The organism is Streptomyces sp. NPDC096324, from assembly GCF_044763015.1.
Classification (GTDB): Bacteria; Actinomycetota; Actinomycetes; order Streptomycetales; family Streptomycetaceae; genus Streptomyces.
Map to the genome: position 1 here is coordinate 746,307 of NZ_JBIWFK010000001.1, position 115,343 is coordinate 861,649.

69 protein-coding genes and 1 pseudogene (2 of these 70 cut by a window edge) are annotated in these 115,343 nt (G+C 70.9%); 39 read left to right on the forward strand and 31 right to left on the reverse strand.

The genetic code is table 11. The features are described 5' to 3' along the window. The 3 genes in view from ACIQ7M_RS03145 to ACIQ7M_RS03155 are tightly spaced (each overlapping or abutting the next) and all read right to left on the reverse strand, a layout consistent with a single transcriptional unit that may run on beyond the window. A protein-coding gene (locus tag ACIQ7M_RS03145; protein WP_403639049.1) for an amino acid adenylation domain-containing protein crosses the window boundary here: on the reverse strand, positions 1-5,479 show its beginning. The gene continues 5,765 nt to the left of window position 1, outside the view; only the first 5,479 of its 11,244 coding nucleotides appear in the window; the start codon lies at positions 5,477-5,479; the stop codon falls past the left edge of the window. Continuing rightward, positions 5,476-7,782, reverse strand: a complete 2,307-nt coding sequence (locus ACIQ7M_RS03150) for an amino acid adenylation domain-containing protein (protein ID WP_403639051.1) — start codon at positions 7,780-7,782, stop codon at positions 5,476-5,478. The genes ACIQ7M_RS03145 and ACIQ7M_RS03150 overlap by 4 nt, the downstream gene beginning before the upstream one ends. After that, on the reverse strand, positions 7,775-12,385 hold the full coding sequence (locus ACIQ7M_RS03155; RefSeq protein ID WP_403639053.1) for an amino acid adenylation domain-containing protein: 4,611 nt from the start codon (positions 12,383-12,385) through the stop codon (positions 7,775-7,777). Before ACIQ7M_RS03155 ends, ACIQ7M_RS03150 begins: the two co-directional genes overlap by 8 nt. 243 nt (positions 12,386-12,628) lie before the next feature. On the opposite strand from ACIQ7M_RS03155, the gene ACIQ7M_RS03160 reads away from it, so the two are divergent. From ACIQ7M_RS03160 to ACIQ7M_RS03200, 9 genes are all read left to right on the forward strand, one after another. Continuing rightward, a complete protein-coding gene (locus ACIQ7M_RS03160) occupies positions 12,629-14,038 on the forward strand; it encodes a hypothetical protein (protein WP_403639055.1) in 1,410 nt (469 codons plus the stop codon). A 40-nt stretch (positions 14,039-14,078) separates the two neighbouring features. After that, on the forward strand, positions 14,079-14,468 hold the full coding sequence (locus tag ACIQ7M_RS03165; protein ID WP_403639057.1) for a hypothetical protein: 390 nt from the start codon (positions 14,079-14,081) through the stop codon (positions 14,466-14,468). Between the two features lie 175 nt (positions 14,469-14,643). Further along, positions 14,644-14,829, forward strand: a complete 186-nt coding sequence (locus ACIQ7M_RS03170) for a hypothetical protein (RefSeq protein WP_403639059.1) — start codon at positions 14,644-14,646, stop codon at positions 14,827-14,829. Between the two features lie 205 nt (positions 14,830-15,034). Then, positions 15,035-15,823, forward strand: a complete 789-nt coding sequence (locus ACIQ7M_RS03175; RefSeq protein ID WP_403639061.1) for a thioesterase II family protein — start codon at positions 15,035-15,037, stop codon at positions 15,821-15,823. Continuing rightward, positions 15,816-17,222 (forward strand): condensation domain-containing protein, encoded by a 1,407-nt coding sequence (locus ACIQ7M_RS03180; protein WP_403639063.1) that lies wholly within the window; start codon positions 15,816-15,818, stop codon positions 17,220-17,222. The genes ACIQ7M_RS03175 and ACIQ7M_RS03180 overlap by 8 nt, the downstream gene beginning before the upstream one ends. 11 nt (positions 17,223-17,233) lie before the next feature. After that, a complete protein-coding gene (locus ACIQ7M_RS03185) occupies positions 17,234-18,997 on the forward strand; it encodes a fatty acyl-AMP ligase (protein WP_403639065.1) in 1,764 nt (587 codons plus the stop codon). After that, entirely contained in the window at positions 18,994-20,976 is a 1,983-nt protein-coding gene (locus ACIQ7M_RS03190; protein ID WP_403639067.1) for an acyl-CoA dehydrogenase family protein, read from the forward strand. Before ACIQ7M_RS03185 ends, ACIQ7M_RS03190 begins: the two co-directional genes overlap by 4 nt. After that, the gene (locus ACIQ7M_RS03195; RefSeq protein WP_403639069.1) at positions 20,973-22,688 is read left to right on the forward strand and encodes an acyl-CoA dehydrogenase; all 1,716 of its coding nucleotides are present in this window, start codon (positions 20,973-20,975) and stop codon (positions 22,686-22,688) included. Before ACIQ7M_RS03190 ends, ACIQ7M_RS03195 begins: the two co-directional genes overlap by 4 nt. 70 nt (positions 22,689-22,758) lie before the next feature. After that, a complete protein-coding gene (locus ACIQ7M_RS03200; RefSeq protein ID WP_403639071.1) occupies positions 22,759-23,040 on the forward strand; it encodes an acyl carrier protein in 282 nt (93 codons plus the stop codon). Between the two features lie 64 nt (positions 23,041-23,104). Here ACIQ7M_RS03200 and ACIQ7M_RS03205 read toward each other — a convergent pair whose 3' ends face one another. Beyond that, positions 23,105-23,878, reverse strand: a complete 774-nt coding sequence (locus tag ACIQ7M_RS03205) for an AfsR/SARP family transcriptional regulator (RefSeq protein ID WP_355767895.1) — start codon at positions 23,876-23,878, stop codon at positions 23,105-23,107. 118 nt (positions 23,879-23,996) lie between these two features. Beyond that, positions 23,997-24,443 (reverse strand): hypothetical protein, encoded by a 447-nt coding sequence (locus ACIQ7M_RS03210; protein ID WP_403639073.1) that lies wholly within the window; start codon positions 24,441-24,443, stop codon positions 23,997-23,999. A 217-nt stretch (positions 24,444-24,660) separates the two neighbouring features. On the opposite strand from ACIQ7M_RS03210, the gene ACIQ7M_RS03215 reads away from it, so the two are divergent. Next, a complete protein-coding gene (locus ACIQ7M_RS03215) occupies positions 24,661-25,644 on the forward strand; it encodes a TauD/TfdA family dioxygenase (RefSeq protein WP_403639075.1) in 984 nt (327 codons plus the stop codon). A gap of 66 nt (positions 25,645-25,710) precedes the next feature. On the opposite strand, the gene ACIQ7M_RS03220 is transcribed toward ACIQ7M_RS03215, so the two are convergent. Further along, positions 25,711-26,358, reverse strand: a complete 648-nt coding sequence (locus tag ACIQ7M_RS03220) for a response regulator transcription factor (protein WP_355767903.1) — start codon at positions 26,356-26,358, stop codon at positions 25,711-25,713. Between the two features lie 223 nt (positions 26,359-26,581). Between ACIQ7M_RS03220 and ACIQ7M_RS03225 the strand changes: the two genes are divergently transcribed. From ACIQ7M_RS03225 to ACIQ7M_RS03235, 3 genes are all read left to right on the forward strand, one after another. After that, a complete protein-coding gene (locus ACIQ7M_RS03225; protein WP_355767906.1) occupies positions 26,582-27,010 on the forward strand; it encodes a hypothetical protein in 429 nt (142 codons plus the stop codon). A 458-nt stretch (positions 27,011-27,468) separates the two neighbouring features. Next, positions 27,469-28,581, forward strand: coding sequence for a tyrosine-type recombinase/integrase (locus tag ACIQ7M_RS03230; RefSeq protein WP_403639078.1), 1,113 nt, complete (start codon positions 27,469-27,471; stop codon positions 28,579-28,581). A 390-nt stretch (positions 28,582-28,971) separates the two neighbouring features. After that, positions 28,972-29,145 (forward strand): hypothetical protein, encoded by a 174-nt coding sequence (locus ACIQ7M_RS03235; protein ID WP_403639080.1) that lies wholly within the window; start codon positions 28,972-28,974, stop codon positions 29,143-29,145. A gap of 96 nt (positions 29,146-29,241) precedes the next feature. Here ACIQ7M_RS03235 and ACIQ7M_RS03240 read toward each other — a convergent pair whose 3' ends face one another. Together ACIQ7M_RS03240 and ACIQ7M_RS03245 are read right to left on the reverse strand one after the other, a co-directional pair. Further along, positions 29,242-30,411, reverse strand: coding sequence for an acyl-CoA dehydrogenase family protein (locus ACIQ7M_RS03240; RefSeq protein WP_403639082.1), 1,170 nt, complete (start codon positions 30,409-30,411; stop codon positions 29,242-29,244). Between the two features lie 995 nt (positions 30,412-31,406). Continuing rightward, entirely contained in the window at positions 31,407-31,898 is a 492-nt protein-coding gene (locus ACIQ7M_RS03245) for a hypothetical protein (RefSeq protein ID WP_403639084.1), read from the reverse strand. A 798-nt stretch (positions 31,899-32,696) separates the two neighbouring features. Between ACIQ7M_RS03245 and ACIQ7M_RS03250 the strand changes: the two genes are divergently transcribed. The 7 genes from ACIQ7M_RS03250 (at position 32,697) to ACIQ7M_RS03280 (ending at position 62,146) form a co-directional block, all read left to right on the forward strand. Then, positions 32,697-33,002, forward strand: coding sequence for a DUF5132 domain-containing protein (locus ACIQ7M_RS03250; protein WP_403639086.1), 306 nt, complete (start codon positions 32,697-32,699; stop codon positions 33,000-33,002). A gap of 208 nt (positions 33,003-33,210) precedes the next feature. Continuing rightward, entirely contained in the window at positions 33,211-35,508 is a 2,298-nt protein-coding gene (locus ACIQ7M_RS03255; RefSeq protein ID WP_403639088.1) for an ATP-binding cassette domain-containing protein, read from the forward strand. Positions 35,509-35,625: 117 nt separating this feature from the next. Then, entirely contained in the window at positions 35,626-59,676 is a 24,051-nt protein-coding gene (locus tag ACIQ7M_RS03260; protein WP_403639090.1) for a non-ribosomal peptide synthase/polyketide synthase, read from the forward strand. Positions 59,677-59,681: 5 nt separating this feature from the next. Beyond that, complete coding sequence (locus ACIQ7M_RS03265) at positions 59,682-59,897, forward strand: MbtH family protein (protein WP_403639092.1); 216 nt, start codon at positions 59,682-59,684, stop codon at positions 59,895-59,897. Between the two features lie 9 nt (positions 59,898-59,906). Continuing rightward, positions 59,907-61,154, forward strand: a complete 1,248-nt coding sequence (locus ACIQ7M_RS03270; RefSeq protein ID WP_403639094.1) for a cytochrome P450 — start codon at positions 59,907-59,909, stop codon at positions 61,152-61,154. 27 nt (positions 61,155-61,181) lie between these two features. Then, on the forward strand, positions 61,182-61,925 hold the full coding sequence (locus tag ACIQ7M_RS03275) for an SRPBCC domain-containing protein (protein WP_403639096.1): 744 nt from the start codon (positions 61,182-61,184) through the stop codon (positions 61,923-61,925). Positions 61,926-61,957: 32 nt separating this feature from the next. Further along, the gene (locus tag ACIQ7M_RS03280; protein WP_403639098.1) at positions 61,958-62,146 is read left to right on the forward strand and encodes a hypothetical protein; all 189 of its coding nucleotides are present in this window, start codon (positions 61,958-61,960) and stop codon (positions 62,144-62,146) included. A gap of 89 nt (positions 62,147-62,235) precedes the next feature. On the opposite strand, the gene ACIQ7M_RS03285 is transcribed toward ACIQ7M_RS03280, so the two are convergent. The 5 genes from ACIQ7M_RS03285 to ACIQ7M_RS03305 form a co-directional block, all read right to left on the reverse strand. Beyond that, on the reverse strand, positions 62,236-63,594 hold the full coding sequence (locus ACIQ7M_RS03285) for an NAD(P)/FAD-dependent oxidoreductase (RefSeq protein WP_403639100.1): 1,359 nt from the start codon (positions 63,592-63,594) through the stop codon (positions 62,236-62,238). Continuing rightward, the gene (locus ACIQ7M_RS03290) at positions 63,591-64,652 is read right to left on the reverse strand and encodes an oligopeptide/dipeptide ABC transporter ATP-binding protein (protein WP_403639102.1); all 1,062 of its coding nucleotides are present in this window, start codon (positions 64,650-64,652) and stop codon (positions 63,591-63,593) included. The genes ACIQ7M_RS03285 and ACIQ7M_RS03290 overlap by 4 nt, the downstream gene beginning before the upstream one ends. Beyond that, on the reverse strand, positions 64,649-66,508 hold the full coding sequence (locus tag ACIQ7M_RS03295; RefSeq protein ID WP_403639104.1) for a dipeptide/oligopeptide/nickel ABC transporter permease/ATP-binding protein: 1,860 nt from the start codon (positions 66,506-66,508) through the stop codon (positions 64,649-64,651). Before ACIQ7M_RS03295 ends, ACIQ7M_RS03290 begins: the two co-directional genes overlap by 4 nt. Before the next feature lie 118 nt (positions 66,509-66,626). Then, positions 66,627-67,613 (reverse strand): ABC transporter permease, encoded by a 987-nt coding sequence (locus tag ACIQ7M_RS03300; RefSeq protein ID WP_403639106.1) that lies wholly within the window; start codon positions 67,611-67,613, stop codon positions 66,627-66,629. A gap of 48 nt (positions 67,614-67,661) precedes the next feature. Further along, positions 67,662-69,161, reverse strand: coding sequence for an ABC transporter substrate-binding protein (locus ACIQ7M_RS03305; RefSeq protein WP_403639108.1), 1,500 nt, complete (start codon positions 69,159-69,161; stop codon positions 67,662-67,664). Between the two features lie 255 nt (positions 69,162-69,416). Here ACIQ7M_RS03305 and ACIQ7M_RS03310 point away from each other — a divergent pair, with 255 nt between their 5' ends. The 8 genes from ACIQ7M_RS03310 to ACIQ7M_RS03345 all read left to right on the forward strand — a co-directional run bounded on the left by ACIQ7M_RS03310 (position 69,417) and on the right by ACIQ7M_RS03345 (position 75,809). Then, a complete protein-coding gene (locus tag ACIQ7M_RS03310) occupies positions 69,417-71,177 on the forward strand; it encodes a DUF885 domain-containing protein (protein ID WP_403639110.1) in 1,761 nt (586 codons plus the stop codon). A 129-nt stretch (positions 71,178-71,306) separates the two neighbouring features. Beyond that, positions 71,307-71,714: a DUF5132 domain-containing protein gene (locus tag ACIQ7M_RS03315; protein WP_403639112.1), complete on the forward strand. Its 408-nt coding sequence runs from the start codon at positions 71,307-71,309 to the stop codon at positions 71,712-71,714. Positions 71,715-71,993: 279 nt separating this feature from the next. Continuing rightward, positions 71,994-72,185: a hypothetical protein gene (locus tag ACIQ7M_RS03320; RefSeq protein WP_403639114.1), complete on the forward strand. Its 192-nt coding sequence runs from the start codon at positions 71,994-71,996 to the stop codon at positions 72,183-72,185. Then, complete coding sequence (locus ACIQ7M_RS03325) at positions 72,182-72,931, forward strand: thioesterase II family protein (protein ID WP_403639116.1); 750 nt, start codon at positions 72,182-72,184, stop codon at positions 72,929-72,931. The genes ACIQ7M_RS03320 and ACIQ7M_RS03325 overlap by 4 nt, the downstream gene beginning before the upstream one ends. Positions 72,932-73,196: 265 nt before the next feature. Then, positions 73,197-74,339, forward strand: a complete 1,143-nt coding sequence (locus ACIQ7M_RS03330; RefSeq protein ID WP_403639118.1) for an alpha/beta fold hydrolase — start codon at positions 73,197-73,199, stop codon at positions 74,337-74,339. A 105-nt stretch (positions 74,340-74,444) separates the two neighbouring features. Further along, positions 74,445-74,759 (forward strand): DUF5132 domain-containing protein, encoded by a 315-nt coding sequence (locus ACIQ7M_RS03335; RefSeq protein WP_403639120.1) that lies wholly within the window; start codon positions 74,445-74,447, stop codon positions 74,757-74,759. Between the two features lie 485 nt (positions 74,760-75,244). Continuing rightward, the gene (locus ACIQ7M_RS03340) at positions 75,245-75,529 is read left to right on the forward strand and encodes a transposase (protein ID WP_403639122.1); all 285 of its coding nucleotides are present in this window, start codon (positions 75,245-75,247) and stop codon (positions 75,527-75,529) included. A gap of 40 nt (positions 75,530-75,569) precedes the next feature. Next, positions 75,570-75,809 (forward strand): hypothetical protein, encoded by a 240-nt coding sequence (locus ACIQ7M_RS03345; RefSeq protein ID WP_403639254.1) that lies wholly within the window; start codon positions 75,570-75,572, stop codon positions 75,807-75,809. A gap of 1,230 nt (positions 75,810-77,039) precedes the next feature. On the opposite strand, the gene ACIQ7M_RS03350 is transcribed toward ACIQ7M_RS03345, so the two are convergent. The 6 genes and pseudogenes from ACIQ7M_RS03350 to ACIQ7M_RS03375 form a co-directional block, all read right to left on the reverse strand. After that, a complete protein-coding gene (locus ACIQ7M_RS03350) occupies positions 77,040-77,843 on the reverse strand; it encodes an SGNH/GDSL hydrolase family protein (RefSeq protein ID WP_403639124.1) in 804 nt (267 codons plus the stop codon). Between the two features lie 523 nt (positions 77,844-78,366). Beyond that, positions 78,367-79,977, reverse strand: coding sequence for a cation acetate symporter (locus ACIQ7M_RS03355; RefSeq protein ID WP_403639126.1), 1,611 nt, complete (start codon positions 79,975-79,977; stop codon positions 78,367-78,369). Then, the gene (locus ACIQ7M_RS03360) at positions 79,974-80,315 is read right to left on the reverse strand and encodes a DUF485 domain-containing protein (RefSeq protein WP_403639128.1); all 342 of its coding nucleotides are present in this window, start codon (positions 80,313-80,315) and stop codon (positions 79,974-79,976) included. The genes ACIQ7M_RS03355 and ACIQ7M_RS03360 overlap by 4 nt, the downstream gene beginning before the upstream one ends. A gap of 532 nt (positions 80,316-80,847) precedes the next feature. Continuing rightward, a complete protein-coding gene (locus ACIQ7M_RS03365) occupies positions 80,848-81,636 on the reverse strand; it encodes a hypothetical protein (RefSeq protein WP_403639130.1) in 789 nt (262 codons plus the stop codon). A 282-nt stretch (positions 81,637-81,918) separates the two neighbouring features. Next, positions 81,919-83,103 (reverse strand): annotated as a pseudogene (locus ACIQ7M_RS03370) (glycoside hydrolase family 27 protein); the annotation flags it as partial. A 466-nt stretch (positions 83,104-83,569) separates the two neighbouring features. After that, positions 83,570-84,529 (reverse strand): LysR family transcriptional regulator, encoded by a 960-nt coding sequence (locus ACIQ7M_RS03375; protein WP_403639132.1) that lies wholly within the window; start codon positions 84,527-84,529, stop codon positions 83,570-83,572. Positions 84,530-84,717: 188 nt separating this feature from the next. On the opposite strand from ACIQ7M_RS03375, the gene snpA reads away from it, so the two are divergent. The 7 genes from snpA to ACIQ7M_RS03410 all read left to right on the forward strand — a co-directional run bounded on the left by snpA (position 84,718) and on the right by ACIQ7M_RS03410 (position 97,152). Further along, positions 84,718-85,434 carry a snapalysin gene (snpA, locus tag ACIQ7M_RS03380; RefSeq protein ID WP_403639134.1) on the forward strand — a complete coding sequence of 239 codons (717 nt, stop codon included), beginning with the start codon at positions 84,718-84,720 and terminating at the stop codon, positions 85,432-85,434. A 279-nt stretch (positions 85,435-85,713) separates the two neighbouring features. Beyond that, positions 85,714-86,499: a DeoR/GlpR family DNA-binding transcription regulator gene (locus ACIQ7M_RS03385; RefSeq protein WP_403639136.1), complete on the forward strand. Its 786-nt coding sequence runs from the start codon at positions 85,714-85,716 to the stop codon at positions 86,497-86,499. Between the two features lie 528 nt (positions 86,500-87,027). Next, the gene (locus ACIQ7M_RS03390) at positions 87,028-89,343 is read left to right on the forward strand and encodes a TIM-barrel domain-containing protein (protein WP_403639138.1); all 2,316 of its coding nucleotides are present in this window, start codon (positions 87,028-87,030) and stop codon (positions 89,341-89,343) included. An 813-nt stretch (positions 89,344-90,156) separates the two neighbouring features. Continuing rightward, on the forward strand, positions 90,157-90,996 hold the full coding sequence (locus ACIQ7M_RS03395) for an ROK family protein (RefSeq protein ID WP_403639140.1): 840 nt from the start codon (positions 90,157-90,159) through the stop codon (positions 90,994-90,996). A 271-nt stretch (positions 90,997-91,267) separates the two neighbouring features. Beyond that, positions 91,268-93,550, forward strand: a complete 2,283-nt coding sequence (locus ACIQ7M_RS03400; RefSeq protein ID WP_403639142.1) for a TOMM precursor leader peptide-binding protein — start codon at positions 91,268-91,270, stop codon at positions 93,548-93,550. Beyond that, complete coding sequence (locus ACIQ7M_RS03405; protein WP_403639144.1) at positions 93,540-95,459, forward strand: TOMM precursor leader peptide-binding protein; 1,920 nt, start codon at positions 93,540-93,542, stop codon at positions 95,457-95,459. Before ACIQ7M_RS03400 ends, ACIQ7M_RS03405 begins: the two co-directional genes overlap by 11 nt. Positions 95,460-95,616: 157 nt before the next feature. Beyond that, on the forward strand, positions 95,617-97,152 hold the full coding sequence (locus ACIQ7M_RS03410) for a SagB family peptide dehydrogenase (protein WP_403639146.1): 1,536 nt from the start codon (positions 95,617-95,619) through the stop codon (positions 97,150-97,152). A 329-nt stretch (positions 97,153-97,481) separates the two neighbouring features. Here the strand turns inward: ACIQ7M_RS03410 and ACIQ7M_RS03415 are convergent, their stop codons facing one another. Further along, positions 97,482-97,634, reverse strand: a complete 153-nt coding sequence (locus tag ACIQ7M_RS03415; RefSeq protein ID WP_403639148.1) for a lantibiotic protein — start codon at positions 97,632-97,634, stop codon at positions 97,482-97,484. Positions 97,635-97,896: 262 nt separating this feature from the next. Continuing rightward, entirely contained in the window at positions 97,897-99,159 is a 1,263-nt protein-coding gene (locus tag ACIQ7M_RS03420; RefSeq protein WP_403639150.1) for a glycoside hydrolase family 27 protein, read from the reverse strand. A gap of 1,447 nt (positions 99,160-100,606) precedes the next feature. Here ACIQ7M_RS03420 and ACIQ7M_RS03425 point away from each other — a divergent pair. Continuing rightward, positions 100,607-101,380: a FadR/GntR family transcriptional regulator gene (locus ACIQ7M_RS03425; RefSeq protein WP_403639152.1), complete on the forward strand. Its 774-nt coding sequence runs from the start codon at positions 100,607-100,609 to the stop codon at positions 101,378-101,380. A 334-nt stretch (positions 101,381-101,714) separates the two neighbouring features. Here ACIQ7M_RS03425 and ACIQ7M_RS03430 read toward each other — a convergent pair whose 3' ends face one another. The 9 genes from ACIQ7M_RS03430 to ACIQ7M_RS03470 form a co-directional block, all read right to left on the reverse strand. Next, on the reverse strand, positions 101,715-102,557 hold the full coding sequence (locus ACIQ7M_RS03430) for a class I SAM-dependent methyltransferase (protein WP_403639154.1): 843 nt from the start codon (positions 102,555-102,557) through the stop codon (positions 101,715-101,717). Continuing rightward, positions 102,554-103,303 (reverse strand): ABC transporter permease, encoded by a 750-nt coding sequence (locus tag ACIQ7M_RS03435; RefSeq protein WP_403639156.1) that lies wholly within the window; start codon positions 103,301-103,303, stop codon positions 102,554-102,556. Before ACIQ7M_RS03435 ends, ACIQ7M_RS03430 begins: the two co-directional genes overlap by 4 nt. Before the next feature lie 2 nt (positions 103,304-103,305). Further along, positions 103,306-104,256: an ABC transporter ATP-binding protein gene (locus tag ACIQ7M_RS03440; RefSeq protein WP_403639158.1), complete on the reverse strand. Its 951-nt coding sequence runs from the start codon at positions 104,254-104,256 to the stop codon at positions 103,306-103,308. 59 nt (positions 104,257-104,315) lie between these two features. After that, positions 104,316-105,077 (reverse strand): type II CAAX prenyl endopeptidase Rce1 family protein, encoded by a 762-nt coding sequence (locus ACIQ7M_RS03445; protein WP_403639160.1) that lies wholly within the window; start codon positions 105,075-105,077, stop codon positions 104,316-104,318. Further along, a complete protein-coding gene (locus tag ACIQ7M_RS03450; RefSeq protein WP_403639162.1) occupies positions 105,074-105,751 on the reverse strand; it encodes a CPBP family intramembrane glutamic endopeptidase in 678 nt (225 codons plus the stop codon). Before ACIQ7M_RS03450 ends, ACIQ7M_RS03445 begins: the two co-directional genes overlap by 4 nt. After that, entirely contained in the window at positions 105,726-107,087 is a 1,362-nt protein-coding gene (locus ACIQ7M_RS03455) for a YcaO-like family protein (RefSeq protein WP_403639164.1), read from the reverse strand. Before ACIQ7M_RS03455 ends, ACIQ7M_RS03450 begins: the two co-directional genes overlap by 26 nt. Next, complete coding sequence (locus ACIQ7M_RS03460; protein ID WP_403639166.1) at positions 107,084-108,172, reverse strand: hypothetical protein; 1,089 nt, start codon at positions 108,170-108,172, stop codon at positions 107,084-107,086. Before ACIQ7M_RS03460 ends, ACIQ7M_RS03455 begins: the two co-directional genes overlap by 4 nt. Before the next feature lie 9 nt (positions 108,173-108,181). Beyond that, positions 108,182-109,132, reverse strand: a complete 951-nt coding sequence (locus tag ACIQ7M_RS03465; protein ID WP_403639168.1) for a SagB/ThcOx family dehydrogenase — start codon at positions 109,130-109,132, stop codon at positions 108,182-108,184. An 82-nt stretch (positions 109,133-109,214) separates the two neighbouring features. Continuing rightward, complete coding sequence (locus ACIQ7M_RS03470) at positions 109,215-109,340, reverse strand: hypothetical protein (RefSeq protein WP_403639170.1); 126 nt, start codon at positions 109,338-109,340, stop codon at positions 109,215-109,217. A 1,143-nt stretch (positions 109,341-110,483) separates the two neighbouring features. Here ACIQ7M_RS03470 and ACIQ7M_RS03475 point away from each other — a divergent pair. From ACIQ7M_RS03475 to ACIQ7M_RS03485, 3 genes are all read left to right on the forward strand, one after another. After that, positions 110,484-111,287 (forward strand): DUF3472 domain-containing protein, encoded by an 804-nt coding sequence (locus tag ACIQ7M_RS03475; RefSeq protein ID WP_403639172.1) that lies wholly within the window; start codon positions 110,484-110,486, stop codon positions 111,285-111,287. A gap of 702 nt (positions 111,288-111,989) precedes the next feature. Then, the gene (locus ACIQ7M_RS03480) at positions 111,990-112,751 is read left to right on the forward strand and encodes a hypothetical protein (RefSeq protein ID WP_403639174.1); all 762 of its coding nucleotides are present in this window, start codon (positions 111,990-111,992) and stop codon (positions 112,749-112,751) included. A 1,186-nt stretch (positions 112,752-113,937) separates the two neighbouring features. After that, positions 113,938-114,846, forward strand: a complete 909-nt coding sequence (locus ACIQ7M_RS03485) for a C1 family peptidase (protein ID WP_403639176.1) — start codon at positions 113,938-113,940, stop codon at positions 114,844-114,846. Between the two features lie 335 nt (positions 114,847-115,181). Here the strand turns inward: ACIQ7M_RS03485 and ACIQ7M_RS03490 are convergent, their stop codons facing one another. Then, a protein-coding gene (locus tag ACIQ7M_RS03490; RefSeq protein WP_403639178.1) for a S1 family peptidase crosses the window boundary here: on the reverse strand, positions 115,182-115,343 show its 3' portion. Its footprint extends 924 nt past the window's final position; the window shows 162 of its 1,086 coding nt (coding positions 925-1,086); its start codon lies beyond the right edge, outside the window; its stop codon occupies positions 115,182-115,184.

Genomic DNA, 115,343 nt, shown 5'->3' on the forward strand with positions numbered 1-115,343 from the left:
CACCGAGCACCTCGCGCCAGACGGCGGCGATGCGCTCCTCCACGGGGGTACGCGGAGCGATGTGGGCGGTGCCGGCGAACGCCTCGCGGTCCGGCGCCGGCAGCGCCCGCCGGTCCACCTTGCCGTTCGCGGTCAGCGGGATGCGGTCGACGGTCATGAAGGCGGCCGGAACCATGTACTCGGGCAGCCGCTCCGACAGATGGGCGCGCAGACCGGTCAGGTCCGCCGCGTCCCGCCCCGGGGTACCGGTGCCGACGACGTAGGCGACCAGGCTCTTCTCCCCCTTGTCGTTCTCCCGTAGCAGCAGGACGGCGTCCTCGACGTCCGGGTGCGCGGTGAGGTGATGCTGCACCTCGCCCAGTTCGACGCGGTAGCCGCGGATCTTGACCTGGTTGTCGATCCGGCCGAGGAAGTCCAGGGTGCCGTCCGCGAGATAGCGGGCGAGGTCACCGGTGCGGTACAGACGCGAGCCGGGCGGACCGAACGGGTCGGGCAGGAAGCGCTCGGAGGTGAGCCCGGGGCGTCGCTGGTAGCCGCGGGCCAGTCCGATCCCACCGATGTAGACCTCGCCGGGCACGCCGACCGGGACCGGCCGCATGCGCTCGTCCAGGACGTACATGGTGGTGTTCGGGACGGGCGCGCCGAGCGGCACCAGCTCGGTGGTGACGGTGTCGGCCACAGGGGAGCCCGAGTTGCCGATGGAGGTCTCGGTGGGTCCGTACTCCGCGGCCAGCGCGGTGCCCCCCTCGCCCGCCAGTTCGCGCCAGCGGGCGACGAGGGCCGCCGAGAAGCTGTCGCCGGCCGCGATGACGAGCCCCGCGAGGCCGTGGGCCTGCTCCGCCGTGAGCTGATGCGTGAGCAGATCGAGGTGGCCGGGGGTGAGCTTGATGAAGCTGTACGGGGCTCCCGCCGCGAGTTCGGCGCCGAGATCGGCGGTGCTCAGGTCCTGCGGCAGCAGATGCGTGGTCTGACCGGTGATCAGCGGGGTGAGCAGGTCCGGCAGCCCCAGGTCGAAGGAGATCGAGGAGAAGACGGGCGCGCCGCCGGTACCTCGGGACGCGTACGCCTCCGCGCTCCAGCACAGGTAGTTGGCCAGGCCCGCGTGCGGGACGAGCACACCCTTCGGGGTGCCGGTCGAGCCGGAGGTGTACATCACGTACGCCAGGTTCGCGAGCGTGCCGAGGGGCTCGGGGCGGGTCGCGGGCCGGCCCGCGATCGCCCGGGCGTCCGCCGCGCGATCGAGAACGACGGTCTCGCCGTCGTGGAGGCCGGAGAGGGCGGGCAGCAGATCGCCGGTCGTGACGACCAGGCGCGGACCGGCGTCCTCCAGCATGGTGGCCATGCGGGTCCGCTGCAGCGAGGGGTCCAGGGGCAGGCAGCCGGCCCCGCTCTTCCAGATGCCGAGCATGGCCGGGAGCAGCTCGGGGCCGCGCGCGAGGTGCAGGCCGACGAGGGTGTCGGGACCGGCGCCGAGGGCTCGCAGGTGGTGGGCGACGCGGTTGGCCCGCTCGTCCAGCTCGGCGTAGCTGAGCAGGGAGCCGAGGTGACGGACGGCGGGGGAGCGGGGCGTCTCGGCGGCCTGGTCCTCGAAGAGGTGGTGGACCGGCAGGACCGGCGACTGCCCCGGGGTCGTGTGCCATCGGGCGAGGAGCTGGTGCCGTTCGCCGGCCGGCAGGTGGCCGGCGGTGGCGTCGCCGTCGGGGTCGGCCGCCATCGCGGTCAGCACCTGCCGGTACATGTCCGCCAGCCGCTCGGAGTCGGCGCGGCCGAGGACATCGGTGGCACTGATCAGATGGATGTGTCCGTTGTTGGCGAGGACGTTGAGGGCGAACTCGTTGACCGCCCCGCCGGTGTCGCCGATCCCGTTCGCGCCGTCCCGGTCGGCGACGAGCGCGTCGTCGACCTGGTGGAAGTCCTGGTACTCGAACAGGACGGTGATCAGCCGGTCGGTGCTGTCGGCGGCGCGCTGGATGGCCGGCAGCGGATGGCGGCGGTGCCCCCACACGCGGGTCTCCTGCGCGAACGTGCGGCGCACCAGCTCACGCCAGGTGGCGGCACGGACGACGGGGAACGGCACGGTGTTGAGGTGCATGCCCAGGACCCGGTCGCCGCCGGGTGCGTCCAGACGGCCGTGGGCCACCAGGCCGCTGTGGAAGGAGCGTTCGGGCGTCAGCTGGGAGAGCACCGTCAGGTGCGCGGCGAGCAGCACGCTCTTGAGCGAGCCGTCGGCCGCGGCGGCGAGCCGCCGCAGCCCGTGCCGAAGATCGTCGAACGGCACGGCGACGCGATAGCCCTCGGCGGGACCGTCCTCGCCCCAGGCGCCGGGCAGGGCGAACGGGGCGTGCTCGTCGGTGACGCGCTGCCAGAACGCGCGGTCGGCGTCGCCGTCCAGGGAGGCGAGTTCGGCGGCGACGAAGTCCGCGTACCGCACCGAAGGCGTCTCGTGGGCGGGCAGCGGCCGCCCGTCGCGCACCGCGCGGTACACGCCGAGCAGCTCCATGAGCAGGGTGTGCTGGCTCCATCCGTCGCTGACGGCGTGGCTCTGGGTGAACGTCAGCCGCCAGGTGTCGTCCGACTCCAGATGGACGTCGACCCGCACGAGCGACGCGGCGCGCAGGTCGAAGCCGGCCCGTCGCGCAGCCGTGAACCGCGTCGCTTCGGCGCGCCGGTGCTCCTCGTCGAAACCGCGCAGGTCGTGCACGTCCAGGGGGATCTCCACCTGGCCGCGGACCAGTTGGAGCGGCCGGGAGTAGCCGTCCAGCGCCACCGACGTCCGCAGCACGTCGTGTCGCGCCGCGACCGTGTCCAGCGCCGAGCGCAGCGCGGCCGGGTCGAACGCCTCGTCGTCCGGCACCCGGAAGCTGCTGATGTTCACATAGGCACCTCGGCCGTGCCCAGTGAGCGTCTCCACGAGCATGCCGGTCTGGATCTGCGAGAGCGGATAGGCGTCGACGACGCCCTCCGGGATCCGCTCCCGGTCCTGCGGTTCCAGCAGCGCGAACGGTTCGACCGCCCGGACGAGTCCGGTCCGCGTGGCCGTGTCCTCCTGCCACTCGACAGCGGCGGCCAGGCGGGAGATCGTGCCGTGCTGGAACACGCCCCGGATGGTGACGTCGAATCCGGCGGCGCGCATGGCGCCGGCCAGCCGGACCGCGCGCAGGGAGTCGCCGCCGAGGGCGAAGAAGTTGTCGTCGACCCCCACCGCGTCCACGCCGAGCACCTCGCGCCAGAGGGCGACGAGCCGCTCCTCCGCGGGCGTACGGGGCGCGGCGCTCGCGGCCGCCCTGTCCGCGGCCGCCCGCGGCTCGGGCAGCGCGTCGAGGTCGGGGGCCCCGTCCGCGGTCATCGGCAGCGCGTCCAGGACCGTGAAGGAGTCCGGGACGAGAGACTCCGGCAGCCGCTCCGCGACGTGCGCGCGCAGCCCGGCCGTGTCCAGGGCGTCCGGTCCCGTCGCGACGGCGTAGGCGGCGAGGCCCGAGGGCTCGGACCCGCCGTCGCGGACCACGACGAGTGCCTCGCGTACGCCCGCGAACGAGGTGAGCGCCGTGCGGATCTGCCCGAGGTCCACCCGGCGGCCCCGCACGGAGACCTGGTCCCCGATCAGCCCGAGGAGGTCGAGGGTGCCGTCGGCCAGCCACCGTGCGAGCCGTCCGGTGCGGTGGAGCAGGGCCCCGGAGGGGTCGGAGGGGTCGGGCAGGGTGCCGTCGACCGGTGCCGCGGCCCGCGCGTCCGCCACGGCACCGACGCACAGCTCGCCCGTCACCCCGACGGGGAGCAGGCGGCCGTGGGCGTCCACCACACGTACCGGCCGGCCGGCTCCGGCGGTGGCGGCCTCCGCGCCGATCAGCCCCTCCTCGACGAGGCGGTCGCGGAGGCCGTCCGGCAGTTCCGCCGTGGTGTACGGCCGCGCGAGCAGCGCGCGGTCGTCGTCGGTGAGGAGGTCCGCGCCGGAGAGCGGGGCATCGGGGCGGGCGGTCGCCGCGTCGAGGAGACGGATGAAGCGCTCGGCGATCCGCGCGACGGTGGCCCGCTCGAAGAGCGCGGTCGGATAGGCGAGCCGTGCGTCGAGGCCGCCGGTCTCCGCGTCGTCCACGTTCAGGGTGAGGTCGAACTTGGCGACCCGGTCGGCCATGACCGACTCGACGGAGAGACCGGGCATGTCGAAGGCGCCGCCCCGGTCCGCGTGGAGGATGAAGTCCACCTGGAACAGCGGGGTGCGGGCCAGATCACGGTCCGGCTGGAGGTCGTCGACCAGCCGGGCGAAGGGCACCGACTGATGGTCGAAGGCGTCCAGGACCAAGTCCCTCACCTGGGTGAGCACCTGTCCGAAGGACGGGGTTCCCTCCCAACGAGCCCTGGCCACCAGCGTGTTGATGCCATAGCCGAAGAGATGCTGCAGCTCGGGACGGCCGCGCCCCGAGACCGTGATGCCGACGGGGATGTCGGCCCCCGATCCGGGCAGGCTGCCGGGGGCGGCGGTGTGGCCGGCGAGCAGGGCGTGGTAGGCCGCGAGGAGTACGTTGAACAGCGTGGTGTCGTACCGGCGGGCCAGTGCCCGCGCCCGGTCGGCCGTCGCGGCGGGGATCCGGAAGGGCACCGAGTCGCCGGTCCAGTCGCGCACCGCGGGACGGGGCCGGTCGATCGGGGTTTCCAAGGGCTGGATGCCATCCAACTGGTTTCGCCAGTAGGCCAGTTGACGCTCCAGGGCGTCGCCGGTGAGATGGCGGCGCTGCCAGGACGCGAAGTCGGCGTACTGCAGCGGCAGTTCGGGAAGGGTGGCGGGCGTGCCGGTCACGGCGGCGGTGTAGAGGGCGCTGAGTTCGCCGGCGAAGATCTGCACGGACCAGGCGTCACAGGCGATGTGATGGAAGGTCACCGCCAGGACGTGGTCCTGCGCGCCGAGCCGGAACAGCTTCGCGCGGACCGGCCACTGCCGCTCCACGTCGATCGGCCGGTCGATCTCCTCCTCCACCAGACGCCGGACGCGGGCCTCGCGCACTGCGTCGTCGGCGCCCGTCCGTGCCCCGGTCTCACCATCGATTCCGGCATCGATTCCGGCATCGGTCTCTGGTTCGGTTCCGGCTTCCGGGAGGGAACCGGTGACGTCCACGACGGGCAGCTCGGTGTCCCCGGCGGGGTCCACCAGCTGCACCGGGTCGCCCTCGGTCGGCGCGTAGCGCGTCCGCAGGATCTCGTGCCGCTCCAGCACCCGCTGCCACGCGCCGCGCAGCGCGCCCGCGTCGAGCGGGCCGCGCAGCCGCAGGACGAGCGGCACCAGATACTCGTGGCTGTCGGGATCGAGACGGTTGAGGAACCACATCTGCTGCTGCCCGAAGGAGAGCGGCAGCGGACCGCCGCGGTCCACCCGCTCGACGGCGGTCCTGCGGTGGCCGCGCGCGCCCGCCAGACGGCGACGCAGCAGCTCTTCGCGCAACGCCGCCGTGTCCCGCTGCGTGTTCGGCGTGTCGTCGACGCTCATGCCTGGTACTCCCTCACCGGGTCGGTGTTGTCGGATGTCGCCGGCGATGCCGGCCGGTGCTGCTGGGGACCGCTCTCGGGACCGGGCGCCGGCAGGGCGCCGCGGTCGACCTTGCCGCTGATGCTCAGCGGGATCTGCCGCAGGGCGACGAAGCTCGCGGGGATCATGTACGCCGGGAGCAGCGCGGCCAGATGACGGCGGAGCCGGGTTTCCTCGATCCGGCCGGCCGGTACGACGTACGCGACGATCCGCTTGTTGCCGGGGGTCGGCTCGCGCACCACCACGACGGCGTCGCGTACCAGCGGGTGGACGGTGAGCGCGGCCTGGATCTCTCCGAGCTCGATGCGATAGCCGCTGACCTTCACCTGGGTGTCGATCCGGCCGAGGAACTCGAGTGTGCCGTCCGGCAGCCGGCGCGCCAGGTCGCCGGTGCGGTAGAGGCGCGAGCCCGGTGGCCCGTACGGGTCCGGGACGAAGCGCTCGGCCGTCAGGGCGGGCCGGCCGAAGTAGCCGCGCGCCAGGCCGTCTCCGCCGATGTGCAGCTCGCCCGGCACCCCGGGTGGCACGGGCCGCGCCGAGCGGTCCAGGACGTGCAGGCGGGTGTTGGCGACGGGCCGCCCCAGGGCGACCCGGGTGACGCCGTGCGGTACGGGCCAGGCGGCCGACCAGATCGTGGTCTCCGTGGGACCGTACACGTTGACCAGCGCGGCGAGCCGGCCGTGCAACTCCGCGGCGACCCGGGCGGGGAGTTCCTCTCCGCCGGCCAGGCCGGTGAGGTGCGGGCGGTCGAAGCCGGCGGCGAGGAGCAGCCGCCAGCCGGACGGAGTGGACTGCACATGGGTGACACCGCGGGTGTCGATGAGCGCCAGCAGGGCCGTCGGGTCCTTGGCCTCGTCGTCGTCGGCGAGGACCACCCGGCCGCCGTGGATCAGCGGTAGGTACAGCTCGAGGGCCGAGATGTCGAAGGAGACCGAGGTCGAGGCCAGCCAGGTGCCGGGGCCGGTGTTCCGGGCGGTGCCGTGTCCGCCGGAGAGGCTCTGGCGGAAGGACCACAGCAGGTTGGTCAGGGCGTCGTGTTCGATCACCACGCCCTTGGGGGTGCCGGTGGAACCGGAGGTGTAGATGACGTACGCCGGCGAACGGCCTTCGGCGGCCTGCCGGGGGGCCGTGCCCGGCAGTGCGGCGAGGGCGGCCCGCTCGTTCTCGTCGTCGAGGACCACGGTGGCACCGGGGTGGCTCGCGGGTATCCGGGCGGCGAGGGACGCGTGGGTGAGCACCAGGGGCGCCCGGGTCTCGCCGAGGATGTGTGCGAGGCGGCGGCCGGGGACGGCCGGGTCGAGCGGAACGTAGGCCGCTCCCGACCGCAGCACGCCGAGCAGCGCCGGGAGGAGATCCTCGCCGCGGTGCAGGAGCACACCCACGACACCGCCGGGGCCGGCACCCAGGCCCTGAAGACGGTGGGCGATGCGGGCGGAGCGGGCGTCGAGCTCCCGGTAGGTCGTCGACCCGTGGCCGGTGAGCACCGCGACCGCGTCCGGCGTGGCGGCGGCCTGCCGTGCGAAGAGATCGGCCACCGTCGCGGCGGGCCGGTCGGTGGCCGGGACGTGTCCGGCGTCGAGGACGGCCTGCCGGACGTGGCCGGGCAGCGGGCTCCGGGTGGCGTCGCCGCGCGGGTCCTCGGCCATCGCGCCCAGTACGGACCGGTACAGCGTGGCGAGCAGGTCCGCCCACACCGGTGCGACAGCGTCCGTCCGGCAGTCCAGGGCGAGGTGACGGTCGTGGGCCCGGACGACGAGGGCATGGTCGCCGACGGCGGCGCCCGCTGCCGCGGGGGCGAACAGGACGGTGGCGTCGGGGACGCTGCCCGGCGGCCGGGGCGCGTGGTCGTGGGCGTCGCCGACGTGCCGGGCGGTCGCCCGGACCAGAGCGAGCCAGTCGCCGGTGGGCCGGGTGTGCGGGACCGGCAGCACGCTCGCGTACCCGCCGGGCTCCCCACCGTCGTCCCACAGGCCGGTGTGGAAGGCGGCGTCGGAGGTCAGCGCCCCCATCACCGACAGGTGGGCGGCGAAGAGGGTGTCGGCGAGCCGGACGCCCGCCCGCTCGGAGAGGGCGTGCAGCGCGTCCCGCAGATCGTCGAACGGGACCCTGACCCGGCAGCGCTCGCCCGGCCGGTGCGGGTCTCCCCAGACGTCGGGGAGGGCGAGCGGGGCGTGCGTGTCGGCGATCCGGTGCCAGAACATCCGGTGTGCGGTGCGTGCGTCGACCGCCGGGGTGTGGTCGGTCATGGTCGCGTGGTCACTCATGTGCGGGCCCTTCCGCCGCGGTGGACGTGCCGGTCAGTTCGGCGTCGGACAGCTGATCGATCTCGGCCCTGATGGCGGACTCGACCGCCTGGGCGAGCAGTCCGACCGTGGGCTGTTCGAAGACCGTCCGCACGGACAGGTCGATGTCGAAGGTGTCCTGGAGCCTGGCCGCCATCCGGATGGCGAGGATCGAATGCCCGCCCACCTCGAAGAAGTTGTCGTCCGAGCCGATCCGCTCGCGGCCGAGGAGCTCGGCCCACAGCGCGGCGATCAGCTCCTCGGTGGGGCCTTCCGGAGCGGTGTGGGTGGCGGCGGCCGTCGTGGCGGCCGGCAGCGCGGCCCGGTCCAGCTTGCCGTTGGCGGTCAGCGGCACGGCGTCGATGACGGTCAGGGCCGCGGGCACCATGTACTCCGGCAGTTCCTCCGTCAGGAGTTCGCGCAGCCGCCGGGTGTCGGTGGCGCCCCCCGGCCCGTCCTCGGGCACCAGATAGCCGCTCAGCGACTTCTCGCCGGTGGAGCTCTCGGTGACCACCACGACGGCGTCGCGGACACCGGGGAGGGCGGCGAGACGGGCCTGGACCTCGCCCGGTTCGATGCGGTACCCGCGGAGCTTGACCTGGTGATCCGTCCGGCCGCGGAAGACGATGCTGCCGTCCGGGCGCCGCAGGGCCAGGTCGCCGGTGCGGTACAGCCGTGCGCCGGGCGTGCCGTAGGGGTCGGGCACGAACCGCTCGGCCGTGAGCCGGGGCCGGTCGAGGTAGCCACGGGCCACACCGGCGCCGCCGACGAAGAGTTCCCCGATGACGCCGAGGGGCACCGGTTCGCCCGCGCCGTCCAGGACGTGGGCGGTCGTGTTCGGCAGGGGCAGACCGAGCGGTACGGGTACGGAGTGCGGGGCGTCGACCGGGTGGACCGTGCTGCCGATGGACGCTTCCGTCGGGCCGTACTCGTTGATCAGCCGGCCGGGGCCGAGGAGGCCGAGCCAGTGGTCGGCGGTGCGGGCCGGCAATTCCTCGCCCGCCACCAGGACGATCTCGGCGAGCCCCGCGGCCTGCTCGCCGGTGAGCTGATGGCTGAGCAGTTCCAGATGGCCGGGGGTGAGCTTGATGAAGCTGTACGGGCCTCCGGCCACCAGGGCGGGGCCGAGTGTCGCCGCGTCCGCGTCGTGCGCCAGCACATGCACCGGGCGGCCGGTGATCAGGGGCGCGTACACATTGGTCGCGGGCAGGTCGAAGGCGATCGAGGAGAACAGGGGGGCGCCGCCGGCGGAGCCGCCGATCAGTTCCCGGGCGGCCCAGGTCAGGTGGTTGGCGAGACCGCGCTGGGTGACCACGACCCCCTTGGGGGTGCCGGTGGAACCGGAGGTGTAGATGACGTACGCGGCCTGCTGCGGGTCGGTCGGGCGTGGCAGGCGCGCGACCGGGCGGGCGGCGATGTCCGCCCGCTCCCGGTCGAGGAGGATCCGTGTCCCGTCGAACGCCGCGGTCGGGCCGTCCAGGGCGGAGGCGGTGAGGAGGACGCGGGCGCCGCTGTCCCGCAGCAGCCGGACCAGGCGGTCGCCGGGGTTGGCCGGGTCGAGCGGGAGATAGGCCGCGCCGGCCTTCCACACCCCGAGCAGGGCGGGGATCAGATCGGGCCCGCGGTGCAGACAGACCCCGACGAGTCCGCCCGGGCCCGCGCCGGCCGCCACGAGCCGGTGGGCGACGCGGGTGGCCTGGGCGTCCAGTTCCCGGAAGGTCATGCGCTGTTCGCCCACGACGACGGCGACGGCATCGCCGTCGGCCGCCGCGCGCTCCTCGACGAGGTCGAGCACCGACGCGTCGGAGAGGGGGGTGGCCGTGTCGTTCCAGCGCGTCAGAAGCCCGGCGCGCTCGTCGGCGGGAAGGATGTCGAGCGCGGCGACGGGGCGACGGGGCTGCGCCGCCACGGACTCCAGCAGGGTGACGAAGTGCCGGGCCAGCCGCTCCACGGTCGCCGCCTCGAACAGCGCGGTGGCGTATTCGAGGACACCGGTCAGCTCGCCGCCGGGTTCACGGCGCAGATAGAGCGTCAGATCGGTCTTGGCCACCTGCCGGGCGCGCAGCAGCATGTCGCCGTCGCCCGGGTCCGGCATGCCGCCACCGACCTCGTCGTCGTTGAAGTTGAAGGCGACCTGGTAGAGCGGGGTGCGCGACAGGTCGCGCTCCGGTCGCAGCTCCTCGACGAGGTGCTCGAAGGACACCTCCTGGTGCGCGAAGGCGGCGAGAGCCGTGGCCCGCACGTCCCGCAGCGCCTCGGAGAAGGGGCGGTCCGCGGCCGGACGGCAGCGCAGGACCAGCGAGTTGAGGAAGAAGCCGACCACGTCCTCCACCCCCGAGGCCGTGCGGCCCGCCACCGGCACGCCGATGGGCACGTCCCACTGGCCGCTGTAGCGGGCCAGCAGTGTGGAGAAGGCCGTCAGCCAGGTCATGAAGGGCGTGGCCTGCCGCGACCGGCCGAGGGCGGCCACCGGCTCCGCCACTCGTGCGGGAACGGTGAAGCGCACCAGCCCGCCGCGCGGGTCGCGCTCCGGCGGACGGACGTGGTCGGCCGGAAGCTCCAGCGGAGTCAGGTCCGCCAGTTCCGCGCGCCAGAAGTCCAGATCGGGGCCGAGCCGCTCCTTTCCGTGCCAGGCGCGCTGCCAGGAGGCGTAGTCCGCGTACTGGACGGCGGCCGGCGCGAGCGAGGGGGTCCGCCCCGCGTGCAGATCCGCGCAGAGCGTACGGAACTCCCGCTCCAGGACGGTGGAGGACCATCCGTCGCAGGCGATGTGGTGGACGGTGACCAGCAGGGTGTGGGCCTCGCCGGGCCGCCTGACGAGCAGGGCGCGCCACGGCGTTCCGGAGGCGAGGTCGAAGCCGGTCTCGAACGCGCGCCGCACCTCGGGCTCCGGATCCTCCTCCGGAGCGTCCACGACCCGCAGCTCGACCGGCCGCGGCTTCTCGATCACCTGGACCGGCTCGTCGCCCCGGGCCTCGTACCGGGTGCGGAGCGACTCGTGGCGTACGGCGAGGGCGTCGAGCGCCTGACGCACCGTCGCGGCGGTGACCTCCTCGGGCACTCTCAGCAGCATCGGCACCACCCACTCCGGGCTGTGCGCGTGCATCCGGTCGAGGAACCACAGCCTGCGCTGCCCGAAGGACAGGGGCATCCGGTCGTCGCGGGGCACCGGGGTGACGGGAGGCGTCCGGTCGCCGCCGGCGTCCAGCAGCGCGGCCTGGCCCCGTACCGTCACCGCGGTGTACAGCTCGCTGAGCGCCGGCCGGATGCCGGAGGCGTTCAGGAGCCGCTCGGCGAGCAGCGGCATCTGGAGGGAATACCCGCCGAGCTGGAAGAAGTCGTCGTCGACGCCGATGCCGTCGGTCTCCAGGATCTCGGACCAGACCGCGGCCACCAGACGCTCGCTGGGCGTGTCCGGGGCGATGTGCGCGGGGCGCGCGGAGCCGAGGAGCAGACCGCCCGGCGCGTCGTACGCGGCCGGATCCTCCCCGCCCTCGTACCGCCCGTTCCCGTCCGGTCCGGGTGTCCCGTGACCGGTCCGGCCGAGGTGGTCCAGGCTGCCGTCGTTGCGCCGCCGGACCGGTTCGCCGGTGGCGACGCCGTCGACGAGCAGGTCGCCCGGCACACCGGGCGGGACCGGCTCGCCGAACTCGTCCACCACCGTCACCCGCCGGCCGGGCAGCGGACGGCCCAACGGCAGTACGGCGAGGTCGCGTTCGGGGTCGTAGAGATGAGCCGTGGCCGTCGTCCCCAGGGTGGTGGATCCGAAGGTGTGCCAGAGCGTGGCCGCGCCTCCGAGGGTCATCTCGTAGGCCGTCGCCGCGTCCAGGCCGGGGCCCTCGGCCAGAACGAGCCGCACGGCGGTGCAGTCCTGCAGTCCGGGCTCCTCCACGAGCCGTCGTACCGTCGTGCCGGGCAGCACGAGTACCGTGATCCGCCGCTCGGCGACGACGCGTGCCAGTGCGGCGGTGTCGGACGATGCCGTGGGGTCGACGGCGACCAGGGGCGCGCCGCTCACCAGCGCGGCGAGGCACTCCCAGATCGCACCGGCGAGCGCCGAGGCGGGCGGGAGGAGCAGGCGGTCCGTGCCGGAGAATCCCGGGCCGTCGTCGAGGAGCCAGCGCACGTGGGCGGCTGCCGCGGCATGGCTGATCACGGTGTCGGGGGCGCCGTCGCGGTGCTGGAGGACGAGTGCGGGGTCGTCACCGGCGATGCCGGACTCCGCGCGGTCCCGGGTACCGATGCCCGCGTCCGGGGTGAGGCGGGGCGGCGCGGCCACGTCCTCGGGGGTCAGCAGGAGGTCGGGGCCGTGCGGGTCGGTGTCGTCGTCACGGAGCACGACCGCAGCCCCGGCCGACCAGACGGCGAGCAGCGAGGCCAACAGACCGGATCCCGCGGGCAGGCCCAGTCCGACGCGGCTGCCCCGGCGGATTCCCCGGGAGGTCAGGCTGCGGCTCAACTGCTCGGCGGTACGGGCGAGTCGGGCGTATCCCGTTTCCTGGTGGCCCTCCAGGACCGCCACCGCGTCCGGTTCCTGAGCGGCGCGGCCGGCGAAGAGGTCTGGCAGAAGCGGGGGCCGGGTCACTGGTACTCCTCGCGAGTTCGACGGTAACGGTGCCTGGCTGCGGAGTCATCGAGCCGACGGCGCCGGTCAGCCTGCGAGGGCCCCCTATACAAGGGCTATACGGGCCGCCGTTATCGAAGCCGTATAGGCGTGTCCCGCAGGATGCCGCGGGTGTGGAACCTCTCGAGAAGCCCGACCAGGCCGTTTCCGGTGCCGATCGTCGTCCTCCTGGGTCTCCTGGCTCTTCTGGGAACCCTGGGTCTCATGGGGGCGGAGCCCGCCGCCGCCCATGGCATCAGTGACACGGCCGACGTCGAGTTCGCGCAGTCCTTCGAGGGGAACGAGCTCACGTTCGTGGTGCGCCGTGCCCCTGAAGTCCCCGGCCCGCTGCGGGTGGACGTGATCGCGCACCAGCCCGTACGGGCCGTCGCCCTGAGAATCGGCGCCCGGCCCCTGGACGGGAACACCTCCGCGGCGCCCGCACGCGACGAGGCGACCGCACGACTGGAGCAGGGGCGCTCCGGGACGTACTCCACGGTCCTGCGGGTCGACCGGACCGGGCGCTGGGAACTGACCGTTCAGGCCGGTGAGGAGCGCGCTGTGCTGCCCTTCCGGGTGATGACACCGCGCGCCGCCGCCTGGGAGCTGACCCTCTATCCGGCCCTGGCCGTCGCCGGAGTGCTCATCGTCGGCACACTCCTCGCGGCCGTCCGGCGCCGACGCGTGCTCAGTGCCGTGCTGTCCGCCGCCACAGCGGTCTCCCTGGTGGTGGCGGCCACCGCCGCCTCGCTCTCCCCCTTCGTCCCGGCCGCGCTTCCCCGCGGGGCGGCGCCGACCGTGGCCGCCGATCCGGCACAGGGCTTCTCGGCGAACGGGCGGCCGTTCGCCGACGCCGTGATCACGACCGAGCCGGCCGCGCCCGTGACGGGGCGGGTGTTCGTGGTGCGGACGCGGCTCCTCGACGGCTCCACCGGCCGGCCCGTCGACGACCTGACTGTCCATCACGGAGCCCTGGCCCACACGGTGGTGACCAGTGCGGACCTGCGATTCTTCCGGCACGTCCACCCCGTGCTCACCGGCCCCGGCACTCTGGAGATCCGGCTGGTGGTGGACCGGCCGGGACGCTATCTCGTCCAGACGGAGTTGGAGCGGGCCGACAGCGGTGGCCAGCAGGTGTCGGGCGCCTTCCGGGTGGGCGGCTCCGCGCTCCGTGCGCCACGGGACACGTCAGGGGACACGTCGAAGAACACGTCACGGGACATGGCGTCGGGCACGGCGGGTCCGGGCGCCGGGCCCGACGGGGAGCGGGCCCGGGTCACCGTCAACCCGTCCCGACCGGTCGCCGGTGAGCCCGCGGCCTTCGACCTGCGCGTGGACACCGACGCGGGGCCGGTGCGCGACCTTCAGCCCTGGCTGGGCATGGCAGGGCACATGTTCGTCCGCGATCCGCGCAGTGACTTCTTCGCCCACATCCACGAGCTGGACTCCATGGCGCGGTCGAGCGTGCCCGGTGCCCCCGCGCGCGACGAGACGGTCGGGCGGTTCGGGCCGGTGCTCCGCTTCACCTACAGCTTTCCCGCACCCGGTCGCTATGTGGTCTGGCTCCAGTACTGCAGGAACTTCACCGTCCGCACCACCCGCGTGACGATCGATGTCGCGGCCGAAGGGAATTGAGATGACGAGGCGCCGGCTGTGGACCGTGACAGGAGGCGTCGTGACCGCGGTCGTGGCGCTCTGCGTCCTGTTGATCGCCGGGTCCGCGGAGGAGGAGCCGGGGACCGTGCTGACGGGCGGTTCGGACCACTACGACGTACGCGTGCGTCTCGACCGCCTCACCACCGCCACCACCACGGCGGACATCGAGGTCACTGGTCGGGGCCGCGATCCGGGAGACCTGGGCGGGGCGTCGGTGGAGGCGGTGATGGAGAGGATGGGCCACGCGATGCCGCCCCTGACCGCCGAGGCGCTGGGCGACGGGCGGTTCCGGGCGCGCGGACAGTTGTTCGCGATGGCCGGCGAGTGGCAGCTCGGTGTGCGACTGCGCACGGCGCACGGCGGCTCGGAACTCGCCACCCTGACGGTCGTCGTCCCTTCCGGCGCGTAACCCGAGACAGCGAGCTGCCATGACCGGATCATGACACCGATAAACGCGGGAAAACGCTCCCGCGCGGGCGATAATCGTCTTCCATAAACACATGGGACGGCACTTCAAGAGAGTGCCGGACCGTCGTTGATCGTCGGTGTCATCCGCACTCGCCGACAAGAAATGGGAACCCCACATGCCCGTGCACGATTCGCCTTTCCGCTCCCTTCACCGCAAGGTCACGCTCGCGAGCCTGGGGGTGGTCACTGTCCTTGCGGCGTCCGCCCTCGCGGCGACGCCGGCGCTCGCCGGTTCCGTCGCCACCCCTGTGGCGCCGCCGCGGATGGCCGTCGACCACCACAGCAACAACGGCTGGGACTGAGCGCCCCCACAGACGTCTCGTACGACGAGGCCGTCCACCGACACCCCGCCACCGGCACCCCGGTGGCGGGGTGTCGGCGTGTGCGCGCCCACCTCCGCGGCCGAGGGGCCGCCGCCGGTATGGGGCAAATATAGCCACGCTTCCTAATGTCACTCCGCGGATCGTCCCCTGCCTTCGCGGGCTGTCACGGCTGTAAAGGAAGAATATGACCGACACCGGCGGTGCCTGGTTTCACCACAGTGGCCAGACCCTGAATCCGGACCTCCGGCTGGTGTGTTTTCCCCATGCGGGCGGCACACCGAATTCCTTCCGAGGCTGGGCCTCCCGGCTGCCGGTCCGCACGGGCGTGCTCGCCGTCTGCTACCCCGGACGTCACCAGCGCCTCGCGGATCCGCTGGTGCGCACCATGGAGGTCATGGCCGACCGGCTGGCCGAGGCGCTGCTGCCGTACACGGACACGCCGTTGGCCTTCTTCGGGCACAGCATGGGAGCCGGTGTCGCCTACGAGGTCGCCCTGCGGCTGGAACGGCGCGCGGGAGTACGTCCCCTGCGGCTCTTCGCCTCCGCCTTCCGCGCCCCGCACCTGCGTGAGCCCGTCGATCTGCCGAGCGACGACGCCACCCTCCTCGACGAGCTCCGCCGCCTCGGCAGCGCCACCACGAGCGCGCTCGACCACCCGGACCTGCTCCGCATGGTGCTCCCCACCCTGCGGGCGGACATGGAGCTGGTCGCCGCGTACGGCGCGCGCCGCCCCGAACGCGTCGGCTGCCCCCTCGTCGCCTACGCGGGGGACCAGGACCCCGGCTGCGGCCCCGACGCCATGCGCGGATGGTCCGAGCTGACCGGGTCCCGGTTCGAGCAACGCTCCTTCCCGGGCGGCCACTTCTATCTGGAACACCGCGAGGCGGAACTGCTCGCCGACATGTCCGGCCGTCTCGGCGACGATCTGCGGCTGCGGAACGCCGTCGCGACGCTCGGCGGCCGCCGTGACTGACACCCGCAGCCTCTCGCACGGGCAGGAAGCCCAGTGGTTCCTGCACCAGCTGGCCCCCGGCGCCACCGCGTACCTCACCGGAGTCGCGGTCGGGATCCGCGGCGCCGTGGACGTCGCGGCGCTCGGACGGGCCGTGGAACTGCTCGCCGTACGGCACGAGATGCTGCGCTCGACCTTCACCACGGACGGCGGCCGGCCGGTGCGCCGGGTCCGGGCGGAGGGCCGACTGCGGCTCGAACATCACGCACTCGGCGCGGTGGGCGAGGAGGAGCTGCGCGGCCGGGTCGCCGGCGCACTCGCCACGCCCTACCGCCTGGACGAGAGCGGCGCATTCAGGATCGTGCTGTGGACCAGGACGGACGGTGACGCGGTCCTGCTCGTCGGCGGCCATCACATCGCCACCGACGCGGCCTCCGATGCCGTACTCCTGCGCGACCTGCTGCGGCTGTACGCGTCCCGCGTCACCGGCACCGATGCCGGGCTGCCCGTCCTGCGGGGCGGCTTCGAGGAGGAAGTCGCCAAGGAGCGGGCGTTGCTGGCCTCGCCCCGCGCCGCCGAACAGGGACGGCACTGGCAGCGGGTCTGCCACGGCTCGGCAGCCGCCGAACTGCCCACGGACCTGCCCCGGCCCGCCACACCGTCCCTGTCCGGAGCGACCTGCCGGGTGGCCGTGCCCGCCGCCACGGCCGTCCGGCTCCGCGAGGTCGCGCGGGCCGCCGGGGTCACCCCCTTCGCCCTGCTCCTGGGTGCCTTCCAGGGCCTGCTGTACCGCTCCACCCGGCAGCGCGACTTCCTGATCGGCTGCCCGGTCACCACCCGGATGAGCTCGAACAGCCGCCACCTTGTCGGCAATTTCATCAACACGATCGTCCTCCGGGCCGCGATCGCGCCGTCGACGTCCTTCCACGATCTCGCCGTCGCGGTCGCGGAGCAGGTCAGGACCGGCGTCGACGCCATCCGTTACCCGTTCTCGCTGGTGGCCCGGGACCTGGGCCGCGCTCCGGCGGCCGGAAGGGCCCGGGCGTACGCGATCTCGTTCAACATGCTGAGCACCGCCCACCTGGAACCCTCGCTCCGCCCGGTTCTCGAGACCGGCCGTCCCGACACCACGACCGCGTACGCGGGGCTCACGCTCCGCCCGTACCCCCTGCCCCAGCAGGAGGGCCAGCTCGACCTCGGGGTCGACGTGGTGCAGGGCGCGGACACCCTGACGTTCGACTTCCGCTACGACGGGGCGCTGTTCGAGCGGGAGACGGTGGAACGCCTGGCCCACCACTACGTCCGCGCCGTGGAGATCGCCACCGCCGCCCCCGCGACGCCGGTCGCGCGAGCACCGCTGTGGGCCGCCACCCCCGTCGTGCCGGCCGCACCCGCCGCGCCCCAGACCACCGAGATCTAAGGAGTTCCCGCATGCCCGCGCTGCCTCTCGACACCATCGTGACGCGCCTCGAACGCAACGCACGCGAACTGCCGGACAAGGACGCCGTCGTCTTCGTACGACCGAGGGGGGACGAACGCGTCGAGGAGCGGCTGACGTTCGGGCGGCTGCGCGAGGAGGCCCGTGCGCTCGCCCGGTGGTTGCGCGGCCACTGCGCCGACGACGAGCGGGTCCTGCTGCTCTACCCCTCTGGCACGGACTTCGTGAAGGTGCTCGTCGGCTGTCTGTACGCGGGAGTGGTGGCCGTCCCGGCCCCCGCGCCCAGCGGTGGCGGACGGCGTGCGGCGCGCATGGCGGGAGTGGCGCGGGACGCGGACGTGACGATGGTCCTGACCGACTCCGCGCATCTGGCCGCCGCCCAGGAGTTCCTCCAGGACGCGGGTCTCGGTGCGCTGCCCTGCGTGGCCACGGACACCGTCGAGTTCGGCACGGAGGGAGAGCTGCCGGAGCCGCGGTACGACGGCGACAAGGTGGCCATCCTGCAGTACACCTCGGGATCGACCAGCGCCCCCAAGGGAGTTCTCCTCACCCACGGAGCCCTCGCGCATAATCTGTGGCTGATCGAGACGGCCCTCGGCCCCGACCGGGAGACCAGGGCGTGCAGTTGGCTGCCGCCCTACCACGACATGGGGCTGATAGGCATGCTCCTGTCACCGCTGTATCTGGGCGCCGGCGTCGTCCTGATCTCTCCGATGGACTTCCTGCGTCGTCCCCGGCTGTGGTTCGAGCTGATCCAGGAACACCGGAGCACCTTCACGACCGCCCCGAACTTCGCCTACGACCTGCTCGCCAAGCACATCACGGACGAGCAGCTCGCCGGCCTCGACCTCTCCAGCCTGCGCTGGGCCCTCAACGGCTCGGAGCCCATCGACGCCAGGACCCTGGAACGCTTCGGCACCCGCTTCGAGGCCGCCGGCTTCGATCCCCGCGCGCTCAAGCCCTGCTACGGCATGGCCGAGACCGCCCTCTTCGTCGCCGGTACGCCCTCGGACAGCGGCCCGGTCATCACCTCGGTCGACGTCGCGGACCTGGAGAAGAACCTCTTCACGCCGTCCCCGGCGGGCCCGGCCGCCCGCCAACTGGTCAGCAGCGGACGGGTGGTCGACCTCGACGTACGGATCGTCGACCCGGAATCGGCCGCCGAGCTGCCGGACGGCTCCGTCGGCGAGATCTGGGTCCGCGGTGGGAGCGTCACCCCGGGCTACTGGCGCAACCCCGAACAGACCGCCCGCGCCTTCGACGCGACGACCGCGGCCGGCGAGCGCGGTTTCGTGCGCACCGGTGACCTCGGGGCCCGGCACGACGGCGAGCTGTACGTGACGGGCCGCATCAAGGACGTCCTCATCGTCCGGGGCCGCAACCTCTACCCCCATGACATCGAACGCGAGGTCGTCGCCCTCCATGAGGCCTTCCAGGGACTGCAGACCTGCGTGTGCGCGGTGCCGGCCGCCCGGGAGGAGATCGTGGTCCTGCAGGAGTTCAGGGCGCCCTCCGGCATGGACGTCGATCCCGCCGACGTCACCCGCGCGGTGCGCGGCGAGCTCGGTGAACTGCTCGGCGTACGGGTCTCGAACGTCGTCCTGCTGCGCCCCGGCCATGTACGCCGGACAAGCAGCGGCAAGGTGCAGCGGTCGCTGATGCGCGATCTCTTCATGGCGGGTGGGCTCAAGCCCCTGCACGAGGACCTCGACGCGGAGATCGTCCGCCGCTACCGCACGCAGGGCGCCGCCGTATGACCTCGACACAGCCTTCGGCACCGGAAGCGGGCGTGGCGGTGGCGGCCCCCGCGGCGGCAGGGGAGGGGACGGCGTCCGGCGCGTGCTCACCCCGGGCGCCCCTCGGGCTCCCGGCGTCGTACGCCGCGGCCCTCCGACTCGACGAGCGGCTCGGCGACCCGGGCGATTCCGGCCGACTCTTCTCGTACGCCCGCAGCGGCGCCCTGGACGACGCCGAGACCTTCCCCCTGGAGATCTGCCGGGAGCTCGATGTCCTGGGGCTGCCGCGCGCCTATGTGCCGGCGGCCCACGGCGGCACCCTGGAGGGATACGACGAGGCGATCCAGCTCATGCGGGCCGTCGCCCGGCGGGACATGACCGTCGCCGTCGCGCACGGCAAGACCTTCCTGGGTGCCGTCTGCCTCTGGGTCGGCGGCGATCGGGAACAGGCCGCCCGGCTCGGGGAGCGGATCGCCACCGGGGCGGTCGTCTCGTGGGGTCTGACCGAGCGCGACCACGGCAGCGACCTGCTGGCGAGCGAGGTGACCGCCGACCGGACACCGGGCGGCTACCGCCTCACCGGCGAGAAATGGCTGATCAACAACGCCACGCGAGGCCACCTCGTCTGTGTGCTCGCCCGTACCTCGCAGGACGGCGGGCCGCGTGGCCTCAGCCTGCTCCTCGTGGACAAACAGGCCCTGCCCCCCGGCACGTTCCGCCCGCTGCCCGCCGTGAAACTCCACGGAATCCGCGGCGCCGACATCAGCGGTATCGCCTTCACCGGCACCGAGGTGCCGCACTCCGCGCTGATCGGGCGGGAGGGCGACGGTGTGGAGACCGTCGTCAAGAGCCTGCAGCTGACCCGCACGCTGTGCAGTTCGCTGTCGCTGGGCGCCGCCGACCAGGCACTCGGCATGAGCCTGACGTACGCCCACGAGCGCACCAACTACGGCCGCCTGCTGATCGATCTGCCGCAGACCCGGCGCCTGATCAGCGAGTCCTACGCCGATCTCCTCCTCGCGGAGGCGGTGTCGCTGGTGGCGGGACGCGGTATCCACACGCTGACGGGGGAGCTCGCGGTCGCCTCGGCCGCCGTGAAGTTCTTCGTACCGACGCTGGTGGAGGGGCTCGTCTCGAAGCTGACGCGGGTCATGGGCTCGCGTTCGCTGCTGGTCGGCGACGCCTACCGGCACGGCCGCTTCCAGAAGGTGCAGCGCGACCATCGCATCGTCGGCATCTTCGACGGCAACACCGTCGTGAATCTGCACTCCTTGATCAACCAGTTCCCCCAACTCGTACGGGGATACCGGCGAGGCCGCGTGGACAGCGCGGGCCTGCACGCGGCCGTCGCGCTGCGCGAGCCGCTGCCCGGCTTCGACCCGGGCCGTCTCCAGTTGCTCACCCGCTCCGGATGCAGCCCCGTCCAGGCGCTGCCCGCCGCCTGCGAGGCGCTGAGCGAGCTGGCCGACCGGCGGGAGGTGCCCGCTTCGCTCGGCCTGCTGGCCGCGCGGACACGGGCCGTCGCGGACGAGCTGCACGAGCGGCTGGCCGAGCACAGGCCGACCGCGATCGAGGTCCCGGCCGGCGCCTTCGTCCTGGCCGAGCGGTACGCCCTGTGCTTCGCGGCCTCGGCCGCGATCCATCTGTGGCTGCACAACCGCGCCGACATCGACGATCCGGTCACGGCGCGTCTGTGGGAGTCCGGTCTGTGGCTGGAGGCCTGTCTGACGAATCTGCTGCGGCGGCTGGGGCCGGGGCTCCCCGGACCGCACGACGGCGACGGTGTCGTCCCGACCGGAGACCGTCCGGCGGACGGCCGCTCGGCCGCCGACCGTCCGGTCGGTGACGGTCCGGTCGGTGACGGTCCGGCCCGTGACGGTTCGGCCGGTGACGGTTCGGCCGACGTCTTCGAGCGGCTCGCGGTGCCGCTCCTCGCGCAGCATGCCGAAGGCCGGCTGCCTTCCCTCCTGCCCTACCCGCACCCCGAGGACCGCCGATGACCACCCTGCCCGCCCCGCCTCCGTCATACACAGACCCGGACCTGCCCGAACCCCTGGAGAAGCTGCTCGGAGACCCCCTCGACCCGGACAACCCGCTCAGCTACGACGCCTTCCTCGCCGCGGACGAACGGGGCGACCTGCTGCCGGCGGGCCGCGCCCTGCTGGACGCGTTCGGACTCGGCGCCGAGTTCGTCCCCCGCGCGCTGGGCGGCCGGCTGCGCCAGGCCGACGAGCTGGCGCGGGTGCTCCGACCGCTCTTCCGCAGGGACGGATCCCTGGGGCTCGGCCACGGGGCCATCAACCTCATCGCGAGCGCCCCGGTGTGGTCCGCGGGATCTTCCGGACAGCGCGGCCTGCTCGCGGACCTGCTGCTCGCGGGCGGCCAGACGGCGGGGGCGTACACCGAACTCGCCACCGGCCACGATCTGGTCGCCTCGAAGGTGAAGGCCGTCCGGCAGGGGAGGGGCTGGTCCCTCTCCGGCCGCAAGGAGGTCATCAACAACGTGACCCGGGCCCACGCCGTGACCGTCCTCGCCCGCACCGGCGAGCAGCCCGGAAGCCGCAGCCACTCGCTGTTCCTGCTCGACATGGGCTCCGTGCCGCGCGAGCGGCTGCGATTCCTCCCCCGGTTCCCCACCTCGGGACTGCGCGCGATCCACCTCGGCGGCGTGGAGTTCGACGGCTGCCCGCTCCCCGAGTCCGCGCTGATCGGTGAGGAGGGCGGAGCACTGGAGTCCGTACTGCGGGCCTTCCAGGTCACCAAGGCGGTCCTGTCCGGTGCGACGCTCGGCTCGCTCGACACCCAGCTGCGTACGGTCACGGCGTTCGCGACCGAACGCCGGCTCTACGGCCGGCCGGTGAGCGAACTCCCGCATGCCCGTGAGGCGTTGACCGGGGCGTTCGTCGATCTGCTCATCGCCGACTGCCTGTCCACGACGGTGTGCCGGGCGCTGCACGTGCTGCCCCGGATGACGAGCCTGTACGCCCCGGCGGTGAAGTACCTCGTTCCGCTGCTGACCCAGGAGGCCATGGACAGCCTGGCCGTCGTCCTCGGCGCCCGCTCCTTCCTGCGGGAGGGCGCCCAGGGAATCTTCCAGAAGCATCTGCGCGACCTGCCGGTCGGCTCCCTGGCCCATTCGGGGGGAACCGTCTGCCAGGCGACGATCATTCCCCAGCTGCCCCGGCCGGCCCGCCGGAGCTGGTTCGTGACCCCGCCCGCGTCGTCCGAACTGTTCCGGATCGACGCGCCGCTGGACGACCTGGACTTCGGGAGTCTGGGGATCACCGCGGCCGCCGACGACGGACTCCTCGCGGTCCTGCCGGACGCCGCCGAGCGGTTGCGTTCCGATCCGGTACTGGGCCCGCTGTGCGGCCGGTTGGCCGACTCCCTGCGGGCCCTGCGGGACGACTGCCTGGCCCTCACCCCGCGCGGCGCGACCCCGCTGGCCGATCCCTGGGGCTTCGAACTGGCGGAGCGGTACGCGCTACTGGCCGCGGCCGCCGCCTGTCTGGGTGTCTGGCAGCACAACCGTGACCGGCCGGATCCCTTCCTGCGCGACCCGGCGTGGCTGGCGGCCGCCCTGCGGCGGCTGACCGTCCGCCTCGGAATCGCGCCGGGACCGGAGGTGGACACCCGGGCCGTCTTCCAGGAGCTCACCGAACGCCGCGAGCGGAACACCGGCTTCGACCTGATCGGCCGCCGACTTGCCTGACACCGGCCGGCGCATCGTGCTCGTCCCGTCCCGTCTCTTCATCCGTCCCCTGCCCCGAAGGAGCCAAGCCATGACCTCCACCGTCCCCGAACACGACCGCCTGACGCCCCCCGACCCGCAGGAGCTGTGCGACTGGCTGCGGGAGCGGGTGGCGTACTTCGTCGAATGCCCGGTGACCGACATCGCCACGGACGTCAAGCTCGTCGAGTACGGACTGGACTCGCTGTACGCACTCACGCTCTGCGGCGACATCGAGGACACCTTCGGCATCCCCGTGTCGGCGACGCTGGCCTGGGACTACCCGACCATCGACGCCATCGTGGGACTGCTGGCCACCCCGCGCCAGAGCTGAACGGAACGCCGCGGGCCCCCTCCCCGGACCGGGGAGGGGGCCCGCGGCGCATGCGCGCCGGACCTCAGGCCGACGCCAACTGCAGGTGCCGCGGATCGCCGGCGTACCGGAGGCTGCCCTGGAGAACGGCCTGGTGCGCCTGCGTCAGCGCGGGCCCCGGGTCGATGCCGAGTTCCTCCGCGAGGACCTGGCAGCCGGCGCGGTAGACCGCCAGCGCGTCGGCCTGCCGGTCACAGCGGTACAGCGCGATCATCAGATACGACCGCAGCCTCTCGTGCACGGGATACTCCTGTACGAGACCGGTCAGTTCGGGCACGAGCGCGCTGTGCCGACCGAGCTCCAGATCCGCCTCGATCCGCAGTTCCAGAACGGTCGCCCAGGCCTCTTCGAGACGTGGCCGTTCGGCGTCCGCGAGGAAGTCGGTCACATCGGCGAGGGGCGAGCCCCGATGCAGGTCGAGCGCCGCCCTGGCCAGGCCGGCGGCCTCCGCGTAGCGCCCGCCGGCCCGCGCCTCGCGCCCGAGGTCGGCCAGTCGCTCGAACTCCGTGAGATCCAGGCGTGCCCGCCCGACGCGGATGAGGTAGCCGGGGGTCCGTCTCACCAGCTCGATGTCGGGGCCGAGCTGTTTGCGCAGCCTGGACACGTAGGTGCAGATCTGCGCGTTCCTGGTGGTGGGGGGCTCCCATCCCCACAGCAGCGCGCTCATACGGTCGTCGGACACCGTCCGGCCGCGCGCCAGCAGCAGAGCCGCCAGGACGGTCTGCATCTTCGTGCCGGCCAGGGCGATCCGCCGCCGGCCGTCCCGTACCTCGACCGGGCCGAGAATCCGGAATTCCACTCTTCCCCCTGCTCTCCGCAACCACTGCCGAACCAGTCCGGCAATCAACATCCTGTGCGAGAACATGGCCGGAACGAGTGGTTCCGATCTGGCAGGACCCTGCCCGTACAGCAGGCTGTCAACCTTTGGCCACGACATTTCCCCGGTCCACCCGGCGCCGCTCGACGGTTCCGTCGGCTCGGGTCACGGTCACGGTGCGCCCTCGGCCCTCCGCGACACAGAGCCAGAAGGCCTCCCCGACCACGGTCGCCCGCGCGTCGCTGCGCGCCGTCCGCAGCACGCCCCGGGTGAAGGTCACCACGGTGGGCGGCCCGGATGCCCCGCCCTCGCCGAGCACGCCCCAGGCCAGGGTGAGCTGACGGCCGTCGCTCGCCTGCGTGTGGGCGCCGTGCAGGACGGTGGGGTGCAGCGCGCTCGCGACGACCACGTCCAGCACCGCGTCCCCGGCGTAGACCTCCAGGGCCGTACGTCCCCGTGAAGCACGGCCGAGACGGATCGACCAGGGCGTGCCGAGGAGAGGGAACCGGCCGGTCTCCGGAACCTCTTGCTCCGACAGGGTGTACACGGCGCGCGGCCTCCTTCCGTACCCGACGTCCGGGTACGCGAACGAGTCTGGTCGGGAGCACGGGCCGGGGTCCTCAACGCCAGCATCCGAGTCCGTGGTGGTGCTGGCTGCACCCTCGTTCGGCGCCCTCGGCCCTCATCACCCCCCGTATCGAACAAATATGGGGGCGCGGGGGAGCGTGGCGTTCCGGGATCACGAGAGGAAGTGGACGACGACGATGGCTACGACGGCCCAGGCTCCCAGGACGCGGTTCCTCGACATCACGCTCGGCGAGACCGAACGAGAGGCGTTCGCACGGCTGGCGGCGGCGCTGGCCGGCACCGGCTCCCGGCAGGTCGACGACCTCGCCTGGCTGGAACACGCGCGCACCCTGTCCAGCAGCATTCCGGCCGCGGTACGGGAGGAGATCCGCCGGTTCCGCCACGACCCGGGTCCCGGCGGACTGATGACGGTGCGAAACCTGCCGCTGTCCGGGGCGGAGCTGCCCGACACACCCACGGAGAGGGGCTCGGTGGAGCGTACGGCCACGGTGCCGGCCGCCGTGGCCGTACTGCTCAGCCTGCACCTGGGGGAGATCGCGGCCTTCCGCGAGGAGAAGTACGGCGCGCTGGTGCAGAACGTGGTGCCCGTGCCCGGCCGGGAGACGGAGCAGAGCAACGCCGGCTCCATCCCGCTCGACCTGCACGTGGAGAACGCCTTCCATCCCAACAGGCCGGACTACGTAGGTCTGTTGTGCCTGCGGGGGGACCACTCGGGACGTGCCGGCACCCTGGTCTCCTCGATCCGGGAGGCGGTGCGGCTGATCTCCGACGAGGTGCTGGAGGAGCTCCGGCGCCCGGTGTTCGTCACGGAGCCGCCTCCCTCGTTCGGGGGCGGTGACAGTACCCCGGTGCACGCGGTCCTCGAGGGCGACCCCGAGGACCCCAACGTCCGTGTGGACTTCCACGCGACCCGCGCGCTCGACGACACGGGCAAGGCCGCTCTGGAGCGACTGCGTGACGCGTTCCTCGACGTCGCCTCCGAACTGGTGCTGCGCTCCGGCGAGATGGCCTTCGTGGACAATCGCCTGGCGATCCACGGGCGTACGGCGTTCACCCCGCGGTACGACGGCCGCGACCGCTGGCTGCACCGCACCTTCGTCCACCTGGACCACCGCCGCACCCGGGTCCACCGTCCCGGCGGTGGCCCCGTGCTCAGCTGACGAGCCCCCGGCTCCCGCCGTCCGCCCGGTCCGGCCCCGTCGAGGGAGACGGACCGGGCGGAGATGTCACGCCCCGTCCAGGAAGCGCAGGACCGCCAGGACCCGGCGGTGGTCACCCTCGGCCTGTCCGAGGTCGAGCTTGGCGAAGATGTTGTTGATGTGCTTGGCGACGGCGCTCTCCCCGACCACCAGTCGCTCGGCGATCCCGGCGTTGGAACGGCCCTCCGCCATCAGTGACAGCACCTCGCGCTCGCGGGGCGTCAGCCGCTCCAGCGGGTCCCTGCCACCGCGCCGCGTCAGCAACTGGCCGACGACCTGCGGGTCGAGGGCCGTGCCGCCCGCCGCGACCCGGCGCAGCGCGTCGATGAACTCCTCGACATCGGCGACCCGTTGCTTGAGCAGATAGCCGAAACCGCCCGCGTTGTTGGTCAGCAGATCGGCGGCGTAGCGCTCCTCCACGTACTGGGACAGCAGGAGCACCGCGGTGTCCGGCCACCGCTCGCGGATCGTGAGGGCGGCGCGTATGCCCTCGTCGGTGAACGCGGGCGGCATACGGACGTCGACGAGCGCGAGTTGAGGCCGGTGCGCGTCGACCGCCGCCAACAGGGCCTCTGCGTCGCCGGTTTCGGCGGTGACCTCGAAGCCGGCCAGCTCCAGGACCTTGACCAGCCCGATCTTCAGCAGGACCGAATCCTCGGCGATGACCGCTCGCACAGCACACTCCAGAGTGAGGGGGGGTGCGACGTACGCTACCGCCTTCGCGACCCGGACCGGCGATAAAAGGCCAGGTCGGGGCGGCTCTGTGAAGGAAAGGACCGGGCCGGAGGTGTAGCTGGCACCACCACAGGACGGAATCCTGCGCTACTGATTCCCGAAGGCCCGGCGACCAGGCTGGAGAACGTTCCCGAAACCCGGGTACGGAAGGAGTTCCCGCCCCATGGCCACCCTCGCGCCGCCCGCCCGTCGTACGTCCTGCCGCCCGTTCCGGATGCCGAGGCCGACGCTGTCGACCGCTCTCGTCGTCGCGGGCGCGGCGCTGGGTCCGTGGATGTTCGTGCTCGCGGCGACGCTGCCGGCCACGGCGCAGGCGCACCACTGGACGGCGGCCTGGGTGGGCCTTGACGCGGCACTAGCGGCGGGCCTGGCCGGGACGGGGCTGCTGCGCGCCCGGCGCGACCCCCGCCATGTCCTCGCGGCTGCCGCCACCTCGGCGCTGCTGTTGATGGACGCCTGGTTCGACACCATGACCGCGGCGCCGGGCACCGAGACGGTCACCGCCCTCGCCCTCGCCCTCTGCGCGGAGATTCCCCTGGCTCTGGTGTGCGCACGGCTCGCGGTACGAGGGGTGGGGCACGGGCGGCCGTGAGCGGTACCACCCCTCTTGACCATGCCCGCATCCGGAAGCTCCGGGTGCGGGCATCAGTGTCTGTGGGCGGCGCCGTCGGTCGAGACTCCGTCCACCTTGTGGTGCCTCAGGAAAACCGCAATCGGTCAGCACGGACCTTGAAGGCTTGGGGAAGCTGACCGGACATACGAAGCGTTGTAGTCTGCCGAGACCGCCCTTGACCTGTGTGACGCAGGCAGGGAGCAGACAAACCCGGGAGTTCTCCGTGCTTCGTACCATGTTCAAGTCCAAGATCTAGAATCTGGGCTTTTGTGCAGGTCAGAGGCCTTGTGGGGCGGTCCAGGTCAGCAAATGGTCAGCATCGGGCTTGAAGGTGGTTCGGCGTGCTGATCTGGTGACCTCCGCGGCTGAGTTCTGAACGTGAACGCCTGGTTCCTGTTCGGAGGGTTTGCTTCGTGGCTCGTCAGCTTGCTCGTGGTATGGGTTCGTTCTTCAAGGACTGCGATTGCGTCCGGTCGTCTCGGTGTCCGCACCCGTATACGATCCGTTTCCGCAACGGGGCAGGGAGGCAGAGCGAGGAGGGCGGCTTCGCGACGCAGGACGATGCGATCGAGCGCCTGACGCAGATCTACACGGAGAAGATACGCACGGCACCGACCGTCGCGGAGGCTCGCCGTGAACTGGGGCAGCTGACGGTTGTGGAGTATGTGAAGCAGTGGTGGCCGCGGCAGCGGAGGATGACGGCGTACTCCACGGGTGAGCATGTCGACAGCGCCATCAATGTCCACGTCGTCCCCCGGATCGGGTCACGGAAGCTGATCACGGTGACGCCGATGGCGGTGGAGCGTTTCCTGGACGAGCCGGAGGTCGACGGGGTCGGCCGGGGACATCAGGTCAATATCTTCCGCATCCTGAAGACGATCCTGAAAGACGCCTACGACAAGGGGGCGATGGCGGAGGACTCGGTGAAGAGCGTGCAGGAGCCGGCGTACGTCCGCGAGAAGGTGGTCATCCCGAACCTGGACTACCTGAAGCGGGCCCTGGCCGTTGCGGGGGAGGATCTGGCGCTGGAGATCGTGATGATGGCGGGGTGCGGGCTGCGCAACGGTGAGGCCCGGGCCGTGAACATCAACAACCTGGTGGCCGTCGACGTCTACCGGGTGCACGAACAGATCCACTCCAACACGCACCGGCCGGCGAAGCTCAAGCACCGCAAGGCGGGGGAGTTCCGCGAGGTCCCGCTGCCCCGCTCGGTCCGCGAAGAGATCGAACGCTACAAGGACAAGCACGGCACCACGCCAGAGGGCTACCTGCTGCGCGGCCCCAGCGGCTACTACACCGAACCGATGGAACGCCGCCGCGTCCACACGCTCTTCGGCAAGCTGCCGAGGGTGGAGGGGATGGGGATGTACGGCTTCCGGCACTACTTCGCCTCCAACGCCCTCGGCAACGGGATACCGATCACCGACGTCGCCGAATGGATGGGCCATAAATCCATCGAGGAGACTTACCGCACCTACCGGCACCTCATGCCGGGCAGCATCACGAAAGCGGCACGCATCCTCGACGCCGGACTGTGGGAAGCAGCCTGACTCTTCGCCGAGGTCAGCAGGTTCTTCGTCTGCCGGTGGTGCACAGGTCACACTTCGCCGACCAGGGGAGTTGGCAGGAGTCGAGGTGGAGTGCGGGCCGTTGGCCCGTGTGTGGTCCGGGATCTTGTACTGAGCCGGCCCGATCGCCGGTAGTGCCTATGACAGACGTACCTGCGTGGGCCTCCGCCTGACAACGCGGGCCGGGGCTGGTGGAGGTCGAGGCTGTTCACCACCGCGCGCAGTGCGGCACCGGTCTTCACGACGAGCAGGGTTTCCCGTGCTGGGCCACCTCTGCAGGTGCGGAGGTCACCCGACGGCCGGGGGAGGGATGGGTGACTCGTCTGCAAGGCGAGGGGTTTGATGCCCTTGACCTCTCGGAGGTGCCCGTCCATGGGTGTGCGACGGCATTCGCGGGGGCGGTGGGCCAGCGCCCTGGTCGCCGTCACCCGCTCGATACTCGGCATCGCCCGGCACCGCCGCTACCCGGACCCCACGACCCGCGATCTCGTCCGCCAGCTCCAGGCAGTCGGCCGCCAAGCAGCCCTCACGCCGGCATCGGCCTGACCGGCCTGTCGCGCCGTCATCCGGTCCGCACACGGATCGGATGCCGCCGCCTGCCCTCCTGGAGATCGATTTTCCGATCAGCTTCAGAGCCGAGCCTCAAGGGGCCAGGGTGAGGTCACCATGGTTGGACCTGGCGAGCGACCGCCCGATGACCATGCGCTGAATCTGGTTCGTGCCTTCGAAGATCTGAGTCAACTTGGCCTCACGCATGTACCGTTCGACCGGGAACTCGCGCGTGTAGCCGACCCCGCCGAGGACCTGTACCGCATCGGTGGTGACACGCATCGCGTTGTCGGTCGCGACGAGCTTCGCGACCGACGCCTCACGGCTGAACGGCAGTCCCGCGTCCTTCAAGCGAGCGGCATGGAGGGTCGCAGCACGTGCTGAAAAGACCGCGGCCTCCATGTCGGCGAGCAGGAACGCGACTCCCTGGTGGTCGATGATGCGTGATCCGAACGTCTCCCGATCGCGTGCGTAGGCGATCGCGTGGTCGAGAGCGCCCTGGGCGAGACCGACCGCGACGGCCGCGATACCGAGACGGCCGGAATCCAGGCTCGCGAGAGCGATACGCAGGCCGCCGCCCTCGGCACCGATACGCCGCTCGACCGGGACACGGACGTCCCGGAGGACCATGGTCGCCGTCGTGGACCCGGTCAGGCCCATCTTCCGTTCGGGTACATCAGCGGTGAGGCCCTCGGTGCCAGCGGGGATCATGAAGCACGAGATACCCGTGCGGTCCTCCGAGGTGCGGGCCATGACCTTGTAGTAGTCCGCGTGGCCGCCGTGGGTCGTCCAGGCTTTCGCACCGTTCAGGACGTAGTGATCGCCGTCCAGACGGGCCCGGGTCCGCAGCGCGGCCGGGTCCGAGCCGGCGTGCGGCTCCGAGAGGCAGTAGGCACCCAGCAGCTCGCCACCGAGCATCGCGGGCAGCCACTCCTGTTTCTGCTCCTCGGTGCCCATCGTCGCCAGGCCGAAACACGACAGCACGTGCACGGAGACACCTACGCCGACCGAAGCCCACACGGACGCGATCTCTTCGACAACCTGCAGGTACACCTCGTAGGACAGGCTGCTGCCGCCGTACGCCTCGGAGTACGGCAGACCGAGCAGGCCGACACGTCCGAGGAGTCTGAAGACGTCCCGAGGGAATGCCTCGTTCGCCTCATCGGCATCCGCTCGCGACGCGAGTTCATCGGCCGCCAGCTTCCGGACCAGTCTGATGAGGTCAAGGGACTCATCGTTCGGTAACAGACGACGCGCGCTCATGGCACCTTCCAGCTGTCGGGGCGAAACATCGTTCGGAGGCGTCTGCGGACCAAGGCACCGCAGGACGCTCTTTCGTGGACAGGCATCGAAACGCTGAGGGAAGGTCGGCCGTCGTGTGGGTCTCGATGGTGGCGCGGGTGGTGTCCCTCGATCCGGCCGGGATCATGTCCACCGTGGTGCGGGGTCGGGGACCATGGCGGTGGAGCCGGCGGGTGATACCGGTACCGGCTCGATTCGCGGCAGTTCGCCGACGACTTTGCGCGCCGTTGAGATACGGGCCGACTCCTGCTGACACATCACCGGCCGGACTGTGATCCGTTCGGCCCCGGCCCCGAGGCGTTCCGCTTCGCGGTGACAGGCGGCCTCCCGCTCCCGGAGCAGCCGCAGTACCCCATCACAGCTCATCCGGCCCACCTCTCGCGCCAACTGATCAACCAGCTACGCAACGAGACGGGCATCACGTCGGACACGGGCGACCCCGCCAACCTCACCCGACGGGGACATGCACCCGACGTGAAGAACGTCCCCGGTCGGCCGACACCTCGCTGACGCGCGCGTCGAAGGAGTCTCGGCGGGGGTCGAACTCGTGGTGCGCGGTTGAGGTGACTCAATCCGCCGTGTCCGGCGACGACGTTCGCCGAGCAGGTCGAGGGGCCGACCGGCCCGCAGCGTCCGGTGGTATGCCGTGCGGTGGCTCAAGGCACGCTGCAACTGCCCGGCGGCACCTTGCGGGAGCGGGATCGGGGGACTCCTCAAGGTCCGCTGTCTCGCCAGTGCCGGCAAACACGTTCGTGCACTACGCGTTCGATACCTGGTCGTGCCGGGCGTTCCCCACCGCCCAGTTCGAGCGCTGTACCGATGACGCGGTGGCGTGCCGCGTCAGTGAGCGGCAGGCCGGACAAGGGCCGGCCGCGCTGGGAGACAGGCATGATCGTCGGCCTTTACGCCGGTCAGCGCGAAGGTGGCGGGCAGGCCGCGCAGGGTGCACAGCAGGTTCAGGTGCAGGCCGCGCGATGAAGGCCTGCCCGGTGGACGAGGCGCTCGGCCACCTCGATCCCGGCTCGCACCGACAGCCCGCGCCGCTCGAGGGCCTCGGTGACCTGGCGGGCGAATCGGCGCTGGCAGCCGGGATGCGGGGTGCCGTCCTGGGTGCAGCGGTCGGCCGGGGCCCAGGTCCAGCCGGGCTGGGCAGCGAGCGGGGTGAGCCGGTCGAGGTCCGGGACGAGCCGCAGGCCGCCCACCGGGCCGGTGCTCGAAGGCGCAGCGGTGAAGGAGTCGTCCACCAGGGCGACGTCGAAGCAGGGCACGGCGCCGACGCCGTACTCGGCGGCGTGTTCGAGCTGGGCGAGCGGGACGGACTTCACCCGGGTCAGTCCGGCGTTGTCGACCCAGCCGAACACCACCCCGTCGATTCCGTCGGCGGCGAGCTGGGCTTCGGCCGCCCGGGCCTGGGCGGCCCGCTCAGCTCGGGGGTACGTGGTGGCCATACCGATCATGCTGGCGTTCGCGGCAGCCGGTGCGCCAGTGGCCGGCCGGGAGTTCACTCGTCCGTGAACGGTCGGACCTGCGACGTGACTTAAGGGCGAGGGTGCGGGAAGCCTCTCCGATCACCGGGCTTTTCAGGGCGGGCCCGGTGAGGTGAGTCGAGGGGCGGGGCGGTGGCGGTGAGGCAACCGCCGACAGGTGGGGCCGGAGCTGGATCCTGCGTGACGCGCGGCGGAGTGTGCGGTCGAGGCCGTCGGGTGTGCCGGAGGCAGTGTGGGTCGTTGCTCTGCGCGCGAGTGACCGGACGGCGGCCTCGACCGGGTTCAGGCCGGGCGCGTACGGCGGCGGCCGGACCGTGGTGAGTGCCGGGTCCGGGACGCGTGGGCCTTCCGCGAAGCGGTGCTGGGAGGAGTCGCGCTGTCATTTCCCGCCCGGCGCCGGAGGGTGGCGCGCGAACTCGGAAGTCACCATGAAGCAGATCAGCGGTAATAGGTAAATGAGAAAAGCACTTCGCTCGGTGAGTTCCCCTACAGCAATTCGTGACGGCCAGAACAGGGATGGCACTCGCATGAGTGAAACCCGCCGAGACCGTTTGGCCTCGACAGTCATGACTGGGCTACGGTGATCGACAAGCGGACGGTTCACCTCATCGACAAGGAATTCAACCCGGCAGGGAGTCTGGCACGGGATATCGAGAATTCCGAAAAATGGGTGCTTCCGCCTTCCCCGCTGTGCGTGCTCCGGAGTGCGCAGTGCCCTGGGTCCCCTGTCATACATCTGCGTAGAGAAGTTGGAGCATCATGCCGCCCGTCGTTCCGCCGTTCCTGATCGGTCTCATCGTCGCGCCACTGGCCAAGCGTGTCCTCAAGCCACTGATGCGCGGTGTCGTCACGACGTCCGTCGGCCTAGTCATGGAGGTGAGGAAAGCGGCCCAAGAGGCCGGGGAGAACATCCACGACCTCGCGGTCGAGGTGGCTGCCGAGATGGTGGCGGCGCAGATCGCCTCCGACGACCAAGGGCCTACCGAGGGTGCGGCCTCGAACGCCGAGAAGGACGAGGCCAGGACTCCGAAGATCCGCGCGACCGTCGGTGCCGCGAAGGCGTAGTGACGCCCTGATGCCCGCCCGCCGCCAGGGCGTGTCTTCCCGACGACCTCGGAAGACGGGTCCTCGCGGCGGTCGGCCGTGGGCCTTTCGGCCGCTCCTCTTCCTCCCTCTCGGACTTTCCGCTCCGTCGCAGTGATCCGCCGTGCGCCGAATTCGCCGCGCCCGTTGACGGAATACCCGTGACCTTCGCAAACAGGTGATCGTACGCATGTCATCGCTACTGGGTGCCGCAGCCGGATTCCGGTCCGCGGAATGGGACGTGAACCCGCGCTCGGTCATTCCGGGCCGTCAGCGTTGGGACGTCAAGCTGGTGCTCGGACGGCCACGGACGGCCGAGTTCCTCGCCGCCGCGCTGCGCCGCATTCCCGGGGTCACCGAGGCCCGGGCCAACCCGGTCACCGGCGGGGTGCTCGTCCGGCACGATGCACGGCTGCGCGCCGCGGACGTCGGCCGGATCGTCCGCAGAGCCGTCACCCTGGTCGCGGAGGATCCGACCGGAGCGGGACGCCCGGCACCGGCCCGACCCGTCGCCGCACCGGCCCCGCAGGCGGATCGCGGCCTGGTCGTGCGACCGGTGCTTGCCGTCGGCGGCGGGGTCGCGGCCGGGATCGCTCTGATCAAGGGGTCGGCGCTGAGCAGGCAGTTGGTGGCAGTGGGCGGGGTGGCCGCGTTGACCGCGGCCGTCCTCCGGAAAGCCTGGTGCGGAACGGTCGACGCGTCCCAGAAAGCGGCCGAGCCAGGCGTCGAACGTCATCCCCTGCTGGAGATCGTCGGACCGCACCGACGCCGTCTCTACGGGGCCGTAGCCCTGTCCGTCGCCTGCCAGGTCTCGGAGATGGCGCTCGGTACCTTCCTCGGCTGGACCGGACTGGTCCTCATCAAGGGTGAGGCAGCGCCACTGGCCCACCTCGGCCTGACCACCGCGTCCGCCCAACTCTTCGGTCTGGCGGGGCTGACGGCCGCCGCCTGTGCCGCCGTGGCGATCCTGTCGTACGCCTCGAACCTCCAGTGGCGCCAACTCGGCCAGGACATCGAGCACGACTGGCGCAACCGGACGTACGCCCACGTCCAGCACCTCGAACTACGGCACCTGGAAGGCGAGCGGACCACCCGGATCGCCGGCGCGCTCACCGACGACGTCCGCCAGCTGGGCACCTTCTTCGCCACCTCGGCGGGCGACCTGCTGCACCTTGGCACCAGCCTGGCCCTCCTGGTGCCGCTGTTCCTGTTGCTGGCACCCCAGATCGCCTGGATCGCGTTCCTGCCCATCCCGGTCATCGCCTGGCTGTCGTTCCACTACCAGGACAAAGTCGCGGCCGACTACGCCGTCTCCGGCGAGCACCGGGCCAGGCTGCACAGCCAGTTGGCGAACACGCTGGAGGCCGGTGCCACCGTCAAGAGCTTCTGCACCGAGGATTACGAGGCCGAGCGCATCGACCGGCTGAGCGGGGAGGTCCAGGACAGCAGTCGGCGGACCGACCGGAGCACGATCCGCCACGCCGAGATCGTCCGGGTCTGCACGACCAGCTCGATGGCCGGAACCCTGCTGATCGGCGGCCGGGCGGTGCTCGACGGCAGCCTGCCGTTCGAGGTGTTCAGCCCGCTCATCGGGCTGCCACAGATGGTGTTGCTGCGGATGAACCGGCTCGGCGGCATCGTCGACCAGTACCAGCGCACGCTCGTCGCCTACGACCGGGTCCGGCGGCTGCAAGTCCTCCCCATCGAGGCCGACGGCGACGGAGGAGCGCTCGACGTTGAAAAGGTGCGCGGCGAGATCGTCCTCGACGACGTGACCTTCGCCTATCCCGACCGGCCGCCGGTGCTGGAGGGGCTCTCGCTGGCCATTCCCGCCGGGCAGGTCACCGCCCTCGTCGGTTGCACCGGCTCCGGCAAGACGACCGTCGCCAAGCTGCTGATGCGCTTCGTGGAAACGGAGTCGGGCAGCGTGCTGCTCGACGGGCGGGACGTCCGCGACCTGCCGAGGCAGGATCTGCGCCATGCGATCGGGTTCGTCGCGCAGGACCCCTTCCTCTTCGACGGCACCATCGCCGACAACATCCGCTACGGCAGCTTCGGCGCCTCGGACGAGGCCGTGGTCGAGGCGGCCGGGATGGCCGAGGTCCACACCTTCGTCGCGACGCTGCCGGACGGCTACGACACGGTGATCGGCGAACGCGGCGCAGCCCTCTCGGGCGGCCAGCGGCAGCGGATCGCGCTGGCGCGCGCGATCCTCAAGGACGCGCCGGTGGTGATCCTCGACGAAGCCACCTCCGCCGTGGACAACGAGACCGAGGCCGCCATCCAGCGCACGCTCCGTGTCTTCGCCGCCGACCGGACGATGGTGATCATCGCCCACCGGCTCTCCACGGTCCGCCACGCCGACCGGATCTACGTCATGGACACGGGCGGCGTCGTGGCCGAGCAGGGCACCCACGACGAACTCCTCGCCCTGCACGGACTCTACGCGTCCCTCTGGCAGCTCCAGGCCGGAGAACTCGTCGCCTGACCCCACCAGCCGTACCACCGGCCGCCTGCCATGTGACGTCACCGCGGCCGGTGCTCCCTGGCGTGCCCTCCCCCCACTCTCCCCCCACGTCTGTCCCCCTCCCGGAGGTATCCCCCCATGCCCCGTCTCGACGGCGCCTCCCTTCCCCTGACAGCGGCCCAGCGCGAGATCTGGCTTGCCGAGCAGCGCTCCCGGACGCCGATTCCGGGCTACCGCGTCGGCGAGTGCCTGGAGATCCTCGGGCCGGTGGACCGGGAGCTGTTCGAGACCGCGCTGCGCCGGGTGGTCGGCGAGGTCGACGCCCTTCACGTGACCTTCGTCGACGACGGTGAGGGCCCGCGCCAGGTCCTCCGGGAGAGCTGGGACTGGGCTCCGGCCCACCTCGACCTCAGCGGGGAGTCCGACCCCCGGGCGGCGGCCGTGGAATGGATGGAGCGGGACCTGCTGCGCCCGCTGGACCTCGCCCGTGACCCGCTGTTCGGCCACGCGCTGATCAAGGCGTCGCCGACGGAGTACCTCTGGTACCTGAACTACCACCACGTGGTGCTGGACGCGATCAGCAGCTCCATGCTCCGACAGCGGGTCGGTGAGGTGTACTCGGCACTGGCCGAGGGCGGCGCCGTGCCGCCCTGCCCGTTCGGCTCGCTGCGGGACCTGGTCGACAGCGACGCCGCCTACCGCGCCTCCACCGACTTCGCCGCCGACCGCGCCTACTGGACCGAGCGCTTCGCCGACCTGCCCGCCCCGACCCGGCTCACCGACGCCTCCGCGACCGACCCGCACCGCGCCCTCCGGCTGGCCGAGGAGCGGGAACTGCGCCGCCCGGACGCCCTGCGGGCGGCGGCTGGACGTTCCGGCGTCCGGTGGTCCCGGCTGGTGGTCGCGGCGACGGCGCTCTACGCCCACCGGCTGACCGGCAACCAGGACGTGGTGCTCGCCCTGCCCGTCACGGCCCGTCGGGGCGCCGACCGCGACCTGACGGCGGTGCCGGGCACGATGTCCAACGTGGTGCCGCTGCGGCTGACGGTGCGGCCGGACATGCCGTGGCGCGAACTCGTCGCCCAGGCGGCGCGGGAGGTCGAGACGGCCGTCGCGCACGAGCGCTACCGCAGCGAGGACCTGCTGCGGGACCTCGGCGCTCCCGGCAGTATCGGGACGGCGTTCCCGCTGATCGTCAACATCATGGCCTTCAACTCCAGGCCGAGCTTCGCCGGGCACCCGGCCTCCGTGCACCACTTCGTGTCCGGGTCGACCACCGACCTCGCCGTCTGGGTCTTCGACTACCGGGACGGCAACCCGCCGCTGCTCCGGCTGCACGGCTCGCCGGAAGCGTACGGCGACGACGGCCTCGCCGCGCACCAGCAGCGGCTGCTCGCCCTGTTCGACGCCGTCGCGGACTGCGACCCGGACGAGCCGGTGGGGCGGATCGAACTGCTCACCGCCGACGAGCGCCGCGAGCTGGCGGTGCTCGGCGCCGGGCCGGTGGCGCCGGCCCCGGCCGCGAGTCTGCCGGAGCTGTTCCGGGAGCACGTCCGGGCGACTCCGGAGCTGGTCGCGCTGGTGTGCGGCGACGTCTCGCTGACCTACGCGGAACTGGACGCGCGGGCGAACCGGCTGGCGCACGCCCTGATCGCGCGGGGTGCGGGGCCGGAGCGGCTGGTGGCGGTGGCGCTGCCGCGCTCGGCGGAGCTGGTGGTGGCGATCCTCGCGGTGCTGAAGACCGGCGCGGCGTACGTTCCGGTCGACCCCGAGTACCCGGCCGCCCGGATCGCGTACCTGCTCGACGACGCGCGGCCGACGCTGGTGATCACCGACTCCCGCAGCGGGGACCGCCTGCCGGACAGCGGTCCTGTCGACCGGCTGGTGCTCGACGCCCCTGAGACGGCCGCCCTGGTGGCGGATTGCCCGGCGGCCGACCCGATGGTGGCCGTCGACCCGGGTCACCCCGCGTACGTCATCTACACCTCCGGTTCCACCGGCAGGCCCAAGGGCGTGCTGCCGACCCACGGCGGCCTGCTCGACCTGCTCGCCGACCTCCGGCAGGTGCACTTCGCGCCGGTGCTGAAGGCGCGGCAGCGGCTGCGGGTGGCGCTGACCACCTCGGTGTCCTTCGACGCCTCCTGGAACCAGTTGCTCGCCCTGTTCGGGGGCCACGAGCTGCACGTCCTGGAGCACGCGACCTGGACCGACCCCGACGCCTTCGTCGGTTACGCGGCGCGTTGCGGACTGGACTACATCGAAGCCACCCCGTCCTATCTCCATGTGCTCGTCTCCCATGGACTGTTGAGTGACCCGCGGTGGCGCCCGGCACTGGTCGCGGTGGGCGGCGAGGCCGTCCCGGAGCGGCTGTGGGAGCGGCTGCGGGCGGCGGAGGGGGCATCCTGCCTCAACCTCTACGGGCCGTCCGAATGCACCGTCAACTCGGTGGTCGCGCAGTTGGGTTCGAGCGCACGCCCGGTGATCGGCCGGCCCGTCACCAACGCCCGGCTGTACGTGCTCGACGGTGCCCTGCGGCCGCTGCCGACCGGTGCGGCGGGTGAGCTGTACATCGCGGGCGCGGGGCTGGCCCGCGGCTACCTCGGCCGACCGGGGCTGACCGCCGGGCGGTTCGTCGCCGACCCGTTCGGGCCGAGCGGGTCGCGTATGTACCGCACCGGGGACCTGGTGCGCTGGGACGAGGCCGGGAACCTGGAGTTCCTCGGCCGCACCGACGACCAGGTCAAGATCCGTGGCTTCCGGGTCGAGCTTGGTGAGATCGAGGCCGTCCTCGCCGAGCATCCGCAGGTCGCCCGGGCCGCCGTGACGGTGCGCACCGAGGGGGAATCCCGGCTGGTCGCCTACGCGGTGCCCGAGCCCGGCGCCACCGTGACCGACACCGCCCTGCGCGACCACCTGCGGGACCGGCTGCCCCGGCAGCTGGTGCCGGCCGCGTACGTGCTGCTGGACGCGCTGCCGCTGACCCCGAACGGCAAGCTCGACCGGCGGGCCCTCCCGGCGCCCGAACAACAGCCCGCCGCACCGGGCCGCGCACCGCGCACCGCGACCGAACACCTGCTCGTCGGGCTGTTCGCCGAGGTGCTCGGGGTGTCCGAGCCCGGACTGGACGACAGTTTCTTCGACCTCGGCGGGCACTCCCTGCTGGCCACCCGGCTGGTCGCCCGGGCCCGCTCGATCCTCGGCGTGGAGCTGCGGCTCGGCGACCTGTTCGACGCGCCGACGGTGGCGGAACTGGCGGCGGCGGTGGACGTCGCGGGCCGGGCGCGGCCGGCCCTGCGGCGGTGCGAGCGGCCCGTGGGGGTACCCCCGGCCGAAGGCCAGGGGGAGGTTCCGCTGTCCTTCGCACAGCGCCGGCTGTGGTTCCTGCACCGCATGGAGGGCCCGAGCGCCACGTACAACATCCCGCTGGCGCTGCGGCTGTCCGGGAACCTGGACCAGCGGGCCCTGGAAGCCGCCCTGGCGGACGTGGTCGAACGGCACGAGAGCCTGCGCACCGTCTTCCCGGTGCTCGACGGCGTGCCCTGCCAGCGGGTGCTGGACCCGGGCGCGGCACGGCCGCGGCTGCGGGTGACCGAAGGGGGCGAGCGTGACCTGCCGGAGCGGCTGGCGGAGGCGGCCCGGCACGGCTTCGAGCTCTCCGAGGAGCCGCCGCTGCGCGCCGAACTGTTCCGGCTCGGCGCCGAGGAGCACGTGCTGCTGCTGGTGGTGCACCACATCGCCGGTGACGGCTGGTCGACGGGGCCGCTCCTGCGGGATCTGACGACCGCCTACGCGGCCCGTGCCGAGGGGGCGAAGCCGGAGTGGTCGCCGCTGCCGGTCCAGTACGCCGACTACGCCCTCTGGCAGCGGGAACTGCTGGGCGACGGCGCGGACCCGGACAGTCTGCTGAACAGCCAACTCTCCTACTGGCGGGAGAAGTTGGCGGAGCTGCCCGAGCAGGTCGAGCTGCCGTTCGACCGGCCCCGGCCGGCGGCGATGTCCTACCGGGGCGCCCACCTGCCGGTGCGGATCGACGCCGGGCTGCACCAGGGCCTGCGCGTGCTCGCCCGGGACGGCGGGGCCAGCCTCTTCATGGTGCTCCAAGCCGGGCTGGCCGCCCTGCTGGGCAAGCTGGGCGCGGGCACCGACGTACCCGTGGGCACGCCGATCGCCGGACGCACCGACGAGGCCGTGGACGACCTGGTCGGCTTCTTCGTCAACACCCTGGTGCTGCGCACCGACCTCTCCGGCGACCCGTCGTTCACCGAACTGCTGGGCAGGGTGCGGGCCGACGCGCTGGCCGCGTACGCGCACCAGGACGTGCCCTTCGAGCACCTGGTGGAGGCGCTCAACCCGACCCGGACGCTGGCGCACCACCCGCTGTTCCAGACCATGCTCGCCCTGCAGAACGCGCCGCTGGGCACGTTCGACCTGCCCGGGCTGCGGGTGGCGACCGACCTGGTCCACACCGGGACGGCCAAGTGCGACCTGACCTTCATCCTGGCCGAACAGCCCGGTGAGGACGGCCTGTCGGGCGTGGTGGAGTACAGCACCGACCTGTTCGACGAAGTCACCGTGACCGGGATCGTCGAGCGGTGGCTGCGGCTGCTGCGCGCCGTCGTCGCCGACCCAGGCCGACGGATCGGCCAGGTGGACGTGCTGTCCGCCGACGAGCTCCGCGCGCTGCTCCCGGCGCGTACCGACCGGAGCGAGGGGCCGTCGGAGAGCAGCCTGACCGCGCTGTTCGAGCGACGGGTACGGGCGAACCCGGCCGCCGTCGCCCTCATGGACGGCGAAGTCACCCTGACGTACGGCGAGTTGAACGCCCGCGCGAACCGGCTCGCGCATGCCCTGATCGACCGGGGGGTGGGGCCGGAGCAGCGCGTGGCGCTGGCCCTGCCGCGCTCGGCGGCGCAGGTCGTGGCGGTGCTCGCCGTGCTGAAGGCGGGCGGCGCCTACCTGCCGGTGGACCCGCAGTACCCGGCCGCCCGGATCGCCTACCTGCTCCAGGACGCCCGGCCCTCGCTCCTCGTGACCACGAGCCGGACCGGCGACCTGCCGGGCGCGGACCCGGTGGACCGGCTGCTGCTGGACACCGCCGACCTGGACGGCCTGCCGGACACCGACCCGGAGGTCTCCCTCGACCCGGGCCACCCCGCCTACGTCATCTACACATCCGGGTCCACCGGCAACCCCAAGGGCGTGGTGGTCACGCACCGGAACGTGGTGCGGCTGTTCGGCACGACCGAGAAGCTGTTCGGCTTCTCCGCCGAGGACGTCTGGACGCTCTTCCACTCCTACGCCTTCGACTTCTCGGTGTGGGAGCTGTGGGGCCCGCTGCTGTACGGCGGCCGTCTGGTGGTCGTGGACCACGAGACCAGCCGCTCGCCCGGCCGCTTCCTGGAGCTCCTCGCCCGCGAGCGGGTGACCGTGCTCAACCAGACGCCGTCCGCGTTCTACCAGCTGATGCAGGCGGACGCGGAGGCACCGGAGACCGGCCGCCCGCTCACGCTGCGCACGGTGGTGTTCGGCGGTGAGGCGCTGGAGCACGCCCGGCTGGCGAGCTGGTACGAGCGGCACCCGGACGGCGCGCCACTGCTGGTCAACATGTACGGCATCACCGAGACCACGGTGCACGTCACGTACGCGGCGCTCGACCGGTCCGGAACCGCCGGCGGCGAGATCGGCGTGGCCATTCCGGACCTGCGGACGTACGTGCTGGACGCCCACCTGCGGCCGGTGGCCCCAGGCGTGCCCGGCGAGCTGTACGTCGCGGGCGCCGGACTGGCGCGCGGCTACCTGAACCGGCCCGGCCTGACCGCCAGGCGCTTCGTGGCCGACCCGTTCGGACCGCCGGGATCGCGAATGTACCGCAGTGGCGACGTGGTGCGCCGCGCGGCGGACAACAGCCTGCACTACGTCGGCCGGGCCGACCAGCAGGTGAAGGTGCGCGGTTTCCGGATCGAGCTCGGCGAGATCGAGGCGGCGCTGGCCGCGCACCCCGGCATCGCCCAGGTCGCCGTCCTGGCCCGGCAGGACCGGGCCGACGACACCCGGCTGGTCGCGTACCTGGTGCAGACCGGGGGTACCGTACCGAGTCCGGCCGACCTGCGTGGGTACCTGCGCGAGCGGTTGCCGGAGCACATGGTGCCGTCGGCGTTCGTCGTGCTGAACGCGCTGCCGCTGACCGCCAACGGCAAGCTGGACCACCGAGCCCTGCCCGCCCCCCACCTCGCCCCGGCGGCCACCGTCCGCGCGCCGCGCACCCCGCAGGAGCAGGTCCTCTGCGAGCTGTTCGCCGAGGTCCTGGGCGTGGCGTCGGCCGGCGTCGAGGACGGTTTCTTCGATCTGGGCGGGCACTCGCTGCTGGCCACCCGCCTGGCCGCCCGGATCCGCGCGACGCTCGGCGTGGAAATGCCGCTGCGCACCCTGTTCGAGGCGCCGACCCCGGCCGGCCTGGCCGCCGCCCTGGTGGCGGCCGGACCGGCGCAGGCCGCCCTGGCACGGCGCGAGCGCCCCGAGGCGATCCCGCTGTCGTTCGCGCAGCGGCGGCTGTGGTTCCTGCACCAGCTGGAGGGCGCCGGCGCGAACTACCACATCTCGCTGGCCTGGCGGCTGTCCGGGGATCTGGACCGGCGGGCCCTGGAGTCCGCCGTGGCGGATGTGGTCGAGCGGCACGAGAGCCTGCGCACCGTCTTCCCGGCGGTCGACGGAGTGCCGTACCAGCGGGTGCTGGACGTCGAGGCATCCCGCCCGCGGCTGCTCGTCAGCCGGACCACTGAGTCCGAGCTGCCGAACGGCATGGCGGAAGCGAAGGCCCGTCGGTTCGACCTGGCGGTCGATGTGCCCCTGCGTGCCGGGCTGTTCGAGCTGGCGGCGGACGAGCACGTGTTCCAGGTGGTCCTCCACCACATCGCGGGTGACGGCTGGTCGCTGGGCCCGCTCGCGCAGGGTCTGACCACCGCCTACGTGGCGCGCTGTCGCGGCGAGGAGCCGCAGTGGGAGGAGCTGCCGGTCCAGTACGCCGACTACACCCTGTGGCAGCACGAGCTGCTCGGCGACGCGGCCGACGGGGACAGTCTGTTCGCCCGCCAGGCGGCCTACTGGACCCGGCAGCTGGCCGGTCTGCCCGAGCAGCTCCAGCTGCCCGGCGACCGGCCCCGCCCGGCGGTCGCCTCGCACCGGGGCGGTTCCGTGCGTGCCGGGCTGGACGCCGAGCTGCACCGCGGGCTGCGCGAACTCGCCCGCGCCCACGGCACCAGTCTGTTCATGGTGCTTCAGGCCGGTCTTGCAGTGCTGCTGAGCAAGCTCGGCGCGGGCGACGACATCCCGGTCGGCAGCCCGGTCGCAGGCCGTACCGACCAGGCGCAGGACGAGCTGGTCGGCTACTTCGTCAACACCCTGGTGTTCCGTACCGACACCTCGGGCGATCCGACGTTCGCCGAACTGCTGGGCCGGGTCCGGGAGACCGCGCTGGCCGGGTACGCGCACCAGGACCTTCCGTTCGAGTACCTGGTCGAGGCCCTCAACCCGGTCCGGTCGCTGGCGCACCACCCGCTGTTCCAGGTCATGCTGGTGCTGCAGAACGCGCCCCGGGCCGACTTCGCGCCGTCCGGGCTGCGCGTCGGCGACATGCCGTCGACGTCGACCACCGCCAAGCTCGACCTGATCTTCACCGTGTCCGAGCGGCACGCGCAGGACGGCTCCCCGGAGGGGATCGACGGGTCCGTCGAGTACACCGGCGACCTGTACGACCCGGCCACCGTCGAGACGATGATCGAGCGGTGGGAGCGGCTGCTCCGCGCCGTGGTCGCCGACCCGCAGCGGAGGCTCAGCCGGTTCGGCCTGCTCACCGCCGAGGAGCACGGTGAGCTGACGGCGCTGGGTACCGGCCCGGCGGCCCAGGCATTCACCGAGAGCCTGCCGGAGCTCTTCCGGGCTCAGGTGCGTGCGACTCCGGACGCCGTCGCGCTGGTGGGGCCGGAAGCATCGCTGACCTACGCGGAGTTGGACGCGCGGGCGAACCGGCTGGCGCACGCTCTGGTCGCGCGGGGTGCGGGGCCGGAGCGGCTGGTGGCGGTGGCGCTGCCGCGCTCGGCCCAACTGGTGGTGACGATCCTCGCGGTGTTGAAGACCGGCGCCGCGTACGTTCCGGTCGATCCGGAGTACCCGGCCGCGCGGATCGCGTACATGCTCGACGACACCCGACCGGTCCTGGTGGTGACCGACGACCGTACTCGGGACCGGCTGCCGAAGACCGGTCCCGCCGGGTGGCTGGTGGCCGACGCCCCGGAGACGGCCGCGCTGGTGGCGGGCTGCCCGGCGACGGACCCCGCGGTGGCCATTGATCGGAGCCACCCGGTCTGTGCCATCTACACCTCCGGTTCCACCGGAAAGCCCAAGGCCGTGGTGACGACGCACGGCGGCCTGCTCAACCTGTTCGCTCATCAGCGTCCACTGCTGTTCGCGGAGCGTCCCAAGGGCCGACTGCGGGTGGGACTGACCGCGTCGGTGTCGTTCGACGCATCCTGGGACCAGCTGTTCGGCCTGTTTGCGGGCCATGAGCTGCACGTCCTGGACGACTCGACCTGGGCCGACCCGGACGCCTTCGTCGAGTACGCCGCGCGTTGCGGGCTGGACTATGTCGGCGCCACCCCCTCGTACCTGCAGGTGCTGGTCAAGCAGGGTCTGCTGGACGATCCTCGGTGGCGTCCCGCGATGGTCGCGGCGGGCGGGGAGGCAGTCCCGGAGCAGCTGTGGGAGCGGCTGCGGGTGGCCGACGGGGTGTCCTGCCTGAACTTCTACGGGCCGTCCGAGTGCACGGTGAACTCGGTCATCGCGCCGCTGGAGTCGAGCCCGCGTCCGGTGATCGGCCGGCCGGTCGGGGGCGTCCGGTTGCACGTGCTCGATGCCGCGTTGCAGCCGGTGCCCGCGGGCGTGCCGGGTGAGCTGTACATCGCCGGTGCGGGGCTGGCGCGCGGCTACCTGAACCGGCCGGGCCTGACCGCGGGACGGTTCGTGGCGGACCCGTTCGGTCCCGGCGGTTCGCGGATGTACCGCAGCGGTGACCTGGTGCGGTGGGGGTCGGACGGGAACCTGGAGTTCCTCGGCCGCATCGACGACCAGGTCAAGCTCCGGGGATTCCGGATCGAGCTCGGCGAGATCGAGGCGGCACTGGCGGAACACCCGCAGGTCGCGCAGGCCGCCGTGACCGTCCGGCAGGACCGGGCGGGGGACACCCGCCTGGTCGCCTACCTGGTGCCCGCCACCGGGGCGGAGCTTCGGCCGGAAGACCTGCGGGCGCACCTGCGCGAGCGGCTGCCCGACTACATGGTGCCGGCCGCGTTCGTCGCCCTCGACGTGCTGCCGCTGAACGCCAGCGGCAAGCTCGACCGGCGCGCCCTGCCCGAGCCGGAGTACGCGGCGTCGCGGGTCGGCCGGGCCCCGCACACTCCTCAGGAACACGTGCTGGCAGGGCTGTTCGCAGAGGTGCTGGGCCTGCCTCAGGTCGGTGTCGACGACGACTTCTTCGACCTCGGCGGGCACTCCCTGCTGGCCACCCGGTTGGTGGCCCGGGTCCGTACGACCCTGGGCGTGGAACTGGCACTGCGCACCTTGTTCCAGACCCCGACGGTGGCCGGCCTGGCCGCCGGGCTGGGCGGCGCGGACCGGGCCCGGCTCGCCCTGGGGCGGGCGGAGAGGCCCGTGGGGGCACCCCCGGCCGAAGGCTGGGGGATGGTGCCGCTGTCGTCCGCTCAGCGGAGGCTGTGGTTCCTGCGCCAGATGGAGGGCGCCGACTCGGTCTACAACATGCCGCTCGCGTGGCGGCTCTCGGGGCCACTGGACCTGGCGGCCCTGGAGGCGGCGCTGGGCGACGTCGTCGACCGGCACGAATCCCTGCGCACGGTCTTCCCGGCCGTGGACGGAGTGCCCCACCAGCAGGTGCTAGCCACCGCAGAGGCGTGCCCGAGGCTGTCGGTCACCACGGCCGACGAGACGGACCTGCCGGAACTGCTGGCGGGGGCCGCGGCGCGCGGATTCGACCTCGCGGCCGAACCGCCGCTGCGCGCCGAGGTGTTCGAGGTTTCGGCGGACGAGCACGTGCTGCTCCTGGTGATGCACCACATCGTCGGTGACGGCTGGTCGCTGGGCCCGCTGGCCGCCGACCTGGCCACCGCGTACGCGGCACGCCGCCAGGGCGAGGAGCCGCGGTGGGCGCCGCTGCCGGTCCAGTACGCCGACTACACCCTGTGGCAGCACGAGCTGCTCGGCGACCCGGCCGACCAGGACAGCCTCTTCGCCCGCCAACAGGCCTACTGGACCGAGCAGTTGGCCAACCTGCCGGAGCAGATCCGGCTTCCCGCCGACCGCCCTCGCCCCGCGGCCCCCTCCTACGCCGGCGGCCACCTCGCGATCGAACTGGACGCCGAACTGCACGCCGGGCTGATCCGGCTGGGCCGGGAGCACGGCGCCAGCGTGTACATGGTGCTGCAGGCCGCCCTGGCATCGCTGCTGGACAAGCTCGGCGCGGGAACGGACATCCCGGTCGGCAGCCTGATCGCGGGCCGGACCGACGAGGCCCTGGACGACCTCGTCGGATTCTTCGTCAACACCCTGGTGCTCCGCACGGACACCGGTGGCGACCCGACCTTCGCCGAGCTCCTCGGCCGGGTCCGCGAGGGCGCGCTGGCCGCGTACGCACACCAGGACCTGCCGTTCGAGCACGTCGTCGAGGCCCTCAACCCGTCCCGGTCGCTCGCCCGTCAGCCGCTGTTCCAGGTGCTCCTCGCGCTGCAGAACGTGCCCCGCACCGAGTTCGCGCTGGACGGTCTGGCCGCCGAGATCGTCCTGGTGCGGACGCCGACGGCGATGTTCGACCTCGGCTTCCACCTGCTGGAGCGCGACGGCACCGGCGGGCCGGCCGAGGGCATCGTCGGGCGGGTCGAGTACAGCACCGACCTCTTCGACCCCGCCACGGTGGAGGCACTGGTCGCCCGGTGGCTGCGTCTGCTGGCGTCGGTGGTCGCCGAGCCGGACCGGCCGCTGAGCCGGATCGACGTCCTCACCGCCGAGGAACGGCACGAACTGCTGGTCGTACGCAACGACACCGCCTGCCCGGCTCCCGATGCCGGCCTGCCCGCTCTGTTCGAGGCGCAGGTCCGGGCGACCCCGGAGGCTCCGGCGGTGGTGTTCGAGGACACCGTGCTGACCTACCGGGAGCTGAACCGAAGGGCCAACCGCCTGGCGCACGCGCTGATCGCGCGCGGGGTGGGGCCGGAGCAGGTCGTCGCCCTGCGGCTGCCGAGGTCGACCGAGCTGGTGGTCGCCGTCCTCGCGGTCCTCAAGACGGGTGCGGCGTACCTGCCGGTCGATCCGGACTATCCGGCCGCCCGCATCGCGTACATGCTGGACGACGCCCGGCCTGCCGTGGTGCTCGACGACCTCGCGGCCGTCACACCGGACGGGGACCTGCCGGAGCACGATCCGGCCGTCGCCGTGGACCCGCGGCACCCGGCCTACGTCATCTACACCTCGGGCTCCACCGGCAGGCCCAAGGCCGTGGTGATGCCCGCCGCCGGGCTGCTGAACCTGCTGGCGTGGCACCACAAGGCCGTCGGCGGCGAACCCGGCACGCGAACCGCGCAGTTCACCGCGATCAGCTTCGACGTCTCGGTGCAGGAGACGCTCTCCGCGCTGCTGTACGGCAAGACCCTCGTGGTGCCGACCGAGGAGCAGCGCCGCAGCGCCGAGCTGTTCGCCCGCTGGCTGGACCGGCACGGGGTCGAGGAGCTGTTCGCGCCCAACCTGGTGGTCGAGGCGCTGGCCGAGGCCGCCGAGGAGGCCGGGCTGGAACTGCCCGGCCTGCGGCTGGTCGCCCAGGCCGGTGAGGCGATGCGCCTCGGCGGTGCCGTGCGCCGCTTCCAGACCTGCCGGCCGGGCCGGGAACTGCACAACCACTACGGGCCCGCCGAGACCCATGTGATCACCGCCTACCCGCTGCCAGCCGACCCCGTCGACTGCCCGCTGCCGGTACCGATCGGCCGGCCGATCGCCAACTGCCAGGCATACGTGCTGGATTCGGCGCTGCGACCGGTCGCCCCCGGCGTGCTGGGTGAGCTGTACCTCGCCGGGGCGGGACTCGCCCGCGGCTACCTGAACCGGCCCGGGCTCACCGCCACGCGATTCGTCGCCAACCCGTACGGTCCGGTCGGCGCGCTGATGTACCGCACCGGTGACCTGGTCCGCTGGCAGGCCCACGGCGAGCTGGAGTTCGCGGGCCGGGTGGACCACCAGGTGAAGATCCGCGGGTTCCGGGTCGAGCCGGGCGAGATCGAGGCCGAGCTGGCCGCGCACCCGGGTGTCGCCCAGGTCGCGGTGCTCGCCCGGGAGGACCGGATCGTCGCGTACGTCGTCCCGTCGGCCGGGGCCGGGACTACCCCGGCGACGCTGTCGCCGTATCTGCGCGAGCGGCTGCCGGACTACATGGTTCCGTCCGCGTTCGTACTGCTCGACGCGCTGCCGCTGACGCCGAACGGGAAGCTGGACCGGGCGGCGCTGCCCGCGCCCGATCGCGGCTCGGCCGAGGCCGGGCGGGCGCCGCGCACGCCGCAGGAGCAGATCCTGTGCGAGCTGTTCGCCGAGGTGCTGGGCGTGCCGCGGGTCGGGGTCGACGACGGCTTCTTCGACCTGGGCGGGCACTCCCTGCTCGCCACCCGGCTGGCCGCGCGGGTCCGGGCGACCCTTGGGGTCGAGCTGGAACTGCGCGGCCTGTTCCGGGCGCCGACACCCGCCGGGCTCGCGGCCGGGCTGCACGACGCCGGCACCGCGCGGCAGGCCCTGGTACCCCGGCCCCGCCGCGATCCGATGCCGCTGTCGTTCGCCCAGCGCCGGCTCTGGTTCCTCCAGCAGTTCGGGGCGCCGAGCGCGACCTACCACATGCCGCTCGCCCTGCGGCTGTCCGGCGACCTCGACCGGGCCGCGCTGAGCGCCGCGCTCGCGGACGTGGTGGCCCGGCACGAGACCCTGCGCACGGTCTTCCCGCACACCGCCGGAGTCCCGTACCAGCGGGTGCTGGACGCCGGCGAGGCCGCCGTCCCGCTGACCGTACGCGCGGCCGGCGAGGCGGAGGTGCCCGCCCTGCTGCGCGAGGCGGCGGTACGGGCGTTCGACCTGACCTCGGAAGTACCGCTGCGGGCGGAGCTGTTCGCGCTCGCGCCGGACGAGCACGTGCTGCTGCTGGTGATGCACCACATCGTCGGGGACGGCTGGTCCATGGGCCCGCTGGCCCGTGACCTGGCCACCGCCTACACCACCCGGCAGGGCGGTGGGGCTCCCGCATGGCCGCCGCTGCCGGTCACCTACGGCGACTACACCCTGTGGCAGCACGAGATCCTCGGCGACGAGCACGACACGGAAAGCGTGTTCGCCCGCCAGGTCACCTACTGGACCGAGGCGCTGGCCGGGCTGCCCGAGCAGCTGCAGCTGCCTGCCGACCGACCGCGCCCGGCCACCATGTCGTACGGCGGCGACCTGCTGGAACTCCGGATCGACGCCGAACTGCACGCGGCACTGGTGGAGTTGGCCCGAAAGTCGGGTGCCACCCTGTTCATGGTGCTGCAGGCCGCGCTCGCCGCGCTGTACACGCGGCTGGGTGCGGGCACGGACATCCCGATCGGGTCTCCGATCGCGGGGCGTACCGACGAGGCGCTGGACGAGCTGGTCGGGTTCTTCATCAACACGCTGGTGCTGCGCACCGACACGAGCGGTGATCCGAGTTTCGCCGAGCTGCTGGGCCGGGTGCGGGAGACGGCGCTGTCGGCGTACGCGCACCAGGACGTGCCCTTCGAGCACCTGGTGGAGGCGCTGAACCCGTCCCGATCGCTGTCGCACCACCCGCTGTTCCAGACCGGTCTTGTCGTGCAGAACGCGCCGGGCGGCGACTTCGAGCTGCCGGGTTTCCAGGTCTCCGGGGTGACCGTGCTCACCGGGACCGCGCGGCTCGACCTGACCTTCGGGTTCGCGGAGGAGCACGGGCCCGACGGCGCGCCGGCCGGGATCGGCGGTGCGGTCGAGTACAGCACCGACCTGTTCGACCGTTCGACGGTCGAGGCCCTGGTCGCCCGGTGGACCAGGCTGCTGGCCGCGGTCGCCGCCGCGCCCGACCGGCCGATCGGTGGGATCGACCTGCTGTCCGCCGAGGAGCGCCGTGAGCTGCTGCCCGTTGTCCAGGACGGGGCGGCAGGGGGGAGCCTGCCGGAGCTGTTCGCGGCGCAGGTGACGGCGACGCCGGACGCGGTCGCGCTCATCTGCGGTGATGTCGAGATGACGTACCGTCAACTCGACGTTAGGGCGAACCGGTTCGCGCACGCGCTGATCGCCCGGGGCGTCGGTCCGGAGCAGGTCGTGGCGGTGGCGTTGCCGCGGTCGGTGGAGTCGGTGGTGGCGGTCCTGGGCGTGCTGAAGGCCGGGGCCGCGTACCTGCCGGTGGATCCGTCGTACCCCCAGGCACGGATCGCGTTCATGCTGGACGACGCGCGGCCGGCCGTGGTGGTCGACGATCCGGCACTGGTGACCGAGGCTTCCGGTCGGCCGGAGACCGATCCGGATGTCGTGGTGGACGCCCGGCACCCGGCCTACGTGATCTACACATCGGGCTCGACCGGCCGCCCCAAGGGCGTCATGGTGAGCCACACCGGCGTGTCGGGCCTGGTGGCGGCGCAGGTCGACCGGCTCGGCGTGGCGCCGGGCAGCCGGGTGCTCCAGTTCGCCTCGCCCAGCTTCGACGCGTCGTTCTGGGACCTGTGCGGCGCCCTGCTCACCGGTGCCGCCCTCGTCCTGGCCCCGTCCGAGGCCCCGCTGGAGGCCCTGACGGACCGCCGGCTCGACGTCACCCACGTGACGCTTCCGCCCTCGGCGCTGGCCGCGCTGGAGAGCTCCGACCTCACGGCCACCACCCTGGTGGTGGCCGGTGAGGCCTGCACGTCGGAGCTGGTGGCCCGGTGGGCGCCGGGTCGGCGGATGATCAACGCGTACGGTCCGACGGAGACGACGGTGTGCGCGACCATGAGCGACCCGCTGTCCCCGGGGCGCGGTGTACCGCCGATCGGCCGATCGGTCGCGGGCTTCCGGGCGTACGTCCTCGACGAGCGGCTGCGCATCGTGCCGCCGGGGGTGGCGGGGGAGTTGTACGTCGCCGGCCCCGGCCTGGCGCGCGGATACCTGAACCGGCCCGGGCTGACGGCCGGGCGGTTCGTCGCCTGCCCGTTCGGGGCCGGTGAGCGCATGTACCGCACCGGGGACGTGGTGCGCCGCCGGACCTGGGGGTCCCCCCGGCCGGAGGCTGGGGGAGGCGAGCTGGAGTACGTCGGCCGCGCCGACGACCAGGTGAAGGTGCGCGGCTTCCGCATCGAGCCCGGCGAGGTCGAGGCGGCGCTGGCCGAGCACCCCGCCGTCGCCCAGGCCGCCGTGCTCGCCCGGGACGACCGGCTCATCGGCTACGTCGCGGCCCGTCCCGGCACGGTCGTACGTCCGGCGGAGCTGGCGGCGTACCTGCGTGGCAGGCTGCCCGACTACCTGGTACCGGCTGTCTTCGTGGTGCTGGACATGCTGCCGCTGACGCCGAACGGGAAGCTGGACCGGGCGGCGCTGCCCGCGCCCGATCGCGGCTCGGCCGAGGCCGGGCGGGCGCCGCGCACGCCGCAGGAGCAGATCCTGTGCGAGCTGTTCGCCGAGGTGCTGGGCGTGCCGCGGGTCGGGGTCGACGACGGCTTCTTCGACCTGGGCGGGCACTCCCTGCTCGCCACCCGGCTGGCCGCGCGGGTGCGCTCGGTGCTCGGAGTGGAGGTGGCGCTGCGCGCGCTGTTCCAGGCGCCCACCGTGGCCGGCCTGGCCGAGGCGCTGGGCGGGGCCGGCCACGCCCGCCCGGCGCTGACCACGCACGAGCGGCCGGAGGCGGTGCCGCTGTCCTTCGCTCAGCGCCGACTCTGGTTCCTGCACCGCATGGACGGCACCGCCGCGACCTACCACATCCCGCTGGCGCTCCGGCTGACCGGGACGCTCGACCATGCGGCGCTGGACGAGGCGCTGGCCGACGTGGTGGCCCGGCACGAGAGCCTGCGGACGGTCTTCCCGGAGGTCGACGGCGTACCCTGCCAGCTCGTCCTCGACCCGGCAGAGGCCCGGCCCCGGGCGCGGCTGACCGAGGTGTCGGAGGCCGAACTGTTCGAGCAGCTCGCCGAGTTCGCACGACAGCCCTTCGACCTGGAGGCCGAAGCGCCACTGCGGGCGGAGCTGTTCGTCCTCGCGCCGGACGAGCACGTGCTGCTGCTGGTGATGCACCACATCGCCGGGGACGGCTGGTCCACCGGCCCGCTGGCCCGCGACCTGGCCGAGGCGTACGCCGCCCGGTGCGAGGGGCGCGCGCCGCAGTGGCCGGTCCTGCCGGTGCAGTACGCGGACTACACGCTGTGGCAGCGCGACCTGCTCGGCGACGCCGCCGACCCTCAGAGCCGGTTCGCCGAGCAGCTCGACTACTGGAAGCGTCAGCTGTCCGACCTGCCGGAGCTGCTCCAACTGCCCGCCGACCGGCCGAGGCCGGCCGGCGCCGGCTGGCGCGGGGACCACGTCGGCCTGGAGCTGAGCCCCGAACTGCACTCAGCCCTGGTGGAGTTGGCCCGAAAGTCGGGCGCGAGCCTGTTCATGGTGCTGCAGGCCGCGCTCGCCGCGCTGTACACGCGGCTGGGTGCGGGCACGGACATCCCGATCGGGTCTCCGATCGCGGGGCGTACCGACGAGGCGCTGGACGAGCTGGTCGGGTTCTTCGTGAACACGCTGGTGCTGCGGACCGACACGAGCGGTGATCCGAGTTTCGCCGAGCTGCTGGGGCGGGTGCGGGAGACGGCGCTGTCGGCGTACGCGCACCAGGACGTGCCCTTCGAGCACCTGGTGGAGGCGTTGAATCCGTCCCGATCGCTGTCGCACCACCCGCTGTTCCAGACCATCCTGGCGGTGCAGAACGCTCCGATGGGCCGGTTCTCCCTGCCCGGTCTGGACGTCGCCACCTACGCGGTGGCCACCGGGACCGCCAAGTTCGACCTCGGTGTGAGTCTCGTCGAACAGTTCGGTCCGGACGGCAGCCCGGCGGGGATCGTCGGCGCGGTGGAGTACGCCACCGACCTGTTCGACCGCTCGACGGTCGCGGCGCTCGCCGGGCGCTGGACGCGCCTGCTGGAGGCGGTCACCGCCGACCCGGACCGGTCGATCGGACGGATCGAGCTCCTCGACGCCGACGAGCGGCACCGTTTGCTGGAACAGGGCAACGCGACCGCCCGCGAGGTGGCGGCCGTCCCGGTGCCGCAGGCGTTCGCGGCACAGGTCGCGGCGACCCCGGACGCCCTCGCGCTGGTGTGCGGCGACACCGAGTTGACGTACCGTCAACTCAACGCCCGGGCGAACCGGTTCGCGCACGCGCTGATCGCCCGGGGCGTCGGCCCGGAGCGGACCGTGGCCGTGGCCCTGCCGCGCTCGGTGGAGTCCGTGGTGGCCGTCCTGGGCGTACTGAAGGCCGGGGCCGCGTACCTGCCCGTGGATCCGGCGTACCCCCCGGCGCGGATCGCGTACATGCTGGACGACGCCCGGCCGGCACTGATGGTCGACGACCCGGCGCTGGTGACCGAGGTGCCCGCCTGGCCGGACACCGATCCCGTGGTCGCGCTCGACGTCCGGCACCCGGCCTACGTGATCTACACCTCGGGGTCGACCGGCCGCCCCAAGGGCGTCGTGGTCGGTCACGGCGGCGTCGCGAGCCTGGTCGCCGCACAGATCGAGCGGTTCGCGATCGAACCCGACAGCCGGGTGCTCCAGTTCGCCTCGCCCAGCTTCGACGCCTCGGTGTCGGAGATCTACACCGCCCTGCTGCGCGGCGCGGCCCTGGTGCTGCCCCCGACGGCGGACCCGGTCGCCGCGCTGACCGACCGGGACCTCGCCGTCACCCACGTGACCGTGCCGCCGTCCGTCCTCGCCGCCGTGCCGGAGGGCTCGGTGCAGGTGCCGACGCTGGTGGTGGCGGGTGAGGCGTGCCTGCCGGAACTGGTGGACCGCTGGGCGCGCGGGCGCCGGATGATCAACGCGTACGGTCCGACCGAGACCACGGTGTGCGCGACCATGAGCGCCCCGCTGTCCCCGGGGACAGGCGTCCCGCCGATCGGCCGTCCGATCGCCAACACCCGGGTGTACGTGCTGGACGAGCGGCTGCGGCCGGTGCCGCCGGGGGTGGCGGGGGAGCTGTACGTCGCGGGTGCGGGACTGGCGCGCGGGTACCTGAACCGGCCGGGCCTGACGGCCGGACGGTTCGTCGCCTGCCCGTTCGGGTCCGGTGAGCGCATGTACCGCACCGGAGACCTGGTGCGCTGGCGCAACGACGGCGAGTTGGAGTACGTCGGCCGTGCCGACGACCAGGTGAAGGTGCGCGGCTTCCGGGTCGAGCCGGGCGAGGTCGAGGCGGCCCTGGCCGAGCACCCCGCCGTCGCCCGGGCTGCTGTCCTCGCCCAGGACGACCGGCTCGTCGGCTACGTCGTCCCGCACCAGGGCGAGGTCCGAGACAGTGGCCTGGAAGCGGACCACGTGGGCGAGTGGCAGGACATCTACGACGCCCTGCCCATCACCCCCGAGGAAGCCGGCTTCGGTCAGAACTTCGTCGGCTGGAACAGCAGTTACGACGCGAGCCCGATCCCCGTCGAGCAGATGCGTCAGTGGCGGGACGCCACCGTGGCCCGCATCCTGGCCCTGCGCCCCCGCCGGGTGCTGGAGGTCGGCGTCGGCACTGGACTGCTGCTCTCGCAGATCGCACCGCACTGCGAGACCTACTGGGCGACGGACTTCTCCGCCACCGCGGTCGACGCGCTGACCGCGCAGGTCGCCCGACAGGACGACCTGGCCGAGCGTGTCGTGCTGCAGACCCGCCCGGCGCACGACACCGAGGGCCTGCCGGCCGGGTGGTTCGACACCGTCGTGATCAACTCGGTGGTGCAGTACTTCCCGTCCGCCGACTACCTCGCGGACGTGATCGGGAAGCTGATGCGGCTGCTCGCCCCCGGCGGCACGCTCTTCGTCGGCGATGTCCGCAACCTGCGGCTGCTGCGCCCGCTGGCCACCGCGGTCCAGCTGCACCGCACCGGTGCCGACGGTGACCTCGCGGCGGTGCGCCGCGCGGTGGAGCAGGCCGTCAGGGTGGAGAAGGAACTCCTGGTCGACCCGGACTTCTTCACCGTCCTGCGGGAGCACGGCACGGACATCGGCGCGGTGGCCGTGGAGGTCAAGTGCGGCCGTCACCACAACGAACTGACCCGCTACCGCTACGACGTGACGCTGCACAAGGCCCCGGTCGTTCCGGCGGCCCCGGGCCGGACGGTCGAGTTGGAGTGGGGACACCGGCTCGCGGGACTGGCCGAGCTGCGCGAACTCCTCGCCCAGCCGCCTGCCGACGTGCTGCGGATCACCGGAGTACCGAACCGTCGGGTGCTGCGCGAGGCCGCCCTTTCCCGGGCACTGCAGAACGGCGAGAGCTCGCTCGCCGAACTGCTGGAGCGGCTGCACGGCCCGGAGGAGAGCGAACTCCCCGACCCGGAGGACTTCCGGGCCATCGGGCTGGAGTTCGACCGCTGGGTGGGCGTCACCTGGTCGGCCACCGCGGCCGACGCCTTGGACGTCGTCTTCGCCGCCCCGTGGGCGCATCACGGCTCCCCGGTCGAGCCGTACCGGTCGGCCCGGACCGCCGGCACGCCGCTGTCGTCGCTGACCAACCGCCCGACCGGCAGCCGGGGCACCGGCGCCCTCATCGGCGAACTCCGCGAATGGCTGCGCGGGCGGCTGCCCGACTACCTGATCCCGTCGGCGTTCGTGGCGCTGGAGACGTTGCCGCTGACGGCCAGCGGCAAGCTCGACCGCCGCGCGCTGCCCGCGCCCGACCCGGGCCCGGCCGGAGCCGGGCGGGCGCCGCGGACCCCGCAGGAACAGCTCCTGGCCGAGCTGTTCGCCGAGGTGCTCGGCCTGGCCCAGGTCGGTGTCGAGGACAGCTTCTTCGACCTGGGCGGACACTCACTGCTGGCGACCCGCCTGGCCTCCCGCGTCCGGGCGACCCTCGGCGCGGAGCTCGAGGTCCGGACGCTGTTCGAGACGCCGACCGTGGCCGGACTGGCTGCCTGCCTCGACGGCTCCGGCACGGCCCGGCCCACGCTGACCGCCCGGCCGCGACCCATGGGGGCACCCCCGGCCGAAGGCTGGGGGAAGGTCCCGCTGTCCTTCGCCCAACGCCGCCTGTGGTTCCTGCACCGGATGGACGGGCCGAGCGCCACCTACAACATGCCGCTCGCGCTGAGTCTGACCGGCGAGCTCGACCGCCCGGCCCTGCACGCCGCGCTCGCGGACGTGACCGCCCGGCACGAGAGCCTGCGGACGGTCTTCCGCGAGACGGACGGTGTGCCGTACCAGGTCGTGCTGAGCGCCTCACAGGCACACCCGGAGCTGCCGGTGGTCGAGCTCGACGAGAGCCGGCTGGCCGGGCGGCTGGCGCAGACGGCCCGGCGAGGCTTCGACCTGGCGGCGGAGCCGCCGGTCCGGGCGGAGCTGTACGCGCTCGCCCCCGACCGGCACGTGCTGCTGGTCGTGGTGCACCACATCGCCGCCGACGGCTGGTCGATGGGGCCGCTCTCCGGCGACCTCGCGGCCGCCTACACGGCGCGCTGCCGTGGCGAGGAACCGCGGATGGCACCGCTGCCGGTGCAGTACGCCGACTACACCTGCTGGCAACGCGACCTGCTCGGCGACACCGCCGACCCGGACAGCCTGTTCGCCCGGCAACTGGCCTACTGGAAGGACGAACTGGCGGGCATTCCGCAGCAGGTGCAGCTGCCCGCCGACCGGCCCCGGCCGCCGGTGGCCTCCCAGCGGGGCAGCCGGGTCGTGGTCCGGCTGGACCCCGAACTGCACCAGGCACTGCGGGACCTGGCCGCCGAGCGCGGCGCCAGCATGTTCATGGTGCTCCAGGCCGGCCTCGCCGCGCTGCTCACCCGGCTCGGCGCCGGTACGGACATCCCCGTGGGCAGCCCGATCGCCGGCCGTACCGACCAGGCGCTGGACGACCTCGTCGGCTTCTTCGTCAACACCCTGGTGCTGCGCACCGACACGAGTGGCGATCCCGGCTTCGCCGAACTGCTCGGCCGGGTGCGGCAGAAGGCGCTCGCCGCCTACGACCACCAGGACGTGCCGTTCGAGTACCTGGTCGAGGTGGTCAACCCGGCCCGTTCGCTGTCGCACCACCCGCTGTTCCAGATCATGCTGGCCCTGCAGAACGCGCCGGTGGGCGAGTTCGCCCTGCCGGGCCTGGAGACCGGTTACCTGGAGGCGTCGACCGGGACCTCGCGGGTCGACCTGACGTTCAGTCTGGCCGAGCAGTTCCGCCCGGACGGCGACCCCGACGGCCTGGTCGGCGCGGTGGAGTACGCCACCGACCTGTTCGACCCGGCCACCGTGGAGCTGCTGTTCGAGCGCTGGGCGCGGCTGCTGCGCGCGGCGGTCGCCGACCCCGGCCGGCCGATCAGCCGGATCGACATCATGTCGGGCGAGGAACGCCGACGGCTGCTGTCCCGGTCCACCGGCGCCGCGGTCGAGCTGCCCGAGGCCGCGCTGCCGGAGCTGTTCGCCCGCCAGGTGCGCGCCACCCCGGACGCGGTGGCCGTCGTGGCGGGCGCCACCGAGCTGACCTACAGGGAACTCGACCAGCGGTCCAACCGCCTCGCGCGGGCACTGATCCGCCAAGGCGTACGACCGGAGACACCGGTCGCGGTGCTGCTGGACCGCTCGGCGGACCTCGTCGTGGCGCTCCTGGCGATCATCAAGGCGGGCGGCGCCTACACGCCCCTCGACTCGCGCTTCCCGCAGTCCCGGATCGACCTGATCCTCCAGGAGGCCGGGGCCGCCCTGGTGCTCACCGAGGACGTGCTGACCGCGTTGATCGAGGGCGAGCCCGACTCGTCCGACGTCGAAGTACGCTGCGACCAGCGGCAGTTGGCGTACGTGATGTACACCTCCGGCTCGACCGGCCGGCCCAAGGGCGTGGCCGTCACCCACCGCGACGTGGTGGGTCTCGCGCTCACCCCCGAGTACCACGGCGGCGGACACGAGCGGGTGCTGATGCACTCCCCGACCGCCTTCGACCTCTCGACCTACGAGCTGTGGGTGCCGCTGCTGGGCGGTGGCCGGGTCGTGGTCGCACCGCCCGAGCGGCTCGACCTCGACCTGCTCCAGCACACGATCAGCATCCACGGCGTGACCGGACTGTGGCTGACGGCCGGCCTGTTCCGCCTGGTCGCCGAGGAACGACCGGCCCTGCTCACGGGGGTCCGCGAGGTGTGGACCGGCGGTGACGTGGTCTCCCCGGCCGCCGTCGCCCGGGTGCTGGAGGCCTGCCCCGGCACCGAGGTGGTCAACGGCTACGGGCCCACCGAGGCCACGACCCTGGCCACCCGCCACCCGGTGCACAGCCTCCCCGAGAACGCCGCGACCGTGCCGATCGGCGGGCCGATGGCGAACATGCGCGCCTACGTCCTCGACGACCGCCTGCGGCCGGTGCCCACCGGCCTGGTCGGCGACCTGTACCTCGCGGGGACGGGCGTGGCCCGCGGCTACCTCGGCCGACCCGGTCTGACCGCGGAACGCTTCACCGCCGACCCGTACGGGCCGCCCGGGAGCCGGATGTACCGCACCGGCGACCTGGCGTGGTGGCCGGCCGAGGGCACACTGGAGTTCGCCGGACGGACCGACCACCAGGTCAAGCTCCGCGGCCTGCGGATCGAGCCCGGCGAGATCGAGGCGATCCTCGCGAGCTGCCCGGGCGTCGCCCAGGCGGCCGTCGTCGCCCGCGAGGACCGGCCCGGCGACAAGCGGCTGGTGGCCTACTTGGTGCCCGCCCCCGAGGGCGCGCCCGAGGCGGGCGAGCTCTCCGGGCGACTGCGCCGTGATCTGCCCGACTACATGGTGCCGTCGGCGTTCGTCACCCTGGACACGCTGCCGTTGACCGCCAACGGCAAGCTGGACCGGGCCGCCCTGCCCGCCCCCGAGTACGGGGCGCCGGGCACCGGACGCGGCCCCCGGACGCCTCGGGAGCAGCTGCTGTGCGGCCTCTTCGCCGAGGTTCTCGGCCGGGAACAGGTGCACATCGACGACAACTTCTTCGATCTGGGCGGGCACTCGCTGCTGGCCGCCCGCCTGGCCTCCCGCGTCCGCGAGACCCTCGGCCTGGAGCTCGGCCTGCGCATGCTGTTCGAGGCGCCGACCGTGGCCGGTCTCACCGAGCGCCTGGTCATGGACGACCCCGCCGACGCGTTGGACGTGGTGCTGCCGCTGCGTTCGACCGGGACCGGCACGCCGCTGTTCTGCATCCACCCCGGCGGCGGCATCAGCTGGTCGTACAGCGGGCTCCTGAACCACATCGGTCCCCAGCACCCGGTCTACGCGATCCAGGCGCGCGGCCTGGGCCGGCCCGAACCCCTGCCGGCGTCCTTCGAGGAGATGGCGGCCGACTACGCCGACCAGATCCGCAAGATCCAGCCCGAGGGCCCGTACCTGCTGCTCGGCTGGTCGGCCGGCGGGCTGATCGCCCACGCGGTCGCCTGTGAGCTGCAGGCGCGCGGCGAGCGGACCGCGCTGCTGGCCATCCTCGACGCCTATCCGGTGAAGGACGTGCAGTTCGAGGAGATGCCCGTGCCCACCGAGCGGGACGTGCTCGTCGGTGTGCTCGACGTCGACCCGGACGAGCTGGGTGACCGGGAGCTGACCTACGCCGAGGTCGCCGAGGTCCTGAACCGGCGGGGCAGCGCGCTGCAGGGCCTGACGGAGCAGCAGATCGAGGTCATCGTCCACATCATGATCAACAATGCGAGGCTGGCGGTCGACTTCGTCCCCGTCGGGTTCGACGGCGACCTGCTGCTGTTCAACTCGACGATCGACCGCGACGGGGACGACGCCGGGCCCGCGACCTGGCGCCCGTACATCGCGGGCCGGATCGAATCGCACGAGATCACCACCCGGCACAACCGGATGACCGAAGCCGGCTCACTGGCCCAGATCGGACCGATCCTGGCCGCTCGCCTCGCCGAGGTCGCCGGTGACACCCTGACCCACCACCAGGAGGACTGATTCCCATGACCAACCCTTTCGACGACGAGGACGGCACCTTCCTCGTGCTCACCAACGACGAGAACCAGCACTCGCTGTGGCCGCAGTTCGCGGACGTCCCCGACGGCTGGAACGTCGCCCACGGACCCGACGCCCACGCCGCCTGCCTGGAGTACGTGGAGCGGAACTGGACCGACATGCGGCCCAAGAGCCTCGCCGACGCCATGAACGCCCAGCGGTAGCGGCTCGCAGTGACATTGACCGAAACCGCCGGCGGGGTCCGCGACAGCGCGGGCCCCGCCCGGTCCGACGACCTCGCCGCGGCCCTGCTCACGCCCGAGGCACGCCGGGACCCGTACCCGTTCTACGCCCGCATGCGCCGCGAGGACCCGGTCCACCGCAGCGCCCAGGGCATCTGGTACCTCACCCGGTACGCCGACGTCGAGGCCGCCCTGAGCGACCTGCGGCTGTCCAACGACCGGGACCGGATGACCCGCGCCTACAGTGCGCTCGGCGGCGACCTCAAGGCCTTCAGCCGGCTCACCGACCGGCTCGGCCGGGTGATGAGCAACACCGACCCGCCGGACCACGCCCGGCTGCGCAGGCTGGTCAACCGGGCTTTCACCGCCCGGCGCGTCGAAGCCCTGCGCGACGGCATCCAGCGGATCGTCGACCGGCTCGTCGACGAGGCGGTCGCGGCCGGTCCGGTCATGGACCTGATCGAGGCGGTCGCCTCCCCGCTGCCGATGTCCGTCGTGTGCGAGCTCTTCGGCATTCCGCCCGAGGACCTTCCACAGGTCAAGACCTGGTTCCACCGCTTCGGCCGGCTCAGCGAGGACATCGACAAGTCCGAGACGGCGATCGAGGAGTATGAGGAGTACCTGGCCCGACTCGTCCGCCGCCGCCGGGCCGCCCCCGGCGACGACCTCATCAGCGCCCTGGTCGCCACCCAGGCGCAGGACGACCGGCTCACCGACTCCGAGCTGCTGTCCACCTGCTTCGTCCTGATCACCGCCGGCGACGAGACCACCACCCACCTGGTCGGCAACGGCATGCTCGCCCTGCTGCGCCACCCCGACCAGCTGGCCCGGCTGCGCGAGGACCCGATGCTGATCCGCACGGCCGTCGACGAACTCGCCCGCTACGACACGCCGACCCAGGCGATCGTCCGGGTCGCCGCCGAGGACGTCGAGATCGGCGGGCGGACGCTGCGCGAGGGTGAGTTGGCCTACCTGTTCCTCGCCGCGACCAACCGGGATCCCGAGCGCTTCGAGGACCCCGACCGGCTCGACCTGACCCGCCCGGGCAACCGGCACCTCAGCTTCGGCAACGGCCCGCACTTCTGCCTCGGCGGCCCGCTGGCCAAGCTCCAGGCGGAGGTGGCCGTCGGCACCCTGGTCCGCAGGCTCACGCACCTGCGGCTCGCTGACGGCGCGGTACTCGACTGGCGGCCCAACCCGCTGCAACGGCGGCTCACCGCGCTTCCGCTCACCTACTGACCCATGAACGACGAAGGAGAAGTGACCATGGCCCGAGAGCTTGAGGTCCGCCGGGAACAGGACCTGCCTGCCACGCCCCATCAGGTCTGGGACGCGGTCGCCACCGGCGCTGGCAACCTCGGCTGGCTCTACCCGATGGACGTCGAGCCACGTGTCGGCGGAAAGGCCACGCGCGGCGACAGCACCGTCGTGGTGTGGGAGCCGCCGCACCACTTCGCGGTTCGGGCCACCCAGGACGGCGGGTTCTCCAACACGCTCACCTACCGCATCGAGCCGGCCGACGGCGGCGCGAGCCACCTGCGGATGGGAATCCACTGGGTGCACACGGGCGTCGTCGACGACACCTGGAACTGGGACACGAAGGCGGACGCGGCCGAGAAGCACGTCGACTTCTACCAGCACTCCCTTCCCGAGTACCTGAGGCACTTCGCCGGCCGCCCCGCCGTCTACGTCAAGGCCGCCCGTGGCGAGTCCACCGAAGACCCCGCCGACTTCGCCGTCCTGTGCCGGCGCCTCGGCCTCGACGACGACGCGGCCGTCGGCGACGAGGTCTCGCTCGACCTCCCAGGTGCGGACGGCGGTTCGACGCAGGTGGTCGTGGACTGGCTGAGCCCTGACTTCGTCGGCCTGCGAGGCCCGGACGCGCTGTACCGGTTCTTCAACGGCAGCTCCTGGAACTGGCCGATCTGGCTGGGCCACCACCTGTTCGCCGAGGACGCGGACGAAGAGCTGGCCACCAAGGCCTGGAACGCCTGGCTCAACGGCGCGTGACCTCGCCGCACGACACGACCGAAGGACCCCTGGTGGAAACACTGCTCTACGCCGCCGAACTCGTCGAGGAAGACGGCACCTACAAACTCGTGGTGCAGGACGTGGTGCGGGACACGGTCCAGGTCACCCCGGTTCCCGAATCCGCGGTGGCCAGGCTCCCGGTATTCCTGTCGATGCTGAGTTCCAAGCTCGGCTCGGCGTCGGCACGCGGCCGCTGGTAGACCGCTTCCGGATCAATGAGGCCGGTGTCGTCCCGCACATCGACTGCCGGACGGCACCGCTTTCGTGGACGGGCGCTGATGGCCGAACGTCAGCCCATGACGGTTCGAGAGGCGGCACCCTCGGCCAGGGGCCGTCTGCGGGAGAAGGCACCGAGGTCGACGACGACGCCGGTGTGTTCCCCCGTGTACCGCAGCGGATCGTGGTCGTGGTCGTGGCCGGCCTCGACACGGTCGACCAGGGTGGCGAGGAACCGGCCCGCCAGGGGAGCGTTCTTGAACTGGTTGCCGCTCGTGCCCATGGCGACGTAGAAGCCGACCAGATCGGTGCGGTCGTAGATGGGGGACCAGTCGTCGGCTGCGTCGTAGACACCGGCGATGCCGGTCGGCCGGTTCGGAACGCCGAGGAGCGGGAAACGGCGTGCGGCCCTGGTCACCTGGGTCTCGAACCGGGCGGGCGTCGGATGCGGGCTGCACTCGTCGGGATCGTCGAGCCACTCCCTGGGGTCGCAGGCGGGCAGAGTACTGCCGATGAGGAGGTGCCCGCCGGAGGGGCGCAGATAGGTCCCGAGGTCGACATCGGCCACGATCGGGCCGGACGTGGTCCCGGTGCCGCGCGGGCCCGAGATGCTTCCGTCGCCCTGACGGACCGGCGCGGCCACCTGGTGGACCTCCTGGCGCAGCGGGCGCACTCCCACGGTGAACTCTGCCCCGACCCCGGCCGTCCGGTTGAACCCGCCTGACCAGGGCCCGGCCGCGTTGACCACCACCGGTGCCGTGATCGCGGTGCCGTCGGCGAGCCGGACGCCCGCCACCCGGTCCTCGCCGCGCAGCACACCGACGACCGCGCGCCGGAAGAGGAAGCGCACCCCGATGCAGGCTGCCGCGTCCGCGAGGTTCTGTGCCGCGAGCTGTGGATCGTCGACGAAGCCCGCGTCGGGTGTGAACAGCGCGCCGAGTTCACCTTCGGGACCGGAGAAGAAGGCATCGTCGAGCAGGGACCTGGGAGGTCCGTAGCGTCCCACGTCGATACCGGGGATCCGGCTGCGCAGCGTCGCGGCGTCCCAGCGCTCGTACGGCACACCGGCACGCTCGAACAGCGCGACGACCTCCGACGTCCCGGAGCCCGGTGCGTCGAGGAGTACCGCTCCGGTCCGCCGGAACGCCGCCAGGCCGGGGCCGCGCACGGTGCCCAGATGCTCCGCCCATCGTGCCCAGCAGTGCCGGGATTCCCATGCGGTGGCGACACCGTCCCAGGTCGAGTAGTTGAAACGGATGATCGCGCTCGACGCGCTGGTGGATCCGTGGCCCACGCCGCCGGACTTGTCGACGACCACGACGCGCCGGTCGGTGCGCGCCAGTTCCAGTGCCACCGCGGCACCGATCACACCGGCCCCCACGACGACCGCGTCCGCGTTGGACGGAGGCGTGTCCGCTTGCCCGGCCGTCATGACGGCCGGTCCTCGGGGGTTCGCGGAGTCCGGTCAGCGCTGTCGTCCGGCGGAACGCGACGGGGCTGGGGCGGGCGGTCGTCGGAGCCGTACGGGAAGTGGCAGGCGGTGCGATGCGGCTGACGGGCCGCATCCCGCTGCGGGTCCCGTACGGCGCAGACCTCCCGTCCGGGCTGCCGGTCCGGTCCGACGGGGCAGCGCGGATGGAAGCGGCAACCGGTCGGCGGCGACGCGGGGTCGGGCACCTCACCGGTAAGAAGGGGTTCCCCGGCCGGGCGTCTCCCGGCATGCAGACTCGGCACGGCGGACAGCAGCGTCCGGGTATAGGGATGTCGTGGGCCGCACAGCAGGCTCTCGGTGGCGGCGATCTCCATGATCCGACCGAGGTACATCACGGCGACGGCGTCCGACACATGGCGGACGGCGGCCAGGTCATGGCTGATGAACAGCATGGCGAAACCCATGCGCCGCTGCAGATCCCGGAGCATGGTGAGCAGCGCCGCCCGGACCGACACGTCGAGAGCGGAGGTGACCTCGTCGGCGATGAGCACCGCCGGATCCACGGCGAGCGCGCGGGCGACGGCGACGCGTTGGCGCTGGCCGCCCGAGAGCTGCCGCGGCAGCCGGTCGGCGCATCCGGCGTCGAGACCGACCAGTTCCAGTAGTCCGACGACGCGCTGTTCGCGGCTGCGGCGGTCCAGCCGGACGAAGGCCCCGGCCGATTCGGCGATCGACTGCCGGACCGTCATACGCGGGTCCAATGCCGTGTCCGGGTCCTGGAACACCAGTTGGACCTGTTGCCCCAGCCGGCGCCGGTCGGCCGCCCGGCGCCCACCGTACTCCCGCCCTCTGACGGTGATCCGTCCGGCGCACGGCGGATCCAGGCCGACGACAGCTCGTGCCAGAGTGGACTTTCCCGATCCGGACTCGCCCACCAGGCCGACTGTCGTGCCCTGGGGAACGTCCAGCGACACGCCGTCCACTGCCGTGATCGGCCCGAGCGGTCCGTGATGGCGGACGGTGACGTCGTACAGCGCCAGCCCCGACCCTGTGCTCACGTCTGCGCCTTCTCGGTCGCGAACTGCCCGCGGGACGGTGCCGCGGGCAGCGGTTGCCAGCAGGCGACCTCGTGCCCCGGGACGAGCGGGGACAACACCGGGCTCTCCACCGCGCACCGGTCCAGCCGCTGTGGACAACGGTCATGGAAGGGGCAGCCCGGGGCCGCACCGTACGGATCGGGTGGCCCTCCCTCGATGGTGCGCAGGGGACGGTCACGCTCCGAGGCCAGGTCCAGGACCGAGGCGACGAGCATCCGCGTGTACGGATGCCGTGCGCCGGCCGCCAGTTCATGGGCAGGAAGGTTCTCCACGATCGTTCCCCCATACATGACCAGGACCCGGTCACAGGCATCGGCGACCAGGGCGATGTCGTGGCTGATGAAGAGGATCGCCGTGCCGTCGTCGTGCCGCACCCGGCGGAGCAGGTCCATGATCTGCCGCTGCACGGTGACGTCCAGGGCTGTCGTCGGTTCGTCCGCGATGATGAGGTCGGGGCGCATCATCGAAGCCGAGGCGATCGCCACCCGCTGGCGCTGACCGCCGGAGAGCTGGAAGGGGCGGGACCGGAGCAACCGGCGTCCGGCGGGCAGCGCGACCCGCTGAAGTCGGTCCAGCGCCTGTTCGACGGCCTCGGCGCGAGGGGTGCCACGGTGGGTGCGCACGGCCTCCGTCATCTGCGTTCCGATGCGCAGCGCCGGGTTGAAGGCCGAGGCCGGGTTCTGGAAGATCAGCGCCATTCCCGTCGCCAGCTGCCTGCGTCGCTCCTCGCGGGTAGACGACTCGACGTCCGAGCCGAGGAACCGGTGGGTACCCCAGGTCGCGCGAGCGCCGTCCGGCAGCAGGTCGGCGACGGCGAGCGCTGTCAGCGACTTTCCGGAGCCGGACTCGCCGACCAGGCCGACCATCTCACCGCGCCGCAGGGTGAGGGTGGCACCGCGGACGGGCCGGACCACCCCGTCCGCGGTGGGAAGGACGACCCGCAGATCCTCCACCTCCAGCACCTGGTCCACGGATGCCGGGCGGTCGGCGCGCGCCGGGTGTGCCGCGGGCTCTCCGCCCGGATTCGGGCGGGCTTGTCGTGCCGCGGCTCCGGCCAGCATCTCGCCGAGCAACTGGAACGCGACGGCGGCGTAGACGATGGCGATGCCGGGCGCCACGGCGGGCAGCGGTTTGGTGTAGATGCGGTCCAGCCCCTGGCTCAGCAGGAGTCCCCAGTCGTACGACGGGGCCTGCGCCCCCAGTCCGAGGAAGCTGAGCCCCGACAGCGCCACGAGTGCCGAGCCCGCGGCGACCGTGGTGTTGAGCACCAGCGGTTCGGCGATGTGCGGCAGGACATGGCGCAGCAGCAGCCGGTGGCGACGCAGGCCCAGCACCCGCGCCGCCGCCATGAAGTCGGTCCCGGCCACCTGGGCGGCAAGGGTCTGCGTGATCCGCGCGAAGCCTGGCGCGCAGGCGACGGCGAGTGCGAACACCGCACCGCCGGCGCCCGCTCCGAAGAGGGCCGCGAAGAACATCGCGACGAGGAGCGCGGGAAAGGCCAGCAGAAGGTTGATCAGGGCCCCCAGCAGGCGGGCGGCGCGCCCGCCCACGACGGCGGTGAGCGCGCCGAGCGTGATGCCAGCGGCCGCCCCGAGGAGTGTGGCCGCGACGGCCGGCAGCAGGGAGGGCCAGGTCGCCGCGAGCAGCCGGGCCAACTGGTCGCGCCCGAGATGGTCCGTGCCGAGCAGATGACCTGTGGTGGGCCCGCGCAGCACGGCTGACGGGTCCGGCCGGTCGGCCTGTGGTCCCCACAGCACCGCCCCGGCGACGGCCAGTACGGCGAGCGAACCGAGCATCGCCAGGGTGATCACGCCCATGGGGGTGGCCCAGCCCGACTGGGACGGGTGAGACCGGCCGTGGGTGGCACCCGGCGAGGCCGGGGGAGAGGAGGGCGGGGAGGACAAGGACGCGGAAGAGGAGGACGGCGCCATCGGATCACGTCTTCCGGATGACAGATCGGGGGTCGAGCAGCGCGAGGGCCAGATCGACCAGGAAGTTCACCACGAGGACAGAGGACCCGAGCACCAGAACCGACGCCTCGACGACCGCGTAGTCCTGCGTGGCCACGGACTGGGCCATCGCCGAACCGATGCCCGGCCAGGCGAACACCTTCTCGACCAGTACGGTCCCCGCGATCAGGGCCGGCAACAGGTTCCCGGCGAACGTCAGCGACGCGGTCAGCGCGTTCGGTGCCACGTGGCGCAGGTGGAGCCGGACGGCGGGCAGCCGTTTCGCGTGGGCGGCGCGCAGATAGTCCGCGTCGAGGACCTTGAGCGTCTCCACCCGCACGATCCGCAGCAGGACTGCGGTCGGAGCGAGCGCCAGCGAGAGTACGGGCAGCACATAGGACTGGGGACCGAGGTCGCCGGCGACGGGAAGGATGCGCAGGGCGACCGCCAGTCCCGCGGTGAGTCCCGCCGCGAGGACGAAGCCCGGCACGCCCGCCAGGACCGAGGTGGTGGTGGTGAACGCCAGTTCCGATCGTGGGCGTCGCCCGCCGTGTGTCCACGCTGCGATGAGCAGCCCCCCAGGGAGGGCGACGACGAGTACGCAGGCGAAGGCCAGGACGGCGAGCAGCAGGGTGGCCGACAGGCGTGCCCTGACCAGGTCGGCCACCGGCTCGCCGGTCACCAGCGAGACCCCGAGGTCGCCGTGGGCCAGCCGAGGGAGATGCTGCCAGTACTGTTCCGGCAGGCTGCGGTCCAGACCGAGTTCATGCCGCTTCGCCGCCACCAGGTCCGGCGGGGCGTCCACGCCGAGCGCGGCCCGGACGGGGTCCCCGGGGATCAGCCGGATCATCGCGAAGGAAGCGGTGACGACGATGAAGAGCGAGATGACCAGCCGTGCCACGCGCCGGCAGCAGAAGACCACCCACGGGTGGTGCCGGGCCGGGGCACCGAGCCGCGCGGACACGGTCGTCATGGGAAACCTCCTCGACTGGCGGGCGGCCGTGCGGCGCGTCCGCCACGGCTATCTGTGCAGGCGGATGCTGGTCGGTACGATCCGGCCGCCGGGCACGACGGCGAAGGTCGTCCGGTAGCCGTACACCGTGCTCGTGCCGTCGGCGACGGGCAGCGCGTCGGCCGAGCGGAGCAGCGCCGCGGCGGCCCTGTTCCAGTCCGCGCAGCTGGTCGAGCCCGGCGAACGCAGGGCTCGGACGACGAAACGGTCGTAGGCGGGGTTGGTGACATGCGCGAAGTTCAGCCCTCCCGACGACGGCGGGTCGGAGAAGTACGGGACGAGCTGCGCGGGCAGCTGTGGCCCCGGCGAGCTGCCGACCACGACATCGAAGTCGCCGCTCCCGTACATGGCCTGGACCACCGCGTTACGGCTCTCGCCGACGAGCTCGACGTCCACGCCCAGCGCCTGCCACGTCACGGCCATCAGTTCGGCGACCGACGGAAGGGTCGAGCCGAAGTCGGCGCTGCTGAGCAGCCGCAGACGCAGTGGTCGGCCCTGCTTGACCAGCCTGCCTCGCGCGTTCTTCGTCCATCCCGCGGCGCGCAGGGCTCGTACGGCGCTGTGCGAGGGCAGGTTCGCCGCGGCCACGTCGGAGTAGCAGAGGGAGTCCGGGGCGGTGACAGCGCGCGCGGGCGTACCGTCTCCGCCGATCGCCACATTGGCGAGGCCCTTGCGGTCCAGGGCTCCTACCAGAGCCCGACGCAGCACAGGCTCGCTCAAGGGCCGGTCGGAGCGCTCGTTGAAGAAGGTCAGCCCCACCACGGTCGGCACCTGGGCGGTTGCCAGACCGTGGCCGGCCAGCCGCGCGCGGTCAGGGCCGGTCACCATGGCGATGTTCACTCCGCCGGTGAGCAGCAGGTTCGCCACGGTGGACTCCTGCGGAACCACCGTCACCACGATCCGCTCCGGCTGCCCAGGAGCTGCGTTGCCCGCTCCGCGCGGCCCCCACGCGTACCCCTTGCGCCGTGTGAAGAGGTACGGACCCCCCGAGGCGTAGCCGCTCAGCACGTACGGGCCGGTGCCCTGCGACCTCCTGTCCAGCGCGCCGGGATCCGCCAGTCCGGCGGGGCAGACGACGGGCAGGAGACCGATGGTCCGCACGATGAAGCTGTACGGCGATGCCGTTCGAACCGACACCGTCCGCGCCGTGTCGTCGGCCGACACCGTGAACGGCATACCGGGCAGGGTGGTCCGGGCACCGACGAGCCGGTTGCGGGGATCGCCGGCATACCGCAGCGACCGGGCCACCCCGGACGCCCTCAGGGCCGTGCCATCGGAGCAGGTCACCCCCTTGCGCAGGGTGAAACTCGCCGAAGCGGCCCCGGCCTGCCATCGCTCGGCCAGACCGGACACCACCCGCCCGTCCCCCGCCACATCGACCAATGAGTCGTAGGCATAAGGAGCCAGTGAAAGGCCGAACTGCGAGTACGGGTTGAAGCTCGGGGTCTCGGAGGCGGTGGCGATCGTGACGGTGCCGCCCACGACCACAGGAGTACGCGTGGACGACACGTCGCCACCGCAACCGGCCAGCACGGCTGACACGACGGCAGCGGCTGCCGCCACGACCGACCGAGGCCTGAGAGACGACACGGTTCGGCGGTGCATGGCGCTCATCGTGCCATCGCGATCGACGGTCCCGGCCGGGCTTCCCCGGGCCGGACGCGAACATGCCGGACAATTTCCTCCGTCCGAGTGAAGCCGTCCGACGCGCGCTCCGCATCCTCGTTGCTGATGCCGCGTCACCTCAAGGCGCACACTGGCGGTATGGTCATCAATCCAGGGGGCTCCCCGGACGATTCGACGGCGGGAGAGATCGACCGGCTCGCGGCCTCGTACTGGGACTTCCTGCTCGCACGCGAGCCGTCGCTGCGCACACGCCGCGGGCTGCCGGTCGAGTCGCTGCCGGGGGTGTCGGCCGAGGAGGCCGACGAGCGCGCCGGGTTCGCGGCCGGGGTGCTGGGCCGGCTGGGTGCGCTGCGACCGGCGGAGCTGTCCGGTCCCGCCGCGGACACGGCGGGCTTCCTTCGGGCACTGGCCGAACAGGAAGCGGAGGCGGGGCGGTTCCACTGGCTCACCCCCACCGCCACGCCGTACCAGCTCTTTCGCCTTCAGCAGTACGGTGACACCGTCTTCCGCCCGTTCCGCTTCGAGCACCGAGCCGACGCGGACCGGTACGTGACCCTCGTACGGGACCTTGCCCGCTGTGTGTCGACGATCGGCGACAAGGTCGCCGGTCAGGCGGCGCGGGGCGTTCGCATCCATGCTCCGGCCCTGACCGGCGTCCACACCACACTCACCCGGCTGCGGGAGTCGGCGGCCCGGTACGTCCGGGCGGACGCCGGGCGGCTCACCCGGCTCGGCGCGGCGAGCCGGAGTCACCTGCGCGACACGGTGGAGCGGCTCGTGGCCACCGAACTGGAGCCGGCGTTCGACCGCCTCCTCGCCCTCGTGGGTGACCCGGACTATCTCCGGAGGGCGCCGCAGGCCGTCGGCTGGGCCCGCTACCCGGAAGGCGAGGCGGCATACCGGGCCTTCGTGAGGACGTACACCTCCGGCGACACGCCACCCGAACGCCTCCATGAACTCGGCCGGGAGCATTGCCGCGAACTCGGTGAGCGGATGCGGGAGATGCGCGACACGCTCGGCTTCGCGGGGACGGAGGCGGAGTTCAACGAACGGCTCGCGACCGAGCCGCGCCTGTACGCCGCCACCCCGGAGGAGGTCGAAGCCCGCTACCGAGGCCACCTCGACCGCCTCGCACCGCTGTTGCCGCGATGGTTCGCGGTCCTGCCCCGCGCCCCCTACGGCGTGGCCCGCCTCGACCCGGCGCTGGAGGGGTCGATGACGTTCGGCTACTACGAAGCGCCGACCGCCACACAGCCGGTGGGACGCTACCGCTACAACGCCTCGGACCTGGCCCATCGGTCACTGCTCGGCGCAGCCGCGCTCATCTACCACGAGCTGTCGCCCGGACATCACTTCCACCTCGCCCGCCAGGCCGAGAACACCGAGCTGCCCGACCTGCGACGCGAGCTGACACCCTTCAGCGGGTTCGAGGAGGGCTGGGCGGAGTACGCGGCAGGGCTCGGCTGGGAGATGGGGCTGTACGACGACCCGTGGGACGCGTACGGACGACTGGCCCATGAACGGTTCACCGCGCAGCGCCTCGTCGTCGACACCGGCCTCAACCTCGGGACGATGACACTGGAGGGGGCGCGCACCTTCATGCACGCCCATGCGGCAGCCGAGTCCGAAGGGCAGATCACGACCGAGCTGTTGCGCTACGCGACCGATCTGCCGGGACAGGCGCTGACGTACCGGGCGGGTCATGCGGAGTTCACAGCATTGCGGGCGGCGTGCGAACGTGACGCTGATACCACGTTCGCCGTACGCGCCTTCCACGAGACCGTGCTGGCGGGCGGCACACTGCCGTTTCCCGCCCTGCGCCGACGGGTGGAGAGAGAACTGTACGGCGCATACGGTCGAACAGAATTCCAGGGAAAGTCGCTCTACTCGAATGAGTGAAGGCCGCAGGGAATTGGTAGCCGCTTACCCGGCCTCGGATACTCTCTGTGATGGAGCGTGCGGGTCCGCTGAAGCGGAGTGCGTCCATCTAATCATCATCTCCTCGACAGAAGAGAAGGATGTTGTGCCATGCCGCCTGTAGTACCTCCTTTCCTGATCGGTCTGATCGCCGCATCCCTGGTGAAAACGCTGGGCAAGCCATTGGTCCGAGGGGTCGTCAAAGCGTCGGTGGGCCTGGGAATCGAAGTCAAGCGGGCCGTCCATGAAGCCGGCGAAGCAATCCATGGTCTCGCTGCCGAGGCGACTGCCGAGGTGCTCGCAGCCGAGACGACACCGGAAGCCGGACATGGCGTCGGCGCCCCGAAGGACGGCACCGCGGGCCGGGCCGGAGCGACCGCCAAACCGGCGCCCGTAGCGGCAAAGGCCCACGAGGGACGGACCGGCCGTCAGGCCAAGCCCGTCGGCAAGGCCCGTAGCACCGGTTCGGCCGCTGCCAAGGCCCGTAGCGACGGTTCGGTCGCCGCCAAGGCGCACTGAGTCTGCCCGCCGACTCTCCGTGTGATTCTGTCTCGTCCCAATGTCACGGCCACGTTTTCGTCTGCGTAACCGGTCGAGACTTCCAAGTCCCGGCCAGAGGAAGCCCATTCCTTTCCGCTCAAGTCCCTCCGTGACAAAGTTGACTTTGCTCCATGGAGTCTTCGGCGGACACAGTGGCCGTTCGTCTTCCCGGCCTCTCGCCTGCGACCGCCGCGCCACCGGCGGCATGGTGGACTGCGCCGTATCGGCCATCACGACACCCTGATGGAGGCAGGTCAGATGTATGCGACCGGAACCCCCCTGTATTCCGCGGAACTCATCCAGGAAGGCGGTGCCTGCGGACTCGTCGTGACCGATCGTCGGCGCCACACCGTGCGGCCCGCATACGTATCCACGAAGGCGGTGGAGCAGCTTCCCGCCTTTCTCACCAAGCTCGGCTTCCTGCACCTGCGCGGGATCCGTCGGCGATGACGGCGACCGACGCGAAGAAGTGGTTCCGTGTTCACCGGCGTGCGGCGGACCCCAGGCTCCGGCTGGTGTGTTTCCCGCACGCCGGCGGCACGGCACAGTTGTTCCACGGTTGGCCCGCGCTGCTGCCGACGGACGTCGAGGTGCTCGCCGTGCGGTACCCCGGCCGCCAGGACCGGCTCGCGGAAGCCTGCATCGAGGACATGGCCACCCTGGCCGACACGATCGAGGACGCACTGCGGCCCTGGCTTGACCGGCCGCTGGCGCTCTTCGGGCACAGCATGGGCGCCAGCGTCGTCTACGAGGTGGCCCTGCGGCTTGAGTCCCGCGGCATCGTCCCCGAACACCTGTTGGTCTCCGCCCGCGAAGCCCCCCAGTGGGCCGAACACGGTGTGCTGCACGACGCCGACGACGAAGCCCTGATCACCCATGTCCGGCACCTCGGAGACCTGCACTCGGAGGCCTACGACATCCCGGAACTGCGTGAACTGCTGCTGCCCGCCCTCCGTTCGGACTACCGGCTGATCGAGGGCTACCACCCCCCGAATCCGGCTCCGGTCAAGGCACCGATCACCGCGTACGTCGGCCAGGACGATCCGAGTTGTGTGCTCGACGGGGTGCTCGCCTGGTCCGGCCTCACCGCCCCGGGCTCCTTCGAGCTGTGCCCGTTTCCCGGGGATCACTTCTACCTCGTGGACCGGGAGGCCGAAGTGGTCGGGGACGTGGCAGCACGTCTTGCGCGCGCGTGAGGCGCCGGTCAGGCCTGACGGTGGGTGCCCGCCTATCGAGAGCCTGGAAGTCCACGGCGCACACGCACAAATCCCGGACCGTGCGCGGTCGGTTCCCGGCAGGGTCCGCGCCGTGTCGGCGGCTGCCCGCCCGGCTGTGACGGAAGTCGGGGCCCGGCACCGCGCATGGCGCCCGCGGGGTTACCGGGGGACGATGGTCGTACCGGGCGCTGAGACGTGCGGTGTCCCCGGCAGCGGCCGCGAAGGCCGGGACGGAGAAGAGACCATGCGACCGGGAAGACGTGCCGCCGACGCGATACTCCGGCTGCTCAGCCGGGACTGGGCCGGGCTGGGCATCGCTCTGCTGCCGGCGGTCGCGGGGACGCGGTGTGTGTCCAGGGATACCGGCCGGCGGATTCTCGGCGGTGGGCTGTGGGCCGTGGCCCTCGCGCTCGGTCTCGGGTCGTTCCGCCATCTGGTGCATGTAGGCCGGGTACGGGTGAGGTATCCGCCACCCGGGCGAATGGTCGACGTGGGCGGCTACCGCATGCATGTCCTGGCCGAGGGAGACGCTGGGCCGAGGCCCACTGTGGTCTGGATGCCGGGCGGCCATGCCGGCGGATACGCCATGTACCGGCTGCACGCGCTGGCGCGGGAACAGATGCGTTCGGTCCTGGTGGACCGTCCGGGGTCCGGCTGGAGCGACCCGGGTCCGTTCCCGCGCACGACGGCGGCAGAAGCCGTCGAACTGCTCACGGCGCTGGAACGGGCCGGTGAAAAGGGGCCCTACGTCTTCGTGGGGCACTCGTTCGGGGGGCTGCTCATGGCCAACGCCGCCAGGCGCCGCCCCGACCTGGTGGCCGGTCTGGTGCTGCTCGATCCCACCCCGCCCGATGCCGTCGCCTTCGGCCCGGCGCTTCCGGCCCTGCGACGTGCCCCGAGGGACCAGACCGTCCTGGCGCTGCGTCACCTCTTCGGCCTCCACTCTCTCGCGGGCAAGAAGGAGACACACACCTCCGATGACCCGACACAGGTTCTCACCATGATCGAGCTCAGGACCAAGGCGAGCTGCGCCGCGGCATCGATCCTGCGAGAGCTGTCGCCGGACGGCATCACCCGAGACGGCTGGCAGACGGCCGTACACGACGGCGAGCTCGGCTCGCTGCCTCTCCTCCTCGTGGCGCCACGCGATCTGACGGGCGGTGGCGAGATCTTCGACGCGGTTGACGATCCGCAGGAGAGCGCCCGGGTCCGGCACTTCTTCCTCACCGTGAGAGAACGGTTCCTCGCGGCCTCCAGTAGGGGGCGGAGGATCTACACCCCAGAGGGAACCGGCCACGATTTTCCGGATCGCGTACCCGACTTCGTTGTGCAAGTGGTGGGCTCGCTGTTGGACCAGTGCGGGCCGGGGACGCCGAAGCCGTTCTGATCCCGTCGCGCAGCCACGGCCCGCTCCGGCGAGCTTCCACCCGACCGAATGAACAGGGTCGGCTTCTACGGGCGCGTCGGCCGAGGTCCGACTATCGTGTTTTTGGTGGGGGGGAAATTCCTGCCCGGCTTTGTCGGCCAGACGGTATCGGCTCGTGCGGCGTCGGCAGTCGTGCTGTGCACACAAGAAGAGGGTTCACACATGCTCCCTGCTGTTCCTCCCTTCCTCGTCGGCGTGATTGCGGCCCCCCTGGCCAAAAGAGTGGTGAAACCGCTGGTGCGAGGCGTCATCAAGACGTCGGTCGGCCTGACCCTTGAAGTCAAGCGTGCAGTCATCGAGGCCGGGGAGGAGATCCAGGGCCTCACCGCCCTGGCGGCTGCCGAGAAGATGGCGAGTTCGGCTCGCACAGGTGGTGTGTAGTCGGCGGTGAGGTGACGACGCACGGTGCCACGGCTGGCTGAAGTCCGGCGACCTCGGCCTCGCCGAGGAACTGAACGAGGGCAAGAGACCCTGAATAGTCGCGGCGGACTTCGCGACTGGCAGTGGAGGTGGTCTCCGCTGGAGTGCCCCGGGCCGAGGCGACCGAGCCTGACGAGCCGACAGAATTCGTGACGCGTACGCGGCCATCCGCAAGGCAGGCTGTCCCTTCACGGAGTTTGACGTCCAACTGCGTTCGCTCTCCGGGCTGGAGCCGAATCCCCGGTGGGGACTTGCCTACCGGGACTTCACCACTCCCCAGCTCGACGCCCGTGCCGAGGCAGATGGTGTCCCGCCGAGTGGTGTAGCAGCGATCTCTGCATAGCCCCTGGTCATGGGGCGGCCATCGCGCAACTCTCCGCGTAGCGAAGCTCGTTGAAACGAGAAGTGACGCGATGGCCTTGTCCCGGCATGACTTACTCCGCCTGATGGAGTCACTGCGTACGGCGGACGGAATCGAGTTGATCAGTGTCCTGGCCCAGAGGATCCTGCAGGAACTCATCGAGGCCGAGGCCACCGTCCGGATCGGCGCCGAGCCCGGCGAGCACACCGAGACACGTAAGACGATGCGCAAGGGGCACCGGGAGAAGGTACTGACCACTGCGGCCGGGGACCTGGACCGGACAATCCCCAAGGTGGTCCGCACCCGGCCCCTGGACCACCCCGCTTCCCCTACGTCTACCTCAACGCGACGTACTGCAAGGCCCGGGTAACCACCAGATCGTCTCCCAGGCCGTCGTCGTCGCCACCGGCATCACCGAAGACGGAAGACGCCAAGTACTCGGACTGACGGCCGGCGACAGCCAGACCGAAGTCTTCTGGGATAAGTTCCTGCGCTCCCTGCACGAACCGGAACGGGTCAACCGGGAGATCAAGTGCCGCGTCGACGTCGTCCAGATCTTCCCAACCCCGACGCCCTCGAACGCCTCACACAGCCGTCCTCATCGAGATGCACGACGAAGGGATCTCCTTCCCCTGTCGCCGCCTCCCTGAAGGCAGCAGGGGCAAGATCTATCCACCTGAAGATCAACCAGACGCAGTTACAGACTACGAGGGACATGACCAGCAGGGGCCGAATCGACTCCGGGCGGACCGCGTGCTACCGATCCTCAACTCTCCTGATGAGACGTCAGGTAAGTCAGTGTCCACTCAGCATCAGTCCCGTACGGTTCTTCGCACATGGGTCGAGTTGATGGTCCCGCGGCGGCCTGGGCGGCGCAGAAATGCGCAGGCGGGAAGCCTGGTCACAGCAACGCACAATGTTCCTGAAAGTCTTCGAGCCGAAGGCGTGCCGATGTACAGTGTGGGCCGCCCCCGACCTGCAGAAAGTCGGCGGGGAGCCGTCCTCTAGGAGTCTCAAGTGTTGCGCACTATCCTCAAGTCCAAGATCTAGCGTTTTGGTGTTTGCGCAGGTCAGAGCCCGATAGTCGCGTCCGGGTCAGCGAATGGTCAGCACCAGGCCGGATGGTGTCCGGCCTGATGACCTGGACTCGAGGCAGGGGCCTGCTCGACGAACGTGTGCCGCGCATACTCAGGGGCCGCGCAGACGAACCGTCGGCCCGCAGCGGCAGTACGCACGGCCGTCTCGAATTGCGAGCCCGGCCGGACCAGTCGTTCGAACGCTTCCCTATCATCAAGGACATGGTCCCGCCGCGTAGATGATCCCGCGCTCTTCCTCACGGAGGCGGTCCGCATTCTCCGCGCCCCCGGAGCCGTCGCCTCCAGCCGCCGCCTCTTCGTCGTACTGGCGGCCCCCCTCCTGCCCTACCGTTCCGGTGGGCATCCGTCGGCGATATGGGAGGTGGGTTCCAGAACCGGTGCCGGCGGACTCTCCCGAACTCCGAACTCGTCTCCGTGAAAGGCGCGGGCCACGCCATCTCCCGCGGCCGACCGCATCTCTACACCGCGCTGCTCCGGGCTTTTCTGTTCGGAAAATCGCTTCCCTCACCCGCGTTCTGACGGAGGTGCGGTCGCCGCCTCGACGAGCACCGGGACGGATTTCCCCGGGTGCGGAGCGGTGTGGCATGCCTCGAGAGGTCGGCGGGCGAACTGTCCGGCGGCGAGACGGCCACGCGGTCAGGCTGAGAAGACTCGGCATGCAACGCGCAAAGTGCCTTCCAGCGAGGACGAGGAAACTCTCGATGAGTTCCATCGTCCTGGCTGTGAAGGCACTTGCGTTCTTCTGGTCGGACTACGGGCAGAGCGGTGGGTGGAACGGTCGGGCTACCTCACCGCGTTGAGCGCCTGCAGATATCCGAGCCGCTGGCCGTCCGGCGTCGGGTGGTACGACACCCCGGTGTCCGAGACGTTGAGCGAATGCAGCCATGGGTCGCCGTTGCAGATCCGGTGATAGCTGAACGCGTAGTCGGCGTCGCCGACCGAGAAGCCGTACTTCCTGGCCGTGGCGGAGATCAACCGGTTCATTCCCTTGGTCGCTTCGTCGAGATCGTAGCGACTGTCGTTGGTGAGACCGGCGCAGGTATTGCTACCCAGGTCGTAAGGCATGGGGTAGTTGAGCACGACGACCTTGGCGTTCGGGGCCTTCGCTTTGATCGCCGAGTAGAGCCTGTCCATCTTGGCGGGGAGCGTGGACTCGATGAACCTGTCCGCGGCCATGACTCGGTCGTGACAGACGCTCCGGATGCTGAGGATGCAGGTCCTCATGACGTCGGAGAATCCCGCGTCGTTGCCGCCGGCGGTCAGGGTGACGAAAGCGGTGCTGGAACTGAGTGAGGAGAGCTGGCCCCCGAGGACACTGTCCGTCGTGGCGCCCGAGCAGGCGTTGAAGTTGAACGAGGACGACGGGTGGGCGGCGTTCCACAGGTAGGGGTACGCGTTGGTGCTGCGGTTGCAACTACCTGAGGAGGCGATGTAGTTGCCGGCTCCCACTCCGGAGGAGTAGGAGTCGCCGAGCGACACATAGCCACCGTTCGCGGCGGCTGTTGCTGGTGTGGCGGCACCGGTGAGGACGGTGCCGGCGGCGAGGAGTGCCGAGGCCACGTATGCGGTAATTCCGAATTTCTTCATGGAGCCTTCCTTGCGGGTTTTCTGCCGCGGCCGTTCTATCAACTCCGCGCTTTCGCAGGAAGTTGCCAGGATAATTTCGCAAATAACCGCCGGGCGGGACCTCTTCACTGCGTGACAAAGCGACGACGGCTTCGTGGAGCGGTCCATGAGGGATGGTCGGTCACCTAGAGGGGGTGAGAGTCACATCGGGGCATCATGGGACCGTGACGCGGCTTTGTATGCGGTTTCTTGGCATGTCGCCGGAACGTGGGCCACGGCCGAGTGAGACGAATGCATCGTGGAATTCGGTGCGGCGTTCCCGGTTCTGTCCGTTCCCGGGGTGCCCCTTCAACTGATCGTCACGCCGGCTTCCCGATCCACCGGCCCGCGTGACTGCCAACGGCTTCGGACCGCCTGGCGAATTGCGCGATGCGGCCACGCACCAGCTCACGGCCACCGTCGGGCCGGGCACCGCGCGGAGTATCGACGTGCGGCCGTCACGGCTCCCGGGGAGCGCCAGCCCGCTCCGCTCTGCTGGGTGCGCTCAGTTCCCTCTTCGCTCGGCCCCCGCCAGAATCCGTGCCTCGACCGCTTCGTACTGGCGGCGTTGCTCCTCGGCTTTCTGCCCTCCGGAGAGCGCCGTTCCCGCCCAGCCGAATGCGAAGCCCAAGGGAATGGAGATCAGGCCGGTGGTGGTGAACGGGAACCAGTTGAAGTGGGAGTTCGGGAACGCGGAGACGGGGGAGCCGGACACCAGGTTGGTGCCGGTCATCAGGACGATGGTGGTGATGGTGCCGCCGATGAGGGTGTACAGCAGACCTGTGCGGGTGAAGCGGCGCCAGAAGAGGCTGTAGACCACCGCCGGTGCGAGCGAGGACGCGCCGATGGACACCGAGAGCAGCGCCAGGGGCTGCAGGTTGTGGTTCTGGACGAGGGTCGCCAGGACGACGGTGGGAGCGCCCACCGCGAAGGTGGACACGCGGGCGAGGGTCATCTCGCGCTGGGGGCTCATGTTCTGCGTGCCTGCGGCGAACAGATCGTGCGCGAGCGAGTTGGCACAGGCCAGGATCATCCCGGACACCGAGGCGAGCAACGTGAGGAAGAGGGCCGTGGTGACCGTGGTGAGCAGGAGCGTCTCGGCCGTCGATATGTCCGCGCCGAACGCGGCCCGCGAGCCCAGCAGATACGCCGTCCTGCCCTGGGGGTCGGCGCCGGCGATCGCAGCCCGCCCGATCAGTGCCGACGCGCCGAAGCCGACGACCGTGATGATCAGTACGAACAAGGCCACGCACGATACCGCCCAGGACATCGAATGGCGCACCTGACGGGCACTGCTCGCGGTGAACATGCGCATCGTCACGTGCGGCAGACAGGCCCCGCCGATGACGACGGTCAGCTCTGAAGTGATCATGTCGAGTCGGGGGAAGGGTACGCCGGCGAATTGCAGACCCGAGTGCAGGAAGGCCGGGCCGACGCCGCTCTTCGCTGCCGCTGCGGAGAACAGTGCACCGGGGCTCCAGTCGAACTGTTGCATGATCAGTACGGCGATGACGGCACCTGAGCCGAGCAGCATGACGATCTTCAGGATCTGTATGAGCGCCGTGCCCTTCATGCCGCCGATCGCCGCGTAGCCGATCATCAGTGTGCCGATTCCGATGACGCAGCCGGTCTTCAGCGAGTCGTTGGAGAAGTCGAGGATGAACGCCACGAGATCACCGGTGCCCGCGAGCTGGATCAGCATCAACGGCACCAGCGCGGCGATCGTCGTGGCGGACGAGGCGATGCGCACCGCTCGGCTGGGCATCCGCCTGGCGAAGACGTCGCCCTGGGTGAACCGGCCGGCGTTGCGCAGCGGTTCGGCCAGCAGAAACATCAGCAGCGCGAGGGAGAGGGACGTGCTCAACGCCAGGACGACGCCGTCGTACCCGAAGAGGGCGATGACCCCGCCGGTGGAGAGGACCGTCGCCGCCGAGATGTAGTCCCCGGCGATGGCGAGGCCGTTGCGCAGCGGGGACAGCGAACCGTACCCCGTGTAGAACTCGTCGAGGTCGTCCCGGTCGGGCCCCATCATGACGCAGAGGAGCAGGGTGATCGTGGCGACTGCCGTGAATGCCACCAGGGACATGCCCCGCGCGGAACTGCTGAATCCGATCACCGTGACGCTCCCGGAATCGCCTCTAAAGCGGCCTGCCTGCGCACACGGTCCGCGATCGGGTCCACTCTCCGGCGCGCCGTGTACTCGTACAGGCCGACACACACACAGATGACGGGCACTTGGAGCAGCCCGAGCAGCAGTCCCGTCGACAGCCCGCCCGTGATGGTGCCCGTCATCAGCGACGGCTCGACGGCCGACAGGACGAGGAAGATCGTGAAGTATCCGAGCGCCGTAAGCGTCGCCGCGCGGCGCTGCGCGCGGTACGCGCCGCGCAGGTTGCGCAGATCCCTGTTGCGTCCGACGGCCGGAGGACGCGGCGTCCCGCTTCCGGGTTCCACTCGCGAGGGGTACGCGGTACGCGTGGGCCAGGCATGGTGTGTGTGGTTGTACGGCTGTGTGGTGGGGCGTGGTGGGACCTTTGGGGACGAGAACGCGTCTGTCATCCCGTTTCTCCTTGCATGGCTCAGTGAACGTGAGGCTCCGCGGGGGCACGATGAATGCGGGCACGCCACTGGGTGGTCGTTGTTGCTGACTGAGTTGTTTGGTTCGCCGGCATCTGGCGGACGGTTGTGTCGGCTGTTCCTTGGTTGTCGTTCGCCGCCGTGTGGCGGACACCGCCGCACGGCGGCGACTCAGGCCGACCTGCGGCGCAGCAAACGGCGCAGACACAGGGATCACAGGTGTCCGCGCCGTGTGCTCGGGTTCGTGAGGTGTGGGCTGAGTGGTCTGTGCAGCAGGGAGAGTCCGCTCGGTGGCCCGCCATCACACTTGCTGTCGCTGGACGTTGTGCCCACCTGCCTGTGGCGCGAGGCCGTCGACAACGTGGTGGAGAGTCGTGCGGCTCCGGACCCGTGGCGACGACCTCACCTCCTACTTCGTGCGGCCCTGCGTGACACCTCCGGCGTTGTAGCCGCGTGTGATGTGTGTGCCGCTACCGACCTGTTCCGCGTGGAAGTTCGAACTGCCGACGCAGGCGCCGTACTCGTAGACGGCCTTGCTCGTACCGCTGAGGCCGCCCGCGTCGGTGGTCGTCGGTCCGCCGAACACCACATCGGACCGGGGAATCGTCGAACAGCTCGGAACCCCGAGGTAGTACTCGACGAAACCGACCTGCGAAGCCTGCAGGTTTCCACTGCCTGACGGCACCCGGTAGGTCCCGATGTGGACGGACACGTTGGTGACCGTGTCCGTCGCGGTGCCGGTCCAGGTGTCGGACCCGGTGCGGGCCACCGTGACGGAGTACTGCCGGCCGTACACGCCGTCGAAGTCCACGGCACAGCTCACACCGGCGCCACCGTCGGCTCCTTGGTAGCAGTTCGGGTCACTCGTCGACGCTCCGGAACCGAACACGGAGAACACACCATGAAGGCGCTCGTGGCCGTTCCTGTCGGCACGGGGCTGCAAGCCCGTGTAGCCGCTGTTGTACCGGAAGTTGTACTGCTGGGCAGCGTAGATGCCGTCCCGGTGTGCCGTGGCGCGATTGACCGTCATCGGGAAGGTGATGTTGGTCAGCCCCGCGGAGGGGGCGTTGGGGATCGACCAGCTGACGAGCACGTTTCCACCGGCGACCGCGGCAGTGGCCGACTGGGAGGTGGACAGAAGAAGTCCTCCCGCGGCCATGGCCGCCAGTAAGAGGCGACGGCGCCTGCTCTGTGACATGGGCGTGGTCCTTCCGTTCTGAGAGCCCCCAGTGCCTCGTCCAGGGGCGATGCGGTTGCTCGGGGAGGGGTCCGGAGATCAGGGTTCGCGGGCTGGTGCACTCCTCTCCACGCTCCGCAGCGTGGAGAGGAGTGCAGACAAGCTCCAGGTGTTCGTCGACCCGTCACGGTCGCCGGCCACCGCACACGACCGACTTCGGTCGGGGCCCATCAGTCGGAAGGTGGCTTCCGACGGGATTCTCCGGATGACGCGAGGACCAGGTCCGGCTCGGCGTCAGCTTGACGCCGAGACCCGGTACACGACGGTTCCGTGGGCGGGCACGGTGGCGGAGATGTTTCCGGTGCTCCGGGTGTCGACGTGCTGCCACACGTCGCGGAGGTTGTAAGCACTCGCGTTGGGAAGTCCGGCCGCCCTGGCTGTGGTGCTTATGGTCCGTGACTGTCCGGTCTCGTTGAACAGGGCCACCGCGCGGCTGCCGTCGCTGAGCTGCTTCACGAGCACCCAGAGGCCGCCGGTGGACGACAGCACGGTGGCCTGCCGTCCCAGCCGGTCCTGGTCGAGGGCGATCAGTTCCTTGTTGAGGAGGATCTGCATGGTCTGCGCAGAGGCACGGCGCAGATCGGTGCCGATGATCAGCGGTGCGGCCATCATGGACCAGAGCGAGAAGTGGGTGCGGTACTCGGTGTCGTTCATGCCGCCGTTGCCGACTTCGAGCATGTCGGGGTCGTTCCAGTGGCCCGGGCCGGCGTAGCCGGCCAGTGGCAGGTTCTGCTTGGCGATGCCCAGCATCGAAGCCCAGTTGTCACGGATGTCGTAGGTGGTGCGCCATGAGTGGCCGGTGTCCGCTCCCCATTCCCAGGGACGGGTCGATCCCCACTCGCAGATGGAGAAGACGATAGGTCTGCCGGTCGCCTTCAGTGCGTCGCGCATCGCGCGGTAGCGGCCGATCGTGGCGGCTTGGCTGCTGTTGGGGTTGTTGCAGTTGTCGTACTTGAGGAGGTCGACGCCCCAGTTGGCGAAGGTCTGTGCGTCGACGGCCTCGTGGCCGAGGCTGCCGGGGTAGCCGGCGCAGGTGGCGCTGCCCCCGTCCTCGTATATCCCGAACTTCAGGCCCTTGCTGTGGACGTAGTCCGCGGTCGCCTTCATGCCGCTGGGGAACTTCGAGGGATCGGCGACCAGACGTCCCTGACCATCGCGGCTGTGGGTCATCCAGCAGTCGTCGACGTTGACGTACGTGTAGCCCGCGTCTCTCAGGCCAGTACTGACGAAGCGGTCGGCCGTCTGCCTGATGAGCTGGTCGGAGACGTTGCAGCCGAAGGAGTTCCAGTCGTTGAACCCCATCGGTGGGGTGAGAGCCAACCCGTCGTTCAGGGCGGCGGCGGGGGGCGCGGTGGCGACATCACCGGTGACGGCGGCCGTGGCGAGGCCTCCGGCCCACAGGGTGGCGACGGTCATGTACGACAGCATCGTGCGAAAACGCGGTGGCATGAGCGTTTCCCTTCGCGTGAATGGAGAGGGTGGTAGCGAGGGTTCACGGAATCACTCGTGTGATCACGAACATGGAATCCGACTGACCCTGCTTGACAGTCTTCGAAGGCGAAGCCGGATTGCCTGCCACCGTCGATGAGTCGTGGGGGAGGCGGAAATACATGGATCGAACACGCTTGACGCGACGCCACGGGTCGCGTGAGCGGCGGTCTGTGTGCGAAATGGCTGCGCGGAAAGGGTGCTTGACGCTCATGTCGGTGAGCGTGCTGAAGCGAGAGTAGGGCTTTCCCGCGACATTGTCAGGCGCGCGTCAATATTCCTAAGAGTGGTCTTATTTCGCCGCCCGGGTATTGGCGTGACGCCACTTCGGAGAATGGCGGCGTCCCGCAGGCGCAGGCAGGAGGCGGCTCCTGTACGCAAGGATCCACTCGTACGGAACCGGAGGCTAGTGCCCTCTCGCAGCCCGCGGGGAATCCGGCGCGACCGCACTCCGCAGTCGCTCCTGGTACGCCGGTGCCTGCCGGGCGGCTTCCCAGTAGGCGTCTTCCAGTTCGGTGAACGCGTTGTCGAGTGCGGACTCGGTGCGGGCCGCGAGCAGGAGCCGGACCCCTATGGGGTCTCCCCGCAACGGCCGGATCGCGAGGTCGGAGCGCATGCGGGCGGTCGGCTGGCTGACCGTCACCGCTTGACCGGTGGCGACCAGGGAGTATGCGGTGAGGTAGTCGCCGTGCAGCATCTCGGGAGCCAGCCCGGCGTCGCGCAGCACGCGACTCAGGACGTCCCATTCGCCGTCTGCCGAGGAGTCGACCATCCAACGGTCGTCGGCGAGGTCGCTGAGGCTGACCTCGCGTCGCGCGGCCGCTGGATGGTCGATCGAGAGGGAGACGAACTGCGGCTCCCGTTCGACGAGTACACGCAGGCGGAGCGTGGGGGGAATGCGCAGCGGCCTGCCCTCGACTTCGTGCACGAAGGCCATGTCGAGTTGGCCGGCGACAACCATGCGCAACAAGGAGTTCGCGGACACATCCATCCGCAGGGCGGGTTCGATCTGCGGTGTGCGGGCACGCAAGCGTCGCAGCCAGCCCGGGATGGCCCAGCTCGCGGTGGACCCGATGCGGAGTTGTCCGGTGGAGGCGTGTGCCGCCGCGGCATTCGTCTCGGTGATGAGGGCGGCGAGTTCGTCGACCAAGGGCCTGGCGCGGCTGAGCACCGCATGTCCCAACGGCGTGGGACGGCAACCGTGGCCGGCGCGGGTGAACAGAGCACCGCCCAGCGCGATTTCGATTCGGCGAAGCTGTGTACTCAGCGAGGGTTGTGCTATGCCCAGTTCCCGGGCTGCTTTGTGCAGGCTGCCGCTGTCAGCGATGGTGCAGAGAACTCGGAGGTGTCTTACCTCAAGATTCATGAGGGGGAGGGTAGGGCGACCCGAGGTTGCTGCGCCAGCCGCGTAAATACTAATAAAGACAGGCGTGTTGGGCATGATAGCTCCCGAGCTATCACCGGTTGCCATTACCCACCCACCCTTCGGCCTCCCCGAAACTCCTTGATGAGCAGTCACCCGCTGCTTGAAAAGTGACCAGTAGGAGCCCCCACATGAAGTGGTCCAACGCGCCCGTCAAGTCCTCCAAGAAGTCCGCCAAGAGTGCCGAGAAACTGCTGGCCGCCGCGATCGGCCTGGGTCTCGCATCGGCCGCACTGTGCACCGCGACCCCGGCGAGTGCCCAGACTGCCGGACCCGCCCCGTCCACGTCGGCCGTCAGCCCGTACGCCGGCCGGTCGGGCTCGGCCGAGAGCGCGGCCAACAACAAGGCCTTCTTCGAAGCCGTGCTCAAGTCGGTCGCGACGAAGCATGCGCTCCGGCCGAACCTGGCGTCGGTGACCGTCTACTACAACGCCTCGCAGGCGCCCAGCTTCAGGTCGCAGATATCGACCGCCGCATCCATCTGGAACAGTGCCGTGTCGAACGTCAAGCTTCAGGAGACCTCGGGCAGCGGCGACTTCTCCTACTACGAAGGGAACGACTGGAGAGGGTCCTACGCCTCCACCGACGGTCATGGCAAGGGCTATGTCTTCATCGACTACCGGCAGACCCGGGCGAACGACCCGCTTCGCGTCACGGCCCACGAGACCGGTCATGTGCTGGGGCTGCCGGACCACTACAGCGGCCCCTGCAGCGAGCTGATGTCGGGCGGCGGCCCCGGTCCGTCCTGCACCAATCCGTATCCGGACGCGAACGAGGGCTCCCGGGTCGACCGGCTCTGGGCCAACGGCCTGGCGAAGGTGATGAAAGCCATGAACTCCAAGCGCTGACCACTTGTCGGCGCAACGATTCAGCCCCTGCGGACCTCGGCCTCGTGCCGGGGCCCGCATCGCCGTTCGCGGTGGTCCCGCACTGTTCTTTCCGTTGTTGACGGGACGTTTGTTCCGGCAGTGACGAACGTGCCCTTGCCGAGCCCCGCTCCACCGGTGCCGCCCCCGGAAGGCGTCTGACGTGGCGCACACACCCGCCCACCCCCGTTCCTCGAATCCTGCGTGTTCGCGCAGAGACGCTGCGCGCAGGATGAGCGATCATGTAGGGGGGAGGTAGTTGTGAATCGCTATGAACGCTTGAACGCGATCCTGGAGATTCTGGGTGAGCGCAGCCGGATCGAAGTTGAGGAGATCACCAAGGAGTTGGAGGTGTCCAGTGCCACCGTGCGACGTGACCTGGACCATCTCGCCGGACAACGACTTCTGACACGTACCAGGGGAGGCGCGGTCGCGCACGCGGTCGCCTATGATCTGCCGCTTCGGTACAAGACCGTGCGGCACGCCGAGGAGAAGCTGCTCATCGGTCGGGCCGCGGCCGGACTTGTGTCTCCCGGCTCGGTCGTCGGAGTGAACGGCGGCACGACCACGACAGAAGTGGCCAGGGCGCTGATCACGAGCATGGACGTGACTCGGTCCGAGGACGATGTGCAGGTCACGGTCGTGACCAATGCGCTGAACATCGCGAACGAGCTCGCGGTGCGGCCGCAGGTGAAGCTGGTGGTCACGGGCGGGGTGGCGAGAGCCCAGTCCTACGAGTTGATGAGCCCGTTGGCCGAGCGCATTCTCGACGAGCTCAGCCTGGACATCACCTTCCTCGGTGTGGACGCGATCGACCCCGAATCGGGGGCGGCGGCGCACCACGAGGGGGAGGCCGCGATCAACCGGCTGCTCGTGCGACGTGCGGCCAAGGTGGTCGTTGTCGCCGATTCCTCGAAGATCGGAAGGCGGGCCTTCGCGTCGATATGCCCGGTGACACAGATCGACATTCTGATCACCGACACCCAGGCGCTGAAGGACGATGTGCAGCGCTTCAGCGACCGTGGTGTGCAGGTGATACAGGTGTAGTGATGACGGAACCGGCATGTGCGTGCGGTTGAGGGGCGGCCCGAGATGACGCGTGGCGGGCCGCCCCGCGTCACGTTGGAGTTCGCCGGAGCGTGTCGAAGTAGAGGAAGGTCCAGCCGACGAGCGGCTGCTGAGCGAAGCCCTGGCGGCGCGTCGCGGGCGGAGTCCCGGCCGCGGCCCTCGGCGGTGTGCGGGGTCCGGGCGGGCGTGGTGGAGGGATGCGCGGCAGCCGGATGCGGCGCCACGGCAAGGTGAACGTTGCCTGATGCGGAACCAGGTGAGGAATCGCACCGGCCGTGAACGGCCGGGCAGTCCTTGACCAGGACGCGCAGAGACAGTGAGCGCTTCTGTTCGAAACGAGTCTCTAGCGAGCAATTGACATCAAGCGTTCGCTCTGCTGCCATGTGACTGGCTGTCAACTCTGTTGCTGCTGAGGGCAGTTGTCTGCCCTCGAATCCCTCCGACATGCAAGGAGGCAAGTTCGTGACGAGATCCGGTCGCCCCACCCCCCGAACCGGAAGTCCCACATTGCGTCGCGCCGTCCGTGGCCTCGCCGCCGCGGTGGCCGCAGCCCTCATCGCCGTTCTCTGCTCCGCCCAGGCCGCCCAGGCCGCCACGGCCGGCAATGCCACCGCGGTCACGCGTTCCGGGGACACCTTCACGGTCGCGACCTCGAGCGGGGCAGCGGCACGGGTGCAGTTCGCGCGGGCCGACATCTTCCGCATCTGGCTGTCACCGACCGGATCCTTCACCGACGATCCCGCGGGGAAGGACCTCGCGATCACCACGACGTTCGGTTCCGTCGGCACCACTCTCACCGACGCGGGTGGCTACTGGCGGATCGGCACCTCCGCGGTCAGCCTGAGGATCAACAAATCACCGCTGACCTTCGCGCTCTACCGGCAGGACGACTCCACACTGGTGTGGTCCGAGTCGCAGCCCACGAGCTGGGCCGGCAATCAGACGACCGAGTACCTCACCCGTGGCGCCGACGAGCAGTTCTACGGCACCGGCCTGAGGCTCGGCGAGTGGGCTCTGAGGGACAAGACCGTTCCGGTCGCCGTCAGCAACCGGTGGACCGAGAACACCAACGCCAGCCCGGCGCCGTTCTACATGTCGACCAACGGATACGGCGTCATGCGCAACACGTGGGCCCCGGGCTCGTACACCTTCGGTGCGCCCAGCAGGCTGACGCACAACGAGAACCGTTTCGATGCCTGGTACTTCACCGGCAACTCGCTCAAGGGCGTTCTGAACGGGTACACGGACGTCACCGGCAAGCCGTTCCTCGCACCGATCTGGGGGCTGGAACTCGGCAACGCCGACTGCTTCAACGCCTCGAACCCCGCTTACACCGGGGACCACAACCGGCTGCGTCACCAGATCACCCCTGACGTGGTCGGCTATGCCACGGATGCCCGAGACGCCAACATGCCATCCGGCTGGTTCCTGCCCAACGACGGCTACGGCTGCGGTTACACCAGCCTGCCGTCCACGATCTCCGCGCTCAAGGCCAAGGGCTTCAACACCGGGCTGTGGACCTCGACAGGCCTGGGCAACATCGGCTCCGAGGTCGCCGCCGGCAGCCGGGCGGTCAAGACCGACGTCGCCTGGGTCGGCGGCGGCTACAAGAATGCCTTCGCCGGCGTCAACCAGGCGGTCTCGGGCATCGAGAACAACTCCGACGGCCGACGTTTTGTGTGGACGGTCGACGGCTGGGCCGGAACCCAGCGCAACGCGGTCGTGTGGACCGGTGACACCAGCGGCACGTGGGATGCGATGCGCTGGCACGTCCCGGCGATCACCGGCGCCGGTCTCTCCGGCCTCAACTACGCCTCCGGCGACGTCGACGGCATCTTCGGCGGCAGTCCGCAGACGTACGTCCGAGACCTGGAATGGAAGGCCTTCACCCCGGCCTTCATGACGATGTCCGGCTGGGGACCGACCAACCCGTCCGCCGGCTACCAGGACAAGCAGCCCTGGCGGTTCGCCGAGCCGTACCGCTCGATCAACCGCAAGTACCTGCAGCTGAAGATGCAACTGATGCCCTACCTCTACACCATGAGCCGGGTGGCCGCCGACACCGGCGTGCCCTCCACGCGGGCGCTAGTGCTCGAGTACCCGAACGACCCGGTGGCGCGCGGGAATCAGACCAGCGGCCAGTTCATGGCCGGTGACTCGTTCCTGGTCGCCCCGGTCGTGTCCAACTCCACCACGCGCAACGGGATCTACCTCCCGGCCGGAAGCTGGACCGACTACTGGACCGGCAAGGTCTACAACGGCCCCGGCTGGGTCAACGGGTACTCCGCGCCGCTGGACACCCTGCCCCTGTTCGTCAAGTCCGGTGCGATCGTGCCCATGTGGCCGCAGATGAACCACACGGGGGAGAAACCCCTCTCCACTCTCACCTATGACATCTACCCGCGTGGCAACTCCTCGTTCAGCCTCTACGAGGACGATGGCACCACACGTGCCTACAAGTCCGGGGCCTTCGCCCGCCAGCAGGTGAACGTCACTGCTCCGGCCAGTGGCAGCGGGACGGTCACTGTGACCGTCGGGGCGAGCGCGGGCTCCTTCACGGGCAAATCGGCCTCGCGTGGCTACGAAGTCGCTCTCCACAGCTCCACCGCACCCGGTTCGATCACTGTCGGCTCGGCCACGGTGGCCCCGCTGACGAGCCGTGCCGCCTACAACTCCGCGGCCACCGGCTGGTTCTTCGACCCGACGGACCGCTCGGGCACCGTGTGGGTGAAGGTCGGCAACGTGGCGGACGGCTTCACTGTCACTGCGAACGGCATCACCGTGCCGACCGGCTCGGGGATCTCGCCCGCGCCCGCGTCATGACCTGAACCACTGTGTCACCGAACGGTCTTGCGCCCTGAACCGGCCCCGGCTCCCGGGACGGGCAGGACCCGTCGGCCGGGACCCGGAGGAACCTGGGGCCCGGCCGACGCGGTCGTCCACCCAGCCCATGCGGGGGCCACGCCTCCCTGAAGCCACGCTCCCGCGGCCGTCTGCTGCCCCGCGGCTTCCCGCGGCGTGTTCCCGTACCCGCTCCGCGCGGCTGCCTGGACGGTGTCGTGCGGCAGGATCCTCCACCCAGCGTCGATCGCGCACCCCTTCGTCCGCGTTCTCAGGCCAAGGACGGCAACAGGGACTTGTCGCTGATGTCTTGTGGCAGAGGTTGAGCGAATCTGCTCACTGAGCTCACTGAACGCGCGTAAGCTTTCATGTAGGCGACAGCAAGGACTCCTTCGCGGTCAGAGGCAGGCGTGTCGCCGCGTCGCACCGCGTCAAGACCTTCCCTCTCCCGGCCGTTCACGCGCGCACTGCGCTCGAAGTTCCGGGATCGTGCGCAACGCGCCTGAGCATCCACGTGACCCGGTGAAAGCGACGAGGCTCCCCAGAGATCCGCACCGGTTCGACCTCAGGTCAGGAAAGAGTGTCATGCACCGAGTCGTAAGAGAAAGCCCCGGCAATCCCGTCGTTCAAACCGGCGCCGTGCCATCAGCGTCCAGCCGTTCCTCCCATAGGAAGGCGCTGTCCCACCACCTCGCCCCGGCCACGTCGGTATCCGGCGAGTCCCCGACCGTCCTCACACTCGGGCTCAGCCGCAGCCACATCGCCGGCGCCGTGGTTGCCGGGGACCATGTCCTGATGTTCACGCGGTGGCCGGTGACACCGACACTCGACACCGACGAAGTCGTCGACCTTCTCCTGGACTGCACCATGCACCTGGTGAAGCTCGCCGAGCGGGTGGGGCGGCGTCCAGCGGCGGCGAGTGTCGTCCTGGCCGAGGAGGGAGACGAGGCCACCGGCTTCGCGTCCATCGTGGGGGAGCGCCACTGGCGAGGGGTGCCGGTTCGGACATGGCTGGAGGAAGACCTCGAGCTGCCGGTCACCGTCGGACATGAGGTGCGGGCCGGTGCTCTCGCGGAAGCACTTCTCGGAGCCGGGCGCGGCAGCCGTGCCCTCCTCTACGTGCCCGTCGGGGACCGACTGCCGGCTGCGATCATCCTCGACGGCCAGGCCGGGGACGGCCACCGGTCTGTCGTCGGTGACCTGGGCCGCCTGCCCACCTGGACGACGTGCGATGCGGGCACCCGCGGAGCCGAGCGGGTCGAGGACATCGCCTCGGCATCCGCCGTGACCCGCCGCTACGAGAGCGCCGGGGGAGAGGCCGGGCTCTCCGCCCTGGCCGTCCACCAGCGGGCCAAGGCGGGAGACGCCGACGCGGCCCGTGTGTGGGGCGATGCGATCGAGGCGTTCGCCGATGCCCTGGCCTCCGCTGCCACGATGCTCAGCCCGGACCGCGTGGTCGTGGGCGGTGAATTCGCCGAGGCCGGCAAAGCCTACTTCCGCCAACTGAGGCGTGCCGTGGCCGCGCGAGTGCAGTCGCCTCTCGTCATCGTCCCTGCCCAGCTCGGTTTTCAGGGCTCGCTGCTCGGCGCCGCGCTGCTGACTCGCGAGGCACGAGCGACCGTTCAGCCACGCTGACGCCTCCAGGTGCTGCCCTCGCCGCCGACCTCCAGGTGACTGCGGGTTCGCGGTGATGCGACAGCGGGCCGGATTCCGGCTCCCTCGTCGACGCCGGACCGCTGTCAGAGGGGCCGCCCCGCCGGCTACCGCGTCCATGACCTGTTCAGTCTCCTCCTCCACCCGGCCGGGGCCACGCCCCTGGGCCACACCTGCCGTGCGCGATGCCACGGACTTCCCCCGCCGTTTCCGGCCGACCACACCCCGCTGCACTTCGGAGGTTTCCGAACCCATGGCCCACACACCCTCGTCCTACGAGGAGATCGCACAGTCGCGACCACGAATCCGCAGGGATGTGCTTTTCACCCAGACACCGTCCGGCGTGCTCTTCCACAACGCGCACGGCGGGTTCAGCGTCGCCACCCGGTCCGCCTACCGCTTCGCCACGCTCCTCGTGCCCCACCTCGACGGCCGACGGCGGGTGGAGGAACTGTGCTCCGGTATGGGGACCAGGCACCGAGACATGGTGGTCCAGCTCGTCTGCGCGCTCTACTCCCGAGGCTTCGCACGGGATGCCGCACCCACCTCCGCGGCTGCCACGCTCCTGTCGCACGTCAGCGAGCGATTCGCGCACCAGCTCGACTACCTCGACCACTACGCGGACGACGCGGTCGGACGATTCCTCCGCTTCCGGTCCACCCCCGTCGCCGTCCTCGGCGACGACGCCCTCGCCCGTTGGGCCGCGCTGGGCCTGCTGCGCAACGGGTGCGCCGCCGTGGCCGTCACCGGACAGCAGGCCCAGCACAGCGTCCTGAGCCGCGAACGCCACGGTGTGGAGGCAGGCGACCTCGATGCCGAGGTCACCGACCTCGCCGCGGCGGGATGCGGCCCCCGCCTCACCCAGCTCACCGAGCCGGCGGCCGGAACGTATGCCTGGGACGACCTCGAAGGCTGGGACACCGTCCTGGTGACGGGCGCGGCCGGGCATCACCAGATGCTCCGGCTGCTCACGAAGGGTGTGCCCGCCGGCCGCCGACTCCTTGGAGCCTGGACGTTCGGCAACAGCGCCGTCGTCGGCCCGGTGATGACCGCGGGAACCCTCGGCTGCTGGTGTTGCGCCGCCCTGCGGCTCGGCGCTGGTGCCAACGCGGCCGACAGCGCGGACCTGTGGAGCGCGCTGGGTCCCGCCGCACCGCTGGACGCTCCGCCGCCCCGGCTCGGCGGCCCGCTCGCGGGGATGCTGGGCAACCTCCTCGCCTTCGAGGTGTTCCGACTCGTCACCGGGGCGCTGCCCGCGGAGACCAGCAACCAGATCGTGGTTCAGGACCTCGACACCCTGGACGTGCTGAGCGAGCCCCTGCTGCCCCACCCCCGTTGCCCCTTCTGCTCCGGCGCCGCCACCAGTGCGGTCGAGCCCGCCACCCTCACCAGTGACATCCTGCGCGCGGCACACGCCGACGACGAGCCCACCGCACACCCCGCCGACGGAGCATCCGACGAAGCGGCGCGGACCGCACTCGCGGCCCTGGCGGAACGCGACATCCTCGTCCAGGAGAGGGCCGGCGTCTTCACCGCCTATGCCGACGAACACTGGGAACAGACCCCGCTCAAAGTCGGCACCTTGTGCCTGGGCCTGGGGGCCGGCCGCGAGCGCCTGATATCCGCCGTCGACGTCCACCACGTCGCCGGCGCGCGACTCACCGCCCTCTTCCGCGCGGCGGAAGTCTACGTGGAGCATGTCGTCCCGCCCCGGGTACTGGACACCGTCGCCCTGGAGGCAGCCGTCGGCAAGTGGCCACGGATCGAACCTCTCGAACTGGCTGTCTCCAGCGGCCTCGACGTACCCGTCGATCGGATCATCCACTGGATCGAGGCCACTTCACTGCTCGACGACCAGACGGTGCTGGTGCCCGCCGGTGCCGTGCGCACCCTGGGCGGCTGGAACGACGAGGGTCTCTTCGAACGGACTTCGGCCGGCACCGGCGCCGCCGGCAGCCCCCGTGCCGCGCTCGGCCGTGCCCTGCGAACCGCCCTAGCCCACGACGCGCTGCGCGGCGCGGTCCGCCGCACAGCCCCGGTGCACGTGGTCCACCCGGTCTCCCTCACCGGGGACCCCGAACTCCTCTTCCTCCTGCGGTCGGCGGAGAACCTCGGCGTCACCGTCGAAGTCCTCGACCTCACCGCGGCCGGCGGGCACACCGTGCCCGTCGTCGTCAGCCGTCTCGGCGACCCGGAGACCGGCGAACAGCGCTGGTCCGTCGCCTGTGGCCTGCGCCGTCGCGGGGCGGCCCGCGAGGCACTGCGAGACCTCATCGGCCGCGAGCAACTGCGCCGCGTCGCAGGCCCGTCCGACCCGGGCGACCCGCTGTGGGCCGACCTGGACGCCGCCACCCTCGTCGCCGTGACCCCCGCACCGGCCCCGGACACCGTCACCACGTGGGCCGCCGTGCTGGACAGCCTCGCCGCCGCGGGCCGGGACGTTCTGGTGGTGCCGGTGACGGCTCCGGACCTCGCGGCCGGCCATGTCCACGCGGTCCGTGTCCTGCTGACCGAGGGGCGGCCCCGTGTTCGATGAAACCGCTCCGCCGCCGCGCGCCGAGTCCCGGTCAGGGACCGCGGCCTCCGCCGGGCCCTGGGACGCGGTGTGCGCCGACCTCACCGCCGCCGTCGCGGATCGCGCGGCATGTCACCGCCCCGTCGCACCCCCGGCCGTCGTGATCCCGTTCGGATTCCGTGACGAACTGACCGCCGAACCAAGAGACTTCCCCGCGGGCACCGTCGTCGTCGGCCTGTACGGGCATCACGCCGTGGTCGGCCCGGCCAGGTCGGCCGGTATCCCCGGCTGTCCGCAATGCCTCGCCCGCCGCTGGCAGGCGGTGCGGGCCGGCTTTCTCCGGGACGCGGTGGAGGTCGGCGACCGGCCCCGCGCCAGCGGGAGCCCGCCCTGGCGGGCCGGCTTCGCGGTGGACGCCCTCGCCGGACTCGTCGCGGCGACGGCCCGGCAGCCGCGTCCCGCCCGATATCCGCATGTCTGGCTCCTGGACCTGGAGACCCTGCGTGTCTCACGGTTCCCGCTGGTGCCCGACGGCGAGTGCCCCTCCTGCGGGACGCGCCCCGACGACACCGCCGACGCCGCTCGGATCGCCCTGGACCCCACACCCAAACAGGCTCCGGACGTCTTCCGGCTCCGCCCGCTGGACGCCTACGACCTGGTCCCGGAGGCGTTGACCAACCCGGTCACCGGGATGCTCGGCCCGTCCGTCGTCTCCGACCTGACGGTAACGTCGACCTCCTCGACGGCCGGCGCGTTCACCTCACGCTCCGGCACCTGTCTGCGGGACTGTCACTGGGGCGGCCACACCGGTGCGTACGCCACCAGCGTCCGTGCCGGCTTGGTGGAAGGCATGGAGCGGTACGCCGGCATACGGGCCCGAGCGAAGAGGACCGTGGTCAGCGCTTCCCTCGACGAGCTCGGTGACATGGCGGTGGACCCGCGTGCCACCGGCATGTACTCCGAGGCCTTCCCCGACGCCGAGCCGGACACACCGCGTTTCGCTCCGGACCGTCGGGTGAACTGGGTGTGGGGCTGGTCGCTGCACGAGGGCCGGCCGGTGCTCGTACCGGAGGCGATGGCGTACCACCACGTGCCCGGCGGCCGCCGGCGCCGCTTCGTGCGGGAGAGCTCGAACGGCTCCGCCTCCGGTGGCTGTCTCGCGGAGGCCGTCTACCACGGGCTCATGGACACCGTCGAGCGCGACGCCTTCCAGCTCGCCTGGTTTGGTCGCGCCCGGCTGCCCGAGATCGACGCGTTCACCAGCACCAGGCTCGAAACCCGTGCCATGGTCGACCGGTTGGCGATATACGGCTACCGGGCCCGATTCTTCGACACCCGCATCACCTTCCCGGTGCCGGTGGTCACCGCCGTGGCCGAACGTGCCGACGGGGAGCCGGGACCACTGCGCTTCGGTGCGGGCGCGTCCCTCGACCCCGAGGCCGCGCTCGCCGCCGCTCTCCGCGAGATCGCCGCCGGTGCCGTAGGCCTCCGCCGCCGAGCCGTCTCCCAGGACTTCCGGCCGCGTCGCGCGGCGCGCGATGTCGGCGACGTACGCGCCCTTCACGACGATCGCCCCTCGTACGGGCTTCCCGAGACGGGCCGGTGCGCCGACTTCCTGGTGCGCCGCCCGGACGACGCGGACCAGGTACCCCTTGCCTCGGTTGCGGTCGGCCCCGGAACGCTCCGTCCCTCCGCCGACCTCCGGGACGACGTCGAGGCATGCGTGGCGGCCGCGACCGCCCGCGGCTTCGACGTCGTGGTGGTCGACCAGACCGCCCCTGAACAGCGGGACCTCGGCCTCCGTACGGTCAAGGTGATGGTGCCCGGACTGATGCCGAGCACCTTTGGCCGGAGCCGTCGGAGCGCAGTCCCCGATGTCTCGCGCTCGCCGCGTGCCGCACGGGACCGGGCGCCGCGGGGACGACCGTAACCCGGCGACGCAACCGTGTGCTCGGCCCTTCGCACCACCCGCCCCCGGCACCCGCCCTGCGCGCGGCCGGCGACCATCCACGAAGAGCAGAAGAGGGAGTGCCGTGGGATACGCCCATGAGTACGTGACTGCGGTGACGCGGAGAGGAAGGATCCCCATGGAGCCAGCCGACTTCGTACCCGACTGGTCCGACCGGCCCCGCCAGGGAAAGTTCTTCCCCCACCTGCCGTCCTTCCCGCTGCCCGACGGCGGCTGCGCGCCTGATGCCACCCTCGACCGGGGCCTGTTCGGTGAGCGCGGCACCGGCGCGTTCACCCTGGCCATGCTCGGCGCGATGCTCCGCGACTCCTACGGTCTCACCGGCCGACGCCTCGCCGTACATGCCGGCTCGGACCTGATCTCGCTGCCGTCGCACTCCCACGCCAGCTGGTCACGAGGTACCGCGTCCGGAGGCGGTCTCTACCCGATCGGCATCCACTGGGTCAGCGGCGCGGGCGGCCCCCTGACGCCCGGTGTCTACCACTACGACCCCCCGCGTCACCGCGTCACCCGGCTGTTGTCGGGCGACGTCACCGGCGAAGTCCGCGCGGCCCTCGGAGAACTGGAAGAGGCCGCGGCAACCGACCAGTTCCTCGTCCTGGGCGTGACGTTCTGGCAGAACTCCTTCAAGTACGACAGCTTCGCCTACCACGTCGGCACGATGGATGTCGGCGCCCTCCTGCAGACCTGGCGCATGTGGGCTCGCGCCCACGGTGTGCACATCGGCAGCGCCTTCTGGTTCGACGAGCTCCGCCTGGGTCGGCTGCTGGGCCTGGACCCCGCGGCGGACGGGGTGTTCGCAGTCGTTCCGGTGCGCTGGGCCGACCGCGCCCCGGCGACACCAGCCCCTCGGACGCCCGGGGCCCGCGTCCGGCGTGTGCCTGCCGAGAAGTCCCGTCGCACACACCTCTTCCCGACCGTGGGCCTTGTCCACGCCGCCACGTTGGACGGCGCGGCCGACAGGCCCGCCCCCGGCGCCCTTGGTGCCGCCCATGCGGCGCCGCACGGCCCCGGCGTGCGCGTCCCGCTGCCTCCGCCCGCGCCGCTTCGTACCTCGGTGCGACGGTCACTGCGGGACCGTCGCAGCAGCTTCGGGCGGTTCACCGCCGGCCCCCTGCTCGACCCGGCGCGGCTCTCCGCCGCGCTTCGCGCCGCCGTCGCCGCCGGCACGTTGGACAGCGACACCGAAACACCCGGCGGTATGCCCCTCACCCGGCTCTGCGTCTTCGTCAACCACGTACGCGAAGTGCCGGCCGGCCTGTACCAGTACGACGGGGAGACCGGAGAGCTGGTGCTGTCGAAGGCCGGTGAGTCCGGCGCGTTTCTCCAGGCGAACTACTTCCTCGACGACTACAACCTGGAGCAGGCCGCCGCCGTTGTGGTTCCCGTGGCCCGCACCCATGATGTGCTCGACGCCGTGGGAGACCGCGGGTACCGCCTGGTCAACGCCGTCGCCGGCGCGACCGCCCAGGCCGTCTACACCGCCGCTTCCGCCGTCGGCACCGGCTGCGGTGCCGTCCTCGGCTTCGACTGCGTCTCGTTCCTGGGGAAGCTCGGTCTGACCGCACGGGGCGAGATACCGCTGGTCGTCATGATGATCGGCGACGAGCGGCCCCGCCCCGCCGACTACCGCTACGACATCGTCGCGCCATGACCTCCGGCCCTCGTCCCGAGAGGCATCGCCGAGGAAGCGACACATACGTACTCCGCCCCGCGCAGAAGGCCTTGGCCGGGGGAGTGCCCCGCGCCCCTTCGTAGCCGCGCCGCCGCGGGGAGCCGCTGCCGTGCGCCGTCTCCGGTTCGTCCGGCACCGAGCCGGGGCCACCACCTCCGCGGACGGCGAGACGGACATGTTCCTCGTCGGCCCGTCGACAGGGCGCCCGTGTGGCGGGCGCAGCAGCACCGCGCGAGTGGTCCGCGCATGGCGGAGGCCCCGGTGCGCGGTGCGCGCTCCGGGGCCTCCCATCAACCACGTCCTGGGCGTCAAGCGGTGCAGGAGGTGGTGTTCGTGGAGGACCACCTCGCCGATACGAAGAGCAAGGCCTCGTCGCTGTCCGTGCAGTCGGTGATCTCGAACGTCTCCGATTCGAGTTCGAGGATTTCCTGGACGAGAGCGGCAAGGGCGGTGTCGGCCATGGCAACTCCTTCTGGATGCGGGGACGGGATCCCGAACGAGACGGAGAGCCCCGGCCGGTGGTGCACTCGACCGCGCCGGAGGCTTCCGAACCCGCCGATGTCTTCCTGCCCACGTGGTGGCGACGTCACCGCGTGGGCCATCTGCTGTCACTCCGCCGACGACCCCTTCCCGAGGCCCGTCCGGACCTCGGGAAGCACGCCCGCGCGTCTTTCTACGGCTTGCCGGGCAGAGAGTGATCGGCGCTGATACGTGTGCCGTTGACTAGACGCAGGCGCCGCTGACCCGCCAGACGGCGGTGCCGTGCGAGGGCACGGAAGCGCTGAGTGCGGAGAAGGCGTTCGATGTGGTGCCCGTCCAGAGGTTCTTGGCCCGGACGGTGCACCCCGGAAGGCCCACCTGACTGAACGGCACGGACAACGTCTGGGTGCCGCCCGTGCGGTTGAGCACGGCCACCGCCCGGTCGCCGTTGGCCAGCCGCTTGACCAGGACATCGCTGGACGCGTTGGACGCGGCGACGGTCGCCTGGATTCCGGCGGTGTCCTGGTCCACCGCGATCAGATCGGTGTTGCCGATGGCCGCGAGGCCGGCCTGACTGAGGTTCGACACGTCGGAGGAGAGGATCAGGGGTGAGGCCATCATCGCCCAGAGGGCGACCTGGCTACGGGACTCCTCGGCGCTGAGCCCACCGGCCCCGGAGATGATGAAGTCCGGGTCGTTCCAGTTACCGGGGGAGGCGAACGAGGTCAGGCCCTTGTTGTAGCCGTAGTTGTACATGACGCTGCCCCAGCGGGAGGAGTTCCCGTTGTACATGGCCACGTCCGCGCCCTCGCGCCACAGCTGCCCCACCTGGTGCGACCAGTTGATGACGGAGTACCAGTTGGACTGGCCCTGGAAGTACGCGGGTGCGGAGACGGACAGGATGATGTTGCGGCCGGAGTTGCGCAGAGCGGAGGCCTGCGCTTCGTAGGCCTGCCGATAGGCCTGCTCCATCGACTGCCCGCCGGGAACCGGCACGTTGCAGCCGTCCAGCTTGAGATAGTCCACACCCCAGGAGGCGAAGTCGGCCGCGTCGGTCGCGAAGTGGTTGGGCCCGCTGCCGGGGTAGCCACCGCAGGTCGAGGTGCCGGCGTCCTCGTAGATGCCGAACTTCAGGCCCTTGCGGTGCAGGTAGGACCCCAGCCAGGCCATGCCGTGGGGGAACTTGGAGGGGTCCGCGACCAGGTGGCCGCTCGCGTTGCGGCTTCTGGTCATCCAGCAGTCGTCCACCGTCACCGTGTCGTACCCCTTGGCGGCCAGGCCGGTGGAGACCAGGGCGTCCGCGTTGGCGGTCACGATCTTCTCCGTGACCTCGCATCCGTAGTGGGCCCAGTCGTTCCATCCCATGGGCGGCGTGAGCGCCAGCGGTGTGCTGGATGTTGCTGTGGGGGAGGCCTGCACCGGTGCGGTGGCCAGAACACATGCGGTGAGTGCGGTCACTGCCGCTACGACGGCCAGCCGTTTGGGAGAGCGGGGCTTTCTGAACACGGTCGACTCCTTCGAAGTCCTGTGTCTGAAGCAGTGGGGGTTACCCAGCGGGGTACACCGCCGCCGAGTGAGCACAAGTGCAGTGTCTCTGAGCGTAGTTGTCAATGATGCAACGCAACTACTCATCTTCAGACGGGAATTGCGCAGGAGGCGCGGTCGAGATGCTTGGCTGCCCGGCGTGATCCAGCAGACCTGCGAGATGCGTGGAAAGCGCGACCGGGTGTCGAATAGGCGCGACCGGGTGCGGGCCGCCGGTGAAGGCAATGGATCGGCGCGCATGGATCCGGCGAGTCGACATCCATGGGTTCTCGGGGCAGGGCGTTCGGCGGAGCGGGCGGCCGTGTTCCGGAAACATCGACCTTTCCGGCCTGGCACGGGGACCCCAAGCGCCCGAACGAGCGTCACGTCAAACGGTCACCGGCCCTGTTGTATGGCTGTTTCGTGTTCCTCCGCCGCTTTGACGGACGTGATCGGCGGCAGGTCGCGAAAAGATCCGGCGTGGTCCGCGACAACCCGGCCCAGTCGCCGACCGGGTCCAAGGGGTTCGTCGGAGTCGTGGCCACTGCGCACGCCCGGGCACCGCCCCCTGCAGGATGGGGACGATGCCTGGGCGTGCGCAGTGGCCGTCGATGAGCGCCACCCGAACCCCGCCGCGAGGCGGAATTTCACAGGACCGAATACCGGAGACTCGAATTTTTCCTAATTAAAGAATGTTGGCGGTGTGAATGTAGTCGCGCCGCCAAGAGTTCTGTATGCCGCGAGACCCTGCCGATCGGTGTGCTCCGCGTGTGCGACTGACTTCTGGCTGGGGAGGCGTGTGAAGCGCAGTGCGGCCGGATGGACCGACAGGGTCGTCAATCCCGTGGAATTCCGGTTCCCTACCCTCGGGGTCAGGATTCATCGTGCGGTCAACTCCATAACACTGTCAAGGCAGTTTAATTACTAATTATTTGGCGCCGGATGCATCGTGGAGGGCTGATGGTAGAGATTCTCTGCCGGCTTCGGGAGTGCCACCTCCACTGTGTGAGTTCGGGTTTGCCATAGTCGTCTCAAGGGACTCTCATCTGTGCAACAATCTGAGCGCTTGAGTCTGAAATCAAGCATTAACGATCAGCCCTCGTGGCCCCTGATCACCGGCGATGGCCGCAGCGGGCCCAAACCGCCGTCTCCGGAATTCTCGCGCGATGGGAGATTCTCTTGCTGCCGCGCGTAGGCAAGCTGCTGTCACGTCTGGTCGCGGGCGCCGCGCGGAAGCGCACGCCGCAACGGGCGTCACCGGCGCTGTCGCGGCGGCGCACGCTGCTGGAGCGACGCCGGCCGCGGTTCCCCGGGATGGTGGATCGGCCCACGTCCGGCCGTTGTGGTCCGCCGCCGTGGACCGTTCGGCGTCGATGTTGTTCGGGGGTTTGTGGTGGCGTCGGGTGGCGGGTGAGAAAGGGCATGCAACGTGCAGTCATATGCGCGCCGTGGAGTGCACGGCCGGACGGTGGAGGTACTGGCTCACCGGGTGCTCAGTGGTCAGCTTCCGGAGGGGGCGACGCTGGACATCGCGGCGTTGCGGCACGAGTTGGGTGTGAGTCTGACGACGTTGCGGGAGTCGTTGAAGGTGCTCGCGGCCAAGGGGATGGTGGATGCCCGTCAGCGGCGGGGCACGTTCGTGCGGCCGCGGTCCGACTGGAACCTGCTGGATGCCGATGTGCTGCACTGGCAGTTCACGGGCCGGCGCCGTAGTGCCGTCGATGTGACGCTGCTGCGCAGTCTCGGTGAGCTCCGCGGGATCGTGGCTCCGGCGGCGGCACGGCTGGCCGCGCTGCGGCGTACCGACGCGGACATGTCCGCGCTGCAGAGCGTGCTGAGCGCCCTGGGCGAGGACGCCGGACCGGAGCAGACCTCCAGGACCCATCAGGCGTTTCACCGGGCACTGCTCGTCGCCACCCACAACGAGGTCCTGGAACGCATGGTCACGGTGATCACCATCGGGGTGGCCCAGCACGGCCACCTGGCCTGCGGCATCCACCCACGCGACGAAAGTGTTCAGCTCCGCTTCAAAACCATCGTCGAGGCCGTACGGGAGCAGGACGCGGACGTGGCCGAGCACGCCATGCGTGTTCTCCTCGCCGAACGGGCCTACGCGTGCGACACGACCGACCCCCGCACCCCCGGCTGCCCCTGCACCACCGACCGCCCGCACATCCCGCCACAAACCCGACGACCCCAATGACCACCATACCCACCAGCGACATCCCACCGGTGACGCAGGACCCAGCCCCCTGGTCATCGTTGTGGGGCTTTCCCCGCTTCCACACCTTCAGCAGCGGCAGCGGTCCGAGAATCCCGCAGGCTGACGTGATGTGAAGGAAGGCGGGAACCGAGGCGTGGGCTGACGTTCCGTCTCCCGCCCCCACCGCTTGAAGCCGTGCGTGCGGCTCTCCCGGGACGCTCCGGGGAGCCGCACGCTGGTCCGCTCCTCCCTGGGCCCACAAGTGGGCCCGCCGGTAACCGTGTTCGCGGATGTCCGACGAGGATCGGCAGACCGGCCAGGGCCCGGCGGTGCGCTACGAGGCGTGGGGCCCTGGGGCCGTGGCCCGGTGAAGTCGCAGCACACTGTCGGGCAGCAGTCGGCTCGCGGCGGCCCCACGGTGACCCGCCGACGTGGGCGAAAGCCTTGCGGTGGGGAGCAGTTCGAGCTGCTCACAGTGCCAGTCGGCGGCTTCGAAGACGGACAGATCGGTGAGCCCGAGCATTTCGAGAGGTGTCCCGGCGGCCTGCGAGGCCTGAGTGAGGCTACGGGCGGAGTCGGTGGAGACGACGTCGCAGATCCAGTTCGTGTCGGTGCCCAGCCGGCCCAGAGCACTGGCGAGCGCACGGACGGCGGTCGGGGGCAGGTAGGTCAGCAGCCCCTCCGCGAGGACCACACATCGCCGCCCGGCGGTGCGCGGCAGCAGCAGGCGGGCGAGCTGGTCGGCGTCGCGCAGATCGCTGACCAGCCGCTCGACAGGGACCGCGGCGTCCGCCGAAGGCAGCAGGCGGTCCTTGAGGTCGAGGACCGATGCCGAGTCGACCTCGATCACTCGGCAGCCGTCCGGCCAATCCATCCGGTGGGGCCGTGCGTCGAAGCCAGCGCCGAGGTTGACGCAGACGTCCACCCGCTCCCGCGTGAACAGCTCTGCCAGCATCCGGTCGATGAGGACCGTGCGCGCCACCACCACGGTTGTTCCGGCCGTGTGCCGGGTGATGTCCCGGACGGCCGCGGGGCAGAGTTCGGCGAAACGGGCCGCGAAGGGGTCGTGCAGGGTCGTGTCGGGGCTCGCTGTCGCCTGGGCCCGCGCAAGAGCGGTCAGGAAGGCGGTGGCGGGCACATGGTCGGTGGCTGCGCTGTCGAGTGTCACCGTGCTCATTCCCAGCGGAACAGGCGCACGGCGGCGGCCCCGGCGAGCACCAGCAGGCCGCCCAGCACGCCGACGTCCAGGACGACGTCGGTGGCAGTGCCCAGCCAGGCGTGCTGCAGGAGTTCCACGGCGTAGGTGGCCGGCAGTGCGTCGCTGATCGCCTTCATGGTGGAGGGGAAGATCTGCACGGGGATGGTCGCCCCGGACAGAAAGATCATCGGGAAGTAGACCAGATTCGCCACCGCCGTCGCCGCACGCTCCGAAGGCGCGACCGCCGCGACGACGCCTCCCAACGCGTACATGACGAGGGTCGCGAGGAGCAGCGTTCCGCCCGCGGCCGCCACGTTGGCCACCGAGTGCGGCACGTGCAGGTCGAAGAGCAGGTATCCGGTCAGGATCAGCAGCACAGCGCCCATGAGGCTGAGCGCGATGTTCACCAGTCCTTGGGCGATCAGCAGGGCCGAGGGGCCGAGGGGCGTCGCGCGGAACCGCTTGAGCACCTTGCGGTCCCGGTACTCGGCCAACCCGAGCGGAAAGCTCATGAGTCCGGTGACCGAGACCACCATGACCAGGTAGGCGGGGACCGACATGTCCACCGTGCCCCGCTCGCCGAACAGGCTGGAGGGTTTGTTGCCGTAGATGCCGCCGAACATGCACAGCATCAGCACCGGGAAACCGAGCGCGAAGAAGACCGGAGCGAAGTTCCTCATCATCCGCCGCGCTTCGAACTTGACGACCTGCCAGAGAAGTCGCATGGTCAGACACCGCCCTTGTCGCTCACGGTCCGGTCGGTCCCGGCTCCGTCCGATCCGACGCCGACCAGCCTGAGGTAGGCGTCCTCGAAGCTCGGTGTGCGCCGGGTCACCGCGGAGGGCGGCAGTCCAGCCTCGACCAGTTGCCTCAGGACGCGGTCGTAGTCCGTCGGGCGCCTGGCCTCGTACTCCACTCGCCGGTCCGTTCCGCCCGGCAGCCGGGTCAGCCCGAGGGCTTCGAGTCGCTGTTCGATCCCGGGATCCGCGTCGGGATCGAACGAGATGGTCGAGGGGCCGCCGTGCGTCGCGGTCAACCGTGCCGGGCTGTCCAGCGCGACCAGTTCACCATCGAGCAGCACTCCGACCCGTGTGCACAGCGCGGCCACCTCGTCCATCGAGTGCGAGGTGAGCAGCACCGCGACGCCTCGTTCGGCCAGGGCGAGCACAGCGTGCCAGGTCCCCCGCCGTTGCTCCGGGTCCAGACCGGTGGTCAGTTCGTCGAGGACCACAAGCCGCACATCGCCGACCTGCGCGAGCGCCAGGGCGAGGCGCTGGCGCATTCCCCCGGAGAGTTCCGAGATGAGGCTGCGTCGCCGACCGGCGAGGCCGAAGGTCTCCAGCAGCCGTGCCGCGGCCCCCGGGGCGGCGTAGATCGCCTCATAGAGGTCGCACAGTTCACCGACCCGGGCGCGGCTGGGGAACTGGGATTCCTGCAACTGCATGCCGATCAGGCGGCTGACCGCCTTGCGTTCGCGGCGCGGGTCGAAGCCGCAGACGGAGATCGAGCCGGACCCCACGGGGTCGCGCAGGCCGCCGACGGACTCGGCGATCGAGGTCTTGCCCGCGCCGTTCGGTCCGACCAGCCCGAGGACCTCGCCCGGCCCCACATGGAAGGAGACGTCGCGAACGGCGACCAGGGAACCGTAGGTGATGGTCAGCCCTTCGACCTGTACCACCGTGTCCTCCACAGCAGCGGTTGCCGTCCGGGGGACGAACGTACGTGTGCGTTTCCCAGTCACAGGCTCAGCCTCCTTGGTGCTGACGAAGTGCGCGCACTGGAGGCGACGCTGAGATTGGTGTAGAAGCCGGCGAAGGACATGTGCAGGGCCACGGCGGGCAGGATGCTGCCCGTGGCGGCGACCAGCAGGCAGCCCATCACGCCGAGGGAGAGGCTGGCCGTGCCCAGTACGTAGGCCTGGACCCAGGTGGAGACCAGGGCGACCTGGCCGACCGCGAACAGAATGGTGCCGAAGGTCATCGCGAACACGAATCCGCCACCGCCATGGCCGATCCCCAGCAGGACGGCCCCGCGGAACACCAACTCCTCGACCAGCGCTGCCGCTGCCGGGATCATCCAGCGGAAGTGCCGGGGAAGGGCCAGGATCGAGGAGATCCACTGCACCCGCGCGATCTCGCCGGGCACGTCCACCAGCGGGTTCGCCTTGTACAGCAGCGAAACACACATGACGTTCAGGCTTGACGTGCCGCCCGCTGCCAGCAGGAGGGCGGGCAGCGAGATCGCCGACGGCTGGCCGACGAACTGCTGGACCGAAAGTCCGGCGAACGCCCCGAGGAGCACCAGCACCGCGGCGCCGAGTACGAGATAGAGCGCCGTCCCGAACAGCGCGAAGGCCACCTCCGGGCGCAGCCCCGTCCTGTCCGCCAGCCGCAGCCCGATACGACGGCGAAGCGCCGGATCACCGAACGGCAGCCGGTACAGCGCCAGCCAGCCACCGACGGCGGCGACGCAAAGACCGGCGTAGTAAGACACGTTCACAAGCGCGCCACCTGTCCTCGCGCCAGGGTATGGACTGTCAGGTTCTGGCAGAGATGGGCGAGGACAGGCACCAAAAGGCTGCCCGAAGCGACCAGCAGCACCCCGAAGACCACCCCGGACAGCGCCTTCTGGAATACCGCGAGGCCACCGAAGAAGAAGTGCCCGAGGGCGTAGCCCGCCGCCGCGCAGCAGATCGCCCACCCTGCGGACCAGTGGAGCGAGTGTTCCAGAACACCGATCCACAGGCCCCGGTACAGCAGTTCCTCGACGACCGCGGTGAGCGCGATCGAGGCGAGGTAGCCGGGCCCCGCCGGGGCGGCCGTCTGGACGGACAGGCGCAGGCCGCGCACTCCGCGCAGTACCTTCGGTACGGCTCCGAGCGCGAACTCGGCGCCGACCATCGCGACTCCGGAGCCGACCGCCACGGGGATCCAGGGAAGGCCGGTGCGCCACGCGCCGAGCTGACCCGGGGTGAAATGCCCGGACATCGCGATGGCGACGGCCAGCGCGGTGACGATCAGGTAGATCGCGGGAACGCCGACCGTCGCGGTCCGCGCCCGGTTCCGCGCCGGGGCCTGCCCGGTGCGGAACGCGGTGGCGACATGGACCAGTCCGGCGGGTGCCACCGTGGCCACCAGCACCAGGCCCTCAAGGGAGCGGGTGTGGGACCACATGGGTCACACCCCCGTAGCTGCGCATCCGGGGATGGCTGTTCGCCGGGAACCCGGGAAGACACATGCTGAGCAGCTCCGGGATGAGGACCCGGACCACCTTCCACGGGGTGTCCGCCAGAGCGGGCGGAGTGATGTCCAGGTAGCCGGCCCACTCGCTGATCGCGGCGATGTCGCTCACCAGCCGGCGGATCGCCGACTCGTCGTCAGGAGCGTAGGGGGCGACCGAGCCGAGCTCCATGCGGCCTGCGGTACGGCTCTCGACGGCGGCGAGTTTACGCTCGGCGTCGTTCGGGGCGGCGAAGTACAGGACGTTGGTGTCGAGGTCGGCGTACGTGGAGCTGTTCTGTGCGAAGTGGACATGGGGGAGGTCGAAGACGGTGCTGAACATGCTGATGGCGAGGATCGCGGTCGCCTCGGCCCCACCGCGCTGCAGCGCCTGGCGCGGGTCCGGATCGGCCTGCAGTCCGAAGGCGATGTACGGCAGTTCGTGGTCGCGCCGTACCAACGTGACGCCCACATTGGGCAGCGGCAGCTCGGGCCTGGTCAGGTAGGTCGCCCGGACCTCGTAGGGTCCGTCCTGACGCAGACCGGCGGCTTCGAGCAGTTCGAGCCCGTCCGCGTCCTGCTCGATGACGGGAGCCTTCGCGTCGGTGTACCAGTTGAGGATGAACGCGTCGATCTGCACGGCCTCGACCAGCGCGCCGAGCAGCGCCTTGTCGAGCGAGACGTGCGCGGCCGTGCCGGTCGAGAAGGACGGGGTGAACATCTTGTCCCCGTACTCGGGGTTGCCGCGGAATCCCAGGAAGAAGAGTTGCGCCGGCAGATAGACCTCGCCCTGCCCGGTGAGGGACGGGCAGGCGATCCAGGCGATGACGTCGTCCTCCGTGGGCAGCTTGGGCGAGTAGCGGGGCATCATGCCAGCGATGCGCTCCTGCTGCGTGGCATCGAAGATCCCGAGCAGCTCCAGCGGCAGACAGCGGTGCCGGGAGGAGAGCGAACGGTAGGAGGAGTACTCGATGCGGTGCTCGAAGAGCGGCATCGCCATCATCGCGGCGTACCGCTCGACCGATTCCCCGGTGAGCCGGGTCACCGCCTCCTCGTTGGTCGACCCGTACCCGGCGAGGTGGTACTGCATCTGCATATGGGGGTCCTGCAGTACCAGCCGGTGGTACTGGGGCATCGAAGCGGTCGCGGTCCGCAGGAACGGCTCGCCCGCGACCCTGGCGGGCGACACCAGCATCCCGGGCATGATGCCGCCCTGGTTGCCCCCGATCCGGGCGTACCGGGACAGCGCGGTGGTCATGCCCGGGTGACCGCGGGTCGGGATGCGGTTCATCGGGGTCCCCCGAGCGCGTTGCGGACGTGACGGTCGACGACGACCCGGCTGCTGAAGTTGATCTCCTCCGCGATGTCCTTCGAGATGTGTCCGCAGGCCGGGCAGGTGCCGATGCGCAGGACGTCCTGCGCCTGCATCTCGTAGGTCGGCAGGTAGATGCTCAGGGCCCGGCCGAGGAAGCGGGACGTGCCCAGTGAGCGCAGCAGCACGGCCTCGTTGACCAGGAACGCGCAGAGCAGGGACTCGACGCCGTTCGGCCCACCGGCTGTTCTCGGCACGGAGGCGCCGACGAACGCGTGGTAGCCGATGTGGTCCTCCAGGCGGGCGAGCGAGCGCTGCTCGAAGCACTCCAGGCAGCCGGTCCGCGGGCTCTCCGCACCGACCACGGTGGCGAACGGTCCGTCGATCAGCCCCACCAGTACCGGCTTCTCCAGGTGGCAGGCCAGCCGGTTGAGATTGCGCAGCGTCAGGATCGAAGCCTGGCTGATGCAGACCACCAACGACGCGCAGGTGTCGAGTTGCTTGACGAGCCGCTTGAGTGTGTCGGCCGCGGCCAGGCCGCCCATCCCGGAGGTCAGGTCGGTGTCGGCCAGTTCGGCCATGAACTCGGCGGGCAGCACTTCCACCGGCGAGCCGAGCGACCGGGTCTGAGCGGAGACATAGGCGACGGCGTTGGGCGAGTCGGCGGCGAAGGCGACTGTGGTCTCGAAGGAGTCGGCGGTGCCGAAGAGGTCCAGGTTCCCGAGGAGCGCCCGCGCCATCTCGGAACCGCGTTCCGAAGGGCGGTCGTAGGCGAGGAAGCCTGCTTGCCGCAGTTCGGTCACCGCCAGCCGCAGGTTCGCGCGCTCGACGGGGGAGAGATCAACGGCCTCGTCGAAGGACCCGTCGGCGGCTTCGCCGGCGGCGAGCCGGTCGAAGAGCTCGGTCATGGTTCTGCGTACCGCCAGGGACTCGTCGCGCAGATCGACGGCCACCTCGGAGAAGTTCCATATCCCCCAGCGCAGCCGGATGACACCAGGTTCGACGGCCAGGAGCCGTACGGATGCCGCGAGGACGATCCGTGGCTCGGAAGTTGCAAGGGTCATTGCTGGGTTTCAGGCCTCTCCGTGTCCGACGAGCGTGAAATGGATGACATGGCGGGACGTCCCGTCGAACCCCAGGGTCTTCTCAAGCTTCTGCTTGTCGTAGCCGCCCTGGTCGCAGCCGATCATGCCGAGCGCCGTCCGGGCCAGGTGGATGTTCTGGGAGATCCCGCCGGCTTCGATCAGCGCGAAGACGAGGCCGCTGTCACCGTATTTCTGGGAGTTGACATACAGGTTGTAGACGTACACGAGCGCGAAGGCGACCTTGTCGAACTCCACGTCCGTCGTCAGGACATGCTCTGCCAAGTCCACCGGCGCCAGGGGCCGATGGAACGGGTGCAGGGTGTGGCTGTGCGGCTGGTACTCGTACGCCCCGGGTGCCAGTCCCTTGACGTGCTGTACGAGAACGGCGAGCTGGATCGGGTACAGGCCTCCGCCGGACGGCGCGGTGCGCAGTGGCACCGCGGCATCGGCGACCGTGGGAGTCGGGACCGGCAGGCTGCCCGTGATGCCCTGCCCGTGCCAGAGCACGGTCGCCAACTCGTCGAGTGAGGCGGGGCGTCCGGAGAACTGCCGCCCACTGCGCCGGCCGGCGACGGTCGAGGTGAGCCCGCCCTTCAGCCGACGGTGCTCCGGCAGCGCGATCGCGTCCTTCTCCCGTTCCCGCAGACTGCTGTTCGCGCTGGAGAGGACCGCGTCATGGCCGTAGTAGCGCGAGACTCCGAGTTGCATGCCCAGATCGCGGCCGCTGCGGCGGTGGTTGAGGAGCAGTTCCTCGCCCACGAACCCGTGCACGCCCGGACTCCACCGGCCTCGCACCACGGCTTCCGGTGCTCGCACCACCGTTGTCGTGCTGTACACGGAGACCGACGTGTGCTGCTGGCCGAATGCCGCCACCGAGGCCAAGTGGCCCTGCTGGTCGAGGTATTCGGCGACGGCTTGCTGGGAGTCGTTGAGTGACATCCTCGCACCTTCCACTCAAGGATTGACGTTGACGACGACAAGGGCGGGCGCGAACACGAGGGGTCGCGCCCGGCCTGAGTGACTACCAGGTGCAGCAGGAGGAGCACGTGCAGTTGCCGCCACCACAGGTGGTGCTGGCGCCCGGGGCGACCTGCACGAACGCGTCACCGGTGGCGGTGCTGCCGACCTGGCTGGAGAAGCTCAGCATGTTCCTTCACATCCATTTCAGGTAAGGAGGCGGGGGAATCCCGTTTCTGACGAGTCGGGAGAGTAGCAGTCACAGTCCGGAATTGGGAATGAAATAATGAAGCGGAACCGGCTGCCGATTAATTAGTAATTAACTCGTCTTGACAGGGTCTTGGATTTTATTCCACGATGCCTTCGGACGGTTGGCTGAGAGCCTTTTCTGCCTGAACAGAGGCGAAGATGCTCAACCTGTTACAGCGGTGCGCCGGTCGCTGTCCGAGGTGAGGGAAACCGATGGCCTCGATCCACGCCGGAGCAGCGTTCGCGCCGGCTGCCCGAGGAGGCGAGAAGGGGTCGCTTCGACTGGGCGAGGTGTCTGGTGTTCAGGGTCTCCGCGGCAGCCTCGGGCGTCGCTGTCGGCATGCCGGCCGCCGTCTCGTCGCCGACCGGGCACCGCGTGGAACGCTGACCGGCCAAGAAGTACCGGTCCACGTATGCGGGACATGTATGGGTGCCGAATTCTCTCACCGACTTGTCCGACGTCACGATCCACTCAGAGGAGTCGTCTGGTATGCGGAGCCCGGCACGCGACCGTCCGGCGCAATCTGTTCGACCGCCTGATGAGAACGCTCCGGCATGGCGTTCGGCGCCGCGCGCCGTTCAATGATCACCAGGCGTTCTCCTCGCACCGTGCCGCAAAGCCGCCTGATTCCCCCGTGGCGCGGAGAGAGTTTTCCGAAATGTTTATGCATATGGCTGGGCCGGCCGGACTCCATGACAGGGGCCGGGGCCGGGGTTCCTCATCGACGTCGGCGACGGCTCGGCTTCCTCATGTGCGCGCACTCGTCATGTGCGCGCACTCACTATGCGCGTGCACTCGGCAGAGCATGCCGCGACAGGTCACGCGCACCCAGGACAGGCGTCCTCGCGCCACGGGTTCGTGCCCACGGCCGGTTCCGGGCCCGGAACCGTCATGAGCCGGACCGGACGCCGAAGAGGACGCACGAGCACGCCTTGGTTCGAACTCAGTCCCGTCCGGGGCGAAACCGTGCTCCGTGTCCACACCTTCCACCCACGCACCGCGACCAGAACTGTCTGAACCACATCAGGACAACCCCCCACCCCTTGACCATCGACAAGGGCACCCTCAACGGATGGACCGCGCATGTTGCAGCACACCCACGTTCGTCACTACGCGACCGCTCTCGCCGCAGGAGCACTTCTCCTGTCCGCTGCCCAGGCATCAGCAGCGGCTGTCAGCGGCGGAAACGTGTCGATCACCTGGCAGATCCCCAATGCGCCGGCCTCAGGGCTGACCGACATCACCTTCCCGATGACCGTCGCCCCGGCCACCGCTCACCGTGACGGTATCTACTTCGCTCAGCAGTACAGCTTCCAGCGCAACGTCGCCGGTTACACCGGTCTGCAGCCCCGCCCGAGCATTGGCGGGAAGGAAAGGCTCCACGGCGTGTTCTCTGTCTTCGGCCCGGGTGCGTCCACGCGCGACCCGAACTGTTACGGCGGAGCCGACGGCGGCGCCGGCGTGAGCTGCGCCGCGGACTTCGACGGTGTGTACGGTCACCGGTACGACCTCACGGTGGCCCGCACCGGAACCGACACCTGGACCGGGACCGCGACGGACACCGTGACGAACCAGTCGGTCCACATCGGGACGTACACGGTTCCCCAGGGCAGCGGCAATCTGCAGGGGTGGCAGGGCGGCTTCGTCGAGTACTACCTGGGCGTGCCCAGTTGTTCCGCGATACCGCGGTCCGACGCGGTCTTCGGTGCCCCGACGAGCACCAACGCGGGCGGCCTCCGCGGCACGAGCCGGGCTAACTACGAATACGGAAGCTGCGTAGGTCAGTCGAACTACCACTCGGAACAGGTCGGTGACGGCACACACGTCACCCGCGGCTACTCCAGGGGTGCCGGAGCCGCCCCTGCCCCTCGGACGCCGTCTCACTGAGAGGGCACCTGAACCAGCAGCGGCGGTCCCGTCGTCGTACGGGACCGCGAAGCGGCGCCTGTCAGCAAGCGACCTGCGAACACAAGGGAGTTGAGGGTCTCACCGGACCTCTGACGACACCCTCGACTCCCTCGTGGGCCCCGTGACCACGCCCGAACCGGCCCGACCGCGGAAAGGCAGAGGGAGTATCCACCTTCTGCCTTTCCGCAAGGGGACCGTGCGTGGCGGAGCACATCAGCCAGGTTCCTGACCGGTGATGTGGCGCCGGCCGGGGCCGGGCCTGCTCCGGCACCGGTGACCGTGCCGGAGTTCGCGGTCCGGCACTGCCTGGCGCGGCATGGGGCCCTGGCCCACACCGTCAACGCCGCCCTGGACCGTCTCAGCACCGCGATTGATACGAACCCGGTTGTCGAATGCGGAGAAGACGGGCAAGGGGGCTGGTGATCCCCAAAAGGTCGCGCGATATTGGATGCTTACCGCAGTGGAACCGGATAAACGTCACATGGACGCATTTTCGCCTCAGAGATATGCGGATCCGTGGTGCCTCCGAACCGTGGTGGGTAATTTTCCTAATTAATATCAAGGCATTCCTAGTTCGAATGCGTGAATTGCGCTCGCGTAAATTCCGGGTACCCGCTATGGTTCAGCGGCAGTAAGCGAAACACGGGAAAATCAATGAGGAAATGCGAAGGTGGTGTAAAGATGAAGCTGCGGCACATAGCGGTACCGGTGGGCTTCACCGCGGTGGCCATGCTGGCGGCGTCGGCGTGCGGAGCCCAGGGCGTGACGACTGCGGCCAGGGCCGCGGACAAGGCCGACTTGGCGGCGCTGACACGGGCGGCGAACAAGACGGAGAACCTCGGCTCCGCTCAGGTGACGATGAGCACGGAAACGGGGGCGGGCCGGGTCACCATGGACGGCACCTACTCCTGGGGCAACGGGCTGGCCTTCGACGTCAAGGTGGACGCCAGGTCCGTCCAGATGCAGGCGCTCACGAAGTCCGCGAAGATCCGGATGCTCGTCGTGGGCGGTGACTACTACTACGACATCGACCCCCAGCCGTCCGGATCGCTCAAGGGCAAGGAATGGGCGAAGATCGATGGCTCGGCGGTGAACGGAGGCCCGGGGTTCGGCGGGGGCAGCGGAAGCCCGCTGGCCTACATCAAGAGCCTGAAGATCTCCGGCAGTGTCGTGGACCTCGGCAAGGAGACCGTCAACGGGCAGAGCACCACTCACTACCGGGCGTCCATCGACCCCAGCGGCGCCAACGGCTCGATGACCACGGACATCTGGGTGAACGCGCAGGACCTGCCGGTTCGCATCAAGCAGGTGTCGGCCTCCGCGACCGCCACCACGGACTACAGGTCGTTCGGTGCGACGGCCTCGATCCAGGCCCCGCCCGCCGCGGAGACCGGTAGCCTCACCAGGGAGGTGAAGAGGCTCCAACAGCAACGACAGGGCTGAGCCCGGACTCTGCGGTGCCCCGCCCTCGCCCTCCCGAAGGATGGGGCACCGTACCCGCTCGGTGGTTGCACGAGAGTCAGGTTCACCTCCCGCCGAAGTCTCGGGCGGGCCGGGCTGACACCCCCGTGACGTTCTTCCGCGGATGTCGAAACGCCTGCCGGCAGGGCGAGGATGTACTGTCCGGATCAGTCCAGGACTCCGGCTGGGGTCCTGGCTTTGTCGCGTTCGACGCCGAGTTGACCTTTGCCGGCGTCAACCTTCCCCACGATTGCTCGGGCAGCACGGTGATCGTGGCGGTGTTCCCGCCTCGACGGGTGCGAAGCTGTGGTCGGCCCGTTCTTCTCCGGACTCCGTACCGATGCCCAGGAGCAGCGACCCTGCTGGCGCCGTCGGTTCCGCCGCTTCCACGAGCGAACCAGTGACCCCGTGATGCCCCGCCCTGCCGGGTGAGGTCGGCGCCGGTTCGGCCGGGCCTCGGCATCCTCACGGAGCCGAGCGTTCGCCCGGCTTCACTGTCCTCGACCGCCGAGATCGGCGCTCGGCGACCACGGAGTCGGCGACGTCCGGTACCCCAAGTCGCGCGTCCACGTGCACACCTCGCGTCGCGGCTCCGTGCGCCCGTCGACGACGAAGGCCCAAGGCATCGCGTGAACCGGCACGCGCGTAGGGCCGCATCAACTCGGTGTACGGCAATTCCGTCGCCGAGCCGATTCTTCGTACTGTCGACGACGGGATCGACGCCGACCGCTGGGCGCCGGGTAAATACCCGGGCGGATGCCGCCGGCCTTTTTGAGGCCCTGACAGTCGAAGGCCACCGCGCAGATATCCGGGCTTGGGCCACCTCACCCCGCTGACCCTGCTGCGGCGTGAGCTTGGACAGTCCTTTGCCACACAAGCATCGAGTGCGCCCGGTGGCACGGGGGAATTCAAGCCGCCTGGTGTCCCGATAACCAGGGTGCATTGCGAGCCCGACACCCCTTTGACGTGTTTCCGAAGACGGGTCGATGTATTACTAATTAATTGACGGGGTCATGACATTGCCCTTAACGTTCGATCAAGCCGGGATGACGAACCGTCATCTCGGCCCCACCCCCATCGCTTCTCCGCGCTCCCGCATGCCCTATCGCGTGGCGAGCGCGGCCTGACCGCCGCGACCCGGCGGTCAACCCCCCTAAGGAGCTCATCCATGCGCATGACCAAGGCGTTCGGAATCGCCGTGGCTCTCGCCCTGTCCTGTGTGACCACCGCGACCACCGCCACGGCGGTGACCACCGCCACGGAAGCGACCTCCGTCGCCCACAGGCCCCTCAACCACGGCCTGGGCCTCGATCTCGCCGCGCTCAAGGCACACCACCATGCCGCGAAGTTCTCCACCAAGGCCGGCCTGAACGCCACCGCTCCGTTCACCCGGAACGGCGTCGCGCCGGCCAGCGCGGACCTGACCCAGTACGCGCTTCCGGCCGGCAACCAGGGTCCGGTCGGCTCCTGCGTGGCCTGGGCGACCGGGTACAGCGGCTACGGCATCCTGATGAACGAGCAGGGCATCGGAGGCTCCCCGATGGCCCCGATGTTCATCTACTCGCAGATCGCCCGGGGTAATGACCAGGGCACCTTCGCGGGCGTGGCCCTGCCGATGGAGCAGCGACAGGGCATCGACACCAAGTCCCACTACTGGCAGGGCGACTTCGACTACACCACTCAGCCGGACGCCGGCGAGCGTGCCAACGCGGGGCGCTACAAGCTCTCGGGGTTCACCGACCTGCCTGTCAGCGGTTCGGCCGCGCGGTCGGCCATCAAGGACGCGATATCCCGCGGCATGCCGGTCCCGATCGGCTTTGCGGTGCACCAGAGCTTCGACTACCTCAACTCCGCGACGGCTGGTAACTACAGCTACCTGCCCGGTAACTCCGCCAGCGACCCCGTCGTCGGCGGCCACGAGGTGACCATCGTGGCCTACAACGACAGGGGTGTGAAGATCGAGAACAGCTGGGGGAGCCGTTGGGGTGCCGGTGGCTACTTCACCGTGCCGTGGAGCTTCTTCGACACCGGCGACGTCGATGAGGTCCACGCCATGGGCAAGCTCGTCCAGAGCTGACACAGCCGTCCGCCCGGTGGGTAAACCCCGCTCCCACCGGGCGGGCTTCATCAGGTGCGTGGGTTCACCTGCTGGTCGGCCCACGATGGAGAGGCAGTTGTCGGAGTGTCGGTCTCCGTCGTTCACAAGGGTCCGTCAGCTTGCTGACGGACCCTTTGCGGCTCTGGCCGGTCCAACCCGGTGGCCGCCGGGGTGAGGTCGGGACACGGCGAGGCCCCAGAGACCACCCGGCACCACATCGGGAAGGAGCCGTGGGCTCCGCCGTGGCCCCGGTCCAGCCGGGGCCGTGTGTGTACCCGGGGCCGGCACACACACGGTCACGGCGGGCGCGAGGCTCAGCCGGAGCCGAGCTGTGCGCCGACTGCGGCCAGTGCCGTGGTCACCGGCTGGAAGAACGTGGTGCCGCCCGTCCGGCAGTTCCCGCTGCCCCCCGAGGTCAGCCCGATCGCACTGCCGTCCCGGGAGAACATGGAGCCTCCGCTGTCACCCGGCTCCGC

Excerpts from the sequence above, each read along its gene's own strand:
- ACIQ7M_RS03150 (WP_403639051.1), bottom strand. The coding sequence starts at position 7,782 with ATGAGTGACCACGCGACCATGACCGACCACACCCCGGCGGTCGACGCA.
- ACIQ7M_RS03160 (WP_403639055.1), top strand. The coding sequence starts at position 12,629 with ATGGGGGCGGAGCCCGCCGCCGCCCATGGCATCAGTGACACGGCCGAC.
- ACIQ7M_RS03170 (WP_403639059.1), top strand. The coding sequence starts at position 14,644 with ATGCCCGTGCACGATTCGCCTTTCCGCTCCCTTCACCGCAAGGTCACG.
- ACIQ7M_RS03175 (WP_403639061.1), top strand. The coding sequence starts at position 15,035 with ATGACCGACACCGGCGGTGCCTGGTTTCACCACAGTGGCCAGACCCTG.
- ACIQ7M_RS03185 (WP_403639065.1), top strand. The coding sequence starts at position 17,234 with ATGCCCGCGCTGCCTCTCGACACCATCGTGACGCGCCTCGAACGCAAC.
- ACIQ7M_RS03190 (WP_403639067.1), top strand. The coding sequence starts at position 18,994 with ATGACCTCGACACAGCCTTCGGCACCGGAAGCGGGCGTGGCGGTGGCG.
- ACIQ7M_RS03195 (WP_403639069.1), top strand. The coding sequence starts at position 20,973 with ATGACCACCCTGCCCGCCCCGCCTCCGTCATACACAGACCCGGACCTG.
- ACIQ7M_RS03200 (WP_403639071.1), top strand. The coding sequence starts at position 22,759 with ATGACCTCCACCGTCCCCGAACACGACCGCCTGACGCCCCCCGACCCG.
- ACIQ7M_RS03215 (WP_403639075.1), top strand. The coding sequence starts at position 24,661 with ATGGCTACGACGGCCCAGGCTCCCAGGACGCGGTTCCTCGACATCACG.
- ACIQ7M_RS03225 (WP_355767906.1), top strand. The coding sequence starts at position 26,582 with ATGGCCACCCTCGCGCCGCCCGCCCGTCGTACGTCCTGCCGCCCGTTC.
- ACIQ7M_RS03230 (WP_403639078.1), top strand. The coding sequence starts at position 27,469 with ATGGGTTCGTTCTTCAAGGACTGCGATTGCGTCCGGTCGTCTCGGTGT.
- ACIQ7M_RS03235 (WP_403639080.1), top strand. The coding sequence starts at position 28,972 with ATGGGTGTGCGACGGCATTCGCGGGGGCGGTGGGCCAGCGCCCTGGTC.
- ACIQ7M_RS03240 (WP_403639082.1), bottom strand. The coding sequence starts at position 30,411 with ATGAGCGCGCGTCGTCTGTTACCGAACGATGAGTCCCTTGACCTCATC.
- ACIQ7M_RS03245 (WP_403639084.1), bottom strand. The coding sequence starts at position 31,898 with ATGGCCACCACGTACCCCCGAGCTGAGCGGGCCGCCCAGGCCCGGGCG.
- ACIQ7M_RS03250 (WP_403639086.1), top strand. The coding sequence starts at position 32,697 with ATGCCGCCCGTCGTTCCGCCGTTCCTGATCGGTCTCATCGTCGCGCCA.
- ACIQ7M_RS03255 (WP_403639088.1), top strand. The coding sequence starts at position 33,211 with ATGTCATCGCTACTGGGTGCCGCAGCCGGATTCCGGTCCGCGGAATGG.
- ACIQ7M_RS03260 (WP_403639090.1), top strand. The coding sequence starts at position 35,626 with ATGCCCCGTCTCGACGGCGCCTCCCTTCCCCTGACAGCGGCCCAGCGC.
- ACIQ7M_RS03265 (WP_403639092.1), top strand. The coding sequence starts at position 59,682 with ATGACCAACCCTTTCGACGACGAGGACGGCACCTTCCTCGTGCTCACC.
- ACIQ7M_RS03275 (WP_403639096.1), top strand. The coding sequence starts at position 61,182 with ATGGCCCGAGAGCTTGAGGTCCGCCGGGAACAGGACCTGCCTGCCACG.
- ACIQ7M_RS03285 (WP_403639100.1), bottom strand. The coding sequence starts at position 63,594 with ATGACGGCCGGGCAAGCGGACACGCCTCCGTCCAACGCGGACGCGGTC.
- ACIQ7M_RS03295 (WP_403639104.1), bottom strand. The coding sequence starts at position 66,508 with ATGGGCGTGATCACCCTGGCGATGCTCGGTTCGCTCGCCGTACTGGCC.
- ACIQ7M_RS03300 (WP_403639106.1), bottom strand. The coding sequence starts at position 67,613 with ATGACGACCGTGTCCGCGCGGCTCGGTGCCCCGGCCCGGCACCACCCG.
- ACIQ7M_RS03310 (WP_403639110.1), top strand. The coding sequence starts at position 69,417 with ATGGTCATCAATCCAGGGGGCTCCCCGGACGATTCGACGGCGGGAGAG.
- ACIQ7M_RS03315 (WP_403639112.1), top strand. The coding sequence starts at position 71,307 with ATGCCGCCTGTAGTACCTCCTTTCCTGATCGGTCTGATCGCCGCATCC.
- ACIQ7M_RS03320 (WP_403639114.1), top strand. The coding sequence starts at position 71,994 with ATGTATGCGACCGGAACCCCCCTGTATTCCGCGGAACTCATCCAGGAA.
- ACIQ7M_RS03325 (WP_403639116.1), top strand. The coding sequence starts at position 72,182 with ATGACGGCGACCGACGCGAAGAAGTGGTTCCGTGTTCACCGGCGTGCG.
- ACIQ7M_RS03330 (WP_403639118.1), top strand. The coding sequence starts at position 73,197 with ATGCGACCGGGAAGACGTGCCGCCGACGCGATACTCCGGCTGCTCAGC.
- ACIQ7M_RS03340 (WP_403639122.1), top strand. The coding sequence starts at position 75,245 with ATGGAGTCACTGCGTACGGCGGACGGAATCGAGTTGATCAGTGTCCTG.
- ACIQ7M_RS03350 (WP_403639124.1), bottom strand. The coding sequence starts at position 77,843 with ATGAAGAAATTCGGAATTACCGCATACGTGGCCTCGGCACTCCTCGCC.
- ACIQ7M_RS03365 (WP_403639130.1), bottom strand. The coding sequence starts at position 81,636 with ATGTCACAGAGCAGGCGCCGTCGCCTCTTACTGGCGGCCATGGCCGCG.
- ACIQ7M_RS03375 (WP_403639132.1), bottom strand. The coding sequence starts at position 84,529 with ATGAATCTTGAGGTAAGACACCTCCGAGTTCTCTGCACCATCGCTGAC.
- snpA (WP_403639134.1), top strand. The coding sequence starts at position 84,718 with ATGAAGTGGTCCAACGCGCCCGTCAAGTCCTCCAAGAAGTCCGCCAAG.
- ACIQ7M_RS03395 (WP_403639140.1), top strand. The coding sequence starts at position 90,157 with ATGTTCACGCGGTGGCCGGTGACACCGACACTCGACACCGACGAAGTC.
- ACIQ7M_RS03400 (WP_403639142.1), top strand. The coding sequence starts at position 91,268 with ATGGCCCACACACCCTCGTCCTACGAGGAGATCGCACAGTCGCGACCA.
- ACIQ7M_RS03410 (WP_403639146.1), top strand. The coding sequence starts at position 95,617 with ATGGAGCCAGCCGACTTCGTACCCGACTGGTCCGACCGGCCCCGCCAG.
- ACIQ7M_RS03415 (WP_403639148.1), bottom strand. The coding sequence starts at position 97,634 with ATGGCCGACACCGCCCTTGCCGCTCTCGTCCAGGAAATCCTCGAACTC.
- ACIQ7M_RS03430 (WP_403639154.1), bottom strand. The coding sequence starts at position 102,557 with ATGAGCACGGTGACACTCGACAGCGCAGCCACCGACCATGTGCCCGCC.
- ACIQ7M_RS03435 (WP_403639156.1), bottom strand. The coding sequence starts at position 103,303 with ATGCGACTTCTCTGGCAGGTCGTCAAGTTCGAAGCGCGGCGGATGATG.
- ACIQ7M_RS03450 (WP_403639162.1), bottom strand. The coding sequence starts at position 105,751 with ATGTGGTCCCACACCCGCTCCCTTGAGGGCCTGGTGCTGGTGGCCACG.
- ACIQ7M_RS03455 (WP_403639164.1), bottom strand. The coding sequence starts at position 107,087 with ATGAACCGCATCCCGACCCGCGGTCACCCGGGCATGACCACCGCGCTG.
- ACIQ7M_RS03460 (WP_403639166.1), bottom strand. The coding sequence starts at position 108,172 with ATGACCCTTGCAACTTCCGAGCCACGGATCGTCCTCGCGGCATCCGTA.
- ACIQ7M_RS03465 (WP_403639168.1), bottom strand. The coding sequence starts at position 109,132 with ATGTCACTCAACGACTCCCAGCAAGCCGTCGCCGAATACCTCGACCAG.
- ACIQ7M_RS03470 (WP_403639170.1), bottom strand. The coding sequence starts at position 109,340 with ATGCTGAGCTTCTCCAGCCAGGTCGGCAGCACCGCCACCGGTGACGCG.
- ACIQ7M_RS03475 (WP_403639172.1), top strand. The coding sequence starts at position 110,484 with ATGTTGCAGCACACCCACGTTCGTCACTACGCGACCGCTCTCGCCGCA.
- ACIQ7M_RS03480 (WP_403639174.1), top strand. The coding sequence starts at position 111,990 with ATGAAGCTGCGGCACATAGCGGTACCGGTGGGCTTCACCGCGGTGGCC.
- ACIQ7M_RS03485 (WP_403639176.1), top strand. The coding sequence starts at position 113,938 with ATGCGCATGACCAAGGCGTTCGGAATCGCCGTGGCTCTCGCCCTGTCC.